Origin of the sequence: Flavobacterium davisii (assembly GCF_042182265.1) — a bacterium.
GTDB classification, from domain to species: Bacteria; Bacteroidota; Bacteroidia; order Flavobacteriales; family Flavobacteriaceae; genus Flavobacterium; species Flavobacterium davisii.
The window spans coordinates 2,187,843-2,303,185 of record NZ_CP097869.1; the positions used below are offsets into that span (position 1 = coordinate 2,187,843).

Here is a 115,343-nt window from a genome sequence, read left to right on the forward strand (position 1 = left end):
ATTTTCAAAAAGAAAGTGTTTATAATTAATTATACAAACAAACTTTCTAAATCCCGATTTTTATCGGGATTTTTTATTTGTATCTTTGCCATTCTAAATTTTCACAGATGATTGAAATAGGAAAATACAATACTCTAAAAATACTTCGAAGTACAGCCGTTGGTTTATATTTAACAGACGGAGAAAAAGATGTCTTATTACCCAATAAGTATGTACCAAAACAATACGAAATAGAGGAAGAAATAGAAGTGTTTGTTTATTTAGATCACGAAGAACGTCCTGTAGCTACCACTCTGGAACCCTATATATTTTTAAATGAATTTTCGTTATTAAGAGTAAGTTATGTAAACAAATTTGGGGCTTTTATGAATTGGGGTCTAGAAAAAGATTTGTTTGTGCCTTTTAAAGAACAGGCTAGGCCTATGGAAGAAGGAAAACGTTACCTTGTGTATATGTATCTAGATCAGCAAACAAATCGTCTAGTAGGTTCTAGTAGATTAAATCAGTTTTTGAATAATCAAGATATGAATCTTGAAAACGGAGAAGAAGTTGATTTAATCATTTCGCATATTTCCGATACAGGTATTAATGTTATCATTAATGAAAAACACAAAGGATTAATTTATAAAAACGAAATTTTTGAAGATTTAAGAACAGGAGATCGTATTGTTGGGTATATAAAAAATATTCGCCCAGATGGTAAGATTGATGTGTCAAGACATCCTTTAGGTTTTGAAAGAATAGATGCTTCTGCTCAAAAAATAATAGATGAATTAAAAGCAGGTAGAGGAGTTTTAAAATTACATGATAATAGTAGTCCTGATGATATTAAAACCATTTTGCAAATGAGCAAAAAGACGTTTAAAAAAGCCATAGGAATACTCTATAAGCAAAAAATGATAGAATTAAAACCTGATGGGATCTATTTGCTAAAGGAATAAAATTATTATTCCCTTTGATTCTCTAAAGTTGGCATTAAAAAAAAGAAAAGATGTTGAGGGGAAATTCATAACTAAATATCGAAGCTTACTACACTTTAATAAAAAAATCAAGAAAATAATAGTTAAGTGTTTAAAGCAGAGTAAAGTTGATTTTCTTTTTGAAATAATATTTATAAACCTCATGCAAAAATAGCCCCCTTTTTTAGAACAAGAGCTCTAAAAAGGGGGCTATTTTTATAAGAAGGGGGTAAACCTTGGTTATATTGCTCTATTTTATTTCTAAATGACTTGTCAAGAGTAGATAATCCCATTTACTCATTATAAAAACTACCTGTTGTTTTTATTTCTCTAGAAAAGAACGATTTGATTAAACCAAAAAAATTATTTTTTCTTTTTATACAAAGGAATAAAATAAGTAATGCTATAATTCCATCCTACCCCAAACTTCCCTTCATAAGTTCTGTTAAAACCAGGAATATATAAATTGTTAAAATTGTCAGGTTTTTTCTCAGATAACAAATAATTCATACGAAGGCTAACACCCGCATAAAAATTATTAAAAATTTTAGCTTTTATTCCTGCAACAACCTCTGTCCAATGAGCTGTAAGATCATCATATTTTTGATTGACTACTATAGGATCTGCTTGTGGGAAATATCCTGTAGTATTGTAAATTTTATAGCTATTAAGTTCTTGACTGAAAGTAGAAATACCATAACGAAGTCCTAAATGTACCATGTCTTCCATATCTAGCCAATTTTGGTAAAAATTATAATCAAAACCTACTTTTAAATAATGGCCATTTGTTGTAAAGTTAAGGCGTTTGTCTTCCGTGATTTTTTTTTCTTTACCTATTTCAGCAGCTAAATACATTTTTTTGCCTATCCTATAATCACCAACAAGTTCTAAACCTTGGTAATTTTTATCAAAAATAGAGCGCGTTATTTTTGATACGTCAGCCCCTATTCGTAAGCCATAGCGTTCTGTTTTTTTAATTGTATCGTTTGTTTTTTCCTGTGCCTGAATAAATGTTAGTGATAACATAAATAATAACAGACTAAAAGAAAATTTTGATATGTGTTTCATTTTCGTTTGTTATAAAAGTTTTTTGAATAGTTACTTCTTGTATCCAATTTTTAGGTGTAGTAAGAAACACTCCCTTAGGGGAAACGAGTGTAAAATCAGTTTTATAACCACAAGCTCTAGAAATATAAACGTCATGGCGAGAGTAACTAAATTTAATTTGATCTTCCTTAGCTAGAGCAGCGTTTTTTGAATTGATTTGGAAGTTATATATTACCTGATTATCATTTACTTTTAAAGGTAATGCAATTTTGTTACTTCCTGTAAAATCTAAAGAAGTATTCATTCCTTCCGCTGTAACTTTTAAATCGGTTATATTTTTAGGGTTAGTAGGGTTATTATTATCAAAGAATTGGATAATTATTTTAGGCGTTGTAGGCGTTTCTTGTGCGCAAATATCATCAGGTTCACAATTTAAAAATCCCGTTGCAAAAATAATAGTCAACAAACCAAAGCATATCTTTTTCATATTTGTTTTAGTAAAGAGTGATTTGTAAAGGAGGCTATCCTAAAAGTAATAATTCAAGAGGTATTTTGTTGCTTTTGTATTAATAAAGGGGCGATTATCAGAATTATGATAGTCCTTTTTGGTTAAAAAAACAAGATTAGAATTCTTTTGGATGGCCTCATTTACTATTTATTTTATCTCTAAAAGTACCACATTTTCTACGTGATGTGTTTGTGGAAACATATCTACAGGACGTACACGAGTTACTTTATACATTCTGTCCATTAAAGCCAAATCACGTGCCTGTGTGGCAGCGTTACAACTTACATAAACCACTTTTTTGGGTGCAATTTTTAATATTTGCTCTACAACATCAGCGTGCATACCATCACGAGGCGGATCTGTAATAATAACATCAGGATGTCCGTGAGTAGTTATAAACTCGTCGTTAAAAACATTTTTCATATCACCTACAAAAAACTCACAATTAGTTATTTTATTGCGTTCCGCATTTATTTTGGCATCACTAATCGCTTCCGGAACCGCTTCGACACCAATTACTTTTTTAGCTTTTTTAGAAACAAACTGCGCAATAGTTCCTGTTCCTGTATACAAATCATATACTAACTCATTGCCCGTTAACCCCGCAAAATCTCTTGTGATAGAATATAATTCATAAGCTTGTTCTGAATTGGTTTGATAAAATGATTTAGCATTAATGCTAAATTGTAAACCTTCCATTTCTTCTAAAATATAGTTACGTCCTTTAAATAAAATAATATCTTGGTCGTACAACGTATCATTGGCTTTTTGATTAATCACATATTGTAGTGATGTAATTTCAGGAAAACGCTCTGCTAAAAAATTCATCATACACGCTATTTGTTCTTTATGGTTGTCAAAAAACTGAATAAGAACCATAATTTCTCCTGTAGAAGCAGTACGAATCATAAGGGTACGCAATAAACCATTATGCTCTCTAGGGTTAAAAAAGCTTAAATTATTTTCATTAGCAAAACGCCTTATTTCGTTGCGAATAGTATTGGATGGGTCTTGTTGTAAATGACATTTGTTAATATCAAGAATTTTGTCCCACATTTTTGGGATATGAAAACCAACGGCATTTTTATTATTAAGTGCCTCACCACTGTTAATCTCTTCAGGAGTCATCCAACGAGTAGAAGAAAAGCCAAATTCCATTTTATTTCGATAAAAAAATTGTTTTTTTGATCCTAAAATGGGTTCAAATTCTGGAAGTTCAATTTTGCCAATACGTTTTAAATTATTTTCTACCTCTTGGTGTTTGTAAAAAAGTTGTTGATTATAATTCATATTTTGCCATTTGCAACCACCGCATACACCTGAATGCTCGCATACAGGCTCTACACGATGTTCAGAATATGAATGAAATTGGATGGCTTTCCCCTCATAATACGATTTACGTTTTTTAAAGGTTTGAATATCTACAACATCGCCAGGTACCACATTACTTAAAAAAATGACCTGACCTTCTGGTGCTTTTGCCACACATACGCCTTTTGCTCCTGCATCAAGGACTTTTACGTTTTCGAATACGACTTGTTTATCTTTTTTTCTTCCCATAGTGCAAAGATAATAATTGCTATTAGATTTTAGAATTTTAAAGAATGTGAGTTTCGTTTTTAATTGGTCAATCAAAATGAGGATAACGATTCTTTTTTACATTCAAATTTTGGGTTTATTCTAATCCAAATTTTTTACCAAGCTGATATAAATTTGCTTTTTTTGTTTTGGGGGTATACTAAAGTAAAATGAGGAATGGTGGCGAATTGTTATTTTTATTTAGTCAATTAATTCGCATTATATAAAACTAAAAAAAGACTTTCTTTATAATGGTATATTTTATCATTTGGCATGTTAAATATTTAAGAGAGTATTGAAATTAATGATAAAAAGAATAGAACAGATAGTATTCTTAAATACAAAAATTGGTTGTTATATTGAGTGTTTTTAATTCAAAATCGGTATTAGATTTGAATGAAGTGAATTGACGGAAAATCTATTCCATTTCAAGCACGTACTCAAAAAATTAATTATTAAAATGGTTTATTATTTTTTCTTTTAAAATTTTTTGTGAGTATTTGAGTTTGTTCAAAAATCTTTTTTTAAAACAATATCTAATGCGTAAACCATTTTATACATAGGCTTCGGTCGCAAGTACAAGTTAGCTCTCATTTGTCAAAGAACAATACTTTCTTGAAATCTGGGTTTAATAAAAATTTACTATTATTTGATATTTTGATCTATCATATCCAATATTTCTTTGTTGTAATCTATATCAAACTTTCTAGCAAATAATTTTAGAGGTGGTTGATCTAACAATTCCTTTAAGTCGTCAGATTGAAAAGTTACAGGAAGAGGACAATTTTTTCTACTCCAATTAATATATGTTAAAGAATTATCAAATTCAATAGGAAGGCCTGTTTCTTTTAAGTACATAATGATCGAATGAAAAAAAAATTCATCTGGTAATAAAGAATCAACAAAAAAATTAAAAAGAGCATGCCTGTTTAATTTTATATAATCATTCATTTTAGCTAAAATAGAAAGATCCATAGCCCACCATTGAGAACCACCATAGAATTTTAAGGGTAAAGTAAGTTTCCGTTTTATGACCATAATTTTTAAAAATTGATAAAAAGAAATTTCTTTTTTAACAAGGCTTTTTATAGTATGAGTATTCAGTCCTTTTATTAGTAAAAAGTCGCCCCTTTTTGAACTCAGATTAATCTTATAATATTTTATTCTTTCATAAAATTTTGGCCAAATATTTTCTGCTTTATCTAAATCAATAAAAACGGTATTCTTATTCTGATTGAAAAAAGCATCAATAAAAGATAAGTTCTTTATAGGGTAATCATGGCCACTCATGAGTATACAAAATCCTTCATTATGATGATTTATTGCATTTTCCATTAAATTTAAAGTTGCTATAATAGTGCTAAAATCACCCCAAATACAATCTACTCGATCGGTTATTAAGTATACATTATTTATTTTTTTTAGATTATCAAATAAATGAATATCCGATTTTAGGTCTATGTGTATATAAAAAAAAGATTGTTCATTATATAATGCCTTAATTTGTCTTTCCAATTGTTCTGGTGATTTATGGGCTAAAATGAGATATATTTTGTTCATTTGAAGAGCAATTTTTTTAAAAAATTAGAATTCATCAAAAAGGAAGACTTTCTACTGTAAAGATATTCCGTTTATTTTGATAATGTGACAGGATAGGTTTTCTTTTAATAATGGTTAAAGATAGTGGTTTGTTAAGATAAATCAATCATGAAAAAATATTTCAGAAGGAATACAAGACATAGTGTCTCGTCCTAAAAGGGCAAAATCTTTGAAAGAAGCGGTTATATTTTCTTCTGGATTATTCAAAAAGCCACCAGAAAAGTATTTATCTTTTTGTTTGTAGTGATCAAAATTTTTTGTTTGATTTTTTTGATGGTTAAAATTAGTAAAAGGTTTTTTACGTTTGTCTTGTTAACATTTTTAATTAATTTAAATTTGTTTTTTATTTGTTTTAAACTTTTTTAAAAATATAAAAATGGTAAAGCACCTTGCACTTCTCCGAGGCATTAATGTATCGGGGCACAATATGATAAAAATGGATGATTTGAAAGCGTTATTGGAACGAATAGATTTTCAAAACGTAGTGACTTATATTCAATCAGGTAATGTTTTTTTTGATTGTGAGGAAGAGAATGGTGCTTCGGTGGGATTTAAAATTAAACAGGAAATTTTTAAAGAATGGGGCTATGAAGTTCCTGTAATGGTTCTAGCGAAACAAGATTTAGAACAGGCACTAGCTAATAACCTGTATTTAAAGGAAAAGGATGTAGATACATCTAAGATTTACTTTGCTTTTCTAAACAAAGAATTAAATGAAGATGCTATTCACGATTTAAAAATAAGTCAAGTGAAGCCAGATGAAGCTACTATTGATAAAAATAGAATGTATTTAAAATACATAAATGGAGCTGGTAAAACTCGTATGGATAATAAATATATTGAGAAAAAATTGAATGTTATTTCTACTATACGTAATTTTAATACAGTAAGTAAATTGTTGGAAATGTTTTAAAAAATGATTGTATGGCAAAAAAAGAAATAGACAGTATGAAAGAAGTAGAGAAGGATTTAGGTACTAAAGCTTTAACTTTAGGGCAGCGTGTTGCGGATAGAGTAGCAGCCTTTGGAGGAAGTTGGACTTTTATTATTTTATTTCTTAGCTTTTTATTAGTTTGGATTTCAATAAATGTTTTTGTCTTATTAAATGTGGGGTTTGATCCCTATCCTTTTATTTTGTTAAATCTTATTTTGTCTTGTGTTGCAGCTCTTCAAGCCCCTATAATTATGATGAGTCAAAATCGACAAGAAGAAAAGGATCGAGAACGTGCCCAAAAAGATTTTCAGATTAATCTAAAAGCCGAAAAAGAAATTAGAATTCTTCAAGATAAATTAGATCATATTTTAAAACATCAACACGAAGAAATGATGCAAATGCAAATGCAACAAATGAAATTATTGGAAGAATTAAGGTTGAAGGGAGGTGAATAATGTACCGTATCCGTTTATTGCTTGTTTCTTCCAATTTTCAACCTCCGTCTTCAATTTCTAATTTTTAGCTTCGATCTTCTACTACCATCCTAAATATCATTTAATGTTTTAATAAAACTAATTAAATCTTTTATATCTTGTTTAGAAAGATTTAAGTTGTCCTCGGGTAATGTTTGATTTTTAAGATGTATTCCTAGTCCTTTTCCACCCCCTTTGTTATAAAAAATGAGGACTTCTTCTAGGGTTTTAAAGTGGCCGTTGTGCATGTAAGGAAAAGTTATAGCAGCATTTCGAAGAGTAGGCGTTTTAAAAGCATATTTTTTTAGGGGAGCTTGGGTAATTAAATACTCGCCTAAATCAGGATCTAATGAAGGAACGTTTGGTTTTGTAGGAACACCTAATACCTCACTTTCCATTTTTTGATACAAAGGCGGTACGCTTCCGTTAAACAAAGGGAAAAAATGACAAGTGGCACATTTTCCTTTGCCCATAAATAAGTTAAATCCTTTTGTTTCGTTTGAGGTTAGTGAAGCGGTTCCTTGTAAATAATTATCAAATCTTGAATTTAATGGAGCAAGTGTTCTAATAAAACTGGCTAATGATTTTAATACATGTTGTTCACGTACGACTTTTTCATTTAAAAAAACTTTTTTGAACTTTTGAATATATATAGGATTTGAATTAATTTTTGCCAAAGCTGTTTTAAAGCTTCCGTGCATTTCGTTTTTGTTATTAATTACTGCCTTCGCTTGATCTTCTAAATATACTACTCTACCATCTACAAATAAGTTGTTTTGTAATGCTGAATTGAGTAAGGTGGGGGTATTTCGAGAATTTGCGATATGATTAACTGCCGTAGTTTTATGATCAGCATAGCCTATTTCAGGAATATGGCAACTAGCACAAGATACTGCTTGATTGCCACTTAAAATTTTGTCATAAAATAATTCTTTGCCTAATGCAATTTGCGCTTTAGAAGGATTTCGATTATAGAATGGTGCGAAATAGTTTACATTAAAAGCTCCCTTTTCAAATGGTGAGTTTTTAGAGAAATCGATTGCGCTAATAAATGAATTGTTTTTAATGTTTAATTTTTGTTGAATATGATTTATTTCTTCAAAAATTGGTTTTATATATTTTACAATAAAGACAGCCCGATTAAAAGAATTGAAATCTTGATTTTGATTTATAAATTGTATGCTTTGAGCTATTTTTTTATTTAGCTTTTCTTCAAAAGAAAAACAATTTATATAAGATTGAATACCTTTTAATGCACTTTTTGTTTCGGCTAAGGATTGTAAGGCAATGGCAGAATCAAAACCCGAAATACCTAAACTGATGATTCTAATAAGTTGTAGTTTTTGAATTTCAAAAATAGAACGATCTGTAAGCTGAATGGTTTGGATTTGTAATTCTAGGGTTTGTATATAGGATTGAAGCGTAGCAGTATTTTGAATAGCTTCTTGTCTATTTAATTTTTTGTCAAAAAGAGTTTCCTCTACAACCTGAAATCCAGTAGCGTCTTCTATTTTTCTGTTGCTGTCATTTAAATCATTTTCGTTTATAGGTGCGCCATTAATTTTTGTAAAAGTACTGGGGAAATAAAAGGCAATAAATTCTTCACAAGTTTTAAAGGCTAATCGTGTTATTATAAATTGTTTTTTTAGTTCATCCTGAGTTGCATTATGTTTTGTTAGATGAGCAAGTTTGTTAGCTTCCTTTATTAGTTTGTTATAGTTGTTAAGGATTAATAATTGGGTGTTTTTTAAATAGTTAATATGATTATAACTGTTTTTTTTACAAGAAATTAAAAATAAGAGAAGGACTAAAATAAAAATTTTTTTCATTTATATACTTTAAAAAATTAGAAAGAGTTGGTCCAAAAACAAAGCATGAATTTTTGGTTTGCAATATTTAGGAAGGAAAAGGTTTGTCATTAAGAGGATATGATTTTCTTTTTTTGTTTTAAAAAATGTATAACAAGATATTGGTTTTTTTGGATACTTTTTAGACCCAAATTCCGCATTAGACTCGAAGGAGGTGAATTGACAATGCCAATTTAACCACCTTATTTTTAATAATAGGAAGGACATACTCCCATTTTAATCATCAAAATAGTTTCTTTATTTTTTCTTCTAAAATTTTAGGTGACTAGTTGAACCTATTGAGATCTTTTGTTTTACAATGAAGCCTAATACAGAATTTGGGTTTAAGTTTATTTATTTGATTAAAAAGTTTAACGAGGTAAGCCTTTTATTAAGATAACTTGACTTCCTTGTTTTTCGTTTGGACGTATGTTGCCACCATCGACTCCTTTAAAGGCTTCCTTTTCCCAAGAATGTGCTTGTATACATAGCATAAAAGTGTTTTCAACTCCTAATGTTTCAGAAACATCAGTTAAACTGCCATATTCCCAAGAACCTTTAGGAGAGGCTGCACTTAAATATTTGTCGCCAGGTTCATTTCTTTTATGATCTAATTCAAAAACAACTTTTAACTCTTTTGTTAGAATATTATATTGATAAAGATAAGAGTCATGTACTTCATCTCCATATCCGTTAGGATCTTCTTGTAAATACACATAATTTTTGGTGACACAAATATTGTCTATATTTTGAAAAGTTTTAGCTTTACCATTTCGGTTATCCCCATCCAATTCTAAGGTTAGTTTTCCTTGTAAAGGATTATTAGCGTTTAATTCTAACTTGTATAAACGGCCGTATTTATTACGTGAGTTATTAGCGTTTACACCTGTGTTGTTTTGACCTGTAACATTAAAATAAATTTCTCTTTCTTTACCAGTTGTTTTATTCCAATCAATATCTTCAACTCGACCAAAAGTAAGAGCGTTTAAAGCTTGTGCAGCCTGATTGTTTTGTAATCCAGTATTGGTTTTTATATCGGTTATTTCTACAAATTCAACATCATAAGAGTTGTTTTCTGTCATGTTTTTTTCAACAGGATCATTATTAGTACGTTTTAAGACATACACTTTTCCATTGTTTAAATCACCAATAGTCGATTTATACAATATTAATTGTCCTCCGTATGTTCCATTATCATCATCGCCAATTATTATTACAGTTTGTCCGTTATATGCGTTTTTAGAAAGAGGAACAGCATTTTCAGCACTCCATCTACCTAGAGCGGTTAATGGTCTTGGAGTGCTATTGTTTGCTTTTGAATCAAAAGGGGTTAAACCGTGAATTAGAGATTCACTATTGCTTTCGCCACAAGTTAGAAACAAAGGGCCAAAACCATGTATTTCTGGAGTAGCTAAAGTAGCTGAGCATAATCTTGTGCCCGCTCCGTTAGAATTTAGTATATATTGCCCAGCAACTGGTTTAAAAGTTTTGTCAAAAGTAATTTTAGATACCGCAAAATTATCTTCATTATTTACTAAAAATGTAAATGTATCATCTGTATTTCGTATTAATCCAGATCCATCAGCAGAACCTCCAAAAACATAATCAGGAGTTTGTACTAATTTATCTTCACTAGAAAATAATGAATAAGTTTGCAATGAGGAAAATTCAGGCATAGCTTTAATCAGAGGAGGAGTTACAGAATGATTTCGTAATTCATAAGGATTAACAGCACTTGTTGTTTCATTGCTTTCATCTTGTTTATTACACGCAACTAAGCTTGCAATGATGATGATGGTAAATAAAGAGGTTTTTTTAATTTTCATATAATTTGTTTTTTCGAAGCAAACTTAAAATGACAATGTTAGATAAATGTTTAGTCTTTTTTTAAAAAAGGTTATCATTCATTAAAGTTAAAGTTAACATCATGATCTAATAGTATATTTTAAGAATATGATTTAACGTTATAGTGTTGTAACTCCTATTCAAGATAAGAGTCGAATTATAAATATCATGTTTCTTCTAAAATTTTCGGTGAGTACTTGAATTTATTAAGAAATTTTGTTTGACAATTAAGTTTAATAGAGAATCTGATTTTAAACAAATAGAAAGAAAACGAGCCATAATGTAAAAATAAAAGAAGAAGATTTGTTTAAATTTATTAATATTCAGTTTTTTTAAATGTGGTTTTTTGAATCGTTTTTTATGATGATGACAAGCTAAAATGACACCCTTGATTATCTTTTTTGTTTTTGGGAGTTATATTTTTACATTTGTATAGTATTGGGTTGATTTCTCGCCATAAAGAAGGAATTGCGATTTTTTAATCAATAATAATAATTATGTCAGTTTTAGAAAAATTAACTTCAGCTGAAGCCATTGGATTAGAGGACAAACATGGAGCACACAACTATCATCCATTACCAGTAGTATTAAGTAAAGGAGAGGGAGTGTATGTTTGGGATTTAGAAGGGAAAAAATATTATGATTTCTTGTCGGCATATTCGGCAGTTAATCAAGGACATTGTCATCCACGTATTGTAGGTGCTATGGTACAGCAAGCCCAAACGTTAACCCTAACGTCTAGAGCTTTTTACAATGATAAATTAGGTGTTTATGAGCAATACGTAACCAATTATTTTGGTTTTGATAAAGTATTGCCAATGAATACGGGGGCTGAGGCGGTTGAAACCGCTTTAAAATTGTGTCGAAAATGGGCCTATGAAAAAAAAGGAATCAATGAAAATGAGGCACAAATTATAGTTTGTGAAAACAATTTTCATGGAAGAACGACCACGATCATTTCATTTTCAAATGATGAAAATGCTCGTAAAAATTTTGGTCCTTACACAGTTGGATTTATTAAAATTGCGTATGATGATTTAGAAGCTCTTGAAAAAGCAATTACTTCATCGTCCAATGTAGCGGGATTTTTAGTAGAACCCATTCAAGGAGAAGCTGGTGTATATGTGCCAAGCGAAGGATATTTAGCTAAAGCAAAAGAATTATGTGAAAAACACAATGTGTTGTTTATTGCAGATGAGGTGCAAACAGGTATTGCTCGTACAGGGAAACTATTAGCCGTACACCATGAAAATGTACAGCCTGATATTTTGATTTTAGGAAAAGCTTTGTCAGGAGGTGCTTATCCTGTATCAGCAGTATTAGCAAATGATGCTATCATGAATGTAATTAAACCAGGGCAACACGGTTCTACTTTTGGAGGAAATCCAGTAGCAGCAGCTGTTGCTATTGAAGCTTTAGAAGTAGTTAAAGATGAAAAGTTAGCCGAAAATGCAGAACGATTAGGACAAATCTTTCGTTCAGAATTAGCTAAATTTATCGAAACGTCTCCCATAGCTAGCTTAGTTCGTGGAAAAGGATTATTAAATGCCGTTGTAATTAATGATACAGAGGATAGCGATACTGCTTGGAATATATGTATGAAATTAGCAGAAAACGGATTGTTAGCTAAACCTACTCATGGAAATATTATTCGTTTTGCTCCTCCTTTAGTAATGAATGAAGAACAATTAAGAGATTGTGTTGCAATTATTATAAAAACGCTAAAAGAGTTTGAAAAATAACGAATAAAACTTATCTATAGTGCCCCCAAATAGTGAACTTTTGGGGGTGTTTTTATGTAAAATGTTTGCTGTAGTAAGAAATAACCATGATAATGAAGTTGAGATAACCTAATGATAGTATGATTTTGGAAGAAAAGATAAAAAATTTAAAATAACGACCGATAATTAATATTAAATAAGGAATAATACTGAATAAAGGGGGATACATTAAAAAAGCATGTTGTACCTCTCCTTTTAATAATAAAATGAGAGCCCTTTGAGCTCCACAACCTAAACAATCTACTTTAAAAAGTATTTTGAATAAGCAAGGAATCATAAAATCGTTTAGGATTATCTTTTGTACCACTGTAAAAATAGAGTTCATTGTAAAATTAAAAAATTAGTTTCTATTTTTGCAAAAAAATAAGATTTATGTTTTTTATAGGAGATAGTGTATCGGTTTTAGATGATAATATTAATGGAGTAGTAATAAAAGTAACGGGGGATCAAGTTTGGATAGAAACAGAAGAAGGATTTGAGTTGCCTTTTAAAAACAACGAACTAATTTTAATAGATCAAACAGGATTGGATTTTTCAAAAGCAAATTTTTACGCTATAAAAAAAGAAAAAGAAATTTCAAAACCCAAAAACTTTATAAAAGAAAGGAAGTCTAAAAAAGATGAAACTGTTTTAGAGGTAGATTTGCACATAGAAAAATTAGTACAAACAACTAAAGGTATGAATAATTATGATATTTTAAATATACAAGTGGAAACCGCTCAAAGACAATTAGATTTTGCAATAAAAAACAGAATACAAAAAGTAGTACTTATTCACGGTGTCGGAGAAGGAATCCTGAAAGCTGAATTAGATTTTCTACTAAGTAGATACAGTTATATCAGCTTTCAAGAAGCCAGTTTTCAAAAGTATGGTTTTGGTGCTACAGAAGTGTATATTAACCAAAAAAACTTTTTGTAAATTAGTTTATAATTTCACCAAACTCATAATCCCCATTAGGATTAGGACTATAGGTTTTAATACCGTTTTTAAAAATCACTTTTCTAAGCTTGATTACATGACGATAAGTTGAAGTGGTTTGTTGAGAAGTTTCTACCACAATAATACCACTTACATCTGTTATGCCTTCCTGTGCAATCCATTCTTCTACCAAAGCAGGACTTGTAGGCGGAATAGATTGACAGAAAAAACTAGCGTTTAAGCCACCACTATAAACCCTATAGCTAATCTTATTACTGTTATTTAATAAAGCTGTTTTTGTACCAATAATTTGATGTTTGTATAAACTAGGGTCTATATCTAATAATAAAGCATTACTGTTGTTGTATTTAAAAAAGAGATTATTGCCAGAACAATTTTGCATGACAGCATTTTTATAATCAAATTTTAAATCAATTAAATCCGTAGTATAGTTACCAAACTCATATCTGTCAAAAACTAATTGCTTATTAGGACTATTAAAAGTTATATTCTTAAACAAAATCTTATGATTATACCCCACAATCTTTGAAGGATCGTTAGTAGAAATTATTTTGTTAGTAGTTATTTCAATAGTACCGCCAGATACAGTCCATTGCTCAGCAACGGGATTATTACCAACAGAACAGATTTCATTACTATTAATCGTTGAAAAAAACTTTTTATAAATTAAGTTATTGCCTGTTCCAATGAGGTAAGTTTTAATCCCTTCTTCATTAGGAAAACTTGTTTCTGGAGTTGTAAAAATAAGCGTTTCTTTATCATTAATTTTGTATAATGTATTGGTGTTGTTACATTTTTGAACAGAAATAGAGCTAAAGTTAAATGTTTCTTCTATTATATTTCCATCATCACAAGCTGTAAGTAGTAGTAGTGAAATTAGTAAAACCCAAATTTTTTTCATATTCATTAAATTTTAAACAAAAATACAATTTTAAATTTTTAATCAAAGATATTGTTATATTTGGATCGCTAACTAAAAAAGATTTATGAATTCACAAGTAACAAAAACAAATTATCCAGCTTTATATACCTTGGTAACTGTTTTCTTTTTTTGGGGTTTTATTGCTGCTGGAAATAGTATTTTTATTCCATTTTGTAAAAATTATTTTTCCTTAGACCAATTTCAATCTCAGTTAATAGATTTTGCATTTTATACAGCCTATTATTTAGGAGCCTTGTTATTATTTGCTTTCGGGAATGCGAAAGGAAAAGATATAGTAGGAAGTTGGGGACATAAAAAAAGTATAATTTACGGTTTATTATTTTCTGCTTTAGGATCGGGAGCAATGATTTTAGCTGTAAAAGGTAGTATTTATGAAGGAATGCTAGTAGGCTTGTTTATAGTAGCATTAGGTTTTTCATTACAACAAACAGCGGCTAATCCATTTGCAATCTTATTAGGCGATCCTAAAACAGGAGCAAGTAGAGTAAATTTAGGAGGAGGTATTAATTCTTTAGGAACTACAATTGGTCCTATAATAGTGGCTTTAGCATTGTTTGGAACGACAGCCTCCGTTTCGGATGATCAGATTAAGCATTTAGAACTAGATAAAGTTATTTTTCTTTATGTGTGTGTAGGCTTTCTTTTTGTAGGTTCAGCAGCCTTATTTTATTTTTCTAAAAAAGTCCCATCAGGAATTTCTAATGAATCTATAGAAAAAGCAAATAAAGCCCTAACGACACTTGTTGTTATGACATTACTTTTAGCGGCTTGTTTTACCTTTATTTTTAAATCATATCAAAATGTAGAAGGATTGGATTCAGTTCAATTATTAGACTTGAATCAATACAGAATGAACTGGCTAATGGGGGCATTGATTGTCGTTTTAGGAGGGATTTTGTATTCCTATATAGCAGCGAAGAAAAATCCAGAAGGATGGGGAGCTATGCAATATCCTCAGTTAGTATTAGGAATGTTAGCTATTTTTGTTTACGTTGGGGTTGAGGTTGCAGTAGGAAGCAACTTAGGCGAGCTGCTAAAATTACCTGAATTTGGTAGCTTACAATCATCTGATATAGCTCCTTATATATCTATATATTGGGGAAGTTTGATGATAGGACGTTGGGCCGGTGCTATTAGTGTATTTAACCTAAAAGGGATTCAAAAAATAATAGCCTTAATTGTCGTTCCTTTATTAGCATTTGGAATTGTATTAGGTGCTAATATGCTTTCAGGTAAAGATATGAAACCTCTTTATTTTTACATTGTATGTGTTTTATTACAAATTATAGCCATGTTTTTATCTAAAGATAAACCTGCAAGAACACTTATGATTTTTGCACTATTTGGTTTAATTGCCATGATAATAGGTTTATGTTCAACAGGAATGGTGGCTATTTATGCGTTTTTAGCAGGAGGTTTAGCTTGTAGTATTATGTGGCCTGCTATTTTTAGTTTATCTATCTTAGGATTAGGAAAATATACTTCACAAGGTTCCGCTTTTTTAATTATGATGATCTTAGGTGGTGGTATAATTCCTCCTATTCAAGGTAAAATATCGGATTTAATAGGCATACATAACTCCTATATTGTAGCGGTTATTTGTTTTGCATATTTAACGTTATTTGCAATTTTAGTAAAAAAAATATTAAAAAGTCAAAACTTGGATGTCGATTCAATAGAAATTAAAGAAGGACATTAAAACTAAAAGACATAATAATATTAAAAGGGTAAAAGGAATTAAGTACTTTTATCCTTTTTAATTTTAATTTAATTTTATGAATCGTAATAAATATTTTACAGCAGCTTTTTCATCTTTCTTTATTTGGGGATTTTTTAGTTTGGCTATAAAAAAAATAAATGACTATGCTTCTTTAGATATATTATTTTATAGGGTTTTTTATGCAACCTTTTTACTATTGATGATTAATTTTATATTTAGAAGACAGATTGTCTTAGATGATTTAAAAATTTTCAATAGTTTTAGCAAATCTGTCCAAAGAAAAACAGTAGTTTTAACGATTATAGGTGGATTTTTGCTCGTTTTAAATTGGTTTTTGTTTATGTACTCTGTAAACCATATCAGTATACAATCTGCCTCATTTGCTTATTTAATTTGTCCTATTATAACAACTGTTTTAGCCTATTTTGTACTCAAAGAAAAATTAGATAAAAAACAATGGACTGCTGTCGGATTGTTCGTTGTTAGTTGTGGTCTTTTGTCTTATGGTCATATAAAAGATTTAATGTATTCATTAATAATTGCTTCTACTTTCGCTCTGTATTTAATAACTCAAAGAAGGAACAATTACTTTGATCGTTTTGTAGTATTAACAATTCAATTGCTTATTTCATCTATAATATTATCTCCTTTTTATTGTTTTTATAAATCAGAAACCCCTACAACCTTTTTATTTTGGGGTGTAATGACCTGTATAGTGGTACTATTTACAATTATACCTCTTTTTTTGAATCTTTATGCTCTTAAAGGGATTGATTCTAAAACAGTAGGTGTCTTAATGTATACTAATCCTCTTATTAATTTCTTTTTAGCATTGTTTTATTTTAAAGAAGAAATAAACGTAATTCAATTAAGTGCTTACTTGTTAATAGTAGTTGCTATAATTTTATTTAACATCAATTATTTTGCGAAAAAGGCGAATTGATTTTTTACACAAAATTAGGTTTTTTTGTTAAATAGTGTAAAATATAGCAATAATATTAATCTTTTTTATTGTTTTGTTTGAATTTTTATTAAAAAATAACATATAAAACCCTTGTTAGTTAAGAAAATGTTATAATTTTGCTAAAATAATTCAAAAAAAAACAAATTTATGAAAAACACTATCAAAGTAAGCACTCTGTTGCTGAGTATGGCTACATCAGTAGCATTGTTTTCTTGCTCTAAGGAAAAAGAAGGGGTAATTAATCAAGAAGAGGCTGCAATTGTAGAACAACCAGCAGGGATTGAACGCGAATGTAGTTATGTAGATTCTTCTTGGCCAGCTTCAGCTAATTTATCTACAACCTTATCTTCTGGTGCAGGAACATCAGCAGATGTTACTTTTATGACAAATCAAAATATAAATATTAAAACTTTTTGGAGAGGGACTTCAGTAGCGGCTCCAATATTTAGATTTGTAAATAATGGTACGAACTGGAATTCTACCTATAATGCAATTTCTTATGGTAATGGAAAAATTTATTATGGAGAAGGTATTTTTAGAGATGCCAAATCTAAAGATGCTTCAAACTTAATTAATGTAATGATACTTGCTCATGAGTATGGACATCAATTACAATATGCGTTCCGTTTGCCTTCTAAAAAAGAATCAACAGCTAGAGCAGGTGAATTAGAAGCAGATGGAATGGCAGGTTATTATTTAAGAAAAGGATATGGCAAATCTACTTATTCTGAAATAGCTACAGCTTATGAGTTTGCTTATTCAATTGGAGATAAACAAATAACAAGTGCCGATCATCACGGTACGCCTGTGCAAAGACGTTCTGCAGTTCGTTTAGGATTTTTGTTAGCAGATCCTACGAATACTAAATTAACGCCAACTCAGTTTGATTCAAACTTCTTTTATTACTATGATGGGGTTTTAGCAGGTACTAGCAGATTAGCTAAGCCAGAAGGAATGAGTGATGAAGGTCACCAATTAGTTATGAGTAAAATGAGTGAGTTACAAAAAATTCAATCAGGAAAAATGTCTGATACAGAATATTTTAACCTATAATAATTGAACTAATTTTATATTGAGGCTGTCCTTTTGGACAGCCTTTTTGTTTACTAAAATATTCGGACACCTATCGGAGATAGTTTTCATATAAACGATTCTCAGAAACTGGGTTCGACTTTTAGGACACTCTCTTTAGAGGAGGCCTTTTAATGTGTATTAATGGACGGACCAATTTCTTTTTGGTATCGTTTTATATTAAAGTGGAAATAAATCTAATTCGATCAAGTACTTACTTTTTAATGATGAAATCATAGTTCTTATTTTGTTTTATTAATTTAACAAAAAATTAATTATAAGGTATTAATTTGTTTTTTTTAAAAATATATTTGTTTTTTGTGATTTTAAAAATTTAAATTTGTAAAAAAAATATTTAAAAACAAACTAAGTTTATGAAAAACAACAACAAACTAAACACTCTGTTGTTGGGTGTAGTTTCTATAATATTGTTTTCCTGTTCTAAAGAAAAAGAAGAAGCGAAAAAAAAAGATGAAACAGTAAGTATTGAAAAACCAATAGAGGTAGTAAAAGAATGTGATTTTATTAATGATGATTGGCCTGCTTCGGCTACTCTATCAACCACTTTATCTGCTGGAGTAGGAACAGCAGCAGATGTTATTTTAATGAATGATCAAAATATAGCTATTAATACTTTTTGGAGAGGAATTTCTGTAGCCGCTCCAGTTTTTAGATTTGTCAAAAATGGCACAGATTGGAAATCTACCTATAATGCTATATCTTATAATACAGGAAAAATTTATTATGGAGAAGGTATTTTTAGAGATGCCAAATCTAAAGATGTTTCAAATTTAGTTAATATAATGATTCTTGCTCACGAATATGGGCATCAATTGCAATACGCATTTCATTTACCTTCTGAAAAAGAATCAACCGCCAGAGCAAGTGAGTTAGAAGCAGATGGAATGGCAGGTTACTATTTAAGAAGAGGTTATGGTAAATCAACTTATTCTGAGATCGTTACGGCGTATAACTTCGCTTATGAAATTGGAGATAATAAGACCACAAGTTCAGATCATCATGGTAAGCCTCAACAAAGACGCTCAGCGGTTCGTTTAGGTTTTTTATTAGCAGATCCTATAAATGCTAAGTTAACAGCAACTCAGTTTGATTCTAAATTCTTTTATTACTATGATGGAGTGTTAAATGCTTCTTATAGAATGGCTAAACCAGAAGGAATGAGTGATGAAGGTCATCGATTAATTATGAGTAAAATGAAAGAGTTGCAAAGAATTAAATCAGGAAAAATGTCTGATGCAGAATTTTTTAACCTAGATTAAATCAGTTAGATATATTGTAAGCCAGCTATAAACTTATAGCTGGCTTTTTTGTGATCTTATTTTACCTATGAAATAACCAAATTTTAATCCAAATGGCAAATTTATTTAGATATAAAAAATGACGTTGATTTTAATAAATAACTCTGTTTTTTTATTCTCTATGCGTAGACTACAGCTGCGATAAAAACATAGTTTTTTATCATCACAACAAAGTCTATAGAATAAATTTGATTAAATGTAATGATATTCATTATCCTGAATATTATCTATTACACGATAAACAAACAATTTTTGTACTTTTTGTCAATTATTAAACAAGAAAAAGTTATTTGTTTGTCATTTTGTCATGAAGAGATGGAGGTGTGCTGACAAAGAAGGCTGTTTTTAGTATTGGCATAATCCTTGTCATTCTCGAAAATGTATAAGAAGTACAACTGTGATTAAAAGTAATCACATAGAAAAATGAATTAAAAATTAAGGAGAATTATATTATGAGTAAAATTATTGGAATCGACTTAGGTACTACTAACTCATGTGTAGCAGTAATGGAAGGTGGAGAACCGGTTGTAATTGCAAACGCAGAAGGTAGAAGAACGACTCCCTCAGTAATTGCTTTTGTTGAAGGAGGAGAAATAAAAGTAGGGGATGCTGCAAAACGTCAAGCAGTTACAAATCCTACAAAAACAATTGCTTCAGTAAAACGTTTCATGGGGAATAAGTATACTGAAAGTGCTAAAGAAGCGTCAACAGTAGCTTATAAAGTGGTAAAAGGGGATAATGATACACCCCGTGTTGATATAGACGGACGTTTATATACCCCACAAGAATTATCTGCTATGACTCTTCAAAAAATGAAGAAAACAGCGGAAGATTATTTAGGTCATGCTGTAACACAAGCAGTTATTACGGTACCAGCTTATTTTAACGATGCGCAACGTCAAGCTACTAAAGAAGCAGGACAAATTGCAGGTTTAGAAGTAATGCGTATCATTAACGAACCTACAGCTGCAGCTTTAGCTTATGGTTTAGATAAAGCAGCTCAAGATAAGAAAATTGCAGTATATGACTTAGGTGGAGGTACTTTTGATATTTCTATCTTAGAATTAGGTGACGGTGTATTTGAAGTATTATCTACAAATGGAGATACACACTTAGGAGGAGATGATTTTGATCAGGTAATTATTGATTGGTTAGCTTCTGATTTTCAAACAGCAGAAGGAATTGATTTGCGTCAAGATCCAATGGCATTACAACGTTTAAAAGAAGCTGCTGAAAAAGCTAAAATCGAATTGTCGGCTTCAGCTCAAACAGAAATCAATTTACCATACATTACAGCTACGGCTACTGGACCTAAGCACTTGGTTCAGTCTTTAACAAGAGCTAAATTCGAACAATTAGCAGATACTTTAGTAAAGCGTTCTATGGAGCCAGTTGCTAAAGCTTTAAAAGATGCTGGTTTATCAACTTCTGATATTGATGAAGTAATCTTAGTAGGAGGTTCTACTCGTATTCCAGTTATCCAAGAACAAGTTGAGAAATTCTTTGGTAAAAAACCTTCAAAAGGTGTTAATCCAGATGAAGTAGTAGCTATCGGTGCTGCTATTCAAGGTGGTGTATTAACAGGTGATGTGAAAGATGTATTATTATTAGATGTAACACCGTTATCATTAGGTATCGAAACTATGGGAGGTGTGTTTACTAAATTAATCGAGTCTAATACAACTATTCCTACTAAAAAATCGCAAGTTTTCTCAACAGCAGCAGATAACCAACCATCAGTAGAAATTCATGTTTTACAAGGTGAAAGACCAATGGCAAATGATAACAAAACGATTGGTCGTTTCCACTTAGATGGTATTCCACCTGCACAAAGAGGCGTACCTCAAATTGAAGTAACTTTTGATATTGATGCTAATGGTATTATCAAAGTTTCGGCTACTGATAAAGGTACAGGTAAATCTCATGATATTCGCATTGAAGCTTCTTCAGGATTAACACAAGAAGAAATCGAAAAAATGCGTAAAGAAGCTGAAATGAATGCAGAAGCAGATAAAGCAGCTATGGAAAAAGCGGGTAAATTAAATGAAGCTGATAGTATGATTTTCCAAACAGAAAAACAATTAGCTGAATTTGGTGATAAATTATCGGAAGGGAATAAATCAAACATCACGGCTGCTCTAGAAGAATTGAAAAAAGCTTACGAAACGAAAGAGATAGATACGATTACTCCGGCTTTAGAAAAAATTAATGAAGCATGGAAAAATGCTTCAGAAGAAATGTATAAAGCACAAGCAGAAAGTCAACCAGGAGCGCAAGAACAACCGCAAACTGAAACAAATGGTGATACTACACAAGATGTAGAATTTGAAGAAGTAAAATAATTTAAATTTCATTATTTTTAAGAAGAGGCTGTCTGTATAGACAGCCTTTCTTATTGCTAAAATATCGGATACCCATTGGGATAGTTTTCGTATAAGTAATCCTCAGGAGCTAAATTTGCCTTTTAAAAAAACTTCTTTTAGTACGTATTTTGAGGCTGCTCATTTAGGAATAAAAACATTGATAAATTAAAGTTTACCCCAGATTACACGTTAGAGATTTTTTAAAAAAACATTTATTGATTTAGGTACTATACAAAATTAAGAACCAAAACGAGTAAAAATATAATAGGTTATAAGATTTGTTTTTCTAATGCGTAATCAGGGTTTAATCAAATTTCGGATTAAACTTTGTGATGAAAATGATAAGGCAAAGAAAATAAAGATGTAGGGAAATTTTTTCTTGTATATTTTGGGGTAAAAGCTGTTACTTAAATGACAAGATTGCGCACTTTTACTCTATAAATATTTAATATATTTTGTAAATAAGAAGTAAGCACTAGAGAAAGTATAAAAAAATGAGACTATTTTTCTAAAAAGAATAATCTCATTTTATAAATTTATGAGAGACTATTTTATAGCAATCATAGATATTTCAATGTTAACATTTTTAGGAAGAGTAGCAACTTGTACCGTTTCACGGGCAGGAGCAGTAGCCTCTTCAAAATATCTTCCATAAATAGAATTAATTTTAGTAAAATCGCCCATATTCATAATAAAAATAGTCACCTTAATGACATTTTCAAAAGTCATATCAGCAGCTTCAAGAACTGCTTTTAAATTTTGCATTACTTGTTCTGTTTCTTCCTCAATTGAAGTTAAAATGAGTTCGTTGTTTTTTGGGTTAATAGCAATCTGACCAGAGGTGTATAAAGTGTCTTTTATTAAAATAGCCTGACTATAAGGTCCAATAGGAGCAGGTGCTTTTTCTGTAAAAATTATTTTTTTCATATTTAAGTGTCAATTATTATAATCTTCGATCAGGTAGATTTCTTTTATCCCATTTGATATCGCTTAGTACAGAGGAGCTAATTCCTATGAAAAAATACCATGAAGCTCTGTCTCCAAAAGGATTCCATTGAAAATCCATACGCCAACTTAATAAATCTCTCTGAAAACGTAATTGTGTATAAGTAACTCCTTTTTGAACAAAATCATATCCCGTTGATATTCCTGTTTTCCATTTAGGAGTAAGATCTATATTTCCAGAAATCATTAATGAGTTTTGAGTAATAGTATTTTCTCTTTTATTGTTGGAATAAGTTAATGAATAAGCAAGGTTTAGATTCCAAGGAATTATCGAACGATAAAAACCTTTGAAAGGAGATTCTTCATTGTCTTTTTTGTCAAAAGGATTTTGATTTCGATTGCTAAAATCATTAGAGCTACCAAAAAGATCATCTGCTCTACCACCATTTCTTAATCCTGAATTGTTTAAATTATTTTGATCTGTTTTTCCTTTTCCTCCTAATTCATTACTATTAATAGAATAATTTAACGTAATATTAGCACTTGTCATTCGAAATAAACTACCGCCATTATTAATGTTAAGTTTGTCTATCATATTTCCTTTATTATTAATAGCATAGGGATTTAAAGTCATACCAAAATTAATATTTAGTTTATCTTTAAGTAAATTGGTACCACCGCTTACTCGTAAAGGAGACCATTTTAAAGAATCTGCATTAATATTATAATTGCTAGATAAGTTTAAATTGTTAATTAAAACTATTTTTTTAGGAGCTGTTTTAGTAGAGTCTTTATCTCGAACTTTAGCTTCAAAGACATTGTTTATAGAAAAAGATAAGTTGTTGTTTCTTGTACTAGAAGGGCCACCGAAAATTCCTTTTTCAAAACGTGTATAATTAGCCATTTTACCACTGCCATCAATAGCGTATGTGTCATAATATTTTTCAAAACTAGGAGCATAAGCATAACTAATGTTTGGTCGTACAGTATGTCTTATAGATTGGATTTTTCCATTTTTTTTGAAATTAAATGTTCCATAAATAGTAGTTCCCACACTGCTTGAAAAATCATAAGTTCTAAAAGAATCAAAACCTTTGTTTTCAATGTCTTCTACTTTTTTTAATGTAGTGTTGTATTGCTTTCTTATTGTTTTAAGATACCAGACTTCATTGAAATTAGAAGAGGTAGTCACACTAAAGTATTTAAAAAGTTTGAAATTTGTACTAAATGGAATATTGTGTTGAATTCCGTTTTGCATATCTCTAAACATAGCAGGTTTAAAGAATAATGAATCTGTTGTTTGAACACGGTTTTCGCCCCTTAAGCTATAAGTGAAATTTAAGTTTTTAATAAAACCTTTTTTAGTACCGCTTTTAGGTGCGAAAGGGAAAATACGATCGACTCCAATTTGCAAAGTAGGAAGCGTCATATTAATCTGTCTTGTATTTGTGTTTTGTGAATGAGAAGCAGTTAAAGACAAATTTACTTGCGGAGTCCAATTAAAAGTTTTTCCGTATGAAACAGAAGAACTTAAAGTATTATTTAAAAAATTAGAGGTGTTTAATTGATTAAATGACTGTCTGTAATATTTGCTACTACCTAAATTAACAGATGCCGAAAATCGTGAGTTAGGCGTGGCTTTTGTATCAGGGGAGTGACTCCATTGTAAATTATATAGAGTAGATTTTCCATAACCGGGCAATCCTCTTTCTCCGTTTATTTGGTTTTCGTATCGAAAATTAAAATTACCTCTGTATTTGTATCGTTTTGCATAATTTGTTTCCGCTCTTAAACCATAACTGCCATTTGTAAAATAGTCGCCTAATAATGCAAGATCTAAATTGTTACTAATAGCAAAATAATAACCACCGTTTTGCAAAGAATACCCTTGTGCATTATTTTGTCCAAAAGTAGGCATTATAATTCCAGAAGTCGCTTGCTCAGTCATAGGGAAAAAGGCGTAAGGAACCCCTATGGGAGTAGGGACATCTGCAATTACCATATTGGTTAAACCTGCTACAATTTTCTTTTTAGGAACAAATTTTATTTTACGTGCTAAAAAGTAATATTCAGGATCCTCTAAGTTTTTAGAAGTTGTGAATCTTGCGTTTTTAATAAAAAAAACCGAATCATTTTCTCTTTTAGTTATCTCACCTTTTATTTTAAATTCCCCCTGATCTGTTCTAGAATTCCATATCAATGCTTTTTTAGTTTTAAAATTAAAACGAATTGAGTCAGGTTCTACAATGTTAGTTCCTTGCTTAAAAATAGGGTATTGAACGTACTTACCTGTAGAATCTTTTAGTCGACCAGCGTATACTTCATCTTTATCATAATTAATGACAATGATCCCCGATTTAATTTCAATATCTTTATATTTTACCTCTGCTTCATCTTTTAAAATAGCAAGTTTTTTTTTGTTGTCTAATTTAACAGAGTGCTTTGATTTATATAAAATTTTACCTTCTAAAAAAGATTTTTTCTTTTTTATACTGTCTTTGTTTTTACTAACCTCTTCTTTTTTGTTTAAAATAATAGAATTAGATTTTAGGCTATCTTTCTGTTTTACAGATAGTAGGCTCGTATTTTTTTTAGGAAGCTCCTGCGATTGTAGATTTAGACTACAAAATGCTATTAAAAAAGGAACTAAAACGATGTAAAATAAGTTTGTACGCAAAGCTATAAATACTATTTTTGTAAAAATATGGCTTAATTTTTGAAGCCACAAACTTACAGCTATTTTTATAAATAAGTAAGTATTTAATAAAATTATAACCATTTAATTCATTAGTGAAATGAAGGTGAAAAATAGAAATAAAATGAAATATGTTTTTTTTACGGCTTTATTTGTTTTGTCGGGGGTTCTTCAAGCACAAAATAATGCTAAATTCAAAGTATGTTTAGATGCAGGGCATGGTAATCAGGACTTTGGAGCTACTTATCATGGATATGTGGAAAAACAGATTAATTTAGCTATTGTTCTAAAACTAGGCGCTATCCTAGAAAAAGATCCTACTATTGATGTTATTTATACTCGAAAAACCGATACTTTTATAGAACTGGTTGAAAGAGCCAATATAGCCAATAAGAACAAAGCTAATATTTTTGTCTCTATTCATTGTAATGCTAATAGGAATTTGGAAGCTTATGGATCAGAGACCTATGTGATGGGACTTTCAAAAAGTGCATCAAGTTTGGCTGTTGCAAGAAAAGAAAATGAAGTTATTAAATTAGAAGATAACTATAAAACTAAATACGCTGGTTATAATCCCAATGCTCCCGAATCTTTAATTAGTGCCACCATTGCACAAGAAGAATATTTAGACCAAAGTATTGAATTGGCAAGTAGAATTCAGGATAATTTTGATCAAAAAGTAAATCGTAAAAATAGAGGTGTACATCAAGCTCCTTTTATGGTTTTACACAAAGCCTTCATGCCTAGAGTATTGGTAGAAACAGGATTTATTTCAAATCCATCAGAAGGGGCTTACCTAAATTCAGAAGAAGGTCAAGAAAATATGGCAAGGTCTATAGCAGATGCAATTTTTAGAATGAAAGCAGAACATTTTGGAGGTACAGTTCCTTTTTTAGATATAAAAAAATCAGAAAAACCTACTCCAAAGGATAGTACACCTAAAACTAAAGAAGTAGTAGTTCCTGTAAAAGAAATTATTAAACAAGATCCTGTAAAACCAGAAACTAAAAGCAAAGGTAGTGTTGATACTCAAAAAGTTGTTTTTAAAATACAACTAAAAGCAAGTAATACACAAATTGATGTTAAGCCTGAAAATTTTAATGGATTATTGAATATTTCTTCAGTTTTTGAAGGGGGATATTATAAATATATGTACGGGGAAACAAATGATTATCAGGAATCTAGGAAAATGTTAACAGAGGCAAAATCCAAAGGATATGAATCGGCTTTTATAGTGCCTTATAAAAATGGAATTAAAATAAGCCTTAATGAAGCAGTGAAATCTGCTAAGTAATTAGTATTTTTGCAACAAAAAAAATATATTTTGAAAATAACACGAGAAATTAAAACAGCAATTCTAGTAATTGCCTCTATTTTATTATTTATCTGGGGATATAGCTTTTTAAAAGGTAGTAACTTGCTAAATAGTCACAAAAAACTATTTGTTGAATTTGATAATGTCGAAGGCCTTCTTTCTTCCGCATCTGTAACTATTAATGGAAAAGTAGTAGGTAAAGTACGATCATTAAATTTAACGGATACAGGTAAAATTTTAGCAGAACTACAGATCAATCAAGATGATTTTCCGATTTCAAAAACAAGTGTCGCTCAAATATATGAACCTGGTTTTATAGGAGGAAAACAAATAGCGATTATTCCTAACTTTGCAGATAAAAATATAGTTGTTGATGGTGATCGTTTAAAAGCAGATGTAAAATTAGGCTTAACAGATAACCTAGGTAAAAAATTAGCTCCAACTCAACAAAAAATAGAATCATTAGTTGAAGATGCCGATCAGCTAATGGTTAATGTAAATCAAGTTTTAAATGATCAAGCTAAAAGAGATCTTCAACAAGCTATAAGTCACTTAAATCAGACAATGGCTGAATTTAATAAATTAGGCAGTGGTGTTAACCAATTATTAGCAACTAACCAAAAAAGTTTAAACCATTCATTAGGAAATATAGAAAAAATTACCACGGATTTTTCTAAAGTATCCAATGAATTAGAAAAGGCAGAATTAGGAAAAACTTTAAAAAATTTAGAAGGAACTTTAGCAAATGTGAACAAGTTAGTATCCGATATGCAAGCAGGACAAGGAACTTTAGGCAAAGCAATGAAAGATGAAGCAATGTATAACAACTTTACCAAAGCTGCTAAAGAAATTGAACTATTACTTCAAGATTTACGTTTACATCCTACGCGTTACGTAAATGTTTCTCTTTTTGGAAAAAAAGAAAAACCATACAAAGCACCTGAAACACAATTAAAATAATTTTAAACCAATCAACCTTTTATATGAATTATTTAAACAGTTTGTTTTTTCTAATTATTCTTGGTGTTGGAATAGGATTTTTTGCAAAAAATGTAAAAAAAATTATTCGTAATATAAAGTTAGGAAAAGATATAAATAGATCGGATAACTCATCAGATCGCTGGAAAAATATGCTCCTAGTAGCATTTGGTCAAAAAAAGATGTTTACACGTCCAGTACCTGCCATTCTGCATTTTGTATTGTATTCAGCTTTTATAATTACTCAAATAGAGTTAATTGAAATCTTAATAGATGGTATTTTTGGAACCCATCGTTTTTTTAAACCAGCTTTAGGAGGGTTTTATACCTTTTTAATTAGTTTTATCGAAATTTTATCAGTTACGGCATTAGTAGCAACAATTGCTTTTTTGATGAGAAGAAACCTGTTAAAATTACCCCGTTTAAATAAAACAGAATTATTAGGTTGGCCTAAAAAAGATGCTAATTTAATCTTAATTATGGAGATTATATTGGTAAGCTGTATTTTTACAATGAATGGTACAGATGAAGTGTTGTATACAATGGGGAAATCACACTTTGAAGGTCAAGGATCATTTAGTTTTGCTGTATCTCAATATTTAGGACCCGCTTTTTTTGGAAGTTTAAGTGAAGGAACTTTGCATATATTAGAGAGAGTAGGTTGGTGGGGACATTTTACAATGGTAATGGTTTTTTTAAATTATTTATATTACTCCAAACACCTACATATAATTTTAGCCTTTCCTAATACCTTTTTTGCTGATCTAAATCCTCTAGGAAAATTTGATAATTTAGAAAGTGTTACGAATGAAGTGAAATTAATGATGGATCCTAATGCTGATCCCTATGCTGCTGCACCAGTAGATGCAACACCAAGTAAGTTTGGAGCTTCTGATGTAACAGATCTAAACTGGGTTCAGTTGCTAAATGCTTATACCTGTACTGAATGTGGACGTTGTACCTCCTCTTGTCCAGCTAATCAAACAGGTAAAAAATTATCTCCTCGTAAGATTATGATGGATACACGTGATCGTCTAACAGAAGTAGGAAATAATTTAGACAAAAATAATGGAACATTTATAGAAGATGGAAAATCATTGTTAAATGATTATATCACACAAGAAGAACTTTGGGCTTGTACCTCATGTAATGCCTGTGTAGAAGAATGTCCAGTTAATATAAGTCCTCTTTCAATTATCATGGATATGCGTCGTTATTTGGTAATGGAACAAAGTGCAGCACCTCAGTCCTTAAACGCCATGATGACTAATATTGAAAACAATAGCGCGCCTTGGCAATATAGTCAAATGGATCGTTTGAATTGGAAAGACGAAAATTAATAATTGAAATTGCAGACAAATCAATATAGAGAATTATGTCAGAAAATTTGATAGTGCCTACAATGGCAGAAATGTTAGCTCAAGGGAAACAACCAGAAGTTTTGTTTTGGGTAGGATGTGCAGGTAGTTTTGATGATAGAGCTAAAAAGATAACAAAAGCTTTTGTTAAAATTTTGAATAAAGCAAGTGTAGATTTTGCTGTTTTAGGAACAGAAGAAGCTTGCACAGGAGATCCCGCTAAACGAGCAGGAAACGAATTTTTGTTTCAAATGCAAGCCTTTATGAATATAGAAATTCTTAAAGCTTATGAAACAAAAAAAATTGTTACAGCTTGTCCCCATTGTTTTAATACTTTAAAAAATGAATACCCTGAATTAGGAGGAGTATTTGAAGTAGTACATCATACAGAATTTTTAAAAGAACTATTAGACAGAGGGCGTTTGACTATTGAAGGAGGCCAGTTTAAAGGTAAAAAAATTACATTTCATGATCCTTGTTATTTAGGACGAGCAAACAAAATATATGAAGCTCCTCGTGATTTAATTCAAAAATTAGATGCCGAACTAGTTGAAATGAAACGCTCTAAAGCAAACGGATTATGCTGTGGAGCGGGAGGAGCACAAATGTTTAAAGAACCTGAAAATGGAGAAAAAGACATTAATGTTGAACGGACAGAAGATGCTTTAGCAACGAAGGCAGATATTATAGCAGCTGGATGTCCTTTTTGTAATACAATGTTAACAGATGGTACCAAAGCAAAACATCGTGAACATGATGTAAAAGTACTAGATGTAGCAGAATTAATTGCTAACGCTCAAGATTTATAGTATTCAGATGTATATACCCTTTGAAAATATGCCACTTGATTCACGTGTTTGGATTTATCAATCCAATCGAAAATTAAGTGATGACGAAATAAAAGAAATAGCCACTCATACTGAAAAATTTCTTACTGATTGGTCTGCTCACGGTACCCCTTTAGAAGCATCGTTTGATATTCGTTATAATCGTTTTATTATTTTAACTGTCAATCCTAGTATACAAGCTCCAACAGGTTGCTCAATCGATAGTTCTGTACAGTTTATCCAGCAATTAGAACAAAAGTATGCGATTGATTTGTTAGATAAAATGAATGTTACATTTAAAAATGGTGAATTTATTGCCCATAAATCATTAATAGATTTTAAGAAAATGGCTAAAGAAAAAGCTGTTTCTGCTTCCACCATTGTTTTTAATAATTTAGTTAATACTATAGAGGAACTAAATGATTCTTGGGAAGTTCCTGCAAGCGAAAGTTGGCATAGTCGCTTTTTTTAATATTTGAAGATGAAGTTTTCTATTGTAAAATATTTATTTTTTTCCCTTTTAGCTTTTCTAATGATGCAATGTGCGGTTATAAAAAACCGTAAAAGAGAGGAAGCTATTATGGCAGAAACCAAAAATATTCCTATGATTCAAAAATTTATAGATCCTGATAAAGAAGGGTTTAATTTATTTAATGAATTATCAGGAGAACGTAAATGGGTTGACAGTGTTTATAATTCTTTAAGCTTTGAAGAAAAGTTAGGACAACTTTTTATGGTGGCTGCTTATTCTAATAAAGATAGTATTCATTTTAATTCGTTAGATAAATTAATAAAGAATTATAAAATAGGAGGCTTGATCTTCTTTCAAGGAGGACCCATGCGTCAAGCCAAACTAACCAATCGTTTTCAAGCCAATTCTAAAATCCCCCTTTTTATAGGGAATGATGCAGAGTGGGGGCTTAATATGCGTTTAGATTCAACCTATGCTTATCCTTGGAATATGACTTTAGGAGCCGTTCAAGATATGAAATTGATAGAACAGTTAGGAGAACGAATGGCCAAAGAAACCAAAAGAATGGGATTGCAGTTTAATTTTGCTCCTGTTATTGATATTAATACAAATCCTAATAATCCTATTATAGGAAATCGTTCTTTCGGGGAAAATAAAGAAGAAGTAACAAAACGTGCCGTAGCTTTAATGAAAGGAATACAAAGCCAAGGAGTATTTGCTACAGGTAAACATTTTCCAGGACACGGCGATACCGAAACAGATTCACATCATACATTACCCGTTGTTAATTTTACAAAAGAACGTATTGACTCCGTAGAGTTTTACCCCTATAAAAAAATGTTTAATTTAGGACTATCTTCAGTTATGGTTGCGCATTTGAATGTGCCAAGTCTGGAAGAACGTCAAAATTATCCTTCCTCTATATCTTATAATATAGTTACGAATACCTTAAAAAAAGAACTAGGTTTTAAAGGGTTAATTTTTACAGATGCTCTTAATATGAAAGGAGCAAGCAGTTTTAAAAAACCAGGTGATATAGATTTAGAAGCCTTTTTAGCAGGTAATGATATTATGCTGTTTGCAGAAGATGTTCCTTCCGCTATTACTAAATTTACTCAAGCTTATAATGATAAAATAATTACAGATGAACGTATTGAACATTCTGTAAAAAAGATCTTAAGCTATAAATATAAGGCAGGATTAAATAATTATAAACCAATAGAAATAACAGGTCTTTTAAATGATTTAAATGCCCCAGAAGCAAGTAAATTACAATACAATTTATATGAAAATGCTATTACGGTTTTAAAAAATGAACATACTTTATTACCAATAAAAGACCTAACCAAAGCTAAAATTGCCTATGTGAAATTAGGGGATGATTCAGGTAACGTTTTTTTGAGTACATTAAAAAAATATGCCCAAGTAGAGGAAATGGAAGAGAAAAATCTGGATAGCCTTTTAGTTAATTTAAAAGAATTTAATACTGTCATTATAGGTTATCATAAATCTGATAGAGCATGGCGTAAACACGATTTTTCTGAAAAAGATTTACTTTGGTTAGAAAAAATAGCCGCTCAAAATAATGTTATTTTAGATGTTTTTGCAAAGCCATATACCTTACTTAAGATCAAATCTTTTGATGATATAGAAGGTTTGATTGTAAGTTATCAAAATGGTGATATACCCCAAACTATTTCAGCTGAATTAATTTTTGGAGCCGTAGAAGCAAAAGGGAAATTACCCGTTTCTATTAAAGAATATTTTAAAGTAGGTGAAGGAATTACTACAGAAAAAATAAACAGATTAGGCTTTTCTTCTCCAGAAGGAGTAGGAATGAACTCTTATAAATTAAAAGAAATTGATGATGTAGTTAAAAAAGCAATCGATGATAAAATAACTCCAGGAGCACAAGTTTTAGTTGCTAGAAAAGGAAAAGTGATTTACCACAAATCCTTTGGTTATCACACCTATGAACAAGATACGAAGGTAAAAAATACAGATATTTATGATATCGCTTCATTATCTAAAATTATAGGAACATTACCCAATGTAATGATGGATTATGATAAAGGGGAAATAAATTTAGCTACTCACTTAGGACAAATGGTTCATAAAGCCAGAGGAACTAATAAGGATTCTATTGTTTTTAAAGAATTGTTATCACATTATGCTCGATTAAAAGCTTGGGAGCCTTTTTATAAACAAACAATAGATTCAATTACCAAAAAACCATCTGAAAAATTATACCGTCAAACGCTAACAGAAGGTTTTACGACTCAAGTATCTGAAAATTTATTTTTGACAGATAGCTATAAAGATTCAATTATTTCTAAAATAATGAAAAGTAAGCTTTTGCCTAAGAAAGAGTATAAATACAGTGATTTTACCTTTATTTTGTTAAAAGAATATTTAGAAACACATCATAATAAAACCTTAGATAATTTGGCTTACGAAAACTTTTTTTCAAAAATAGGAATGAATTATACAATGTATAATCCTTTAAAAAAGGTTGACATAGACCAAATACCACCAACAGAAAAAGATACGTACTATCGTCAGGATTTAATTCAAGGATATGTGCATGATATGGCAGCTGCCATGCAAGGAGGTGTAGCAGGACATGCAGGCTTGTTTTCAAATGCAAGTGATATTGCAAAAATGATGCAACTCTATTTGAATAAAGGTAACTACGGAGGAACTCAATTCTTTTCTTCTAAGACAATGGACGATTTTAATACATGTTATTTTTGTACGGAAGGAAATAGAAGAGGTATTGGTTTTGATAAACCTCAATTAAAAGGAGAAGGACCAACGTGTGGTTGTGCTTCAATAACTAGTTTTGGACACACTGGTTTTACAGGAACAATGACTTGGGCTGATCCTGAAAAAGAACTAATTTATGTTTTTTTATCCAATAGAACTTTCCCCGATAGTAATCTACCAAATAAATTAGCAAAAGAAAATACGAGAGAAAGAATTCAACAAATTATTTACGATTCTATTTTTGACTAATCGTTAATATTAAGTGAAATTAATTTTTATTTTTTTAAAATATACTAAATTCGTAAAGTAAAATTTTGCTTTACGAATTTTTTTTAAAAAATAAATTAAAATATTTTATATGCTTGATAAAACCCAGATTCCGCATTAGGATTTTTTAATAAATCTGGAAAGATCAAGATAAAAATACATGAAAATTTTATTGAAATGTAGTTTTACTATATAAAGGATAAAAAAAATATTTTCTAAATATAAAGTTATTTATTATCTATAATAAAGTGTTAATGCGAAGTTTTGATTTAATAAAAAAAAGAACAATTTTTTAAATAATAATTTTTTCATTGTTTATGAAAATAGCAATTGTTTGTTATCCAACATTTGGAGGAAGTGGTGTAGTGGCTACAGAATTAGGTTTAGAACTTGCTAGAAGAGGGCACGAAATACATTTTATTACCTATCGTCAACCAGTACGTTTAGCTCTTTTAAGTCATAATGTACATTATCATGAAGTAAATGTTCCAGAATACCCATTATTTCATTACCAACCGTATGAATTAGCTCTTTCGAGTAAATTAGTAGATATGGTAAAGCTTTATAAAATAGAAGTTTTACATGTGCATTATGCTATACCTCATGCTTATGCAGGATATATGGCGAAACAGATATTAAAAGAAGAAGGAATTAATTTGCCAATGGTAACTACATTGCATGGTACAGATATAACTTTAGTAGGAAATCATCCCTATTATAAACCCGCTGTTACATTTAGTATTAATAAGTCGGACGTTGTAACATCTGTTTCTAAGAGTTTAAAGGAAGATACTTTGAAATATTTTGAGGTAACTAAAGAAATAAAAGTAGTTCCTAATTTTATAGAAATAGCAGATACAGAATCTCATAATCGAATTTGTAAACGTTCTGTAATGGCTGAACCAGAAGAAAAAATAATTACACATATCAGTAATTTTAGAAAAGTAAAAAAAATTCCAGATGTTGTAAAAGTTTTCTATAAAATACAAGAAAAAATACCCGCTAAATTAATGATGGTAGGAGATGGTCCTGAAAGAGAAAAAGCAGAATGGCTTTGTAGAGAATTAGGTATTGAAGAAAAAGTTATTTTCTTTGGAAATAGTCATGAAATAAGCCAAATCTTATGTTATTCAGATCTTTTTTTACTACCTTCAGATACAGAAAGTTTTGGATTAGCAGCACTGGAAGCAATGGCTAATAAAGTGCCTGTAATATCAAGTAATTCGGGAGGGCTGCCAGAAGTTAATATAAATGGTGTTTCTGGTTTTTTAAGCTCAGTAGGGGATATAGAAGATATGGCTCAAAATGCACTTAAAATTCTTTCAAATAATGAAGTTTTAAATAATTTTAAAAGAAATGCTTTTGAAACAGCTAAACTGTTTTCTGTTGAAAATATAGTACCCATTTACGAAGGAATATATAAAGAAATAATAGGTTTAGAATAAAAATATTTGAGATTAAAGAGGAATAGTTTGAGACTTTACCAATTCACTTTTTCCAGTCTAATACCAAATTCTAGTTAAAAAAACACTAGTAACCACAACTCCTTTTTATTATTTACCAATACATTTTTCTTTTTTTTATTCAAGAAAAACAAAGTGAAGTTATTTTTTTAACAAAACATTTGTTTTTTCTTGAAAAACACAGTATATTTGACTTAGTTGTATTTCCATAAATGGTTATTATTATTAAAAAACAAATATACGATGATACCACACAAACAAAACAATTTACCTACATACTTACAAAAACCTAACACCCCCAAATCATTCCTTATATTATTTTTAGGTATCTACATCCCTTGTATTTTTTATTTTTTTTAAATCTTTATAAATATGTCATTTAAATCTAAACTAGTAGTAGCAGGAAAAGAGTACACCGTATTAAACGTAAATTACGGGTTATTTCAAGAAACAGACGCAACAGGTAGACCTTCTACCGTAACAAGAGGAGGTAAAATTGAGTTAACTATTGAAGGAACAGCAGACACTTCGTTCTTTGAGTGGATGACCAACTCTTTTGAAAGAAAAGACGGTAGTGTAAAATTCTTTAAAAGAGATAGCGATGCTGTTTTAAAAGAATTAAAATTCTCAGAAGCTTATGTTGTAAAATTCAGAGAAAACTTCGACTCAACTGGCGTAAACCCATTAACCGAAACCTTTACTATTTCAGCTAAAAAAATTGAATTAGGATCAGGCGCTTACCAAAACGAATGGGTATAACAACACCTAAGAGGCTGTCCTAAAAGGTCACAATCTTATCATTTCGATTAAAGGAAAAACCAAGAGTTTTACCCAAATAGGAGAAGCAAATCACATATTACTGTGACTTCTCCTATGGTCGAAGTGACAACTAAAGATTGATTTTTCACTTTTCAGACAGCCTCTTTTTTAACCCAGATTCCGGATTAGACTTCGTTGTGAAACAAAAATTTTCAATAAATTCAAGTGCTCACGGAAAATTTTAGAAGAAGAAATAGTGAACTATTTTGATGATTAAAATTTGAGTACGTGCTTGAATTGGAAGAAAAATAAAGTGGAATAGATTTACTTCGTCTATTCGCTACGCTCGGGTCTAATGCGTAATCTGGGTTTAATTCCTTCTTTTAAAAACACTATAAAAATTTAAGACATGTCATTTTTAGCCAAATTAGAATTAGACGGTAACACCTATAATATCTTAAACTGCGATTATAATTTCACACAAGAAATAGATGCAACAGGAAAACCACAAGGCATGCCCCAAGGAGGTGAAATCAACATCCGTATAGAAAGCAACGGCAAAACCAACCTACTACAGTGGATGCTAGACCATAGTCAAACCAAAAACGGTACCATTATTTTCTTTCGTAGAGACGCTATGAGCAAATTACAAGAACTAAAATTTGAAAAAGCCTTTTGTGTATCCTTTTCCGAGTTCTTTGATTCCCAAAACAACCAACCCTTACAAATAGCCATGCGACTCATAGCCAAACGTTTTACACTAAACGATACCACCCATGAAAAAAAATGGAAAGACTAACAAAACCAAACAACTAAAAAACACAGACCATGGAAACCTATAACAGCGATTATGGCAGACTCAATCATCCTGATGATCTAGCTAAATACGCCTCCGTTGGCACTTTTAAAGACTTTTTAGCCGATAAATCAAGCCCCTTAGTTTACTGTACCCTAACAGTAGAAGGCAAATCCTTTTTAGAAAAATCCCATTTTGATCTAACACTTGACCAAAAAACCAACGAACACGACACCTTTACTATTGCAACCCGTGCCGATTCCCTAGACAACCAAGAAGCATACATCATGGAAAACTCCAAAAGTTATCTAGGCAAAACCATACACATCCACCTACATCGATTTGGTGAAATAAAACAAACCTTTACAGGCATTATAACCCATCTGAACCTTTTAAAAAAAAATGGATACAGTCAGTTATACATTACAGGACATGCACCGACCATTATGCTAGAACAAGGCTTAGAATGCCAAAGTTTTGAAAACAAAACCCTAGAACAAATCATACAAGAAATAACCGCCGAATATCCAAAAGACAACTTCAACCTAATTACCAAAAACAGCAACACCCAACATGTAATCCCTTACACCGTACAATACAACCAAACCGATTACCAGTTCCTAAAACAATTGGCCATACGCTATGGCGAGTACCTGTATTATGACGGACAAAGCTTGGTGTTAGGCAATAAAGTAGGCCCTAAAATAATTGTATTAGAAGAAAACATAGACCTAATACATGTATCTTTTGAACTATCGGTAAAACCACAACAATTTACCTACACCACCTACTATACAGAATCAGGAGACAACCTACAACGAGATAGCGCCTTTGCTCAATTACAAAGCAAATTTAACCCCTACCAACTCGCAGCCCTTAAAGCTTCAAAAGACGTATTTCATAAAAAACCCAACAAACTCTACAATCAAACCGGAATTAGTAGCAAAACAGACCAAGAACTACAAGATGCCGTAAGAAAACAAAAAGAGCTACGCGAAAGCCTTATGGTGGTAAAAGGCAAAAGTAAAGATCCCCAACTCAAACAAGGCGATCTAACCAAGCTAATTGATATTAACGACAAACCGATGGAAACCTATCGGATCATAGAAATCAAACACTTTCATGATGGTAACCAGTACTACAACGAATTTGTAGCCATACCCGATTTGTGGACACCTCCTTATTTTGACGACAGTGCTTATCCTAATTGCGAAGAACAAACCGCACAAGTAGTAGACAACAACGACCCTATGGGCATGGGACGTGTACGGGTACAATTTCCATGGCAAGAAAGAAAAAACCAAAAAACCCCTTGGATTAGGTTAATACAACCCCACTCAGGAGCAGGCAAAGGCTTTCATTTTATCCCCGAAATAGGCGAGGAAGTACTGGTTGGTTTTGAAAGTGGCAACGCCGAAAAACCTTTTGTATTAGGTACTCATTATAACGGAAGCGCAACCAGTGGGTATCATACTAGCGGGAATGATGTAAAAGCCATAAAAACCCGTAGTGGAACTAAAATTATTCTAAACGATGCCCAAGGCTCTGTTTTTATAGAGGATCCTAGCGGCAACACTTGGACGATGGACGGACATGGGAATATTAATGTAAATGCGCCAAAAAACATGATCTTTACCGCAGGCGAAGATATGATTATTAACGTGGGTAAAAACATGACAACCTCCGTTGGAATGAATATATCTGAAAGTGCAGGAATGAATAAAAATGAAACCATTGGTGCCATGAAAAACACTACCGTTGCAATGGATATGATGACCATGGTAACAGGAAAGTTGACGGAGATTATTGAAGGAGATGTGCATAGTGAAACAAAGAAAGAGAGAAATGAAGTAAGTGATAAAGAAATGAATATTCAGTCAACAGGTATGATTAATAAACATTCAGATAAGGAAGTGCAAAATAATAGTGCCGAGAACTCAAAACAATTTTAAATATGTCTAGAACAAGAATTGTAAAAGGTACCTATACAAAAATTACTGGAGGCGACCATAATATGTATGCCAAAGGAAATATTGTAACTACAGCAGGAAAATCTATTAACGAAATTGGAAAAGAAAATGGAGTTACCTGTAATGAACCCAAAAAACCACCTTTAGCTCCAAAGCATTTTTTTGTCAAAGGATGGTGGAGCTCAGACCTAGTGGGCAGTAAACCAATAGAAGAAGCCTTGATTGACGATATTGTCTATTTTCACGCAGAAACAAAGAACATTCCCGATGGCGACATGGTTCAAATGAGACTCTATGACGATGATAACAATGAAATAGAAGAACCTAAAGAAAAAAACGACAAAAGCGAATATATAGAAACCATAAGTAGTAACAAAGCAGGGATTACAAACAAGAAAGTAAACGGCAACAAGATTGTAATTGCTTTGCGACTGGCTAATTTAGAAAAATTTATAGCCAATGAAGCCGATAAAAAACTAGAACTCTACTATCGTTGTAGTTATAAAGGTGAAAATGTAGAACTTCCTAGAGCCTCAAGCGATTATTTGAAAGTAAAAGGAATGCCGAAGATTATTTTTGTAAATGGACATTGGAATAATATAGCAAATAAAATTGGGATGTCACCAGGTGAAGGACAAAAACAGTATTGGATATTTTTCACAGGGAAGTTTCAAGAATTTAAGAATAGAGCGGATAGATATTTCCAGTTTAAGCAGCAAAGTATTGAATATTTTATAGACGGATCGTCATTATGGGGAGGAAGCGAGAATGGACAAGAAAGAAAAGACAGAGGTTATAAATATGCCAAAGAGCATTTTAATGAAATAACCAAGGGATTAGGAGATCAACCTATTTGTCTTATTTCTCATAGTGAAGGTGGTGCTTGCGCTTCTGGAGTTGCAAAATATTTAATTGAACGAGGAGTCAATGTTAAGGAGTCTATTTTACTTTCTTGTGATGAAGGAGATGAGTTTACTATTGAAAATAATTATCCTAGTTATCAGCTTGTAGCAGGTTATTTAGATCTTGATTTTATAACAAAAAAAAAATATTTTAAAATTGATCCTGTTGTAAAAGATAATAAAATAAAAGGAGTAACAAAATATGGAGTTTATATTTCAAAGTCAAGTTTTACCACAGTACACGGTGCAACCGTTGATGATAATATTTTTGATTTATTAAAAAAACTTAAATCATTAACAATTGAGCAGGTTTGGAACTCTAAAGGTAAAATGGTATATCAAACCTTTCCAAAAGATGAAAAATGGGCTAAAATTGATGAATATATACTTTATAATAGCCAAATTGATTACTATCCTACAAGAAACTCAAATATTATTGAAATGTATAAAAAAAGAGAAGATTAAATGAGAAGAAAAATTATAAAAGGTATAATAATATCACTTGTAGTCATTGGTTTATGTTTTATTTTAAATCCTTTTTATTGGTTAATGGATAGTAGTGCGATTAAACAACCAGAATTATCTATTGAGGAGGAAAATTATTTTGAAAAATTTGAAAATGAAAGTAAAATTTCTATTGAAAGATATTATGAAAATTTTGATTCAAAAGGTAATGACACTTTATATATAAACGATTTTGATAAAAGAGTTTTCGATTATACACTAGCTCTACATATGTCAAACAATAAGGGGTTATTCCATTTGGAAGAAGATTCCGTTTTTAATATCGCTAATCATATTAAAAAAGAAGTACTCAAGAATAATAAATATTTAAGATACATATATATATATGATGATCTTAATAAATATAAATTTATTAATAAATATAAATATTTAGAAAAAGCGGAATAAAAATTTTGACATTACATTAGGTGTATACATTTACAATTTCCTTAACAACACCAAAAAACATGATCTTTACCGCAGGCGAAGATATGATTATTAACGTGGGTAAAAACATGACAACCTCCGTTGGAATGAATATATCTGAAAGTGCAGGAATGAATAAAAATGAAACCATTGGTGCCATGAAAAACACTACCGTTGCAATGGATATGATGACCATGGTAACAGGAAAGTTGACGGAAGTAATTGAAGGAGATAAAGAAATACAGATCGATAAAAAATATGACGTAAATAGTCAAAACAGTATCACTTACTCATCACAAGGAGAAGTCAACAAACATTCTAAAAAAGAAGTTAAATTAAATAGTGCTGATAAATCTAAACAACACTAATTATGGCTTACAAATCAATCATAGGTGGCAAACTCATAGTTACCGCCAAAGAAGGCATAAATCACTATGCTAAAAAGGACATTATAATTAATTCCAACAAGACCATCAATCTAAAAGGAGAAGAGAAAGGAGTTAGTTATGGAGAACCAGAGGTTTTTAAAAATAGTAGCGAAAATTTTGATGTTTCACTATCTATAAATAAAAAACAAAATACTTTTGTACCACTAGGCATACTTGACTTTGAAAACAATTATGAAAATCGGTTTTTTATTTTTGATTACTCCTTAAAAATGACCAATTTGGATTCTTTACACTTTCAAATATTCAACGAAAATGGAGAACAAATTTATCAAGTCACTAACTTAGCTCCTATTGTTATAACTGCTCAAAGAACTCCAAAATTATTTTCGAAGTTAAAAGCAAAAACCCCTACATTAGACTCAATAAAACCCATTAAAACATTTGATATTCAAAAATTAATGGATGATTACTTATATCCTGATTTAACACACATAGGTAATTATTGTATTTTTTGGGATGGTTTTAACAACGATGAAATATACGACAGTACTTGGTTTGATGGCAAAAAATTAAAAGCCAAAATTACTGCTAAAAAAGGAGGCACGACAAAAGTACAAGAAGTTGAGTTTGAAACCACTCGTAAAGAAGTAGATTGGGTGGACGTTAAAATAAACAAAAAAACAAAACGTATAGACGTTACTTTGCGTGTAGATTTGAAAGATGGAGGAGCTAATGGACTTGATTGCAAACAAGTACTAAAAGGAATGCGTGATAATACACATTGGGTAACAGAATGTCCTTGGGACGACATACCTTCAACAGCTATATTACCTAAGAAACCTATTATTAAGCAAAGAACAAGAAGTTTTGCAGATTTAGAGAAATTAGCAATAGATGGTTTAAATTACCATTGGGGAAGAAATAAAAATCATACAGTTGCAAAAGATGTTAAGATAAATGGAAAGTCTTTTGAGGTTTATATAAATACAATCAATACAACTGATAAGGCAATGGATGATGTGAATTTGGTTTATAATACAAACAATGAATGGGTGCGTTCTATGAATCCAGGCTCTGCAACTAGTGTAAAATCATTTTTTGGACAGGTAATGTTTGAAAGGATAGTATATAATGTCGGATATATGGAGGGTAGTCAACGATGGTATTGGATGGGGAACTTTAATGATATTGATGATGATTTTTCTTATACATCAGCACATGAGATTGGACATGAAATTTTAAAGTCATACGCAAGTGATAGTTTTTATTCATACAAGCATAAAGGGAGCTCCACTTTATCCGAAACTAAGCCTATTTCAGAAGGAGGAGTTAATTATCCTTCAAGTGGAGAAATAGATCTTATGAAATATTTCAATAATGAACCTTATTGGAAAGATTTTAAAAGAGTGGTAGCCGAAGAGAAAGATGTTTTATGCTTATTATGGCTTTCGAAAATTAAAATAAAATAATATGAAGAATATGAGAATATTAATATTGTGTATGTTTTTTATTGTGGGATGCTCTGTTAAATTAGAACGCCCTGAAATAAAAGGATTTGTTTATGATAAAATTACAAAGAAACCAATTAGTAATGTAAAAATTATTACTTATAACGATGGGCAAATAATTACTGAATCAATTACAGATACTTTAGGAATGTTTTATTTAAAAGCTATTAAAAATTCCCATTTGTTAGATTTTGAAAGTGGAAATGATCCTAAATTTTATGATATTATATTAAAACATAGAAATTATTTAACTGATTCTTTGCAGGAAAAAACCAGAGCTAGTTTTATTAATGAATTAAAGGTTTATGATACAATTTTCTTATCCAAAAAACCAAGAAATTAGTTCTTTTTTGTGATGTTTCAAATTGGTATAACATAAGTTCAAAATGGAGATACTTTGATATTATAGCCGATAAAGTTGACAATGATTTTAAATACACATCAGCTCATAAATTAGGACATACAATTTTGAGAAAATACGGTGGTAAAATTTATTCTTTCACTCACGATGAACTCTTCAACCATATTACAAAATCCAACAGGCAATCAGAGTTATATAAAACAAAGAAATAATTCAGAAATTAATTTAATGTATTATTTTAAAGATGATCCTAGTCAATCACATTATGATTATAATTTGATTGTTGCCTCGGAAAGAGATTCTTTGAGCTTAATTTGGTTAACTAAAATTATTATAAAAGGATGAAAAAATTATTTGTTATATTATTTATTGGTATATCATTTATAGGTTGTAAAAATTACGCCTATATATTTGATGAAAAAGAAGAAAAACCTCTTGAAGGAGTTTTAGTAATTGACTTGAATAATAATTCAAATAGAACTTATACAGATAAAAATGGAAAGTTTTCTTTTACAGAATGTGGTAATGTTTTAATTCAAAAAAAAGGGTTTAAATCGGATACTTTAAAGGATTATGGATGTAAACCAGATCCATATTGTTTCAATGGAAAAGTATTCTATATGAAACGTATCAATAAATAATTTATCATCGCAAGAAATTCTAAATTTAAAAAAACAAAACGTATAGATGTTACATTGCGTGTAGATTTGAAAGATGGAGGAGCTAATGGACTTGATTGTAAACAAGTACTAAAAGGAATGCGCGATAATACTCATACTGTGACAAAATGTCCTTGGGACGATATACCTTCAACTGCTATATTACCTAACAAACCTATTATTAAACAAAGAACAAGAAGTTTTGCAGATTTAGAGAAATTAGCAATAGATGGTTTAAATTACCATTGGGGTAGAAATAAAAACCACGCTGTGGCAAAAGATGTAAAGATAAATGGAGAGTCTTTTGAGGTTTATGTACATACTAGAAATACTGAAAGTCGAGCAATGGATGATGTGGATTTGGTTTATAATACTAACTATAATTGGTTACGTTCTAATAATCCTGGTAAAGTTACAGGTGTTAAGTCTTTCTTTGCAAATGCTGCCCAATACATTCCTTTTGTACCATTAAGTGAATCTATATACTACAATGTTGGTCATTTAAATAATGTATATACTTTCGAATCGGATGTTTTACAAAAAGAAGCTTGGACTTATGTGAGTGATAAACTATTATATAAAAATGGAAAATCAAAGGTAGATTTAGATTATTCATACACATCTGCACATGAAATTGGTCATACTATTATAAGAGCCTATGCTGAAGGTAGTGGAGCCAGTGCAGACCATTCTTACCAACACAAAGGAAGTTCAGGGTATTCTGATACCAAGCCTGTCTCTGAGGGAGGATTTAATTATCCTTATGCTGTTAACAAAGAGATTGATTTAATGAAATACTATAATAATGATCCTAGAAATTTTTTAGATTACGATTTCGAAAGAATTGTGGCAGAAGAAAAAGATGTTTTGGGGCTATTGTGGTTAACAAAAATTAAAATGCAATGAAAAAAGTAGTATATATTATTCCTGTTTTATTGGCTTTATTAAGTTGTAGCCAAGCTGAAAAAAAAGAGTACTCTGGTTATATTTACAATAAAAAAGAACCTATAAGAAATGCTAAGATAGTTGATGTAGACAATCGAGCTCATTTTAGTTATACTGATTCTAAAGGATATTTTGTTTTGAAGAAACTAAAAGAAAGTCCAGATGAAATAATAATCATACAAAAAAACTCAGAAATAGACACAATCAATCTTTTAAGCGGAGGTGGTTTAAAGAAAGCTTATATATTCTTTTTTAGGGAAGGTTTCAGCGATACACTATATTTAGATCGGGAAAGATTTTTTAAAAACCAAACCAAAGGTAAATAGACTTTTCTTAGGGTCCAAAAAGGACCCTATGACGGCAGTAAAAAATCTTATTTCAAGACAAGCAATTTGCTATAGTGTTGGTTATATGTATTATTTTGATTGGTACGAATTTGAACCATTTAAAGAAAAAAAATGGAGATACAGAGAAAGAATAAACGAAGATATAGATTTTAAGTTTACTGCTGCACATGAAATAGGTCATGAAGTATTAAAAAAATACGGTGGTACAATTTATTCTTATGGTCATAAAGGAAGTGTAAATTCAGTTACTCAGTCAATGAAAGATAATGCCCCTTCTTATCCTTTAAATGGAGAAATAGATATAATGCCATATTATCCACAAGATCCTCCGTTTAAAATTTATCAAAGATATGCACTAGCTGAAAAAGATTTATTAGGTTTAATATGGTTAACTAGATTAGAAGTAAAATGAAAAAAGTAACAATAGTGTTATTAGTTATAGTAGCTAATTGCACAAATAGAAATAATTTTAAATATTATCAAGGTTATATCTATTTAAATAAAAATCCAGTGCCAGATGTTGAAGTTTATGAAGAAGATAATCCTTCGAATAAAACGAAAACAGATGAAAATGGTTTTTTTAAAATTCCAATGCAACAAAAGTATATTTCTAATTTTTTAATAATAAGAAAAAAAAATAAAATCATTGATTCTATCCAAATAATTAGAACATCTGGAGGTGAGAAAGTTAATTTTTATTTTGTAGAAGGCAGAAAAGACACTTTATTTGTTGATTATAAATAAAAATACAATGAAATTTTTTTTATTACTATTTACATTAGTTTGTACTAATTGTGAAAATTTTGATAATGATTATAGTGGATATGTTTATGATAGGTCAACAAAAAAACCGCTTTCAAAAGTTTTAGTAAGAGAAAATTTTGTTAAAAATTCAAAACAAGCTTTTACAGATAGTAATGGTTTTTTTAAAATTAAAAATGATAGTGAAGCTATTACAGATTTAGTTTTCTTGCTTAATGGATACAAATCAGATACTGCTGTTACAGCTTGGTCACAACATGGAGAAAAAATGGAATATAGGTTTTTAAATAAAAAAATGACACTATTTTTTTAGAAAAAGAAATCGATACTATTTATATTGGTCAGTAAAGTATTAAATACCTCATAAGCTTTTTAGATTGCGATTTCTAAAGAATTGTTGCAGAAGAAAAAGGTCTTTTAGGACTGCTATGGGTAACAAAAATTAAAATAAATGAAAAATATCTTTTTTTTAATAGCATTAATATTATGTAGCTGCTCACCATCAATAAAAGATAATTATACGGGGTATATTTACCTCAATAAGAGACCTTTAAAAAGAGCGAAAATTATAGAAGAGAACACAGAAAATTACACTTTTTCAGATAGAAAAGGTTTTTTTATTCTAAAAAGACAAAATTTACACTCTGTAAATAATTTAATTTTTGAGATAAGTGATACAAAAGATACTATTGAGTTATTGCGTGGTGGAGGTGCAGGCAAAAACACACACTATTATTTTTTAAATAAAAATATAGATACGGTTGACCTTCATCTCGAAAGGATATTTAAAAACCAAACCAAAGGTAAATAGACTTTTCTTAGGCTCCAAAAAAGACCCTATGACGGCAGTAAGAAATCTTATTTCAACACAAGCAATTTGCTATAATGTTGGGTATATGTATTATTTTGATTGGTACGAATTTGAACCATTTAAAGAAAAAAATGGAGATACAGAGATGATTTAAATGAAGATATTGAATTTAAAGAAACAGCAGCACATGAAATAGGTCATGAAATTATTTTGACTTATGGAGGATATAAATATTCAAAAAGCCACAAAGGTAGTTCGACAATTGTGACACAAAGTGATTTGGGTTTAGTTTTGCCTGCAACAGGAGAAATCGATCTTATGAAGTATTATAGCCAATATTATGATATTTCAAGAACTATAGTAGCAAAAGAAGATCTGTTAAGCTTAATTTGGTTATCAAAAATTAAAATAAAATGAAATATTCAATATTCTTGGTTATAATACTATTTTCCTGTTCACAAAAAACTTAATAGTTTATAGAAAACCAGTAAAAGGTTATGTGTATTCAGAAAAAAACTTACCTGTAAATGATGTTTCAATAAAATATGATTCATTAGACATTTTGAGTCCAACTAATATTAAAACAGATAAAAAAGGACTATTCATTTTACCTAAAATTATACTAAAAAATGATTTACAAGCTAAAAGAAGAATTAGTAAACTATCTTCTTTAATTTATATCACAAAAAAGGGGTATAAAAAAACAACAATAGATTCAAAAAAATTCGTAAAAAATGAAGCTAAAACTAATGACACAATTGATATAGGTAATATTTATTTAGAAAAAACAAATGAAGATGAATAATTTTTTTCTAAAACGAATAGCCTATATTAGTGTAATTATATTTTCATTTTTACTATATGGAATTTTTTTCATAGAAAACAGTAGATCTTGTTTAGGCTCACCTAAAATTTTACCAACTATTTTCATAGCAATTCCATTAGGACTTTTTATTTTAATTATAGATTTAATCATAACCTTTCTAAGTAAAAACAAAGAAAACAGAAAGTATATTTTTCTATCATTTGCATATTTTATTTTTATCCCAGATTACGCATTAGAAAAAATAAATTTTATAACTTACTGAAATAGAATGGTTTATTTATTTGATAATTCTAGTTCGTAATTTTATATAGTACTAACAATCAATAAAATATGTTTTTTAAAAATCTCTAACGCGTAATCAGGGTTTAACTGTCCTCCTATTGTGAAAATTCAATAAAAATTTTGGAGGTTTAACTAAAGATATTCTACGAATTTATAGGTCAGAAGAGCATATAGACAACCCTAAAGGATGACCATGGTAACAGGAAAGTTGACGGAAATTATTGAAGGAGATGTGCATAGTGAATTCCAAAAGGATACAAAGTACCTAATGACAGTGAACTTAAAAATTATCTAGAAGGAAAACTAAAAGATCAATTTGACGATAAAGGAATAAACATTATGGATTTTCGCATCAGCCATAATTACCTTTAGATATTAAGGAAAATACCCCCAAATAGTATCTAACTTTTTGGGGGTAGTGCATTTTTCTTAGACAACCTTTTATATATTATATAACAATTTTTCTTCCTGTACCAGGTGCAATGTTTTTTTGATCATCTATATAAAAATCAATGCGCCCTAGATTTATACCATAAGCTCCCACTTGATTAACAAGAACTTCTTTATCGTCTAAGTTTTTTTCAATTACAGGTTTGTCTAAAAACGTATGGGTATGTCCTCCAATAATCAAATCAATATTTCGAGTTTTTTTAGCTAAATTGATATCTGAAATTCTTTCAGGTTCATTTTTGTATTCAAAACCTAAATGGGATAAACAAATGATTAAATCGCATTTTTCAACCTCTTTTAATTTTTTTGTTATGTCATTTGCAATTTCTACAGGATCTAAATATTTAGTTTCCTTATAATATCTAGGATCGACTAAACCGTATAATTCTACACCTAAACCAAAAATTCCTATTTTAATACCAGCTTTTTGAAAAATTTTATAAGGTTTAATATGAGTATCTAAGATTGTGTTTTTAAAATCATAATTAGCACACACAAACTCAAAAGTAGCATTGGGTAACTGTCCGTATAATCCCGTAATTCCGTTATCAAAGTCATGATTACCAATTGTTGCTAAATCATATTTCATCATGCTCATAACCTTAAATTCAATTTCACCTCCATAGTAATTAAAATAAGGAGTGCCTTGAAAAATATCCCCTGCATCTAGTAATAATACATTATCTTCCTCTTTACGAATTTGATTAATAAGAGCAGCTCTTCTTGCCACACCTCCCAAGTTTGGATTCTTAGGATGACCTTCAGGGAAAGGATCTATTTGGCTATGCGTGTCGTTAGTATGTAAAATAGTTAATTTTTGTAACGTTCCAGCAGTATTAAAGCTACTTAAAGATAAACCTCCTAATCCTAATAAAGCAGAACTAGCTACTGTGTTTTTTAAAAAATCTCTTCTTTTCATAATCTTTGTCTCTTTATAAGGTTATTCTTGGGTAACTTTAATAATTTGTGGTACTTTTAGTATATCTACTTCCTCAAAGTAATCAATAAGCATATCTCTTAATTTATAATCAATAGATATTTTTCGAGTAGCTTTTAAGAAAAATTCCATGCGATCACCACCACTAGCTAAGTAGTCATTAGCCGCTATATAATAGGTTTTTTCCAGATCTAAATCGTTTTTACCAATTTTAATATCTTTCGCTTTGTTATCTGCGGTTATAGTAAAAGACATCCCAGCAAAAGGGTGTGGTTTTTTGTCTTTAATGAAGAAATTAATAAAATCTAAAATAACATGGCCCTTTACTTCTAAAATCATTGCCGCATTTTCAAAAGGCATTACTTCAAAAGCATTTCTAGCAGTAACATTACCCAAAGGGATAATGGTTCGTATTCCACCACTATTTAAAATCGAAATATCGGCAACTTTACTTTCCCTTTCTTTCAAAACTTGGCTGCTTTTTTCTAAAATAATTTCGGCAAATAAATCGCCAATATTACTTTGAAATTTTGTTCCCTTTGTTTTGTCTAATAATTGAGGGTTGTAAGCTAGTACCTTATCAAGATCTTTGTTTATTTGTTGCCTGTAAGGAGCTATCAAGGTTTCATATTCCTGAATGCTACCCACGCTAGCTTCTACCTTAATTTGCTTACCATGAATTTCTTTTACTACGTTTTGAGCATTTGTAGTAAAGCTAAACGTTATTAACGTTAAAATTAAACCAAAATGTTTCATTTATTCCTACTCTTTTTTATACTTTTACCTGGCATTTTTTATGCTAGTTCAAGCTTGTTAACATTAATTCGTTTCAAAAGAAACAAGACGACAAAAATAATATGTTTATAAACTATATAAAAGAATTATCGTTAAAAAAAATATTAAACTCTACTTTGCAATCTGTGAAAGAACCTTCATTGGTCAAAACCATTGAAAAAGTAGGGTTATTGCTAGATGAATCTTACTCTTTTAAAAAAGAAGAGTTGATTAATTCATTAATCAATAACGGTTTTAAACGAGATCATATTAAAGTTTTAGTTTATAAACAAAAAATAGGAAAAAATGAAAATCTAAGTTATCCTACTTTTTCTTTTAAAGATATTAATTGGAAAGGTGAATTTTCAGCACCATTTGTTAATGAATTTATTTATACTCCTTTTGATCTACTAATAAATTACTACGATGTTGGAAAAGCCCCCTTATTGTTAGTTACACATAATTCAAAAGCAGTATTAAAAGTAGGATTTTCATCAGTAGATAAAAGATTAAATCATCTATTAATAAATGTAAATGCTGAAAACTTTAAAGTTTTTGTGCAAGAATTGTTTAAATATTTAAAAATTTTAAAAAAGATATAATAAAATGCAATCATTTATAGGTACAGGTGTTGCTTTAGTAACACCTTTTAAAAAAGATTTTTCAGTAGATGTTGAATCGTTAAAAAGAATTGTTAATTATGTTATTGATGGGGGAGTAGAATATTTAGTTGTATTAGGTACTACAGCAGAATCGGCCACCTTGTCTACAGCAGAAAAACAACTAGTGATTGATACTATAGTAGAAACCAATGCAGGAAGATTACCATTGGTTTTAGGAGTAGGAGGTAATAATACATTGAAAGTAGTTGAAGAGTTAAAAACACGTGATTTATCTCCTTTTAAAGCAATTTTGTCCGTTTCTCCGTATTATAATAAACCGACACAAGAAGGGATTTTTCAGCACTTTAAAATGGTTGCAGACGCATCTCCTCTTCCTGTTATTTTATATAATGTTCCAGGTAGAACCTCTAGTAATATGTTGCCAACTACTGTTTTAAAAATTGCCAACGAATGCAAAAACGTAATAGGAATAAAAGAAGCTGCAGGTGATATTGTACAAGCTATGAAATTAATTCAATTACTGCCAAAAGATTTTTTGGTTATTTCAGGTGATGATATGATTACTTTGCCTATGGTGTTAGCAGGAGGAGCAGGTGTGATTTCTGTTATAGGAGAAGGATTTCCAAAAGAATTTTCAGAAATGGTTCGTTTAGGTTTAAAAAGGAAAGTAAACGAAGCGTATGAATTACATTATAAACTAATGGATAGTATTGATATGATTTTTGAGCAAGGTAATCCAGGAGGAATTAAAGAAATTTTTAAATCTTTAGATTTATCCGAAAACATATTAAGGTTGCCTTTAGTAAATGTAAATGAAGATTTAGCTAATCGTTTAAACGCATTTACAAAACAAATGACTAAATAGCAGAAAAATAAAGTTTTGAAGTAAAAAATTAATAATTAACTTTGCACTCTGGCTTTTGGAGAGTGTTTTGTAATATTCTAATAAGTCTTTGAAAAAAGTTGACAAGTTTTTATGAATAAATATATAGGTGGTATTTTAGCTACAATGTTATTAGCTTCTTGTAGTGAATATCAAAAAGCATTAAAATCGGAGGATCCAGCTGTAAAGTTAATAGCGGCTACTCATAAGTACGAACAAAAAAAATATACAAAAGCTATTCGCCTTTTTGAGCAAATAGCACCAGTGTATAGAGGTAAAGCAGATGCTGAAAACTTGTATTACATGTTTGCCAAATCCTATTATGTTACCGAACAATATTATTTAGCCGGTTATCAGTTTGATAGTTTTAGTGCTTTGTATCCTAAAAGTAAAAATGCAGAAGAAGCAATGTTTTTAGGAGCTAAATCTTACTCAGAGTTATCGCCTGTTTATTCATTAGATCAAACAGAGACCGAAAAAGCGATCTCAAAAATGCAAGAATTTATTAATAAATATCCTAATTCAACTTATCTTCCTGAAGCGAATACCGTTGCTCTAGGATTACAACATAAATTAGAGAAAAAAGCATTTGAAATAGCAAAACAATACAATACAATTTCAGATTATAAAGCAGCTTTAAAAGCTTTTGATAATTTTTTAATAGATTATCCTGGTACAGCTTATAAAGAAAAAGCGTTATTTTATAAACTAGATTCAGCCTATAAATTAGCAATTAATAGTATTCCGAGTAAAATGGAAGAACGTTTAAAAGAAGCTCGTATTGCTTATAATGGATTAGTAAAGTTTAAAACAGATTCAAATTTTAAGAAAGAAGCGGATCAAATGTTGGTTCGTATAGAAAAAGATTTACAACAATTTCAAAAATAGGATATTAGAATGGATTTAAAAAAGACAACAGCTCCAGTTAACACGGTTACTTATAATAAAAGCAAAATTGAAGAATCAACCGGAAATATCTACGAAGCTATTACAATTATGGCAAGAAGAGCTAATCAAATTAATTCTGAGATCAAAAAAGAGTTAATAGAAAAATTAGACGAGTTTGCTACTTATAATGATAGTCTTGAAGAAATTTTTGAAAACAAAGAACAAATTGAAGTTTCTAAATTTTATGAAAGATTACCAAAACCTCATGCCTTAGCCGTACAAGAATGGTTAGAAGGAAAAATCTATCATAAAAATACGAAATAATCTAAAGCGTATAACATGTCCGTTTTAAGTGGTAAAAAAATAATACTAGGTGTAACTGGTGGAATTGCCGCTTATAAGTCGGCTTCATTAGTAAGACTTTTGATAAAAGCAGGTGCTCAGGTTCAAGTAATCATGACACCTGCTTCTGTTGATTTTGTTACGCCGTTAACGCTTTCAACACTATCAAAAAAACCCGTTTACATCCATTTTTTTAATCAAGAAGATACTGCTGCTCTGTGGAATAATCATGTAGAGTTAGGACTTTGGGCTGATCTTATGATTATTGCACCTGCTACAGCTAACACAATGTCTAAAATGGTAAATGGAAATTGTGATAACCTTTTATTAGCAACTTATTTGTCTGCTAAATGTTCTGTCTATTTTGCACCCGCAATGGATTTGGATATGTACAAACATCCTTCTACTTTAGCTAGTTTTGAAACTTTAAAACGTTTTGGAAACATCATGATACCTGCTGAAAATGGAGAGTTAGCAAGTGGACTCTCAGGAGAAGGACGTATGGCTGAACCCGAAAATATTATTTCTTTTATAGAAAAAGACTTAGAAAGTAAATTGCCATTAAGAAATAAAAAAATACTCATTACAGCAGGTCCTACTTATGAAGCAATAGATCCTGTTCGATTTATAGGGAATCATTCTACTGGAAAAATGGGATTTGATATAGCAGATGTGGCAGCCGATTTAGGAGCACAAGTAATTTTAGTTACAGGACCTACCTCACTTCAACCTAAAAATAAAACCATTCAAATCAGACGAGTGCGTTCAGCAGAGGATATGTATCGTGCTTGCCATGAATGGTATCATACAGTAGATGTAGCTATTGCAGCTGCCGCAGTGGCAGATTATAAACCAAAAAATGTAGCATCTCAAAAAATAAAAAAAAGCGATCCAACGTTTACAATTGAGTTAGAAAAAACAAAAGATATTTTGGCCTCTTTAGGAGAAATTAAAAAAGATCAGTTTTTGATTGGATTTGCATTAGAAACTGAAAATGAAATTGAACATGCAAAACAAAAAATTCAGAAAAAAAATCTAGATTTGATTGTTTTGAACTCACTAAATGATAAAGGAGCTGGTTTTGGACAACCTACCAATAAAGTGACCTTTATTGATAAAAAATTTAATATAGAACCTCAAGAGCTAAAATCAAAAGAAGAAGTAGCTTTGGATATAGTGAATAAAATTGTAAATCATTATGCGTAAATTTTTAATCTTATTTATCTGTTTCTTCTTCAATAGCTATTATGCACAGGAGTTGAATTGTACGGTGGAATTTAATACAAGTCAGGTTTCTGGAACCAATCAACAAATATTTAAAACTTTAAAAAAAACACTTACAGAGTTTATAAATAATACAAAATGGACAGATAAAACCTATAAATCAAATGAAAAAATAAATTGCTCATTTTTTTTTAATATTAATTCATTTGATAATATAAATAAGTTTTCAGGTAGTCTACAAGTAACAGCTACACGTCCCGTATACAATACTACTTATACTACCTCTATCCTGAATGTTAACGATAAAGAATTAAATTTTACCTATAATGAATTTCAAAATTTAGTATTTAACTCAAATGCTTATGAGTCTAATTTAATTTCAGTAGTAGCTTTTTATGCTAATATGATTATAGGAATAGATGCGGATACCTTCGCTTTAGAAGGAGGAACAAAAGCTTTTGAAATGGCGTCCAATATTGTTGCTCAGGCACAAGTAACACAAGAAAAAGGATGGATGGCGACTTCATCACAGAATCGTTATTTTTTAGTAAATGATATGTTATCGCCTACTTTTGCCTCTTATCGAAAAACAATTTATGATTATCATTTAGGCGCATTAGATAAAATGGCTGATAATCCTAAAGAAGGAAAAGAAGCTATGCAAAAAGCAATTTTTAATTTAAAAGAAGTTGTAATATCTCGTCCTAATGCCTATCTGACTCGAATTTTTTTTGATACTAAGTCAGATGAAATTTTAAGCGTATTTTCTGAAGGGCCTAAAATGGATGTAAATCAATTAGTTGAAACATTAAGTAAATTATCTCCAACCAATATTAGTAAATGGAGTCAAATTAGTTTTTAGCTTTGTCCCATGCTTGTACAATTATCAATAAAAAATTTTGCGTTAATAGAACAATTAGAAATGAACTTTTCTAATCAATTCTCTATAATTACGGGTGAAACAGGTGCTGGTAAATCTATTTTACTAGGTGCTCTTGGACTCGTTTTAGGAAACCGAGCAGATTTAGGCTCTCTAAAAGATAAAGAACAAAAATGTGTAATAGAAGCCCATTTTAATCTGTCAGTCTATAATTTGAAAGGTTTTTTTGAAGAAAATGATATGGATTTTGAAGAAATAACGATTATCCGTCGTGAAATTCTTCCTTCTGGAAAATCAAGAGCATTTGTTAATGATAGCCCTGTAAATTTAACAGAATTGCAAGAATTAGGAACATTTTTAATTGATATTCATTCACAACAACAAACAAGAGAATTAATAGAAGAATCATATCAAATAGAAATATTAGACGCTATAGCATCTAATGCTACTCTTTTACAAACATACCAAAAAGACCTAAAACAGTATAAAACACTTCAAACTACATTAAAGAGAATTTTATCCGAAAAAGAATCTTTCGTAAAAGAATCAGATTATAATAGTTTTTTGTTAGAAGAACTAGTTCAAGCCAATTTAAAAGAAGGAGAACAACAAGAATTAGAAGATGTTTTTGAAAAACTAAATAATGTTGAAATTATAAAAGAAAACCTAGATAAATCTATTGCACTAAGCAAAGAAGAACAAATAGGAATTTTGCAAAATCTCAAAGAAGTAAAAAATTCACTTCAAAAAATAGGGAACTTTTCTCCAGAATATCAAGCTTTGTTAGAAAGAATAGCAAGCGTCTTAATAGAAATGGATGATCTACTTGTAGATTTAGAAAACCAAAGTGAAAAACTTTTTAGCGATCCTGAAAAACTACAGTTAGTTAGTCAAAAATTACAACTTATTTATAATCTGCAAAAAAAACATCAAGTAACCACTGTTGAAGAATTAATAAAAATTCAAAAAGATTTAGATGCAAAAGTTTTACATGCAGGAGATTTAGATGAACAAATACAAAAACTACAAATCGAGATAAGTAGTACACAAGAACAACTGATACAACAAACTAAAACCATTTCAAAAAAGCGTAAAGAAGTAGTGCCTATTTTGATTGCCCAAATGACAGCTATTTTGGGTGAATTAGGAATGTCTAATGCTCGTTTTGAATTTGATATAAAAGAATCAAATACATTTTTATTCAACGGAAAAGATGAGATACAATTATTGTTTTCGGCTAATAAAGGAACTGATTTCGGATTGCTAAAAAAAGTAGCTTCAGGAGGAGAAATGTCTCGGATAATGTTAGCTATAAAAGCAGTATTGGCTAACTATTCAAAGTTACCTACCATAATTTTTGATGAAATAGATACAGGTGTTTCAGGTGAAGTTGCTCAAAAAATGGCCAATATTATGAAGATAATGAGTGATAAAATGCAAGTTTTTGCTATTACACATTTACCCCAAATAGCCTCTAAAGGACAACAACATTATAAAGTATTTAAATCAGATCGTGAAGATGTTACCGTTTCAGAATTAAAATTACTATCTCTAGAAGAAAGAATAATCGAAATAGCAGAAATGTTATCAGGTAAAAATATTTCAGATTCCGCTATTGCACACGCAAAAGCTTTGCTTAACTAATTATTTAAACTAAATTTGCTAATCAAACTAATTGAAAAGATATGATTATTGAACCAAGAATGAGAGGTTTTATTTGTTTGACAGCACACCCAGAAGGTTGTGCCCAAAGCGTAAAAAACCAAATTAATTATGTAGTATCTAAAGGAAAAATTAATGGACCAAAAAGAGTGTTAGTAGTTGGTGCTTCTACAGGATTTGGTTTAGCTTCTAGAATTACAGCCGCTTTTGGTAGTGATGCGTCTACAATTGGGGTTTTCTTTGAAAAAGAACCAGTAGAAGGAAAAACAGCGACTCCAGGGTGGTATAATTCCGCAGCTTTTGAACAAGAAGCAAAAAAAGCAGGACTATATGCTAAAAGTATTAATGGAGATGCTTTTTCAAAAGAAATCAAGCAAAAAACGATTGATATGATAAAAAATGACTTAGGACAAGTAGACCTAGTCATATATAGTTTGGCTTCACCAGTGCGTATGCACCCTGAAACAAACATTTTATACCGCTCAGCATTAAAACCAATCGGTCAAGTTTTTAGTGATAAAACAGTTGATTTTCATACAGGAGTAGTATCAGAAGTTTCTATTCAATCAGCTACACAAGAAGATATAGATAATACAGTAGTTGTAATGGGAGGTGAAGATTGGACAATGTGGATAAATGAAATGAAAGAGGCAGGAGTATTGGCTCAAGGTGCTACAACTGTTGCTTATTCTTATATAGGACCAGAAGTTACAGAAGCCGTATATCGAAAAGGGACTATTGGACGTGCTAAAGATCATCTTGAAGCTACCGCTTTTGAAATAGATGAAAAATTAAAGGATATTAACGGACGTGCTTATATATCTGTAAACAAAGCATTAGTTACCCAAGCTAGTTCTGCAATACCTGTAATTCCTTTATATATATCATTGTTGTATAAAACAATGAAATCAGAAGGTTTACATGAAGGATGTATTGAACAAATGCAACGTTTATTCGCAGATCGTTTATATAATGGAGGAGAAGTACCTGTAGATGAAAAAGGACGTATTCGTGTAGACGATTGGGAAATGCGAGCAGATGTTCAGGAAACAGTCAAAAAATTATGGGCGCAAGCAGATACAGAAACTTTAAAAGAAATAGGCGATTTAGCAGGATATAAAAGCGATTTCTTAAATTTATTCGGTTTCGGTTTTGAAGGCGTTGATTATTTAGCTGATACAAATGAAATGGTTAATATTCAAAGTATAGACCAATAAAATAATAAATGAATGAATAATAGAAAGATTGTTTTGTAAAAAGACAATCTTTTTTTTATGCTAATCCCAGCTCCGTATTAGGCTTTAAAAAAGTGATACCATTTTTGTTTTGAAATTAGCTAAACCAAAATTCACTACAGAATACACGAATCAAGAGATATTACACGATATTATTACAGTAAATTTGAATCTTAAATGGTATGAATTAACGAAGTAAATTTATTCTACCTCGTTTTTCTTCCAATGCAAGCACGTATTCTCTTTTGATCATAAAAATAATTTCCCATTTCTTTTTCTGAAAATTTCCCTAGTATTTGAATGTCTTGAAAAGTTTTGTTTCACAACGAAGTCTAATGCGGAATCTAAATTAAAAAAATAAAGAACCAGTATTTAATTTTTACTTTTACAATAAATGGATTTATATAATCAGTATTGTATGAATTTCTCTTTCAATCAAAAAAGATCGTTGGTTTTTTAATACGTTCCATATCCAAAAAAATCAGTAGGCATACGTTACACAAACTAAAGATTAATTGTATGAAAATAAACAAAAAAAAAGATGAATAGGTAAAGTATAGAATGTCTTATGGTTAACAATGAAAAAAAACAAAAAAAAGAAGTATAAAAAATGCGAAATAGGATAAAAAACCTCTTGTTTTTCATGACTTTTTTTTGTTAAAAATGTAACTTTGTCAAAAAAAAATAAGAAGAATGAATTTTTCTTTTGTTATCCCAGTTTACAATAGACCTGATGAAATAGATGAACTATTAGAAAGTTTGACCAAACAAACTTATAATAAACCTTTTGAAATTATTATAGTAGAAGATGGCTCTACAATACCATGTGAATATATAGTAGATAAATACAGATCAAAACTAAATCTGACTTACTACCTAAAATATAATTCAGGGCCTGGTGATTCTCGTAACTTTGGAATGCAATATGCTAAAGGAGATTATTATATTATTTTAGATTCAGATTGTATACTACCCTCGCAATATTTGTCAGAGGTTGAAAAATCATTAGCTGAAAATTATGTAGATTGTTTTGGAGGGCCTGACGATATGTTAGCAAGTTTTACACCTATTCAAAAAGCAATTAATTTTGCAATGACCTCTGTATTAACCACTGGAGGAGTGAGAGGAGCCAGTGAAAAAATAGGGAAATTTCAACCAAGAAGTTTTAATATGGGAATTTCCAAAAAAGCATTTGAAGAATCAAAAGGATTTTCAAATATTCATCCAGGAGAAGATCCTGATTTGTCAATTCGTTTATGGAAAAAAGGATTTGACACAAAATTAATTCCTAATGCGTTTGTATATCATAAACGAAGAATTGATTGGGAAAAATTTTATATTCAAGTTAATAAGTTTGGAAAAGTAAGACCGATACTAAATAAATGGTATCCTGAATATGCTAAACCTACATTCTTTTTGCCGTCCCTGTTTGTGTTAGGGTTTATCTTAGGAATATTGTTGAGTTTTCTGTTTTTGTTCGATTGGCTGTTAAAAATATATTTTTTATACACTGTCATGATAATGATACTTTCTACCTATAAAAATAAAAATTTAAAAGTAGGCATTTATTCCATTGTGGCCGTTTGGAGACAATTTTTTGGATACGGTATAGGCTTTATAGAATCATATTATAAAATTAATGTACTAAGAAAGAAGCCAGAAGAAGCATTTCCAGAATTATTTTTTAAAATTTAATGACTAAAATTATCGGATTAACCGGAGGTATAGGAAGTGGTAAAACCACAGTCGCTCGATTATTTCAGAATAAAGGAATACCTGTTTATATAGCTGATGAAGAAGCTCGAAAAATAATGGCGTTACCTGAAACAGTTCAGAAAGTTGCTAGTTTGTTTGGGGAAGAAGTGTTAAAAGAAAATAAATTAAACAGGAAACAATTAGGGCAAGTTGTTTTTAACGATCCTTCTAAACTTAAGATGTTAAATGAATTAATACATCCTTTAGTCGCAGCACATTTTTATAAATGGATACAAATTCATAATTCTTTTCCTTTTGTAATAAAAGAATCCGCTATATTATTTGAAAGCGAAAGTTATAAAAATTGCGATAAAATTATTTTAGTTATAGCTCCAGAGGAGGAGCGAATTAAAAGAGTAATGCAACGTGATCAATTAACGAAAGAAGCTGTTTTGCAACGCATAAAAAATCAATTATCTGATGAAGAAAAGATTGTTAAAAGTGATTTTGTTATAAAAAACGAAAATTTAAAAGAAACCAGTAAAAAAATTAGTGATATTCTTAAATTTTTATCAAATCTTTATCAAAAAACCTAATTGTTAATATTTGGTTAATTTTATTAACATTTAAATGTTAAATATTATATTTGTTTCAATGAATAAAAATTGGTTTCGTTTTGTTGTCGTACTAATGTCAATTGCTCTACTAGGGATAGTAGCTGTACAAGGATATTTGATAAATGTTTCCTTTAAAAATAAAGAAGAACAGTTTAAATACCAAGTTAAACAAGTAATTGACAATGTAGCAAGAGAGGTAGAAGAACAAGAAGCTTACTCCTTTTTAAGTCGATTTAGTAAAATAAAAGATAGTATAGGTAAAGATCCTGAAAGAAGCGAGTTAATGAAATTTTTTTACGTAGAAAAAAATGAATTAACAAATCAAACGATAATTTATTCAAATAGCATAATCCCAGAAGATTATTCTGTTTCATCCTCGTTCTTTGATAAAAAAAATGATTCCACACGAATTAAAAATTATGTAGCAAAACGAGTAACAGAAGTGTATAATGAAACCACTTTAAATGATCAAAACATGAGTTCAGTAGTACACCCTTCTGATCTAATAGAAAAAGCGGGAGTAGTAGAAATTCTGGATAAAGCAACATTTGAACTAAATTTTAAAGATATAGCGGCCACTAGACAGGTGTCCCAAAGAGTAAGTGTGGAACAATTACAGATTTTATTTGCAAATGAACTAAAAGCATTAGGAATAAATACCCCTTTTGAATTTGGAGTATACAATAATGGATTGGCAACTAAAGTAAAATCGGAGCATTTCAAATATGATAAAAAAAACACTTACGATACTCCACTCTTTAAAGATAATGATGGAATTAGTAGATACCAATTATTGTTAAGCTTTCCTAAAAAGAAAGTCTTTTTAGCGTCCGATTTTGTAGGAATAGCATTTCTAGCCTTCTTATTTACATCTATTATTATTGTAGCGTACTATAGTGCCTTAAAACAACTTAATACCCAACGTCATATTTCAGAAATCAAAACAGACTTTATCAATAATATGACGCATGAATTCAAAACACCTATTGCAACCATCAATTTAGCTTTAGATGCTATTCGGAATCCTAAAGTAATTGATGATAAAGAAAAAGTACAACGCTATTTGCAAATGATTAAAGATGAAAACAAAAGAATGCACGCGCAAGTAGAAAATGTTTTAAGAATTTCAAAATTAGAAAAGAAAGAACTAGATATAACAAAAGAATGTCACGACGTACACGACATGCTAGAAGAAGCAATTGAACACGTAAGTTTAATTGTAGAAGATCGCCAAGGTAAAATGAAAACCAATTTTAACGCCTTAAAATCAAAAGCTTTATTAAATGATATTCATTTTACTAATGTCTTGGTAAATGTTTTAGAAAACGCTGTGAAATATACACCAGAATCTCCTATAATAGAAATAAGTACAGAAAATGTTAAAAATTTCATCGTTATAAAAATAAAAGACAATGGAATAGGTATTAGCAAAGTATCGCAAAAGAAAATTTTTGATAAATTTTATAGAGAACACACGGGAGATATCCATAATGTAAAAGGGCATGGATTAGGATTAGCCTATGTAAAAAGAATTATGGACGATCATCACGGTGAAGTGGTGGTAGAAAGTGAAAAAGGTAAAGGAAGTACATTTATAATAAAATTACCCTTAATAGTTTGATTATGGAAACGGTAAAGAAAATATTATTAGTAGAAGACGATCCTAATTTTGGTTCAATTCTTCGAGATTATTTAAGTATGAATGATTTTGAAGTAATATTAGCCAAAAATGGAATGGAAGGTTTTGAAAAATTCAAGAAAGATGAATATGATCTATGTATTCTTGATGTTATGATGCCTTATAAAGACGGCTTTACTCTAGCCAAAGAAATTAGAGAAAAAAATAAAGAAGTTCCTCTTATTTTCCTTACAGCAAAGACTATGAAAGAAGATGTCTTAAAAGGATATAAAGTAGGAGCTGATGATTATTTGAACAAACCTTTTGACTCAGAAGTTTTGTTGATGAAAATACGTGCCATTATTCAACGAAAAGCCACTGAAATAAGAGGAGATGCTAGCAAATTTGAATTTGAAATAGGTAAATTTCATTTAAATGCTAAATTACGCTTCTTAACTTATCCAGGAGATGAACCCGTTAAACTCTCCCCAAAAGAAAATGAGTTACTCAAAATGTTAGCATTACACGAAAATGATTTGATGCCACGCGAACTAGCATTAACAAAAATATGGCGAGATGATAACTACTTTACTTCTCGTAGTATGGATGTTTATATTGCCAAACTACGTAAATATCTTAAACAAGATGAAAATGTTGAAATACTTAATATTCACGGTGAAGGATTCCGATTAGTTGTAAAAAATAGTTAATCTTTTAGAATATTAAGATTTTTTATTAAAAAAATAAATTTTCAAAGAGTATATTCAGAAGTAAAATGTATTCATGAAATCAAGATTCAAGATCTTTTTACTTTTGAGTTTAACTTCCATTTTTATACCCAGATTGCGCATTAGGCTTCATTGAAAAATCAGTAAATTAAAGTGCCCATGGAAAATTTTAAAAGATGAAACAGTCTACTGTTTCGGTGAATAAAATTTGAGTACGTGCTTGAATTGGAAGAAAAATAAAGTTGAATAGATTTACTTCGTCTATTCGCTACGCTCGGGTCTAATGTGTAATCTAGGTTTAAAAGGAATCAGAAAATATTTTGTATAAAAAAAGCTGCCTATATAGGCAGCTTTTTTGTTCTAATTAGTAAAATCTTGATCTTCTAATTTGGGATCAGTTATTTTGTTATTATGTAGTTTAACTGGATTTTTAGATTTTTTCATTCTTAAGTTTAAGAACTCTACAAATAAAGAGAAAAAGATTGAAAAGTATAAATATCCTTTAGGTATGCTATGAACTTCTGTACCACCAAAGAAAGCTATATGAGCAAGGTGTCCACCTTCTGCCAATAACATAACACCAATTAAAATGAGGAATGATAATCCTAAAATTTGAATAGTAGGGTGGTTGTTTACAAATTTACTTACAGGACCCGCAAAGATCATCATAATTACAATTGAAATAATAATAGAAAGAATCATAATGATTAAAGCACCTTCGTATCCAAAACCTTCTGGAGCAGGTTTCATACTGACTAAACCAACAGCTGTCAGAATGCTATCAAAAGAAAAAACTAAGTTTAAAGCAGCAATTTGAAAAACGGCAGCAGATAAGCTATTGCTTGCGTTTCCTTTTTCTCCTTCTTCTTCACCTTCTAGTTTGTGATGTATTTCAGATACTGATTTGTATAACAAAAATAAACCTCCTCCGAAAATAATAAGGCTTTGTCCTGTTATGCCAGCTTGAAACCATCCCCAATCAATGTGAAATAATACTTCTTGTAAGCTTAAAACCCATGTAATACCAAATAATAGTACAATACGAAAAGCCATGGCTAGTAATAAACCAATTCTACGGGCTTTGGGTTGTTCTTCCTCTTTTAATTTTCCAGATACGATTGACAAGAAAACAATATTGTCAATACCTAAAATAATTTCTAAAAAAGTTAAAGTTAATAATGCTATCCAAGCATCTGGGTTAAATAAGATTTCCATTTTGTCTGTTTGAATTTACAATCATTATACGCGGCTATTTTGTTTTTGTTACAAAACCTTTTTGTTTTTTTGATTCACCTACGAAACAATATTCAAAAAAATAACCTTTTTTGTTGGTACTCAATATTTTAATTTGAATGGCTTTTTTTTCTTCTAAATTTTTCGGGTTTACTTTTTGAAGTATATATTCGCAATCATTTACCCATCGAACTCTGGCAGTATCTGTTTTTCCTTCAAAAGTTTCTATTTGTAATGAGTCGTTACGTATAAATTGAGAGGTATGCTTTACACCTTCAATTTTTTGATTAAATTCAAAAGTTCCTGTTTTAAAATCGTTACAATTACGTTCTACGTTATAACAAGAAATAAGGGTAAATGTTGTTAGAAGGAAAAATAAATATTTGGACATTTTGACAGTAATTTTAAAGATTAGGTAAATTGTTTTCTTTTAAAAATTTGTTTGTATTGTATTCTTTTGATTGGTTTTTAGGAATAGATAGGTTATCCCAATGCTCATTTTTAATCATTTTAGCATAAAATACGATTTGGCCAATATGATATGGATAATGAGCTAACTGACGATTAATAGCATCTATAACTGTTTGTTCTTCATTGCGGATATAAATGATTTGATTTAAATTATCAGGTTTTAAAGTGTTAATGGTATTAAAAAAACATTTCCATCCTTTTTCCCATAAAATTAAAAGGGTTTCTTTAGAAACAAGATGATTTTCGAATTCAGCATCGCGGTTTCGCCATTCTTTTTCACCATCAGAAGTGAGGAAATCAGTCCAACGAGAGATCATATTGCCAGCTATATGTTGTATGATTATAGCAATTGAGTTAGTGTTTTCATGGGATGTTGTAAACAGTTGTTCAGATTCTAGTTGAGCTATGGCTTTATCTGCAATAGTTTTATAATAAAGCATTTGTTTTTTTACGCTTTCTAGGTAAAGATTAGCGTTTTTCATTGAATAAACTTTTCATTATAGTTTGAATTCCTTTGAACATAAGATATATTGAAAGTAAACAGATAGTGATTCCTAAGCCTAAAACAGGAATATAAAAGGGGTGATTTTGATTTTTAAATGAGCTGAAAATAACAGAGGGACCTATGAACATAAGAGGCAAAGCCATTGCTAAATTTTTAATCCCTTTTAGTAAGATATCTTTATTAGTTGACATTGTTGTTGTTTGTAGTTAATTATTGATTAAATGTTAAGGTGTTTTATAATTTATAATTTGTGATAGCTTTTCTAACACTACCATGTTGTTTTAAAAGTTTTTGAGCTTCGTCATAACTTACTGGAATTTCACTCATTATCATTCGAGTCCCACGATCAATTAGTTTTGTATTGCTGAGCTGCATATCAACCATTTGGTTTCCTTTTACGTGGCCTAATTGGATCATGGTGGTAGTAGAAATCATGTTTAAAACTAACTTTTGTGCTGTGCCTGCTTTCATACGGCTACTACCAGTAACAAATTCAGGACCAACAACAACTTCAATTGGAAATTGAGCGGTTAAGGCTAGTGGGCTTCCTGCATTACAGGTTATTCCGCCTGTTATAATATTATTTTCATGGCATTTTTCTAATCCTCCTAAAACGTAAGGAGTTGTTCCAGATGCTGCTATACCAATAACAATATCGTTTTCGTTAATATTCCACTCTTGTAGATCTTGCCAAGCTTGTAGAGGATTGTCTTCGGCAAATTCTACTGCTTTTCTTATGGCTGTATCTCCGCCAGCTATTAATCCAATTACTTTGTCAAAAGAAACACCAAAAGTAGGAGGGCATTCAGAAGCATCTACAATTCCTAATCTTCCAGAAGTGCCTGCGCCTATATAAAATAAGCGTCCGCCTATCTTCATTTTTGCAATGATTTGATTAACCAAGGCTTCAATTTGTGGTAATGCTTTTTCTATAGCTAAAGGAACTGTCTTGTCTTCATTATTAATATTGGTTAATATATCATGAGTTGACATTTTTTCTAAATCCTGATATTCGGATGATTGTTCGGTAGTTTTTGTAAAAGTCATTTTTTATAAGTTAAAAGCAATAATGTTTTTTGTTTTTTAAGAAATACTCTTTACATGAAATACGCTAAAATAATACCTAATATGATAGCAATTAGTTTAGCTAAGTTAAATTTGTGTCCTTCACTACTTTCAAAAATAATAGTGGAAGAAATATGAAATAAAATACCAATTACGAAAGCTGTGATTTCTTTATGATAGGTAACCAAAATATCAAAACAAGATGAAATATATGTTCCGATAGGAGTCATCAGAGCAAAACTTAACATGAATAAAGCAATTTGCATTTTATTTAGATCTGACTGAATTAGAAAAGTGGTTAAAATGATGGCAATAGGAAAATGATGTATTGATATTCCTAAAGCCACATGGGGATGCTGACTTATGGGCATTCCTTCTAATAAAGCATGTAGACATAAACTTATAAACAAAGCCCAAGGTATATGTGATAAATGATTATGTCCGTGTACATGACCATGTTCTGCTCCTTGTGAAAAATATTCTAAAATAATTTGAAATAGAATACCTGCCATAATAAACATGCCTATGTTGTTATGTAAATGTTCATTAGTATTCGTATTTGTATTTGTGAAAATTTGAGGAAGTAAATGTGAAACAGTTAATGCTAATAGAAAAGAACCACTAAAAGCCAATAATAATTTTAGATTCTTCTTGTTTTTAGGTTGTATAAAAGTAGCAACTATATAACCTAATATAACAGATAAAAAAGGAATTAAATATATCATTTATGTTGATTTCTGATGGGTTCATTTGTTTTTCTTTAATCTAAAAGTACAAATGAACCCATAAACTTTATTTAAAAATCATTATTAATCGTTCTGACTCGTTTTTGTAAAATTTACGTAGTTTATAATCGCCAAAAATTTCTAAAAGATAAATACCAGCTTCTTCCATCATGCTCTCAAAATCTTGTAGGGTTAGAGCACGAACTTTTTCTGTAAAATGATATTTTATTCCTTTGTCTTCAAAATCAATTTCTTTAAAGATGTACCCTTCTTTTACATGTCGCTTGATATGAAAATCAATTTCATCAACTGTTTTGGTTTCTTCAGGAACTAAATTTTGGATGATGTATTCAGTGTTTAAAAAATCAATAACCGCAAAGCCATATTCTGTTAAACTTTCTTTAATGGCTATTAGCGTTTTAAGATTGTCATTTTCATTTTCAAAATAGCCAAAACTGGTAAATAGATTTAATACAGCATCATATTTTTCTTTTGTATGCTCACGCATATCATGTACTTTGAAGTGTAAATTGTTATTGCTGAATCGAGATGCCTCGGCAATACTGTTTTCTGCTAGATCAACTCCTGTAACATCATAACCTAATTGGTTTAGGTAAATAGAATGACGTCCTTTTCCACAAGCCAAATCTAAAATTTTAGCTTCCTCAGGTAAGTTTAAATAATGCGTTAAATTATCCATGAATAATTGCGCTTCTTGATCATTCCTGTCTTTATAAAGAATATGATAATAAGGGGAGTTAAACCACGTTTCGAACCAATTTTCTGATTGGGTATTTTGGGTTTCTGATTTATGATTTGATAATTCTGACATTTATACTTATTTGCATACAAATTTAAAGTATTTTTGCATTCCAATTTCAGATTTAAAATTTGATATTCGAAAAATATTTAGAATTTGAAATTTGGCGTTAAAAAATTGGAATGTCAGAATTTAAAATAATTTATGGAAAATAATTTTAAAATGGTTGCTAAGACACTTTTTGGTTTGGAAGAAGTGTTGGCAAAAGAATTACAAATATTAGGTGCTCAAAAAGTAGAGATAGGAACCCGTATGGTGAGTTTTGTTGGAGATAAAGGGTTTATGTACAAAGCTAATTTAGCATTACGTACAGCCTTAAAAATTCTAAAACCTATACATCAGTTTAGAGTTTATAACGAATCTAGTTTGTATAAAGGAATTCAACAAGTAGATTGGGCACAGTATTTTGGAGCTAATCAAACGTTTGTGATAGATACAACTGTAAATTCAGAGTATTTTAACCATTCGCAATTTGTGGCATTAAAATGTAAAGATGCCATTGTAGATCAATTCAAAGAAAAATTAGGGCATCGTCCTAGTATTGATAAAGACCATCCAGATGTACGCATTAACATACATATTGATAGAGAAAATTGTTCTGTTTCCTTAGATTCTTCGGGTGATTCGTTACACCATAGAGGATATAGAACTGCAACAAATATTGCTCCTATAAATGAGGTGTTAGCGGCTGGTATATTACTATTATCAGGTTGGGATGGTAGTTGTAACTTTATGGATCCCATGTGTGGTTCAGGAACTATTTTGGCTGAAGCTGCAATGATTGCATGTAATATTCCAGCCAATATTAACCGCAAAGAATTTGCTTTTGAAAAATGGGCTGATTGGGATAATGATTTATTTGATAAGATAATGGATTCATTACTAAATAAAACCAGAGAATTTCATTATAAAATTATTGGTTATGATAAAGCTCCAAGTGCTGTAATAAAGGCCAGAACTAATGTTACACAAGCTAATTTAGATGAATATATTATCATTCGTGAGCAAAACTTTTTTGAAACGAAAAAGACATTAGAAGGACCATTACACATGGTTTTTAATCCACCTTATGGAGAGCGATTAGATATTCATTTGGAACGCTTTTATCGTGAAATAGGAGATACATTAAAACAAGGGTATCCTAATACGAATGCTTGGTTTATAACGGGTAATATGGAGGCATTAAAGTTTGTAGGATTAAAACCTTCAAGAAAAATTAAATTGTTTAATGGTAAGTTAGAATCGCGTTTAGCCAAGTTCGAAATGTATGAAGGAAGTAAAAAAGGCAAATTTTTAACGCCTCAGAATTAAGATTTTTTACTACTAGCTTTATTCTTTGAAAAGAATTAAACCCAGATTTGAGATTACACTTCGTTGTAAAATAAAAGAATAATAAATTCAAAGCTCACGTAAAATTTTAAAAAAAGAAATAACGAAACTATTTGGATGATTAAAATTGAAGTACGTGCTTGAATTGAAAGAAAAAATAAAGTGAAATAGATTGGTCTCACCAATTCACTTCGTTCGAGTCTAATGTAGAATTTTGATTATATATATTAAAAATATTTGTTAAGAAACAGTGAAATAATGATTTGTTTTTTTTGTTATTCGCTTTTTCTACTATTATTATAACTTTGTTAATTCCAATATTGGCTCAAAATAGCTTTTTGAATAGTATTTGTTTTGTATGTAAATAAAAATATAATTGCTTTTAGTATATTTTGCTTGAGGCACAAATAAATAAATGATGAATAAAAAAACAAAAGCCTTTTTATATAATTTTTTATCTTTTGCAGTTTTCTTTTTTTCAACACGTTATTTAGTAACTCAGTATGCAAATTTGAGTGGTTGGTGGATTCCTATGACAGCTTTTGTTGTTAGTACGATCTTGGCACCTAAATTTCAATCTGTTGTGACGCGAGATGGCGAAAAGATTTTTATGAAATGGATTTTTATTAAAGGGGTTAAAATTATAGAATAATAAAAAATAAACCCCGTTTTAAGCTTTTGCTCTAAAAAACGGGGTTCATTTAAAAGTAAAGAGGTTTTTAAACCTTGATTTTATTAATACTTCGTGTTAAGACTTGTCTACTACAGGTTTTTCTTTTCTGTTAGCTAAATCCCATATAATAGCAAAAGCAAGCTTGGTGCGTTTCGTTAAAATATCGTATTCAATCTTCTCAGGATCATCGCTAGGTTTGTGGTAATCCTCATGAGTACCATTAAATAAAAAGACAGAAGGAATATTGTGTTTAGCAAAATTATAATGGTCTGAACGATAATAAAAACGATTCGGATCATTCTTGTCGTTATATTTATAGTCTAATTTTAGATTTACAAAGTTAGAATTAGCCTCTTCAACAATATTATATAGATCCGACGATAAATAGTCTGATCCTATTATGTAAACATAATTGTTGGAGTCCTTATGAAGATCATCTCTACGACCTATCATATCAATATTAACATTGGCAATAGTATTTTTTAAAGGATAGAGAGGATTTTCAGAATAAAAACGAGATCCATGTAAGCCGTGTTCCTCACCTGTTACATGTAAAAATAAAATAGAACGTTTAGGGCCATGACCTTCATTTTTTGCTTGTTGAAAAGCCTCTGCCATTTCTAACAAAGATACAGTGCCCGAGCCATCGTCATCAGCTCCATTGTAAATTTCGCCATTTTTCATTCCTATATGATCGTAATGAGCCGAAACAATAACGATTTCATCTGGTTTTTCTGTTCCTTTTATAAATACCCAAATGTTTTCAGAATCACCTAAACGTGGACTAAAAGTTTTTTGAAAATAAGATGAAGGAATAGGTTGGTAATACGATGTTGCTTGGTCAGGAAAAAGAATGTTGTTTTTTTTATGTTCTGAAATAATATATTTTCCAGCTTTTTTTTGTCCTTCTTCTCCAGTATTTCTGCCTTGCATTTCGTCAGAAGCAATTGTATAGAGATGACTTTTAAGTTCTTTTTCTGTTATAGTATTTAGATAGGTTAAAACGTTTTTTTTATGAGTATTATCTGATTTGGTTGTATCTTTTTGACTAGAGCAACTTAATGATACTATAGAAAGAAGTCCTAATAAGATCGTTTTTTTATTCATGATTTAATATTTGATAAACGAATATAGGTAAATATGAGTTGTTGAACAAGAATTAGTATTTTTAATTAAAATGATACATGATTAAAAAGGCAATTTTTTATAAAGATTGTTGTGTGAAAAGAAATATCCGAAAGAAAAAAAAGTTTTTCGTTTGTTCGGATATTTTATTTGTATAAAAGAAATTCAGTCTAAAAAATGAGATTGACTATAAAACCGCCATTTTTCAATACATTGAACCATGTCTTGAGGTAATTCAGTATCAAAACGCATGAATTCTTTGGTAACAGGATGTTCAAAGCCTAACGTTTTGGCATGCAGTGCTTGACGAGGTAGAATCTTAAAACAATTGTCTACAAATTGTTTGTATTTTGAAAAAGTAGTTCCTTTTAAAATAAGATGACCGCCGTATCGTTCATCATTAAATAATGTATGTCCTATATGTTTCATGTGAACACGTATTTGATGAGTACGTCCTGTTTCTAATTTACAAGATACAACAGTCACATAACTTAACCTTTCTAATACTTTGTAATGAGTTACAGCGTGTTTTCCTATAGAAGAATCACTATAAACAGCCATTTGCATTCGATCGGTAGAATGACGAGCAATATTGCCTTCTATAGTTCCATGATCATTTTCTATATTTCCCCAGACAATAGCTATGTACTCTCTTTCGGTAGTTTTTTCTTCAAATTGTTTAGCTAAATGAGCCATGGCTTGTTCTGTTTTAGCAACGACTAATAATCCTGAAGTATCTTTATCTATTCTATGTACTAAACCCGGTCGATTACTGGAGTTCATAGGTAAATTTTCAAAATGAAAAGCTAATGCGTTAGCTAAAGTTCCAGTGTAATTTCCGTGACCAGGATGAACAACTAATCCTACAGGCTTGTTAAGAACAATAAGAGCGTCGTCTTCGTATATTATATCCAGAGGAATATTTTCAGGAATAATTTTATTTTCAAATGGAGGATGTGATAATACAACTTTTATTTCATCAAATGGTTTAATTTTATAGCTCGATTTTACAGCGATACCATTTGCTAAAATAAAACCTTTTTCAGCAGCCTGTTGTATCTTATTACGTGTAGTATTTTCTATATTAGTCATTAGATATTTGTCCACACGTATTGAACCTTGTCCTTTTGGGATGTCAAACTTATAATGTTCATATAAATCATCTTCCCATTCCTCTTCCTTTTCTAAAAAAGTAATAGCCATATTTTATTTTGTAATAGTAGAATCTACAGGTTGATCTTCGAGATCGGTATCTTCTTCCTCAAAACCAATTTTCCCATCGCCTAGTACAAGATTAATACGAGTCATTTTTAAAACTTGTTGACCTGGTCTTATTGGCTTACCATTGATATTCATTTCTAATACCATATCCTTAGCAAGATTAGGAACATAAGTCGTATCACCTACAGACAATCCTAACGCATTAAGAGTAGGAACGGCTTGACGATATGTCTTCTGGATTAAGTCAGGAAGTCGTACTTTTGCATATTCTTCCGCATTAATTTTTACATAAATTACGCGATTTTGTTTTACCTTACTTCCTGGTTTTGGATCCTGTTGAACAATAGAAAGCTTAGGAAAAGCGGGATTATAATCAGTAGTATCTAATAACTCATAGTCTAAATCTAGTTCGTCTAATTTTTCTTCCGCCTCTTCCAAAGTTAATTTGCTTAAGTTAGGAACTGTGATTTCTTGACCATGATTAGTAGTAAAACTAATCCATTGCATGAAAATAAATAAAGAAGCAGACACTATTAAAAATGCAAAAAATAGTTGCTTAAAAAAAGTAAAACTCAGGATAAAACGTTTCCAGTTCATATAAAAATGCTAATTTTCAAAAGGTTATTATTGGTATGCTATTTTTTTTAGAAGAAAACCAATAAATGCAAAGATATAAAAATAGTAAAGCGAAATCATTTGAAAAAAAATGATATTTTTGTTAAAAGAGATTTTGAATAAAAGAGATTTTGAATAAAAGAGATTTCAAAAATTTTAGAATGATATATAAAGATAAATAGATAAAGTATGAAAGTTGCTGTGGTAATGGGAGGCTATTCAGATGAAAGCGTGATTTCTTTGCGTAGTGGTCAGTTAATATTGAATAATTTAGATAAAAATAAATACCAAGTGTATGAAGTACATATTCTTAAAGAGGGATGGTATGTTTTAAAAAACGATCAAAAGCATACAGTTGATAAATCAGACTTTTCATTTACATTAGAAGGAGAAAAAATAAAGTTTGATGTAGTAGTTAATACAATTCATGGAACCCCAGGTGAAGATGGACATCTTCAAGCTTACTGGGAATTATTAGAAATTCCTTATACAGGATGTAATTTTTATCAATCAGCTCTAACCTTTAATAAACGAGATACACTATCTGTATTAGCTAAGTTTGATATTCCTAAAGCGAAATCTATTTACTTAACAAAAGGGATGAAAGTAGATAAACAAGCAATAGCAGACGAATTAGGATTACCATTTTTTGTTAAACCCAATCAATCAGGAAGCAGTTTAGGAGTGTCAAAAGTAACTGATCTGGCACAATTTGATAAAGCGTTAGAATTTGCATTTGCTGAGGATAGCGATATATTAATAGAGTCATTTCTTAAAGGAACTGAAATTTCAGTAGGAGTATTTCATTACAAAGGTGAAACAAAAGTTTTAGGAATAACAGAAATTATTTCACAAACAGATTTTTTTGATTACGAAGCTAAATATCTTGGTAAATCAGAAGAAATTACACCTGCAAAACTAACCGATGAGGTACGTGTAAAAGTAGAACAAACAGCAAAAAAAGTATATGAAGCTTTAGGGATGAGTGGTTTTTCAAGGACAGATTTTATTATCATGAATGAAATACCACATTTTATCGAAATGAATACAAATCCAGGTTTGTCACCACAAAGTATTTTTCCACAGCAAGCTCAATACGCAGAACTAGATTTTGGAGAAATGTTAGATAACGAAATTCAATTAGCATTTCGAAGAAAATTAATTTGGAGAAAATAATGAGAAAAGCAGTTTTTCCTGGATCTTTCGATCCAATCACATTAGGTCATATTGATATTATAGAAAGAAGTCTTCCTTTATTTGATGAAATAGTAATAGCTATAGGAATTAATGCTGATAAGAAATATATGTTTTCATTAGAAGAACGCATTCGTTTTATTGAGGAAACATTTAAATACGAAGATAAAATTACAGTTGTATCTTATGAAGGGTTGACAATTGATCTGTGTAAACGTTTAGAAGCCGATTTTATTCTAAGAGGACTTCGGAATCCAGCTGATTTTGAATTTGAAAAAGCCATTGCACATACGAATAGATTATTGTCAAAAATAGACACGGTATTCCTTTTAACAGCATCCGATACATCATTTATTTCTTCCAGTATAGTACGTGATGTGATACGTAATGGAGGAGATTATACAGGATTAGTTCCAGAAGCAGTAAGAGTTGATAAAACCAAATAAAAAAACGAGTTGTAGAGAATAAATTAATTTTTTTATTTCTCTACAACTTAGTTTACCTACTGGCTTGAAATATAGTATGTCGTAAACTTCAATTGCGAACTTGAAATAATAAAAAGAGAAGGAACATTAAAAAATAAATCCAAATAGAAATAATTACGGCCATTAAACTAGATCCAAAACCGAAGGAAGAAAATGGTACGCCAGACAGAAGACATCGAGTAACTCCGCCAAACAAACCAAACATTCTGACTTAAACCCAGATTACGCATTAGACTTCGTTGTGAAACAAAATTTTTCAATAAATTCAAGTGCTCACAGAAAATTTTAGAAGAAGAAATAGTGAACTATTTTGATGATTAAAATTTGAGTACCTGCTTGAATTTGAAGAAAAATAAAGTGGAATAGATTTACTTCGTCTATTCGCTACGCTCGGGTCTAATGCGTAATTCTATCTAACTTAATTTAAGGAATTGATAAAGAAGTAGTTTCGATTCCGTATTTTTTAATCATTTTTTTAATTTGTATCGTTTTTTTATTCTTCATTTCTTGAATATATTCGTCTGTATTTATTGGTATATAATGTTGTTTTTTGACTATCATATTCCAAATTATAACTGCTATTTTTCTTGCTGTTGCTGTAATTGCAGCACCTCTTCCTTTTTTAAAAGAAATCCTTTTAAAGAACATAACGAGGTAACCTTCTTTTTTTCTTTCAATTGTATTTGCCGCATTTCTTAATGTCAATGCAAATTTATTTTTCCCTTTTGGAGTTCTGCTACTCAAAACCTTACCTCCACTAATTTTATTATTTGGAGCTAACCTGAGCCAATTCACAAATTGCTTGGAGGTCTTGAATTTATATATATCGGTGCCTATTTCGGCTAAAAAACTAGTAACGGTTCCTGAGCAAACTGATTCTATAGCAAAGAGATCTACTCCAAAAAGTTTTAAACTATATTTCTGTACATCAAATTTGGGTTGGTTTTTCCCTTTATTCTGTTTCTTTACCAATTCGATATCTTCTGATAAAACAATTTCTCTGGTTTGATTTTTCAGCACTTGATCAATACGAGTATCGGTGTTTTTTATTTTATCTTGAATAAGTCTGTAAATATCATAACAATCGGAAAGCTCATGTAGGTATTCATTGTTTATTTTACCTTGTAAAGCGTCGGCTATTTCTTCTTTGCTTTTTTTAACTCGTTTGTCGCAATATTCAGCTAATTTTTCACCTGAAGTTTCACCTGATAGTATCATCTCAATTACTCTTATTCCAGAAACTCCTGTGATGTCACTTATCACAACGTCGAGTCTGAAGTTCATTAAACGTAATGCTTTTTGCATTTTGTTTACAAAGCCTGAACTTTGTTCAATCAAACTAGAACGATGTCTATGAAGTGTTCTTATCTGCAAAGTGCTTTCAGAGGGCAAAAAAGAACCTCGTAATAACCCTAAAGAATGAAGTTTCTGTATCCATTGTGCATCTTTCACATCTGTCTTTGCTTTGAGGTTTTTTGTTTGAGTCCCTTGAACCAAAAGAACTTCAAAACCATTTCCCTGCAAGATCATAAACAAAGATTGCCAATAACTCCCTGTGGACTCCAAAGCAACACTACGAATCTTGTTCTCTTGAAGATAAGCTACCAAAGCGCATAATCCTGATTGATAAACATTAAATTCTCTAATTTGATTTTCATCCTGTCCTATGGCTACAAAATGAGAACGTGACCCAACATCAATTCCTGCAGCATTGGGATTTATAATTTGCATTTTTTCGAAACTTTTCATAAAATATTTTTTTATTAAAATGCGAGGAAATGTAATATCTTTGCTTAAATTATTCTATACGAGATAACATGGTGTTTCATCATTGATTGTCTCAAAGGGCTTCCAAATGGAAGCCTTTTTACATTTCAGCCAAAATCTGGGAGGGGATAATTTCACCATTTTATACATAGGCTTCGCTCGCAAGTGCAAGTTAGCTCTCATTTGTCAAAGAACAATACTTTCTTGAAATCTGGGTTAAAATCACACATATATAAACAAAAGGATTAATTGCTTATAGTATACTAAGTTGTTTTTGTTTTTTTTTTTACAAAATTTATAAAAGTAACATAAATGATTTATCTTCCTAAAGAAAATCGTATTTCTCCAATGTTTCTTACAGGAACAACTCGGATACTTAAACAAAGTAGAATAGATTTGCTTTAATTCACTTTGTACGAGTTTAATGCGGAATTTGGTTTGAAAATAGCAATAAAATCCATTGTAAAAAGATCAAAACGTAGAAATGTTTTTTAAACCTTAAAATCAAATTGGAAGAAGTGTAAGATTATTCTTGATAAAAATAATTTCAAGCCTGTCAACCTATATTTTTAGGATGAAAAATAAAGTATTTGTTTAAATCAATAAAAAAAATAAACTAATTCCGTAAATTTATTCTTTCAGAATTAATTAAATAAAATGAAAAAGGTACTGTTGATTTCATTATTTTTCATCATCTCTTGTTCTAAAAAAACGATTGACGAAGTTCTTCCCCAAAAAGGAGTCGTAACGGAAAGCGTTTATGCTTCTGGAATAATAAAAGCGGATAAGCAATATATTGTTTTTAGTACAGTAGCAGGTGTTCTACAACGGATTAAAGTAAAAGTAGGGGATCCTATTTTAAAAGAACAATCACTATTTCAGATAGAAAATGAGAAAGCCAATCTAGCAACAGAAAACGCCCGATTATCTTATGAGATTTCAAAAGAAAGTAGCCAATATATTCAAGATAAAATAGCAGAATCCGAACTACGTGTTCAAAGTGCTAAAGATAAATTGATCTTGGATGAATCCCTTTATAAACGTAGTAAAAATGTTAAGGTATATAACGCTATTTCTGAAGTTGATTTCGAAAAAATAGAGGTAAGTTATAAAAATGCTAAATTAACTTATGAAACAGCTATAAAGCAGTTATCCCAGTTAAAAAGTCAGTTACATAATGAACAGACTAGGAACAATATAAATTTAAAAATTAACCAAAAAATACAGAGTGATTTTACTGTTAAAAGCGCTTTTTCAGGAACCTTATTTGACATTTTAGTGAAAGAAGGGACTGTTATAAATCCACAAACCCCTCTCGCTATTATTGGTAAAAAAGATAGTTATATATTAGAATTAGATGTAGATGAAAATGATATGGTTCGTGTGCAAATAGGTCAAAATATTTTGATTACAATGGATAGTTATAAAGGAGACGTTTTTAAAGCTATTGTTTATAAAATTTATCCTATTATGGATGTGCGCTCACGAACATTCAAAATAGAAGCCCATTTTGTAAAACCACCACAAAAATTGTATCCTAACTTAACCGCAGAAGCGAATATTATTATCAAGACACGTGAAAATATATTGACTATACCAAGAAATTATTTGATAGATGGTGAGTATGTTTTAGTTAATCATAATGAAAAAAGAAAAATAAAAACAGGTTTAATGGATTACCAAAAAGTAGAAGTAATAAGCGGATTAAAAGCAAATGAAACCATTTATTTACCTAAGTAATGAATTTTAAACTAATTTTTTCTATTGCATTGCATTTAATGCGTTCTAGGCTGAAACAAACTATCATTGCGGGAGCAGGTGTCATGTTTGGCATTGCTATGTTTATTACTTTAGTCAGTTTCATGTATGGTATGAATGATCTGTTAGATGGTCTGATAATTCATCGTACACCACACGTTCGTTTATATAATGAAATAAAACCATCAAAAAATCAACCTGTTACGATTTCTCAAACATATAAAAAACATATTAATTTCATCAGATCAATAAAACCTAAAGATAGAGGAAGATCTATTTATAATGCCCAATCAATTATTCAAAGTTTAAAACAAGATATTCGGGTATATGATGTAGCAGCAAAGATTAATACCCCCGTTTTTTTTAATTCAGGAACAATAGAAATTTCTGGAGTTGTTAATGGTATTGATGTTCTGAAAGAACAAAAATTATTTGCTCTCAATGATTATATGATAGAAGGGAAAATAGAAGATTTACAGCAAAATAATAGTATTATTATAGGAAAAGGTTTATCCGATAAAATGCTTTTAAAAAAAGGAGATATTATTAAAATTACTACACCAAAAGGCAATTTAACCTCCATGAAAATTGTAGGAATCATTCAAATAGGTATTGCAGATATAGATGATATAACGAGTTATACTTCTTTGTCAATGGCTCAAAAAATTTTAGGAGTCCCCAAAAATTTTATAACCGATATCCAGATAAAAATTTATGATATTTTACAAGCACCCAAATTAACTAAAGAATATAGAATAAGATATACAACAGATGCTATTGATTACCAAACCAGCAATTCACAATTTGAAACAGGTACAACTATTCGAAGTATTATATCTTACGCAGTAGGAGTTGTTCTTTTAATTGTTGCAGGTTTTGGAATATATAACATACTAAATATGATGATCTTTGAAAAAATGGATAGTATAGCCATTCTAAAAGCTACTGGTTTTTCGGGAAATGATGTAAAATGGATTTTTATATTATTGTCTATGGTTATTGGAATTACAGGAGGTATTTTGGGATTGCTTTTAGGATTTATTTTTTCCAACATTATAGATCTAATTCCATTTAATACAGCTGCTCTACCTACCATTAAAACATTTCCAATTAATTATAATCCCATCTTTTATATTATAGGAATTACATTTGCCTTAATAACCACTTTTATAGCAGGGTTATTTCCAGCACTAAAAGCCAGTAAAATCGATCCAGTAGAAATTATTAGAGGAAAATGATGAACAATATTGTATTAGAGACTAAAAATCTAACAAAATATTTTAATGACCCTGTGCGTATGCAGGTTCTTAAAGAAATTAATTTACAAATAGAATACGGTCAATTCGTTTCTATAGTTGGAAAATCAGGTTGCGGAAAATCAACTTTGTTATATTTACTTTCTACTATGGATACAGATTATGAAGGGCAAATTTCTATGGATGAACAACTTATTACTGGTAAAACAGATAAAGAATTAGCGCAAATACGTAATGAAAAAATAGGATTTGTATTTCAGTTTCATTATTTACTTAATGAATTTAATGTGTTACGAAATGTAATGCTTCCAGGACTCAAGTTAGCTAAACTATCAGAAGAGGAAATTGAATATAACGCAATAGAATATTTGCGTACATTAGATATGCACGAACAAGCATTAAAAATGCCCAATCAATTAAGTGGGGGACAAAAACAGCGTGTAGCAATTGCCAGAGCACTCATTAATAAACCTGTTATTATTATGGGAGATGAACCAACAGGAAATCTAGATAAAAAAAATAGCGATATTGTTTTTGATATCTTTAATCAATTAACAAAAGAATTTAACCAAACCTTGCTAATTGTAACTCATGATCCTGATTTTGCTAACCGTACACACCGTATTATAACCATGGAAGATGGTAAGGTTAAGATTTAACATTCGTTATACAAGGTTCTATTTTTATCTTTAAGTGCTTTTCTGCGATAAATTTGCCCCAATTTGAAATTTCATTCAATAAGGGAATTAAAGTTTTTCCTAATGCTGTAAGCTCATATTCTACTTTCAAAGGAGGCTTAGTAGAAAAAACACTTCTAGTTATCAAACCATCTTCTTCTAACTCTTTTAGTTGTAAGCTCAAAGTTCTTTCCGTTACCATAGGTATTTCTTTTCGTAGTTCACTATATCTTTTTTTATCAAAAAGATGAATCAAAATAACAGCCTTCCATTTACCCCCTATAAATTTCATAGTTAAACTCGTGTTACATGGAAATTCTTTATTGTTTATTTTATACATTTTACTATCCTTTTTGACCGTTATTGCAAATGTAAAAAACTATAAATATGTTTGCAACTATAAAAAGTATAGTTTTATTTAAAAAAAATAATATGAGTTTTCTACAATTAGCAAAAGAACGCTACACTACAAAGAAATACAATCCTAATGGAAAAATTTCATTAGAAACAATTGAAGAATTAAAGGCAATATTAAATTTATCGCCATCTTCCATTAATAGTCAACCTTGGCATTTTACTTTTGTGTCAAATACTGAGACAAAAAAACTCTTAGCAGAAGCTTCCTATTTTAATGCGTCAAGAGTTTTAGATTCGAGTCATACAGTAGTGTTTAGTGTGATTGATAGCGTTCAAAAGTTTGAACAAAAGTTTGAAGGAGAAATAGAAAATAATCTGCCAGAAGGAGCAGTAGGATATTATAAACAATATTTAAAACCACTACCAGAAGAAGAGATAAAAGCTTGGATGACAAATCAAGTATACTTATCATTAGGGTATTTTTTATCAGCTTGTGCGAGTTTAGAAATAGATTCCACTCCTATGGAAGGAATAGAAAAAGAAACGTATAAGAAAATACTAGGATTAGAAGATTATCAGCCTTTATTTGCTGTTGCAATAGGAAAAAGAGATCAAGAAGATGTAAATCAACCCCATATAAAGTCAAAATTTCGTTTAAATCTAAATGAAGTAGTAACAGAAATAAAATAAAATAAAATCTATTTGTTTTCTATATACATATTTACCTCCTTGTCTTTTGTAGTTTACATTCAGTATGGAGGAGTTAGGAGGTAAGTATGCTTTTTATTCAGTTCGATAAAAGAAAGAACTACTTAATGATGATTCCATATTGATCTAATAGCCCTTTGATATTTTCTTGAGAAAAAATAGCTTTTTTTAATTGATTCTTCTCCGGGTTAATCGAGAAATTATGACTAGAATAAAAATCAGATTTTGTAAGATTGGTATTTGAAAAAACAGCCAATCTAAGATTACAGTTGTCAAATAAAGCCTCTGTTAGGTCGCTTTCCATAAAATCTACTGAAACCATACTGCAATTGGTAAATTGAATTTTTTTAAGTTTTAGTTTGTAAAATTGAGCATAATCTAAAAGACAATTTGTGAAATGAAATTCATAAATAATCTGATCAGTCATAGCAAAATTTACATTTGTAAAATTACTATCCATAAATAATACATTTCGTAAACCTACATGACCAATTTTAGCCTCTTTGAAATTACAATTTCTGAAATTGCAATCCATAAAAGTGGTTCCTGTAAAAAAAGCCTGTGTAAAATCACAATCGATAAATGTACAATTATCAAATTCTTTATGAGTCAGTTCGTATGAGCTGTACGTAATCTGATTAAAACTTTTGTCGTATATAAACTCGTGCATGTTTTTTTGTGCAAAGTAAAGAAATCTAGTTTGTTTTAGAATAAAAATAAACTGTATTGTTTGTAGATTATTGTTTTAATAAATAACGGGTCTTTAACCCCGATTTCAGAAAGTATTATTCTTTGAAAAATGAGAGCTAACTTGAACTTGCGAGCGAAGCCTATCTATAAAATGGTGAATTTATCCCCTCCCAAATTTTGGCTTAAATGTAAGAAGGCTTCCATTTGAAAGCCCTTTGACACAATCAATGATGAAACACCATGTTGTCTCGTATAGAATAATTTTAGCAAAGATATTACATTTCCTCAATAAATTTATAAAGTATTTAGATTAAATAAAAAAGAGGGTGTTCTAAAAGTCGAAGCTAGTTTTTTAGAATCGCTTAAACCCAGATTCCGCATTAGACTTCGTTGTAAAACAAAATTTTTCAATAAATTCAAGAGCTCACGGAAAATTTTATAAGAAGAAATTCAAGAATATATTAACTATTACAATAACGAAAGAATCAAGTCTAATCTAAACAAAATGAGCCCGATAAAATATCGAACTCATTATTATCAAAATTAAGTTTAAATTTGTCTAAACTTTTGGGTGCAGTGTATTTTTTTAGGACAGCCTCTTTTTATGTTTGATTTTTAAAGAGTTGTTAACTTCTACGGCCTCTACGATCCGATGAAGAAGAATCTGAACGACGAGATCGTCTTTCGTTTTTAGGGGCTCTGTCATCAGAAGAATTTCTTCTATCGGATGATCTTTTACCTCCATCGCGTCTATCACCTCTAGGAGCGCCTTCTCCACGTCTTTCTCCGCGTTCTCCTCCTTCTCGTTTTCCGCCTCTACCACCATGATCACGACGTTTATTGTTAGAAGATCCATCGTTTTTAGATATTTCTACATTTATACGACGTCCTTCTAAAGTAATACCGTTTAAATTATTCATAACTAATTCTACGTGTTCAGCATCGGTATTAAAGAAAGAAAAGCCTTCTTTTACATCTACTTTAAATACGTCATCACGACCTAATTCTAGTTTTTCTTTTAAGAAATCTTTTAATTCCATCCATTCAAAACCATCACGAGCTCCAATGTTAATGAAGTAACGAACAGCGCCTTCTGTAGGAATAGTTGTTGTTTTATTACCAGAAGATTCTTGATGTAAATCACGCGATTTTTTATAGTAAGATAAGAAACGATTGAATTCAACCGATACCATTTTTTTAATTAATTCTTCTTTGGTTAAATCTTGAAGAACATCATAAATAGCAGGTAAGTAATTGTCAATTTCATGATCTACTTCTACGTCTTTTATTTTGTTAGCTAAGTGATATAGTTGAATTTCACAAATTTCAATTCCACTAGGAATAGGTCTTTCTTCAAATTTAGTTTTGATGATTCGCTCAATTTGATGAATTTTTCGTAGTTCACTTTTTGTGATAATAACCATTGAAGTACCTGATTTTCCAGCACGACCAGTACGACCTGAACGGTGAGTATAGGTTTCAATTTCATCAGGTAATTGATAATTAATAACATGTGTTACATCATCTACGTCTATACCACGTGCTGCAACGTCAGTAGCTACTAACATTTGAATCTGACGACCACGAAATGCTTTCATAACAGCATCACGTTGAGCTTGTGATAAATCACCATGTAAGGCAGCAGCATTATAACCATCTTCAATTAATTTTTCTGCAATTGCCTGTGTATCCCTTTTTGTTCTACAAAAAATAACAGAAAAAATATCAGGATTAGTATCAGCCAAACGCTTTAAAGCAGCATAACGATCGCGTGCATTAACTAAATAAAACTCATGTGAAACGTTTGTAGAACCTTGGTTTTTGTGACCTACTGTAATTTCTTGTGGAGTGTGCATGAATTGTTTTGCAATTCTTGCTACTTCAGCAGGCATTGTAGCCGAAAACAACCAAGTATTTTTGTCATCAGGAGTATCAGATAAAATAGAGCAGATATCATCGTAGAATCCCATATTAAGCATTTCATCTGCTTCATCTAATACACAGATTGAGATGTTTTTAATATTAACCATTCCACGGTTAATCATATCCTGCATACGTCCTGGAGTAGCTACAATAACTTGAGCACCTCTTTTTACTTCTCTAGCCTGTTCATTAATGCTTGCACCACCATATACCGCTACGGTATTTAAATTCTTGATGTACTTAGAATAAAGTTTGATTTCATTCGTAATTTGCAAACATAATTCACGAGTAGGAGATAATATTAACGCTTGAGTTGTTCGGTCTTCTGCGTTGATTTTTTGAATAAGAGGAAAGCCAAATGCGGCTGTTTTTCCAGTACCAGTTTGCGCCAGTGCAACAATGTCGGTATCTTGCTCTAATAATAGAGGAATCGCTTTTTCTTGTACTTCAGAGGGATTTTCAAATCCTAGATCTTTAATCGCCAGCACTAGCGATTCATTAAGACCTAATTGTTCAAATTTATTCATTACTTATTTTTAAATTGGGCGCAAAGGTAATGAAAAGTTATAAGTTAATCCTGTAAAATAGATTTTTTTTTAAATATCTTCAAAAAAATAAGAGTTTGGTTATTAAAATTTTAAATAAAATTTAAAAAAGAAGCTGTCTAAAAGTGTAAACTCAATGTTTAGCTCATGGTTTCAATTAAAGGGAGAAGTTATATTATCGTCGTTATAGTTTTTTTCCTTACTTGAAGTCATAAAATTGAGACCTTTTTAGACAGCTTATTTGTTATTATTCTTTGTTTGAAGAATTATAATTTTACCATGTTCTGTGCTAATGTTTCAATAAATTTAGTGATAGGGGCTTTAATCATCATAGCCATCATAGCATTAAATTCTCCTTCAAATATTAATTGAATATCAGTAGATTCAGTTGCTGTTTCATTAATGTTGGCAGTTAATGTAAATGGTAATTTACTAGAAGCTGCTCCTAAAACAATTTTTGATGTAGGTACGGATTCTTTTTTAACTAATTTAATTTCAGGCATACCTTTTAAGCCAAATTCAAAGCAATTTTCATCAATTACTTCAAATTTAGCTGTGTTTTCAGGCATTAATTTCTCAAAATTTTTAACATCAGACAGTTCGTTAAATATATATTCTGAAGATTTTGCCACTGTTACTTTTGGGCTCTCTAAATTCATAATTGTTCTTTTAAATATTATACTTCAATATTCCATTCAGATGGGTTTTTTCGCCAATCTGTAAGTAATTCATGTTCTTTTTCTGTTATGTAATTTTTAATTACGGCTAATTCTAAAAGATTTTCATAATTGCTTAATGTAAATAGATCTACATTCGCATTCTTAAAATTTTCTTCAGCAACTGGAAAACCATAAGTAAAAACGGCAGCCATACCTTTTATATTAGCACCTTCATTGCGTAAAGCTTCAACTGCTAGTAAGCTACTGTTTCCTGTACTAATTAAGTCTTCCACAACGACTACATTTTGACCTTTCTGTAAAAAACCTTCCACTTGATTTTTGCGACCGTGTTTTTTGGGTTCTGGACGTACATACACAAAAGGCAATCCTAATTCTTGTGCTACCAATATACCTATACCAATAGCTCCTGTTGCTACTCCCGCAATTACATCGGGCTTACCAAATTGTTTTTCAATATTTTTTGCAAATTCATCTTTTACATAATTTCGTATTGCCGGAAACGAAAGTAATATCCTGTTATCACAGTAGATGGGCGATTTCCAACCAGAAGCCCATGTAAAAGGATTTTTAGAATTCAATTTAATTGCATTTATTTGTAAAAGCAATTCGGCAGTTTTACTCGCTGTATCTTTATTAAAAATCATACTGCAAATGTATAAAGTTTTTGTGAACGACAAACCACTTTTCCTGACAAATCAATTTGTTAAGGAAACTGATTTCAAGTTTTTTTTACTTGAAAGTATTGATATAGAACAGCTTATTGTAAGCTATTTTCAAAACAAAATTCAAAAGGCTTATTTGTATCATCCTGATGAAAAAGAAATATTGAATACTCTGAAATCTAAAATTAAAGTAAACTTTGCGGGAGGCGGGTTAGTTTATAATAGTAAAAGAGAGGTTCTTTTTATTTATCGAGGAGGAAAATGGGACTTGCCTAAAGGAGGAATTGATAAAGGAGAACAAATTGAAGAAACAGCTATTCGTGAAGTTGAAGAAGAAACGGGTGTTACAAATCTCAAGATTATTCAAAAACTTCAAAAAACCTATCACATTTTTAGAAGAAATGGTAAATATCGATTGAAAATTACACAATGGTATGAAATGCAAACGGATTATGATGGTTCGTTAGTAGGACAATTAGATGAAGGAATTGAAAAAGTAGCTTGGCTTAATCCAATTCAAATAGAGGAAGCGTTAACGAATTCATACGAAAACATCAAGCTTCTTTTTGAAAAAGAAAATGCAAGAATAAAATATTAAAAAAAGACAAAAAGATCTACTAAAAAAGAAGTAGATCTTTTTTGTTTTAATCCAGATATCATATTCATTCTTTAATCTCTGATAAATATAGATTAACTGATAGTCTTTTACGATGAAAATAAAAAAGAGTGAAGAAGCTACAAATTCGCCGAATTTTTTCTGAGATAAGCATATATAAAAACAGGTAAAGTATGACATGTTACTTAGGAAGATGATAAAAAAATCTTATTGTAAGTACCATATAATATGATTTACTTCTATTAATTCATTTCGATTTTTCCTTTGGTTGAAATAAAATTGTAATCTTTTACTACAACCTTTAATTATTAAATAATTTGTTTGTCTATTTCAGGATAGAGAGAAATTTATAGTACTGCCATTAAATGAATTATTTGATTATTCTGTTAATATATGAAATGAGTAACTAAATAGATTTTTTTGAAAAAATAGAATGACAGAGTGCTTGGGGTAAGTTTTTTGAATATTAAATAAGTTACAGATTTTAAGTTTTAATTATTTAGAGAACCGTTTTTTTTTAATTTTTGTTTGTTTTATTTGTTTTAAGGTTTTAAATTTAAACTAAAATGTTTTTTAAGGTTTAAAAATAAAATTAAATATATCAATTTTGCTTTATAAATAAATTATTAATCAAATCTGAAATCAGATATCTAAAAATAATATAATTATGTGTGGAATTGTATGCGCCTTCAAACTAAAGCAAAAAGCGGAAACGTTAAGACCTCAGGTGTTAGAAATGGCTAAAATTATCCGTCACCGCGGACCCGATTGGAGTGGTATTTTTTCTAATGATAAAGCTATTTTGGCTCATGAACGTTTAGCAATTGTAGATCCAGCTTCAGGAAAACAACCTTTGTTTAGTCCTGATGGTAACTTAGTTTTAGCTGCTAATGGAGAAATATATAATCACAGAGAATTACGTAAGCAATTTGAAGGAAAGTATGATTTTAAAACACAAAGTGATTGTGAAGTAATTTTAGCTTTATATCAAGAAAAAGGACCTTCTTTTGTGGATGAGATGAATGGAATTTTTGGTTTTGCCTTATATGATGTAGAAAAAGATGAATACTTTATTGCTCGTGATCACGTTGGGATTATTCCTTTATATATTGGTTGGGATAAGAACGGAACTTTTTATGTAGCATCTGAGTTAAAAGCCTTAGAAGGATATTGTTCCAAAATTGAGTTATTTCCACCAGGACATTATTTGTATAGTAAAACAGGAGAGTTAGTAAAATGGTATAATCGTGAATGGGTTGAATACCAAGCTGTAAAAGAAAATGAGACTAGTATTCAAACTATTCGTGAAGCCCTTGAAGCGGCTGTTCATCGTCAGTTAATGAGTGATGTTCCTTATGGTGTTTTGTTATCAGGAGGTTTGGATTCATCCATTACTTCTGCTATTGCTAAAAAATTTGCAAGTCGTCGTATCGAAACAGATGATAAATCAGAGGCATGGTATCCACAATTACATTCATTTGCTGTAGGATTAGAAGGATCGCCTGACTTAGCTGCGGCACAAAAAGTAGCAGACCATCTAGGAACTATTCATCATGAAATAAAATTTACCATTCAAGAAGGATTAGATGCTATCCGAGATGTGATTTATAATCTTGAAACCTATGATGTAACAACTGTTAGAGCTAGTACACCTATGTATTTAATGGCGCGTGTAATAAAATCTATGGGAATTAAAATGGTTTTGTCTGGTGAAGGTTCTGATGAATTGTTTGGAGGTTATCTATATTTTCATAAAGCTCCTAATGCAAAAGAGTTTCACGAAGAAACAGTACGTAAACTAAGTAAACTTCACATGTATGATTGTTTAAGAGCTAACAAAAGTTTAGCTGCTTGGGGAATTGAAGGACGTGTTCCTTTTTTGGATAAAGAGTTTATGGATGTAGCAATGCGTATTAATCCTCAAGATAAAATGATTAATGGAGAAAAAATGGAAAAATGGGTTCTTCGAAAAGCTTTTGAAGATATGTTGCCAGAAAGTGTTGCTTGGCGTCAAAAAGAACAGTTTAGTGATGGAGTAGGATATAGTTGGATAGATACATTAAAAGAAATTGTAAACAAAGAAGTTTCAGATGAACAATTAGAAAATGCTAAATTTAGATTTCCTATTCAAACACCAATGAACAAAGAAGAGTATTACTATCGTACTATTTTTAGTGAACATTATCCGAGTGATACTGCAGCTTTATGTGTTCCACAAGAAGCGAGTGTGGCTTGTAGTACAAAAATAGCTTTAGAATGGGATGAAGCTTTTAAAAAATTAAACGACCCTTCAGGACGTGCTGTGGCAAAAGTACATGATGATGCTTATGAAAAATAAATCAAATAATTTAGTTTTCGATTTACTTTGCTATCAAATTAAATAAAAAGTAAAAACCTCAATCGTTCTTCTTTTGAGGTTTTTTATTAGGACTCATTTCTGAAAGTTTAAATTTAAACCAAATTCCGTATTAGAAATAAAAAGAATTTTGAATCGAACAAAGTATACGATTTTTTATTCTTGTTTGATATAAAAAGCATTTAAAAGGATTTAAAAGGATTTTTATGAAATAATAATTTTAACATTTTTTGAAAGATAAAGAAAATCTCATTTAAGGCTATTTTCGTTTGATTTAAGCAATTATCTCTTTATTAACTTTGTAATGTTAATAAACTAAAGAGGGATTTAAGTCGTTTTGTCGTTTTAAAAAGTGGTATTTCATTATATTTGCATGTTAGACAAAAGTAATGCAATTTCGAAAAAGATATTATGAGCGAAGAAGTTAAAAAGAATAATTATTCTGCTGACAGTATTCAGGCACTTGAAGGAATGGAGCACGTGCGTATGCGTCCATCCATGTATATTGGTGATACAGGTGTAAGAGGATTACACCACCTAGTATATGAAGTAGTAGATAACTCAATTGATGAAGCCTTAGCAGGACACTGTGATACTATTTTTGTTACCATAAATGAAGATAATTCCATAACGGTAGAGGATAACGGTCGTGGTATTCCTGTTGATATACACAAAAAAGAAGGAGTTTCAGCCCTTGAGGTTGTAATGACTAAAATTGGAGCAGGAGGTAAGTTCGATAAAGATTCGTATAAAGTATCTGGAGGTCTTCATGGAGTAGGGGTGTCGTGTGTAAATGCTCTTTCAGATAATTTGAAAGCGACAGTTTATCGCGAAGGAAAAATATACGAGCAAGAATACGAAAGAGGAAAAGCACAGTATCCTGTAAAGCAAGTAGGTGAAACAGACAAACGCGGTACGACGGTTTGGTTTAAGCCTGATGGAACTATTTTTCAACAAACTTTAGAGTATTCTTATGATACTTTGGCAGCTCGTATGCGTGAGTTAGCCTTCTTGAATAAAGGAATCATGATTACTCTTACAGATAAAAGAGAACAAGATAAAGAAGGGAAATTTCTAGGAGAAACATTTCATTCTAAGGAAGGTTTGAAAGAATTTGTTAAATTCTTAGATGGAAATCGTGTGCCAATTATTGGCCATGTGATTTCAATGGAAAACGATAAAGGAGAAATTCCTGTTGAAGTAGCCTTAATTTATAACGATAGTTATTCAGAAAATATATTTTCTTATGTAAATAATATTAATACCCATGAAGGAGGTACGCATTTACAAGGCTTCCGTATGGGATTAACACGTACGCTGAAGAAATATGCCGATGCTTCAGGGTTATTAGATAAATTAAAATTTGAAATTTCAGGAGACGATTTTCGTGAAGGATTAACGGCTATTATTTCTGTAAAAGTCGCAGAACCACAATTTGAAGGACAAACCAAAACCAAATTAGGTAATCGTGAAGTCGTTTCCCCTGTATCACAAGCAGTAGCTGAAATGTTAGAGAATTATTTGGAAGAAAATCCAAATGATGCTAAAATCATTGTACAAAAAGTTATTCTTGCGGCACAAGCACGTCATGCTGCTAAAAAAGCCCGTGAAATGGTACAGCGTAAAACCGTAATGGGCGGTGGAGGTTTGCCAGGTAAATTATCAGACTGCTCAGAGCAAGATCCTACAAAATGTGAAATTTTTCTTGTCGAGGGAGACTCGGCAGGTGGTACAGCTAAACAAGGACGTGATCGAGCTTTTCAAGCTATTTTACCTTTGCGAGGTAAGATCCTAAATGTCGAAAAAGCGATGCACCACAAAGTGTTCGAAAACGAAGAAATTCGAAATATATTTACAGCTTTAGGAGTAACAGTTGGTACTGCTGAAGATAGTAAAGCATTAAATCTAGAAAAATTACGTTACCATAAAGTAGTAATCATGTGTGATGCTGATATTGACGGTAGTCATATTTCTACATTGATTCTAACCTTTTTCTTTCGATTTATGAAAGAGTTAATAGAAGAAGGCCACGTATATATTGCAACACCACCTTTATATCTTGTTAAAAAAGGAAATAAAAAGGAGTATGCTTGGGATGAAAAACAACGTGATATGATTAATGAAAAGATGGGAGGAGGTTCCAATATTCAGCGTTATAAAGGTCTTGGAGAAATGAACGCAGAACAATTATGGGAAACAACTTTAAATCCTGCCTATAGAACATTACGACAGGTAACTATTGATAGTTTAACTGAAGCAGATAGGGTGTTTTCAATGTTGATGGGAGATGAAGTACCTCCTCGTAGGGAATTTATTGAAAAAAATGCCATTTATGCAAATATTGATGCGTAATACATAGTGAATATTAATTAATCAAAGACTGGATTTGTTCCAGTCTTTTTTTTATAAATTTTTTATAAATGAATTCATGTCGTATTTTTTTTGTATATTCGAAAGAGCTTCTTGTTTAGTTAATACTGTATTTTAGACTTTGTAATGAAGATAAAAAGATTAAGAAAATAAAAGTGAATAGATTTTTTTAGCAGATGTAGTTTTGCCATCTCAAGAATAAAAAGAAATATAAGAACATTTTTATCTATGATATAATTTAGCCTGATTACTTCATTTGAGGCTAGTATAGAAAAATAAATAAAGAGCTTTGATGTGTAAAATTAATAAAAATGTAATTTATTATGAAAGTAACTATAGTAGGAGCTGGAAATGTAGGTGCTACTTGTGCCGATGTAATGGCTTATAGAGGAATTGCTAGTGAGGTTGTTTTATTAGATATTCGTGAAGGTTTTGCAGAAGGAAAGGCATTAGATATATCTCAATGTGCAACTAACACAGGTTTTAATACTAAATTGGTAGGGGTAACCAATGATTATTCTAAAACATCGAATAGTGACGTAGTTGTAATTACTTCTGGTATTCCCCGTAAGCCAGGTATGACACGAGAAGAATTAATTGGGATTAATGCTGGAATTGTAAAATCAGTCGCTGAAAATCTCCTTGCTCATTCACCTAATGCGGTATTTGTTATAGTTTCAAATCCAATGGATACGATGACTTACTTAACTTATAAAACTTTAGGTATTCCTAAAAGTAGAGTAATAGGAATGGGAGGAGCTTTAGATAGCGCACGTTTTAAAACCTACCTAGCATTGGCTTTAGATAAACCAACAAATGATATTTCGGCTATGGTTATTGGAGGGCATGGTGATACTACAATGATTCCTTTAACACGTTTGGCATCCTATAATGGTATTCCTGTTTCACAGTTTTTGTCAGAAGAACAATTAAAACAAATAGTTTCAAATACGATGGTAGGTGGGGCAACTCTAACTTCCTTATTAGGTACATCAGCTTGGTATGGCCCTGGTACATCAGTAGCTTACTTGGTAGATTCTATATTAAATAATCAGAAAAAAATGATAGTTTGCTCTGTTTATTTAGAGGGGGAATATGGACAAAATGATATATGTATAGGAGTTCCTTGTATTATAGGAAGTAATGGAGTAGAAGAAATAATAGATATAAAATTAAATGATCTTGAGGAGGAATTGTTTATTAAATCATCAGCTGCCGTTCGCAATATGAATGAGACTCTTGGAGAGTTATTATAATAAGAATTTAACTTCCTCAAAAAGACTGCTCTTTTGCAGTCTTTTTTTTTAATATAATTTTTGTAAATTAATTGGTTTATCGTATTCAGAATTATATATTTGCAAGTTTTAGTAAATACTCCTATTGTATTTAGGAGTCTTTTATTAACCAAAAACGAACGTAGAACAAATTAATTAATTTTTTACAAAGAATGCAGAATAGAGGACTCATTAAGTTTTTTGCAATCATCTTTGCTTTAGTAAGTATTTACCAGCTTACTTTCACTTTTGTAGCGAATAAAGTTAAAAGTGATGCAAAAGCATTTGCAAATGGAAATCAAGAAAAGGAGATTAAGTATCTTGATTCAATTGGTAAACAAAAAGTTTTTAGTTTAGGGTTTACTGATTTTACTTACAATGAAGTAGCCGATAAGCAAATTAACAAAGGTTTAGACTTAGAAGGAGGGATTAATGTTACCTTGCAAATCTCTGTGAAAGATGTATTAAAAGGTTTAGCTAATAATACATCAAATGCTATATTTAATAAAGCTTTAGCAGAGGCTAAGAAAAACCAACAAGGAAATCAATCTTTTCTAGATGCTTTTTTTGAAGCATTTGAAAAAGCTTCCGCTGGTTCAGGAACTAAATTAGCTTCTCCGGATGTTTTTGGAAATAGAAATTTAGCTGATGAAATTAACTTCAATATGTCAGATTCAAAAGTAAAAGCTGTAATAGCTAAGAAAGTAGATGAGTCTGTACAAAGTGCATTTGGAGTATTACGTGAGCGTATAGATAAATTTGGTGTTACACAACCTAATATCGTTAAATTAGGAAATACAGGACGTATTTTAGTAGAGTTACCAGGTGCTAAAGATGTAGATCGTGCTAAAAAATTATTATCTTCTACAGCTCAATTAGAATTTTGGGAAACTTATAAAATGGAAGAGGTAGCCTCTTATTTAATGACTGTTAATGAAGCGCTAAAGAAAACTGAAAAAGTAGAACCTGCTGTTAAAGAAACTAAATCTTCTTCTAAAGTGAATGATTTGTTAGTTGACAAATCAAAAGATTCTGCAAGTAATGCAAAAGGTAACAATCCATTGTTTGATAAATTAATGCCTTTACAACAAGGAGGTTCTATCATAGGTATGATTGCAACTAAAGATACAGCGGTAGTTAATGCTTATTTAAGAAGAGCCGATATAAAAGCTTTATTACCAGCTAATTTAGCAGATGTTAAGTTCTTATATGGTAAAGCAAAAGATGAAGAAGCAGAAGCTGTTGAGGTATATGCTATTAAAGGAAATAGAACCAATACACCTCCAATGAGTGGTAGTGTATTAATAGATGCTGCTGATACTTTTGATCAAATGGGAAAACCAGCTGTTTCTATGCAAATGAATGGAAAAGGAGCCAAAATTTGGGAAGAATTAACAGGAAGAGTATTTTCTCAAAAGAATGCAATTGCCATTGTTTTAGATGATGTAGTTTATTCTGCACCTGGTGTAACGTCAGGTCCTATTGCAGGAGGACGTTCGGAAATTTCTGGAACTTTTAAAATTGATGAAACAAAAGACTTAGCTAATGTCTTACGTGCTGGTAAATTACCTGCGGCGGCTGAAATTGTTCAATCAGAAGTAGTAGGTCCATCATTAGGTCAAAAAGCCATTGATAATGGTACTATGTCCGCTATTGTAGGTTTATTAGCCGTAATGTTATGGATGTGGGTATATTATGGTAAATCAGGTACTTATGCTAATATAGCATTAGTAGTTAATTTATTGTTCTTATTTGGTATTTTAGCAAGTTTAGGAGCCGTATTAACATTGCCAGGTATTGCAGGTATTGTGCTAACATTAGGTACAGCAGTAGATGCAAATATTATTATTTATGAAAGAGCAAAAGAAGAATTACGCCATGGTTTAAATCTAGGTGACGCTGTACAAAAATCATTTTCTTGGACAGGTGCTATGCGTTCTATTATTGATGCAAACGTAACCCACGTATTAACTGGAGCTATTTTATACACTTTCGGTACAGGACCTATCAAAGGTTTTGCAACCACTTTATTAATAGGTATCGTGACTTCATTGTTTACTTCTATCTTCATTACAAGAATTTTCCTAGATAGAGCAGTAGCTAAAAATGATGCACTATCATTTACTACAGATTGGTCTAAAAACTGGTTTACAGGTTATCATTTTGATTTCTTAAAAATTAAGAAATTTACTTATGCTTTTTCATTAACAGTAACTCTAATCAGTTTAGTTTCAATATTTTTTGTAAATGGATTAGATCAAGGAGTTGATTTTGTTGGAGGTAGAACTTTTCAAGTAAAATTTGAAAAGCCAGTTGATGCTGCTATTGTGTCAGAAGAATTAGGAAAAGTATTTGGTGTGCCTGCTGAAGCTAAAGTATTTGGAGATTCAGATCAATTAAGAATTACAACTAAATATAAAATTGAAGAAGAAGGCGTTGCTGTAGATGAAGAAGTTAATAAATTGTTATACCAAGGATTATCTAAGTATTTCCCAGGTATGGATTATAAAAAATTTATTACCTTAACAGATGGAAAGAAATTAGCCGTACTATCAGGGTCTAAAGTTGGAGCCGCTATTTCTAATGACATCAAAACAAACTCTTTTTGGGCTGTTATTGGAGCAATGTTAGTAGTTGGTTTATATTTAGTAATTTCATTCCGCAAGTTAGGATACTCATTAGGAGCAGTAGCAGCAGTAGCACACGACGTAATATTTGTATTAGGTATTTACTCATTATGCTATAAGTTTATGCCTTTCCACATGGAAATGGATCAGCACTTTATTGCAGCTATCTTGACAGTTATTGGTTATTCAATGAATGATACTGTAATTGTATTTGACCGTATTCGTGAGTTCCTAGCAGGTGATTTAAAAGGAAACTTTAATCATATCGTAAACGAATCTATTAATACTACTTTGTCTAGAACAATCAATACTTCGTTAACTATGATTTTAGTATTAGCTATCATGTTTGTGTTTGGTGGTGAGTCTATTAGAGGCTTTATCTTTGCCATGTTAATAGGAATTGTTGTAGGTACCTATTCATCATTATTTATAGCTACTCCTGTGTTAGTAGATACTTTATCTAAAAAAGATAAAGAAGAAATAGAAAAAAGACATGAAGAAATAAAATCTTAAAATAAATCTTTTTTAAAAACAAAAAGTCCCGATATTATTCGGGACTTTTTTTGTATATTGACTAATAAAAATATAAAAAATGGAAATTTCTTGGTTTGATTTTGAATCTGTAGAAATGCGAGTTGGGACTATAATTAGAGTATATGATTTTCCAGAAGCTCGTAAACCAGCATATCAATTAACAATTGATTTCGGAAAAGAGATAGGGATTAAGAAATCTTCAGCGCAAATAACAAAAAGATATTCGAAAGAAGAATTAATTAATAAACAAATCATAGCGGTTGTGAATTTTCCTAAAAAACAAATTGGTAAATTTATGAGTGAGTGTTTAGTTCTAGGATCTATAGGACAAGATAATGATATCGTATTATTATCTACTGATCAAAAAGTAATAAATGGTTTACGCATCGGTTGAATCCAAAAATCGTATTAAATTTTGTTTCATAACGAAGTCTAATGCGTAATCTGGGTTAAAAAGTGTAAATAAAAAAAAGGCTATAGATACAGAAAAAGAGGTTGTCCTATTTTTTGAACAACCTCTTTTTTATTAAAATATTCGAATTTCTATCGGAGAAAATTTATATAAGCAATTTTAGTAAATACTATTGATTTTTAGGTTACCCTCTTTGATGAGTGTTATGCTATCATTATGCCTTTTTTGTTTTATTTTGCTGATTCTTTGCTTTTAACATTTCTTCTTTAGCTTTAATCATTTCCTCTCGCGCTTTAATCATTTCCTCTCGTGCTTTTAGCATTTCCTCTTTAGCTTTCTTTATTTCGGAATCGGTTTCTTTCTCATTCCAATTAAAATCAAAATTAAAATCTTCTGGTTTGATTTTTTCTATTTCAACTTTCATTTGATCCATTTTCGGACGCATGCTATTTATTTTTTCACGTAGTTTGCTGAACTGTTTTTGGGAGTTAGATAAAGCATCTTTAGTTATTTTTTCTATCTCATTCGAATCAAATTTAAATATATCTTCATTGTTGAATTTTAATACCATAGGACCGTCTTCTTGCATATTAAATTCAAAATTACCATTAAAATCTTTTAATGCTTTTTTATATTCTTCTGAATCGGTTTCTATCGTTTTACCATTTATGATAATTTCAGGTTTCCCATTATTTTGTTTTTTAATAATGATACTTTTATTATAATTTTTTAAAGAGGATTTATCAGCTTCTTTCTTTTCTAATTTATTTGATGCGTCTGGATTTTTAGGTGTAGATATTATTTCTTCTGATTCATGAATTATATCATTTTCTGGGTCTAAAAATGAAAAACCAAAGCTATTATTTTCATTATTAGATTTGTGAAGATTCTTAGAAGAATTGATTTCGTTTGCTTTTCCAAATCCTACTCTGTTTTTAGTTTTATGGAAATAAATTGGTTTTATAGGATCATCTCCCTGTATGTGTGTCATTCCTTTCTTACCTTCAAAATCTTTGTATTCTATTTTAATAGCTGTTATTTCTCCTTTTGTATTGCGTTTGATTTTAGAATATTTAAGGACTACACCAAATTTTTCTTTAGCTATTTTAATGTCCTCTTTTATTTCTTGTTCACTAGAATTTTTATCAGTAGTAATATATAAATCACTAGAGTTAGATTGAGTAATGTTTTTTTCTTGTGCAATGGTTTTTGTTTGAAAAAAGAACATAAAACCAGCTAAGACTGGAATTATTAATGCGTATTTCCAAGTTTTCTTTTTTTCTGATTGAGGTTGATTCAACATAATGATTCGATTTTTAATTAATGATGAGTTAAAATGATTTGAAATTGAAAAACAATTCCGTTCTGTAATTACTTTTAGTAAAGCTTTTTGATATTGAGTTTTATCTTTTAAAAATTTACTGGCTTTTTGATCCGCTATGTATTCTAAATTTTGTAATACTGATTTTTTGTATAGCCATATAAATGGATTAAACCAAAAAACAATACAAAATAGTTGGCTAATGAGTGTATCGATAGAGTGTTTATCTTCACTGTGTACTTTTTCATGTAAGAGTATACTTTGTAATTCCTCTTCTGTATAAAAATTAGAATTGTATACGATATAATTAAAAAATGAGAAAGGTGCGATTTCATCATCCAAGTCTACTAGCTTGAATAAACCTCTTTTTATGTTTTTATGTCGATGAAGTAGTTTATACAACGAAAAGAAGCTAATTATGAGTTTACTAAATAAGATTAAAAAAACAATTAAATAAATACTGAGGATGATAATATTCCAATCTACAAGAGAAGCAGATTTAGAGTAATTATTTGTAGTATATTCAACAGTTTGTGAAATAGTGGATTTCTCGGTTATATGAGGTTGAACTATTATGTATTTAGGAATGAATAATAGAGGTAAAATAACAGCAGTTGCTAATCCAGATAATAAAAACCAACGATTGCTGCTAAAAAAAGTTTCTTTGCTTACCATAAAATGATAAGTAATATAAAAAATAATTATTAGTATATTAACTTTGATTATATATAAACTCATCACTTCCATATTTATTTCTTATTTTCTATCAAATCTAAAATTTCTCTAAGTTCTGCGGCAGAAATTTTTTCTTCTTCTGCAAAAAAAGAAACTAAATTCTTGTATGAATTATTAAAATAATTTTCAATAGCATTATTGAAAAATTTTTTTCTATACTCTTCCAAAGTGATGATGGGAAAGTATTGATGAGTATTACCAAAAATAGTATGACTTACGTAATGTTTATCTTCTAAATTTCTGATAATTGTAGAGAGAGTATTATAATGGGGAGTATCATTTTTTATTTCAGCCATGACCTCTTTTACAAAAGCTTTTTTTAGCTTCCATAAAATTTGCATGATTTCTTCTTCTTTGTTTGTTAACTTTTGCATTATTGTGATAGTTTCGAATCATTTTTTAGAGTTGAACAAAACTAAAACGATGTTTTTAGTTAAACAACTATTTTTGTAGTTGTTTAACTAAGATTTAAGTTATTTTTAAGAAAAGACTAAATTGATTTATCTTCTTTTTGAGTAAGGTTGTATGTAAGTATACCTAATACGGTAGCAATAATCCCTAAAAAAGCCATTATTAACCAATTCGTTCTATAGCCAAAATAATCAACTATAGACAAACCTATCTTTGCACTTAGTATATGAGCAGCACTAAAACTCATACTAAAAATAGCCATATATCTACCTTCGTGTCCTTTAGCTGCTCGACTCATAGCAAAGGTGTTTGAGAACGGAAAAGTAAACATTTCGCCTAAAGACATTAAAATCATCATGATTATTAGAGTTATACTGTAAGAAGAAAATAAAAGTATAAACATACTAAAAGACATCATCATGGCACCTATTGTAATAACCTTTATTTTGTTAATTTGTTTTCTTTCAATATAACTTACAATGGGCATTTCCAAAAAAAAGATGAGTAAACCATTAAGCATAAGTAACAAACCTGATTGAAATTCAGTCAAATTAAATTGAATTTTATGATAAAGAGGAAGAGTAGTAAAAAGTTGAAAAAATAAAATGCCTACAAGCATACAGCAAAATAAGAAAATCCAAAAAATAAAATCATTAAATACAGAAGTATTGTTATTTGATAAATTGTTTTCCTTTTTAGGTTCTAACTGTTTCCTTTTTACCGTTATAAAATATCTAAAAATGCTAATAGCCAGTATACAGGTTGCGCCATCAACCCAAAAAAGACCTTTGTAGCCTATTTTCATGATTATTAATCCAGCCATAGCAGGACCTAATGCAAAACCTAGATTAATAGCTAAGCGAATTAATGTTAAAGCTCTTGTTCTATTTTCTTTAGTAGCAAAAGTATTTAAAGATACGAACATAGCAGGTCTATACATATCAGCTACAACCATGATAATAAAGATACCTATACATAAGCCGATGAATGAATTGATGAATTGTAAAATAAAAAAACAAATTCCGCTTGTTAGTAGACTGAAAATCATTATTTTATAAAACCCTATTTTGTCAGTAAGTTTTCCTCCCAACCATGACCCTACCATAGAACCGATACCAAAACTAACTAATATCCAACTGACTTCCTTGTAGCTAAAATGAAGGTCTTCTTTTAGGTACTTTGATAGGAAAGGAAGAACCATTGTTCCTGCACGATTGATAAAGGTTATTAAGGTTAAAATCCAAATTTCCCTTGAAAAGCCCTTAAAATTATTAATATAACGAATAATTCCAGTTTTAAGCATAATAGTAAAGTATGTTCTCAAAAATACTAAATGAAATATAAAAAATAAGTAATTATAGATATTTGTTTAATCTGGATTCCGAATTAGACTTCATGTTCGAGATGAAAAGACAAAAAATGAACATTTTTTGTAAATAGGGAGCAAAAGCCGTAATCTAGTCGTAGTTTGTCACTTCAACCTTAGGGAGAAGTCATATTATTTATGTTATTTCTATCCTAATTTATAAATGACAAGATTATGAACCTTTAAGATAACCTTAATGTAATAAAAAAATACGCTTTTTAGATTGAAAGTCCTTGTTTATTTGTAATAAATTTCTAACACATAATATAGGTTTAATTTTAATAAATGAAAAATGTATTTATTGATAATCTAAATTATTTGGTAAAAAAGATAGTTTATGTAAAAATATATTAATTTTAAATTTGTTTAAATAAAGCATTTTTAGATAATTTAAAAACTCTTAAAAAATAGGTTTCATAGGAATTGTATAATTTGAATTTCTTTATTATAATAAAATAGCTAGGTCTTTACTAGCTTATGAGAAAGGCTCTACTTAGAACTATTACTACTAAAGCAAAAACATGAAAGATGAAATATAATTTACATACACATTCATTTAAAGATCAAATAGGAGTATTGGAAATAGTAAATCAATACCCTCTAGAATTAGATGAAAAAATACCTTACTTTTCCATTGGGATACATCCTTGGTATATAAAAGAAGAAGAAATAGATATAGAATTAAAGATTATAGAAGAAAAATTAGTGTTACAAAATTGTTTAGCACTAGGTGAATGTGGATTGGATAAAAGGATAGAAACGAAATATGATCTTCAATTACAAGTTTTTGAAAAACAATTAGAACTTGCAAAAAAATATAAAAAACCCTTAATTTTGCACTGTGTTTCAGCTTTTCAAGAAGTAATTGGTCTAAAAAAAGAAATGCAAATAGAAGAGCCCATTATCATACATGGCTTTTCTAAAAACATTCAGGTAGCTAAAAGTTTATTAGATAACGGATTTTATCTTTCTTTTGGGAAATATTTAATAAGAAATCCTGAGTTGGCATTGGTATTTAATTATATACCAGACGACTGTTTTTTTTTAGAAACAGATACAATAGAAGAAACAATAGAAGAGGTGTATGAAAAGGCTTCAATGATAAAAAAAAAGAATGTAGAATCATTAATTGAAGCCAATTTTATAAAAGTATTTCAACTTTAACTAATAGATAAAAATAAGAATTGAATGGCAGTTTGGCAGGAAAGAGCAGCGTTATTATTTAAAACAGAAGGCTTAGAAAAATTAAAAAATTCCAACGTTTTAATTGTAGGAATGGGAGGAGTAGGTTCATTTGCAGCAGAGTTTGTAGCGCGCGCTGGAGTAGGTAAAATGACAATAGTAGACGGAGATGTGGTAGATATTACAAATATTAATAGACAATTACCCGCTTTACATTCTACAGTAGGGCTACCTAAGGTACAGTTAATGGCAGCACGTATTAAGGATATAAACCCAGAAATAAATCTTACCGTTATAGAAGAGTTTCTTTCGCCAGAAAGAGCTTATGAACTTGTTACGGAAGATTTTGATTATGTTATGGATTGTATAGATAGTATTACGCCAAAACTCAATCTTATTATTGCAGCTAAAAAGAAAAAAGTAAAGATAATTAGTAATATGGGAGCAGGAGGTAAATTTGAAGCTAGTAAAGTATGTGTAAAAGATATTAGCAAAACAGATTACTGCCCATTGGCAAAACAAGTTCGTAAAAGATTAAAAGCAGAAGGGATTTCAGGAGGAGTAAAAGTAGTTTATTCACATGAAAGACCTGATTATTCAAGCGTAAAAATGACTGACGGATCTAATTTTAAAAAATCTTTTTATGGAACTAATAGTTGGATGCCCGCTTTATTTGGTTTACACGCGGCCGAAAAAGTCATTAGAGATTTGTTAAAAAAATAAAAATCCGCTTTATTTTTGCGGACTTTTAAGGTTATCAATGTGAGTATTTGTGGTGTCTTTTTTTACAGTACTCACTTTGGTAGCAACTTTTATAGGCCTAACAGGAAAATAAATTTCAGTTATCCATGAGGAGGCCGATTGAAATGTGGTACTATTTTTTATTAAAACTTCTATTTCTCGATATTTATCGCTTTTTTCTAATCTATTTTCTTCCATAAAAGCATAAATTTTAGGAAAAGCTTTTATCAGGTGAGTATAATTTCCTTTTACAGTAGCCTTTATAGTGCTTGAAGGATTAATCTGACCGCTTAAAATATCACTATCACTACTGGTGTATATTTTTTTCTTTATGGGTAAAGCAATTGAATATTTGAATTGATTTTTTATACTATCTTTTGAGTGATACACAATAAAAGGATACCCATTTGTAATTGTGTTCGTGTTTTTTAGTATTTGTTGTAATTGGGGGACAAAGCGTTTAATCATTAAAGGAATTTCTTCTTTTTTAGAAACAACAGGTCGTTGTATGTAATAAAGAGTATCTCTTTTTACAAAACCATCTAATTGTATTTGAAAACTGTTGATTTCTCTCGTTAAAGTTGTATTAACAAAGTTTAAAGCAGACTCAAAACGATCTTCAAAATCATTTTTAACACTTTTGCCTATGATACTAAGAAATTTATCTTTAAATGTTAGTTCTCCCTTGGTGAACCAAATAGCCTTTGTTTTATTTTTTAAAGTATCTTTAAAATTCAATACCAACTCATTTTGAACTTCATTAAGTATAACTTGTTGCGTAATGGATTCGTTGGGGATTTCTTGGGTTGAAATTATTTTAAATTTTTCACCTTTCCACGGATTGATAGAATCCCAATTGGTACCATCACTGATATATTTAAAAGCAATTTCTTTAGAAACGTCAATTAATTTTTCATGTTGTATCGTATATTTTCCATCTTTTGTGGCTACAAATACAGCGATAGTTCCCGTAAGCAATAGTGCTAGTAAAAATAAGTATTTAGCTACCTTCATGATCTTAAGTGTAAACCCATGTAAAGCTATAAAAAAATGTTAAAAACGCAAATTTATTATTGATTTTTCAGTATTGTCTTTATGAAGAATAAAATTCCGATAAAAATAAAAAAAGAGATAAGTATCCAAAAACTACCTCTATAATGTATTTTGTGTAATTTTATATCTTTTCTATAAGAAAAAATCATTAATACAACAAAACAAATAAAGAATGAAATTGCAAATAAAATTTGACCTTGGCTGAACATAGTTTTTTTTACAAAATTAAGTATTAGTATTGGGATATTTTCATTTTAGACCTTTTAATTCATTCTGTTAATAGTTATAATCATACAAATATGAAAAAACAAATCGAATCAGTCTCTTTATTTCATCAATCTTTTGGTTTAGGAATAAAGAAAGTGCCAAAGGCCGATTTAGGAAATGACCTAAATCAACTACGTTTTAATTTGATGAAGGAAGAAAATGAAGAATATTTAGAGGCAGTTCAAAATAATAATTTAGTAGAAGTAGCCGATGCTTTAGGGGATATGTTGTATATACTATGTGGTACAATTTTAGAACATGGATTACAAGAAAAAATAGAAGAAATATTTGAAGAAATTCAAAAAAGTAACATGAGTAAGTTAGGACTAGATGGGAAACCCATTTATAGAGAAGATGGTAAAGTATTGAAAGGACCTAATTATTTTAAACCTAATATAGAAAAAATTTTATTATAAGAAAAGGTCTTCTTTAAGTTATAAATAGGTTGGTATTATAAGCTTGAAGAAGACCCTATTCAGTCATTCATTAAAATGGTACATTACATAATGTTACCTTCTATAATTACTTGATCAATAAGATGACTTGTAAAACTGTAAGGTAATTGGTAGTAAGTAGGAATTTCCTTTGTTATAATTAGATTTGCTATTTTACCTTTTGTTATACTACCATGTGTATGGCTAATTCCCATGGCATAAGCTCCATTTAGAGTAGCTGCATTAATGGCTTCTTCGGGAGTCATTTTCATTTTAATACAAGCAGTAGCTACTACAAAATTCATATTTCCTGATGGAGTAGTCCCAGGGTTAAAATCAGTAGCTAGAGCCAGAGGAAGACCTGCTTCTATCATTTTTCTAGCAGGGGTGTAAGGTATGCTAATAAAGTATGAGCAGCTAGGAAGTGCTACAGGCATGGTATCGGATTTTTTTAATACTTCAATATCATGATCTGTTACAATTTCCAAATGATCAACACTAAGAGCATGATGTTTTACACAAGCTTCAATTCCATTAATTGCCGTAAATTGATTAACATGTATTTTTGCTTGTAAGCCATATTTTTGACCCGCTTCCATAATACGTTCTGTTTCTTCAACCGAAAAATAACCTGTTTCTAGAAAAGCATCAATGTAGTCTGCCAAATTTTCTTTAGCAATTAAAGGAAGCATTTCATTTATAATTAAATCGATGTAAGCACTATGGTCTTCTTTATATATAGAAGGAAAAGCATGGGCTCCTAAAAAGGTAGATTTTATTTTAATAGGATACTCGTTTGCTAATCTTTTGATTACTCTTAACATTTTAAGTTCTCCTTCAATGGTTAGACCATATCCAGATTTTATTTCAATAGCCCCTGTTCCTTGCTGTATAACTTCTTCTAATCTAATTTTAGATTGTTCAAAAATTTCTTCCTCAGAAGTTTCATTTAATTTTTTAGCAGAGTTTAGAATTCCACCCCCTTTTTGAGCAATTTCTTCGTAAGAAAGCCCCTTTATTCTATCTACAAACTCTTGTACTCTGTTTCCAGCATATACAAGATGTGTATGACTATCGCACCAAGTGGGTAAAACTACTTTTCCTTTTGCGTCTATAATTTGAGCATCTACGTTTTTAGGACAGTTATCCATAGATCCAAAATCAGTAATAAGATGATCCTCAATTAATAAATACGCATTTTCAATTTTGGGAAGTTCAGCCATTTCCTTTCCTGATACTTTTAGGACAGATTCTTCTCTTATTTGTAGTAATTCTTTTATGTTTATAATTAATTTTCTCATTTTGATTTAAAAAATATTCCTGCTAAAGTACTTTGTTTTACAGTATTCAACAACAAAAAAATATTTTTTTAAAATGTATTAATAAAATATAATTATGATTTTAATAATTATTTTGTTAAATTAGTGCGTTTATTTATTTAAAATAATTCTATTTATTTTATTGTAATAAATAAGAAGCGGTTAAATTTAGATTGTTTCAAGAAAATAGAGGTTAGTTATTTAATACAAAAAGCTGTTAAATTTTTTTTGACAGCTTTTTTTTGTTTTTTTAAACATATTTTTGTGTATACCAAAATCGAAATTCATCTTGCGAAAAATAAAATATAAAAAAGGGAAAAAAATTATACCGACTCTTTTAGAGTATACTGGAGGTTATAAAAGTATTCCAACTACAATGCAGTTATTTGTTTATGATACCTATACTTTAATAGAAAGTGCCGATGGTTTTTTTGAACAAATGATAGTAGATGTAGATTTAAATAAACAAAATTGGATCAATATTCATGGACTAACAGATTTAGAGAAAATTCAAAAAATAGGGGCTTTCTTAGATGTTGATAAATTTATTTTAGGAGATATTCTCAATACAACTAAAAGAACTAAAATAGATGAATATCATAACGTCTTATTTTTTAGTATCAAGTCTATTTTACCTATAGAACATTCAGATAATATAAAAGTAGAGCAAATATCTTTTTTGTTAAAAGAAGGTGTTTTAGCTTCTTTTCAAGAAAAAAAAAGCGATTTCTTTGCTCATATAAGAGAACGTATCAGAACACATTCAGGTATAGTACGTGATAAAGAAGTAGATTATTTGTTATATCTTTTATTAGATGCTATTATAGAAAATTTTTTTATTACTATAGAAGCAGAAGAAGATAAGGTAGAGGAATTAATTAATATATCTAAAACTAATTCAAAGCCTGAAATATTAGAACAAATAGAAAAACATCGAGATAATTTTAATTTTTTGAAGCGTTCTATTATTCCTTTACGGGATTCATTATATTCTATAAGAAGTACAAAAGATGATAATGTGTTTAATGTAATAAAAAAAGAAAATTTTAGTTTTTTTGATCGATTACACCAAAAGTGTTTAGAATTATTAGAGCAAATAGAATATGATTTGACAACATTAGATAGTGCATCAAATTTTTATTTTGCTTCACAAAGTCATAAGATGAATGAAGTAATGAAAACTTTCACCATCGTTTCGATCTTTTTTATGCCATTAACATTTATAGTAGGAGTTTATGGGATGAATTTTGATAATATGCCAGAATTACATTGGAAATATGGTTATTTTATGGTTTTAGTTTTTATGGTAGTTTTGTTAATTGCTATGGCAATTTATTTTAAATGGAGAAAATGGTTTTAAATCTAAAAGTAAAATTATTTTTTTAAAAATAGCCCTTTTAAATAATAAAAAAACAGGAATAATTATTGGCTATAATAAATAGTATTTTTACTTTTGTAGAGTATACAAAAAATTCCGGAAAATGTTTGAATTTCAACAGTATTTAGGTTTCTTACTTTTCTTAACCATTTTAACAATGGGATTTTGGTTAATGATTTTCTTGATTAATTTCGTATTCTACTGGGTAGGAGGTTATTTATGGAATGAATATAAAGAAAAGAGAGCCAATAGAGAAAGTTTAAAACAATAATTTTTATTGTTTTTAAAAGCCCCTATAAGGGGCTTTTTCATTATATTATCCTCCTAATAATCGTTGTCATTGCCTTCGTTATGTGTTTTAGGTTTAGTTTCTTTCTCCGTTTTAGATTTATTAAAACGATAAGTAAAAGATAAAGTAGCAACACGCATACGATTTTGCATCTCAGAATAAGAATTTACACTAGGCAAATTTAAGTCACGAATCATTTTACGTGAATTGAAAACATCATTTACATTAAAAGCGATAGTGGCTTTGTCTTTTAGTATGTCTTTGCTAAATCCTAAATTAAGCACTGCAATTCCTTTTTGAACTCCCTGCGCAATTTTTTGTGATGCGTTGTAAGTGAAATTAGATTGAAAATCAATTTTATAAGGTAAATTAATTCGTGAGTTTATACGTCCTGTCCAAGTGGAAGATTTGAAATTGAAATCTTGAATAATTAATTCGTTTTTTGTATTAGTGTATTGATAATCACCTTTTGTAATATTATAAAAAAAGTTAGCATTTGCATTTAACTTCCACCATTTTTTTAAGGTGTAATTAGCTGTAACTTCCAAACCATATTTATCATCTGTTGAAAGATTAAAAGGCATATTAATAATGACAGGAGTACCATCAATAAAATCGCCTCTTTCTTTACGAACAATTTGAAACGCATCGGTTGTATGATTTAAATATACAGAGGCATTTAAGGTTAATTTATCCCATTTTTTTAAATACCCAATATCAAAAGCATCACTATAAGCAGGATTAATATCTGGGTTACCTTGAAATAAATTAATATTACTAGTATAAGAAGCAAACGGATTGATAAAACGATCTCTAGGACGCGTAATACGTTTGCTATAGTTGGTTGATATACTAGCATTTCCTTTTAATTCGTAGGTTAAAAAAATACTAGGAAAAAAATTATTATAATTCTTTGAATTAAAAAGTAGCGAAGTTAACTGATTGATTTCAATATGAGAGTTTTCAAAACGTAAGCCTAAGAGATATGAAAATTTATTGATTTTAGAACCAAATTGAGTATAAAAAGCGTTTACATTCTCTATATAATTCATTTTATTAGTAAAACCTATAATATTTTCGAAATTACCAGTTGTCGGGTTTAAATTCTGTACTGAAAAATCGGCCAGTAAGTTTACGAAATTACCACGATAACCCGCTTCAAATTGAGATTCTTTATTAAAAGGAAGGATATAATCTAATTGAAGTAAATTTCTTAATTGAGTATCATGTTTTTTACTACGTTCATTTCTAATGAATTGATTGTTATCCAAAATTGTTTGAAGAATATCCGCATCATCTTTATCCGTATTTTTTGAAAAGGCACCATCAAAAGTAATTTTATGACCTTCTTTTTTAAATTTTTTAGTAAAATTAGTCGTATATTCTACATTATCTTCTGTTGAAACTAATTGATTATCACGTTTAGATGTGTTTTGATAAATTCTATTAGAATTAAAGTTATAATATAAAACATCTTCATTGTTTCCTCCTTTATTGTTTCTGTAATTAAAAACATTTGTCCAAGATGTATTTTTATTAAGGGCAATCTCCATACCAAAATTTAAATTGATTCCCTTAGAGTATTTTTCACTTTCTCTTCTTTCTTCTAAATAGGATGCCAAAAGACCTGTTTTCTTATTAAAAGTTTCTTGATCAATTTTGGTTCTTCCAGGGTTATTTCGATCATTATAGCCTATGGTAGAAAAGAAATTCATTATTTCATTTTTGTAATTTACATTAGCAGAAATGCTATTGTTTTTAGGGATTCCAGCTGCAATTATAATACTGCCGTTTATTCCTTGGTTTTTGCCTTTTTTTAGAATTATGTTGATAATTCCTCCGCCTCCTTCAGCATCATAACGAGCAGACGGAGTGGTAACCGTTTCTACTTTATCTATTGCATCTGCAGGAATCATTTTTAGAGCATCCGTTACACTTACTGCATTAGTAGGTTTGCCATCTATCAAAATTCTAACATTTTCATTACCTCTTAAAGCAACAGTTCCTTCACTACTAACAGATATAGAAGGAATGTTGTCTAAAACATCACTCACCGTTCCTCCTCTGACTAATATATCCTTACCTACAGTAAAAACCTTTTTATCCAATTTTAGATCAACTGTTGTTCTTTCAGATCGGACTACTACTTCACTCAACGTTTTAGCATCAGGCTCTAAAGAAATAATTCCAACATTTAAATTTTCATTATATAATTTGGAATTACTTATTAGAGTCTTAAATGATAAATATTCGTATTTTAAGATAAAATTACCTGATACATTTTGAAAAGTAAATTCTCCTTTTAAATCTGTAATAGCACCATTAACAGGTTTGTTAGTGGTCGGATTAATAACCGTTATTGTAGCATATTCAAGAGGTTGTTGTGTCGTTTTATCAACAAGTTTGCCTGTAATCGTAATTTTTTTTAAAAATGTTTTTTCCTGTGCATTTATAGAAATGATAGAAAAAGCAAAAAATAGAAAAAATATTTTTTTCATCTGAAGGGGAATTAATGAGCAAATGTAATGGGTATATTTTGCTAAAAGGATTAATAAAATGTTAATATCTATTATAAAATTTCATTGATTCGTTCAGTAGGTCTGGCAATAACAGCTTTATCTCCTTTTACAACAATGGGTCTTTCTATAAGTTTTGGATGTAGAATCATTGCTTGAATAACTTCTTCTTCATTTAATTCTTTTGATTTAAAGTTTTCAATCCAAATACTTTCTTTTTTTCTTACTAAATCAATAGCTGGTATATTTAATTTTTTTAATAAGTCCTTTAATTCCTCTGTAGTAGGTGTGTTTTCTAAATAATTAACTACTTTAAAATCTTCATTTTGATTTTCTAAAAAGCAAACACCTTCTCTTGATTTCGAACAACGTGAATTATGGTAAATTGTAATCATAATTTAATCTATTTTTTTTGTAACAAAAATAGACTAAATTGCTCTTATAGTTAAATAATAATAATATGTTTTTAGAACAAGCTTTTTTCAGGGGAAATAAATTTTGGAAATATCTCTTAGGGACATTTATAGTTTTTATAGCAGCTTTAATTGGGCAAATACCTTTTATGATGGTTGTTTTTTTAAAGTTAGAAGAAAAAGGAGATACTATTTATGGTAAAAATGAGGTAGCTCTTTTACAAGTGTTAGATACTAATTTTGGACTTTTTCTTATGTTGTTGAGTTTTGTTTTTGCTTTTTTAGGCTTTATTTTTGTTGTTAAAATTGTGCACAAACAATCTCTCATAAAAATTATTACAAGTAGAAAAAATATAGATTGGAATCGTGTGTTTTTTTCATTTGCTATTTGGGCTCTTTTTCAAGTTATAATAACGGGTTTTTCTTATTTGTTATCACCAACAGACTTCCAATGGAATTTTGAATTAAAATCATTCCTATTATTGTTTTTAATAGGCGTATTAATGATTCCTATACAAACAACTATAGAAGAATTGATGTTCAGAGGTTATTTAATGCAAGGTTTTGCATTTGTTTCTAAAAATAAGTTATTCCCTTTAGTTCTTACTTCTTTAATATTTGGATTACTACACATGAGTAATCCTGAAGTGGATCAAATAGGTAAAGTGTTGATATTGTATTATATAGGAATAGGTTTTTTTTTAGGTCTTATTACCTTGTTGGATGAAGGAATGGAACTTTCCTTAGGTTTTCATGCAGCAAATAATTTAATAACAGCTTTGTTGGTAACTTCTAATTGGACTGTCTTGCAAACAGCATCTATATTAAAAGATGTATCCAAACCTGAATTAAGCATTGCTCTTTTTTTACCAATATTCGTGGTATTGCCTCTTTTATTCGTTATTTTTTTAAATAAATACAAATGGCGTAATTGGAAAGAAAAATTAATAGGGACTATTTTTATACAAGATAAATGATAACAATTCATCCTAATTTTAAATTAAATGATGTATCGTATGATACAGAAACTTTACTTCTTTGGGCAAAAAGTAAGATAGAGGAAGGAGGAGATTATGAAAAAAATGCAGCAATCTTTATTTTAGAATGGTTAGATGTTTATTCTAATGTAAATGTACAAACATCAGGAACTACAGGAAATGCAAAAAAAATGATGCTAAAAAAAAGCGCCATGGTTTATTCCGCCCAAAGTACAGGTGCTTTTTTTAAATTAAATGCAGGATCAAAAGTATTATGTTGTTTGCCTGTGAAATATATTGCAGGAAAAATGATGCTGGTAAGGGCAATGGTATTAGGATGGGATTTAACGCTTGTAGAGCCAAGTTCGTCTCCTTTAAAGGACTCTTATATTGAATATGACTTTGTAGCTATGGTTCCTTTGCAAGTAGAAAAATCATTAGATGAATTACTCAGAGTCAAAATTGTACTAATAGGAGGAGCTAAAGTAAATCCAGTTTTGACCCAAAAGTTAATACAAAACTCTATTAATGCTTATGAATCTTATAGTATGACTGAAACAGTTACACACATTGCATTAAAAAAAATAGGAACAAAAAATTTTAAATTATTGCCTGGAGTAGTAATTGAGCAAGATAATAGAGGATGTTTAGTAATAAATGCTCCTAATATTAATGAAGAGATATTGGTTACAAATGATTTAATAGAATTAGTTTCTGATTCAGAATTTATTTGGAAGGGAAGAGTAGATAATGTTGTAAATAGCGGGGGAATAAAATTATTTCCAGAACAAATAGAAGCTAAATTGATACCTAAAATAAAAGAACATTTCTTTTTCTATGGTTTACCAGATCAAAAATTTGGAGAAAAATTAGTATTGGTCATAGAAGGAGAAGCTTATGAATTAGATTCTTCTATTTTTGAAGAATTAAGCTTGTATGAAGTGCCTAAACAAATAATTTTCATAGCTAAATTTGAAGAAACTGAGACAGGTAAGATAAAAAGAAAAGAAACAATGTTAAAAAACAAGTTAATATAAGGAAAAGACCTATAAATAAAAAAGAAAATTCTTTTACTCGAAAATCAAGATTAATTTTAGTATGATTTGCTCCGTGAAATGCGTAAGTAAATGCTTAAATCTTAATGAATATACTTTATGTTTCTGAATGTATTAGTTTCGTCTGCTCACTCCGTTCTAGTTTTATTTGTTAACTAGAGCGAAGCGATTGAACGAACTTAAAGAGGTTGTCTAAAATAGTAATCTTACATACTACTTGTTATACAATAAGATAAGTTGTATTATCAGTACTATATTGGATTAAAATGATAAAATGGCGATTTTTTAGAATAACCTTATTTTTGAGATGTTTTAATGAAAAATAAAAAATATTATCTCAAAGTAAAACTAGTTTTAGCTACTAATTCAGTTTTATCAAAAACATTTACGAAAAAAGTTCCTTCTGAAATATCTTCTACAGGAAGATCTTTTTCTACTTTTACCGTTTTGTTTTCATAGCGTACAGAGGATACAAAGCTGTATGTAAGCATTTTGTCTCCAAAGCTTTCGATTTTTTTATCGCCTAATACATTGTTTTTACTATCAATAATTTGGACATAGTATGATTTATCTCCTGATTTAGCAATTTGATTTTCTGCTATTGTAAAACTAATTTTTAAAAGATTAGCACGACTTGCTTTGTCTGTAACAATTTGTTTTCCACTGCTTTTTTGTTTAACAGCTGTTGTTTGTAGATTTACAATAGATAATTTAGACCCTTTTTCGATTGCTTTAGCAAGCATGTTATTTTTTGAAATTAAGGTATCATTTATTGAACGAGATTTTTTTAATACAGTATTAGTACTATCAATTTTAGTATTAAGTGTTGCATTTTCTTTTTTTAATCCATCAATCTGTTTGATTAAATTGGCAATTTTAGATTTCAGTTTTTGAACTTCATCTTTATATTTCATAATAGCTGCCGTATCTGTATTTTTTGTTTTTTCTAATTCAGTCATTAATTGCTGAATTTTTTCTTTTTCGGCCATTAATTCCTCTGTCATTGTGGTGTTTGATTCCATAGCGGTTTCTAAAGATTGCTTCGTTATTTCTAAATCTTTCATTAAAGCATCTTTTTCATTTGTTACTACAGATAAGGTATTTTTAGAATCTTCACTTAGCTTGTAAATATAAACTAAACTGGATGTTAACATCATTAATAAAATACCTATAACAACTTTAAAACCTACGTTGCTAGATCTTTTTGGAGCACTTCTTTGCATATTAAATTTATTTATTTAGGGTTATTATAGTATGCTAAAATAATTTTTTAATGTGATTGTAGCAAGGAGTTAACGTAATTTTACATAAAAATAGTATTTTTGACTCAATATAATTTCGTTCCCCAATGGAAAATTTAATTCGTTTTAGACAATCTGATCTTTCTAAAATTACGGTTTATCGTAATGGAGAAATAAAATTTGGAGAAAAAATTCAAATCGTTCCCAAAGATGAAGAGGTCTTTAGTTTTTTAAAAAAAAGTGATGCTAGATACGTACTTTTAGGAATTCCTGAAGATATAGGTATACGAGCTAATTTAGGAAGAAGAGGTGCTAAGACAGCTTGGGAAAGTACTCTTCAAAATGTAGCTAATATACAACATAATAAGTTTTGTAAAGGAAGTCAAATTATAATCTTAGGTCGTGTAGATGTTTCGCAAGAAATGAGTCAAGCAGAAGATTTAGATCCTAATAATCCAGATGATCGTAAACAATTATTTAAAATAGTTGAAAATATAGATAAAGAAGTTTCCCATATTATTTACCACATTATAAAGGCAGGTAAAGTACCTATTGTAATTGGTGGAGGGCATAATAATGCTTATGGAAACATAAAAGGAACTGCATTAGGATTAGGAAAATCCATCAATGCCGTAAATTTTGATGCCCATTCTGATTTCAGAATTTTGGAAGGAAGACATAGCGGTAATGGTTTTTCCTATGCTTTTGAAGAAGGCTTTTTAAAAAATTATTTTATTTTTGGATTACATGAAAGCTATACATCTAAAAATGTCTTAGATATTATAAAAAGTAAAAATGATCGGGTAAAATATAATACCTATGATGAAATTAAAATCCGTCAAGAAAAACACTATCAATCAGAATTAAAATTAGCTTATGAACATATAAAAGGAGATTCGTATGGAATTGAAATTGATCTAGATTCTGTTCCTAATATACCTTCTAGCGCTATGACTTTAAGTGGTTTTTCTGTAGAAGAAGTAAGGCAGTTTTGCTCCTTTTTTGCTAAACACAAAAATGCTAGCTATTTACATATTTGTGAAGGAGCTCCTTCTTTAGGGGAGGATAAAAACCCTCAATTAGTTGGTAAATTAATAGGTTATTTAATAACTGATTTTATAAAAGCACATTCTTCAGTCTTAAAATAGTACCTTTGTCCAAATTATATATATATGACTTTTGAACAGTTTAGTTTTCATCGAAATATTGTAGAGTCAATAAAGGAAGCGACCTATACAAATCCTACTGAAATACAAGAAAAAGCAATCCCAATTATTTTAGAAGGAGAAGATTTAGTTGGTTGTGCACAAACAGGAACAGGAAAAACGGCTGCTTTTGCTATACCTATTTTAAATTATTTAATTCCTATAGTAGGATCTATTAAAAAACGAAAATATATTCGCACCGTTGTTTTAGCTCCTACTCGTGAATTAGCGTTACAAATAGAAGAAAGCTTTAATAAATACGGAAAATATACGAATTGCACGACACTTACTATTTATGGTGGTGTACCCCAAACTACTCAAGTAGAAAAATTAAAAGAAGGAATTGATATATTAATTGCCACGCCAGGACGATTTTTAGATTTAAATAAACAAGGAGTAATTGATATCAATCATCTACATCATTTAGTGATAGACGAAGCTGATTTAATGCTTGATATGGGATTTATTAATGATGTAAGGAAAATAACAAAAATAGCGCCTCAAAACAGACAAACACTTTTGTTTTCTGCCACAATGCCTATAGAAATTAGAGAAATAGCAGAAGAATTTCTTAAAAAACCCAAGTATGTAGAAGTTAAATCAACTATTAATAACAGTCAAAACATAGTACAATCAATTTATTTTGTTGAAAAAACAGATAAAAAACAACTTTTAGTACGAGTTATCAAGCAAGAAAAGCTAGTTAATACAATAATATTTGTAAGAACTAAGCAAGGAGCTGAAAATCTTGTTGAATTTTTACAAAAGAATCAATTAAATTGTGATGCCCTTCATGGAGATAAATCACAAAATGCACGCCAAAAAGTATTAGAAAATTTTAAAAATAAAACAATTGATTTTTTAATAGCAACAGATGTTGCTTCAAGAGGAATTGACATAGATCAACTACCTGTAGTCATTAATTATGATTTGCCTAATATTCCAGAAACATATATTCACAGAATAGGTAGAACGGGTAGAGCAGGACATTCTGGTATTGCTATTTCATTTTGTGGTAAAGATGAAGAAATATATTGGAAAGATATTATTAGATTGTTAAAAAATAAAGTAACAACGGTAGATAATCATCCTTTTCCTTGGAAATCTTCCAATAATAATGGTAAGAAACGAAACCCTTCTTCTAATAATCAGGTAGCTACTAGTGTAAGTAGCAACTCGTCAAAACAAAGAAGCGGAAAAAAATCGAGAAAGTCAGATAATTCTAAGAAAAATAAAAAACGTTGGTATTAAGCTCTATAAATAATCAAAATAAAAAGAAGTTTATATAAAAAGACTTTACTTGCCCTTTCATTTCATTTATTTTTTTAGAAAGTAAAAACAGAATGAATTGAAAGGGTTAAGTAATATTTGTATTAATAAAGATAGTTTTTTCTTGTTTTAAAAGAATAATTTAAGATATTGAAATGTTTTATAAGATTATTAAAAACTATTATCACCATCTAATAATTTGCCAAATCCACCTAGCAAACTACCTTCTTCCTTACTTTGTCCTCCTATATTAGATGCTGCAATAACGCGTCCAGCTAGACGACTAAAAGGGAGAGATTGTATATATACCACACCAGGACCTCGTAAGGTTGCATAAAACATACCTTCTCCACCAAATAAAGTATTTTTTATACCTCCTATAAATTCTATATCATAATCTATATCTTTGGTAAAGCCTACAATACATCCAGTATCAATTTTTAAAATTTCTCCTGGCTGTAATTCTTTACGAGCCAAAGTGCCTCCTGAATGCACAAATGCCATGCCATCTCCTTCTATCTTTTGCATGATAAAACCTTCTCCGCCAAATAAACCTCTGCCTAGTTTTTGTGAAAATTCAATACCTATTGAAACTCCTTTTGCTGCACACAAAAAAGAATCTTTTTGGCAAATAAATTTACCACCATATTGCATTAAATCTAGTGCAATAATTTTTCCAGGATAAGGAGAAGCAAACGAAACTTTTCTTTTTGAAAAATCTTGATTCTGATAGGCGGTCATAAATAAACTTTCACCTGTTAACACTCGTTTACCAGCACTTAAAAGTTTACCTAAAATACCAGTGCCTTGAGCGTTTGAACCATCGCCAAAAATAGTTTCCATTTTAATCCCATTTTCCATCATCATAAAGCTACCAGCTTCCGCTATGACGACCTCTTGAGGATCTAATTCTATTTCTACGTATTGCATTTCTTCACCATAAATATGGTAGTCTATTTCATGTGCCTGCATTTTCTAATTTTTATTATTTGCTTATAAGTTTTATATTACAAGAAAATGTTACAAAATAACTCAAAATTTAACCATGTATAGTTTCTTTTTTACCATAATTTATAATGATACTTTCCTCGTAAGTAATCCACTCTTTCCAGCGGTTATCTACATAATCTCTTTCGCCGTATTTTCTAGCAAAATTTAAAAAAACAGTATAATGATTAGCTTCAGAAACCATTAGTTCTCGGTAAAATTTAGATAATTCTTGATCTTGAATGTTTTCAGAAAGTACTTTAAAGCGTTCGCAACTTCTGGCTTCAATCATAGCGGCAAATAGCAAACGATCAATCATAGATTGTTCACGGCTTCCATCTTTTTTTAAAAATTTGGTTAGTTGTCCTACATAATCATCTTTTCGCTCGCGTGTAAATTCATAATTACGTTCTTTAATAATATCATGAACCATTCTAAAATGATCCATTTCTTCAATAGCTATTTTAGTCATTTCAGTTACCAGATCTTCTTTTTCAGAATTATTGATGATGAGATTAATTGCGTTAGTTGCCGCTTTTTGTTCACACCAAGCATGATCTGACAAAATTTCAGCAAGGTTTCCTTCTGCTATATTAGCCCATCTAGGGTCTGTTTTTAATTTTAATCCTAACATATAAAAATGATTGAAATACAAAATTACATTTTTTACTCCTAATTTATAATTGTTATTTTGCATAAAAAAAGACTTGAATACAGTTTTATTTATAGGTT

At 30.0% G+C, this 115,343-nt stretch carries 111 protein-coding genes and 1 pseudogene (2 of these 112 cut by a window edge); 73 read left to right on the forward strand and 39 right to left on the reverse strand.

Annotation, left to right across the window (positions count from 1 at the left end; all coding sequences use genetic code 11):
- Positions 1-29, forward strand: the 3' end of a protein-coding gene (locus tag NAB20_RS09285; RefSeq protein ID WP_105196740.1) for a DUF2853 family protein. Its footprint begins 313 nt before the window's first position; the window shows 29 of its 342 coding nt (coding positions 314-342); the start codon falls outside the window, past its left edge; it ends in the stop codon at positions 27-29.
- Between the two features lie 78 nt (positions 30-107).
- Entirely contained in the window at positions 108-941 is an 834-nt protein-coding gene (locus NAB20_RS09290; protein ID WP_105196739.1) for a S1 RNA-binding domain-containing protein, read from the forward strand.
- 381 nt (positions 942-1,322) lie between these two features.
- Here the strand turns inward: NAB20_RS09290 and NAB20_RS09295 are convergent, their stop codons facing one another.
- The 4 genes from NAB20_RS09295 to NAB20_RS09310 form a co-directional block, all read right to left on the reverse strand.
- The gene (locus NAB20_RS09295; protein ID WP_105196738.1) at positions 1,323-2,027 is read right to left on the reverse strand and encodes a DUF6048 family protein; all 705 of its coding nucleotides are present in this window, start codon (positions 2,025-2,027) and stop codon (positions 1,323-1,325) included.
- Entirely contained in the window at positions 1,999-2,493 is a 495-nt protein-coding gene (locus NAB20_RS09300) for a DUF6452 family protein (protein WP_105196737.1), read from the reverse strand. The genes NAB20_RS09295 and NAB20_RS09300 overlap by 29 nt, the downstream gene beginning before the upstream one ends.
- Positions 2,494-2,661: 168 nt before the next feature.
- A complete protein-coding gene (gene rlmD, locus NAB20_RS09305; RefSeq protein ID WP_105196736.1) occupies positions 2,662-4,074 on the reverse strand; it encodes a 23S rRNA (uracil(1939)-C(5))-methyltransferase RlmD in 1,413 nt (470 codons plus the stop codon).
- Between the two features lie 663 nt (positions 4,075-4,737).
- Entirely contained in the window at positions 4,738-5,652 is a 915-nt protein-coding gene (locus tag NAB20_RS09310; RefSeq protein ID WP_105196735.1) for a beta-1,6-N-acetylglucosaminyltransferase, read from the reverse strand.
- A gap of 415 nt (positions 5,653-6,067) precedes the next feature.
- On the opposite strand from NAB20_RS09310, the gene NAB20_RS09315 reads away from it, so the two are divergent.
- On the forward strand, positions 6,068-6,604 hold the full coding sequence (locus NAB20_RS09315; protein WP_375605033.1) for a DUF1697 domain-containing protein: 537 nt from the start codon (positions 6,068-6,070) through the stop codon (positions 6,602-6,604).
- Between the two features lie 11 nt (positions 6,605-6,615).
- Positions 6,616-7,080 carry a DUF1003 domain-containing protein gene (locus NAB20_RS09320; protein WP_127823207.1) on the forward strand — a complete coding sequence of 155 codons (465 nt, stop codon included), beginning with the start codon at positions 6,616-6,618 and terminating at the stop codon, positions 7,078-7,080.
- Between the two features lie 89 nt (positions 7,081-7,169).
- Here NAB20_RS09320 and NAB20_RS09325 read toward each other — a convergent pair whose 3' ends face one another.
- Together NAB20_RS09325 and NAB20_RS09330 are read right to left on the reverse strand one after the other, a co-directional pair.
- Complete coding sequence (locus tag NAB20_RS09325) at positions 7,170-8,927, reverse strand: cytochrome-c peroxidase (RefSeq protein ID WP_375605034.1); 1,758 nt, start codon at positions 8,925-8,927, stop codon at positions 7,170-7,172.
- Between the two features lie 389 nt (positions 8,928-9,316).
- Positions 9,317-10,771 (reverse strand): alkaline phosphatase PhoX, encoded by a 1,455-nt coding sequence (locus NAB20_RS09330; protein WP_105196732.1) that lies wholly within the window; start codon positions 10,769-10,771, stop codon positions 9,317-9,319.
- Between the two features lie 516 nt (positions 10,772-11,287).
- Here NAB20_RS09330 and rocD point away from each other — a divergent pair.
- Positions 11,288-12,532 carry an ornithine--oxo-acid transaminase gene (gene rocD, locus NAB20_RS09335; RefSeq protein WP_088393975.1) on the forward strand — a complete coding sequence of 415 codons (1,245 nt, stop codon included), beginning with the start codon at positions 11,288-11,290 and terminating at the stop codon, positions 12,530-12,532.
- A 52-nt stretch (positions 12,533-12,584) separates the two neighbouring features.
- Here rocD and NAB20_RS09340 read toward each other — a convergent pair whose 3' ends face one another.
- Complete coding sequence (locus NAB20_RS09340) at positions 12,585-12,896, reverse strand: DUF2752 domain-containing protein (protein ID WP_105196731.1); 312 nt, start codon at positions 12,894-12,896, stop codon at positions 12,585-12,587.
- Positions 12,897-12,943: 47 nt separating this feature from the next.
- Here NAB20_RS09340 and NAB20_RS09345 point away from each other — a divergent pair, with 47 nt between their 5' ends.
- Positions 12,944-13,489 carry a Smr/MutS family protein gene (locus tag NAB20_RS09345; protein WP_088393979.1) on the forward strand — a complete coding sequence of 182 codons (546 nt, stop codon included), beginning with the start codon at positions 12,944-12,946 and terminating at the stop codon, positions 13,487-13,489.
- A gap of 1 nt (position 13,490) precedes the next feature.
- Here NAB20_RS09345 and NAB20_RS09350 read toward each other — a convergent pair whose 3' ends face one another.
- Positions 13,491-14,411: a hypothetical protein gene (locus NAB20_RS09350; RefSeq protein ID WP_375605035.1), complete on the reverse strand. Its 921-nt coding sequence runs from the start codon at positions 14,409-14,411 to the stop codon at positions 13,491-13,493.
- A gap of 85 nt (positions 14,412-14,496) precedes the next feature.
- Between NAB20_RS09350 and NAB20_RS09355 the strand changes: the two genes are divergently transcribed.
- The 5 genes from NAB20_RS09355 (at position 14,497) to dnaK (ending at position 21,869) form a co-directional block, all read left to right on the forward strand.
- Positions 14,497-16,152 carry an MFS transporter gene (locus NAB20_RS09355; protein WP_088395085.1) on the forward strand — a complete coding sequence of 552 codons (1,656 nt, stop codon included), beginning with the start codon at positions 14,497-14,499 and terminating at the stop codon, positions 16,150-16,152.
- Positions 16,153-16,228: 76 nt separating this feature from the next.
- A complete protein-coding gene (locus NAB20_RS09360; RefSeq protein ID WP_235878145.1) occupies positions 16,229-17,116 on the forward strand; it encodes an EamA family transporter in 888 nt (295 codons plus the stop codon).
- Between the two features lie 168 nt (positions 17,117-17,284).
- A complete protein-coding gene (locus NAB20_RS09365) occupies positions 17,285-18,190 on the forward strand; it encodes a metalloprotease (RefSeq protein ID WP_105196728.1) in 906 nt (301 codons plus the stop codon).
- 392 nt (positions 18,191-18,582) lie between these two features.
- Positions 18,583-19,488: a metalloprotease gene (locus tag NAB20_RS09370; RefSeq protein WP_375605036.1), complete on the forward strand. Its 906-nt coding sequence runs from the start codon at positions 18,583-18,585 to the stop codon at positions 19,486-19,488.
- A gap of 491 nt (positions 19,489-19,979) precedes the next feature.
- Entirely contained in the window at positions 19,980-21,869 is a 1,890-nt protein-coding gene (gene dnaK, locus NAB20_RS09375; RefSeq protein WP_105196726.1) for a molecular chaperone DnaK, read from the forward strand.
- Between the two features lie 567 nt (positions 21,870-22,436).
- Here dnaK and NAB20_RS09380 read toward each other — a convergent pair.
- Together NAB20_RS09380 and NAB20_RS09385 are read right to left on the reverse strand one after the other, a co-directional pair.
- On the reverse strand, positions 22,437-22,817 hold the full coding sequence (locus NAB20_RS09380; RefSeq protein WP_088393201.1) for a RidA family protein: 381 nt from the start codon (positions 22,815-22,817) through the stop codon (positions 22,437-22,439).
- A gap of 16 nt (positions 22,818-22,833) precedes the next feature.
- On the reverse strand, positions 22,834-25,614 hold the full coding sequence (locus NAB20_RS09385; RefSeq protein WP_240668947.1) for a putative LPS assembly protein LptD: 2,781 nt from the start codon (positions 25,612-25,614) through the stop codon (positions 22,834-22,836).
- A 40-nt stretch (positions 25,615-25,654) separates the two neighbouring features.
- Here NAB20_RS09385 and NAB20_RS09390 point away from each other — a divergent pair, with 40 nt between their 5' ends.
- The 25 genes from NAB20_RS09390 (at position 25,655) to NAB20_RS09510 (ending at position 46,920) form a co-directional block, all read left to right on the forward strand.
- Positions 25,655-26,824: an N-acetylmuramoyl-L-alanine amidase gene (locus NAB20_RS09390; protein WP_309597397.1), complete on the forward strand. Its 1,170-nt coding sequence runs from the start codon at positions 25,655-25,657 to the stop codon at positions 26,822-26,824.
- A gap of 30 nt (positions 26,825-26,854) precedes the next feature.
- Positions 26,855-27,805, forward strand: coding sequence for an MlaD family protein (locus NAB20_RS09395; protein WP_088393197.1), 951 nt, complete (start codon positions 26,855-26,857; stop codon positions 27,803-27,805).
- 23 nt (positions 27,806-27,828) lie between these two features.
- Entirely contained in the window at positions 27,829-29,163 is a 1,335-nt protein-coding gene (locus NAB20_RS09400) for a (Fe-S)-binding protein (RefSeq protein WP_127823202.1), read from the forward strand.
- Between the two features lie 35 nt (positions 29,164-29,198).
- Positions 29,199-29,990 carry a (Fe-S)-binding protein gene (locus NAB20_RS09405; protein ID WP_088393193.1) on the forward strand — a complete coding sequence of 264 codons (792 nt, stop codon included), beginning with the start codon at positions 29,199-29,201 and terminating at the stop codon, positions 29,988-29,990.
- Positions 29,991-29,997: 7 nt separating this feature from the next.
- Complete coding sequence (locus NAB20_RS09410; protein WP_375605037.1) at positions 29,998-30,480, forward strand: ABC transporter ATPase; 483 nt, start codon at positions 29,998-30,000, stop codon at positions 30,478-30,480.
- Positions 30,481-30,489: 9 nt separating this feature from the next.
- Positions 30,490-33,495, forward strand: coding sequence for a glycoside hydrolase family 3 N-terminal domain-containing protein (locus NAB20_RS09415; protein ID WP_105196721.1), 3,006 nt, complete (start codon positions 30,490-30,492; stop codon positions 33,493-33,495).
- Positions 33,496-33,830: 335 nt separating this feature from the next.
- Positions 33,831-34,958, forward strand: coding sequence for an N-acetyl-alpha-D-glucosaminyl L-malate synthase BshA (gene bshA, locus NAB20_RS09420; protein ID WP_105196720.1), 1,128 nt, complete (start codon positions 33,831-33,833; stop codon positions 34,956-34,958).
- A gap of 390 nt (positions 34,959-35,348) precedes the next feature.
- Positions 35,349-35,735, forward strand: coding sequence for a type VI secretion system tube protein TssD (gene tssD / locus NAB20_RS09425; protein ID WP_105195469.1), 387 nt, complete (start codon positions 35,349-35,351; stop codon positions 35,733-35,735).
- Positions 35,736-36,144: 409 nt separating this feature from the next.
- Positions 36,145-36,534 carry a type VI secretion system tube protein TssD gene (gene tssD / locus NAB20_RS09430; RefSeq protein WP_088395034.1) on the forward strand — a complete coding sequence of 130 codons (390 nt, stop codon included), beginning with the start codon at positions 36,145-36,147 and terminating at the stop codon, positions 36,532-36,534.
- A 29-nt stretch (positions 36,535-36,563) separates the two neighbouring features.
- Complete coding sequence (locus NAB20_RS09435; protein WP_375605038.1) at positions 36,564-38,483, forward strand: type VI secretion system Vgr family protein; 1,920 nt, start codon at positions 36,564-36,566, stop codon at positions 38,481-38,483.
- Between the two features lie 2 nt (positions 38,484-38,485).
- A complete protein-coding gene (locus NAB20_RS09440) occupies positions 38,486-39,868 on the forward strand; it encodes a hypothetical protein (protein ID WP_375605039.1) in 1,383 nt (460 codons plus the stop codon).
- Positions 39,869-40,315, forward strand: a complete 447-nt coding sequence (locus NAB20_RS09445; protein WP_105196682.1) for a hypothetical protein — start codon at positions 39,869-39,871, stop codon at positions 40,313-40,315. It begins immediately after the preceding gene.
- Positions 40,316-40,374: 59 nt separating this feature from the next.
- On the forward strand, positions 40,375-40,701 hold the full coding sequence (locus tag NAB20_RS09450; protein WP_375605040.1) for a hypothetical protein: 327 nt from the start codon (positions 40,375-40,377) through the stop codon (positions 40,699-40,701).
- 2 nt (positions 40,702-40,703) lie between these two features.
- The gene (locus tag NAB20_RS09455) at positions 40,704-42,191 is read left to right on the forward strand and encodes a hypothetical protein (protein ID WP_375605041.1); all 1,488 of its coding nucleotides are present in this window, start codon (positions 40,704-40,706) and stop codon (positions 42,189-42,191) included.
- Positions 42,192-42,201: 10 nt separating this feature from the next.
- The gene (locus NAB20_RS09460) at positions 42,202-42,573 is read left to right on the forward strand and encodes a hypothetical protein (protein ID WP_235877380.1); all 372 of its coding nucleotides are present in this window, start codon (positions 42,202-42,204) and stop codon (positions 42,571-42,573) included.
- Between the two features lie 165 nt (positions 42,574-42,738).
- Complete coding sequence (locus tag NAB20_RS09465) at positions 42,739-42,936, forward strand: hypothetical protein (RefSeq protein WP_375605042.1); 198 nt, start codon at positions 42,739-42,741, stop codon at positions 42,934-42,936.
- Positions 42,933-43,232, forward strand: a complete 300-nt coding sequence (locus tag NAB20_RS09470; RefSeq protein WP_105196680.1) for a hypothetical protein — start codon at positions 42,933-42,935, stop codon at positions 43,230-43,232. Before NAB20_RS09465 ends, NAB20_RS09470 begins: the two co-directional genes overlap by 4 nt.
- Positions 43,233-43,286: 54 nt before the next feature.
- Entirely contained in the window at positions 43,287-44,156 is an 870-nt protein-coding gene (locus tag NAB20_RS09475; protein ID WP_375605043.1) for a hypothetical protein, read from the forward strand.
- Positions 44,153-44,521 (forward strand): hypothetical protein, encoded by a 369-nt coding sequence (locus tag NAB20_RS09480; protein ID WP_375605044.1) that lies wholly within the window; start codon positions 44,153-44,155, stop codon positions 44,519-44,521. The genes NAB20_RS09475 and NAB20_RS09480 overlap by 4 nt, the downstream gene beginning before the upstream one ends.
- A gap of 28 nt (positions 44,522-44,549) precedes the next feature.
- Positions 44,550-44,954: a hypothetical protein gene (locus tag NAB20_RS09485; protein ID WP_375605045.1), complete on the forward strand. Its 405-nt coding sequence runs from the start codon at positions 44,550-44,552 to the stop codon at positions 44,952-44,954.
- Positions 44,951-45,286, forward strand: a complete 336-nt coding sequence (locus NAB20_RS09490; protein WP_105196678.1) for a hypothetical protein — start codon at positions 44,951-44,953, stop codon at positions 45,284-45,286. Before NAB20_RS09485 ends, NAB20_RS09490 begins: the two co-directional genes overlap by 4 nt.
- A gap of 7 nt (positions 45,287-45,293) precedes the next feature.
- The gene (locus NAB20_RS09495; protein ID WP_375605046.1) at positions 45,294-45,617 is read left to right on the forward strand and encodes a carboxypeptidase-like regulatory domain-containing protein; all 324 of its coding nucleotides are present in this window, start codon (positions 45,294-45,296) and stop codon (positions 45,615-45,617) included.
- A gap of 138 nt (positions 45,618-45,755) precedes the next feature.
- Complete coding sequence (locus tag NAB20_RS09500; protein WP_375605047.1) at positions 45,756-46,115, forward strand: hypothetical protein; 360 nt, start codon at positions 45,756-45,758, stop codon at positions 46,113-46,115.
- Between the two features lie 28 nt (positions 46,116-46,143).
- Positions 46,144-46,269 (forward strand): hypothetical protein, encoded by a 126-nt coding sequence (locus NAB20_RS09505; protein WP_375605048.1) that lies wholly within the window; start codon positions 46,144-46,146, stop codon positions 46,267-46,269.
- A 345-nt stretch (positions 46,270-46,614) separates the two neighbouring features.
- Entirely contained in the window at positions 46,615-46,920 is a 306-nt protein-coding gene (locus NAB20_RS09510) for a hypothetical protein (protein ID WP_375605049.1), read from the forward strand.
- A gap of 21 nt (positions 46,921-46,941) precedes the next feature.
- Here the strand turns inward: NAB20_RS09510 and NAB20_RS09515 are convergent, their stop codons facing one another.
- The 3 genes from NAB20_RS09515 to NAB20_RS09525 all read right to left on the reverse strand — a co-directional run bounded on the left by NAB20_RS09515 (position 46,942) and on the right by NAB20_RS09525 (position 49,366).
- Positions 46,942-47,091: a hypothetical protein gene (locus NAB20_RS09515; RefSeq protein ID WP_235877386.1), complete on the reverse strand. Its 150-nt coding sequence runs from the start codon at positions 47,089-47,091 to the stop codon at positions 46,942-46,944.
- 580 nt (positions 47,092-47,671) lie between these two features.
- Positions 47,672-48,592 (reverse strand): bifunctional UDP-sugar hydrolase/5'-nucleotidase, encoded by a 921-nt coding sequence (locus NAB20_RS09520; RefSeq protein ID WP_105196667.1) that lies wholly within the window; start codon positions 48,590-48,592, stop codon positions 47,672-47,674.
- Positions 48,593-48,613: 21 nt separating this feature from the next.
- Entirely contained in the window at positions 48,614-49,366 is a 753-nt protein-coding gene (locus NAB20_RS09525) for a 5'-nucleotidase C-terminal domain-containing protein (protein WP_105196666.1), read from the reverse strand.
- Between the two features lie 101 nt (positions 49,367-49,467).
- Here NAB20_RS09525 and NAB20_RS09530 point away from each other — a divergent pair, with 101 nt between their 5' ends.
- The 12 genes from NAB20_RS09530 to NAB20_RS09585 all read left to right on the forward strand — a co-directional run bounded on the left by NAB20_RS09530 (position 49,468) and on the right by NAB20_RS09585 (position 61,761).
- Positions 49,468-49,986 (forward strand): DUF6913 domain-containing protein, encoded by a 519-nt coding sequence (locus NAB20_RS09530; protein ID WP_088393523.1) that lies wholly within the window; start codon positions 49,468-49,470, stop codon positions 49,984-49,986.
- 4 nt (positions 49,987-49,990) lie between these two features.
- Positions 49,991-50,872 carry a 4-hydroxy-tetrahydrodipicolinate synthase gene (gene dapA / locus NAB20_RS09535; protein WP_088393525.1) on the forward strand — a complete coding sequence of 294 codons (882 nt, stop codon included), beginning with the start codon at positions 49,991-49,993 and terminating at the stop codon, positions 50,870-50,872.
- A gap of 111 nt (positions 50,873-50,983) precedes the next feature.
- The gene (locus NAB20_RS09540; protein WP_105196664.1) at positions 50,984-51,778 is read left to right on the forward strand and encodes an outer membrane protein assembly factor BamD; all 795 of its coding nucleotides are present in this window, start codon (positions 50,984-50,986) and stop codon (positions 51,776-51,778) included.
- A gap of 9 nt (positions 51,779-51,787) precedes the next feature.
- Positions 51,788-52,102, forward strand: a complete 315-nt coding sequence (locus NAB20_RS09545) for a DNA-directed RNA polymerase subunit omega (RefSeq protein WP_088393529.1) — start codon at positions 51,788-51,790, stop codon at positions 52,100-52,102.
- A 15-nt stretch (positions 52,103-52,117) separates the two neighbouring features.
- Entirely contained in the window at positions 52,118-53,326 is a 1,209-nt protein-coding gene (coaBC, locus tag NAB20_RS09550; RefSeq protein WP_105196663.1) for a bifunctional phosphopantothenoylcysteine decarboxylase/phosphopantothenate--cysteine ligase CoaBC, read from the forward strand.
- The gene (locus tag NAB20_RS09555; protein WP_240668945.1) at positions 53,319-54,206 is read left to right on the forward strand and encodes a DUF4835 family protein; all 888 of its coding nucleotides are present in this window, start codon (positions 53,319-53,321) and stop codon (positions 54,204-54,206) included. Before coaBC ends, NAB20_RS09555 begins: the two co-directional genes overlap by 8 nt.
- 9 nt (positions 54,207-54,215) lie before the next feature.
- Positions 54,216-55,868 carry a DNA repair protein RecN gene (gene recN, locus NAB20_RS09560; protein ID WP_375605050.1) on the forward strand — a complete coding sequence of 551 codons (1,653 nt, stop codon included), beginning with the start codon at positions 54,216-54,218 and terminating at the stop codon, positions 55,866-55,868.
- A gap of 41 nt (positions 55,869-55,909) precedes the next feature.
- Complete coding sequence (gene fabV, locus NAB20_RS09565; RefSeq protein WP_088393535.1) at positions 55,910-57,103, forward strand: enoyl-ACP reductase FabV; 1,194 nt, start codon at positions 55,910-55,912, stop codon at positions 57,101-57,103.
- Positions 57,104-57,814: 711 nt separating this feature from the next.
- A complete protein-coding gene (locus NAB20_RS09570; RefSeq protein ID WP_375605051.1) occupies positions 57,815-58,816 on the forward strand; it encodes a glycosyltransferase in 1,002 nt (333 codons plus the stop codon).
- Complete coding sequence (gene coaE, locus NAB20_RS09575; protein WP_105196660.1) at positions 58,816-59,412, forward strand: dephospho-CoA kinase; 597 nt, start codon at positions 58,816-58,818, stop codon at positions 59,410-59,412. The genes NAB20_RS09570 and coaE overlap by 1 nt, the downstream gene beginning before the upstream one ends.
- Positions 59,413-59,470: 58 nt before the next feature.
- Positions 59,471-61,054, forward strand: coding sequence for a sensor histidine kinase KdpD (locus NAB20_RS09580; protein ID WP_105196659.1), 1,584 nt, complete (start codon positions 59,471-59,473; stop codon positions 61,052-61,054).
- Between the two features lie 2 nt (positions 61,055-61,056).
- On the forward strand, positions 61,057-61,761 hold the full coding sequence (locus tag NAB20_RS09585; RefSeq protein WP_105196658.1) for a response regulator transcription factor: 705 nt from the start codon (positions 61,057-61,059) through the stop codon (positions 61,759-61,761).
- A gap of 378 nt (positions 61,762-62,139) precedes the next feature.
- Here the strand turns inward: NAB20_RS09585 and NAB20_RS09590 are convergent, their stop codons facing one another.
- From NAB20_RS09590 to NAB20_RS09620, 7 genes are all read right to left on the reverse strand, one after another.
- The gene (locus tag NAB20_RS09590) at positions 62,140-62,994 is read right to left on the reverse strand and encodes a TerC family protein (RefSeq protein ID WP_088393220.1); all 855 of its coding nucleotides are present in this window, start codon (positions 62,992-62,994) and stop codon (positions 62,140-62,142) included.
- A 34-nt stretch (positions 62,995-63,028) separates the two neighbouring features.
- Positions 63,029-63,403 carry a DNA topoisomerase IV gene (locus NAB20_RS09595; protein ID WP_105196657.1) on the reverse strand — a complete coding sequence of 125 codons (375 nt, stop codon included), beginning with the start codon at positions 63,401-63,403 and terminating at the stop codon, positions 63,029-63,031.
- A 13-nt stretch (positions 63,404-63,416) separates the two neighbouring features.
- Positions 63,417-63,965 (reverse strand): DUF1572 family protein, encoded by a 549-nt coding sequence (locus tag NAB20_RS09600; RefSeq protein ID WP_105196656.1) that lies wholly within the window; start codon positions 63,963-63,965, stop codon positions 63,417-63,419.
- Complete coding sequence (locus NAB20_RS09605; RefSeq protein ID WP_088393226.1) at positions 63,952-64,179, reverse strand: DUF6095 family protein; 228 nt, start codon at positions 64,177-64,179, stop codon at positions 63,952-63,954. The genes NAB20_RS09600 and NAB20_RS09605 overlap by 14 nt, the downstream gene beginning before the upstream one ends.
- Positions 64,180-64,222: 43 nt before the next feature.
- A complete protein-coding gene (murQ, locus tag NAB20_RS09610) occupies positions 64,223-65,035 on the reverse strand; it encodes an N-acetylmuramic acid 6-phosphate etherase (protein WP_088393228.1) in 813 nt (270 codons plus the stop codon).
- A 50-nt stretch (positions 65,036-65,085) separates the two neighbouring features.
- Positions 65,086-65,778 (reverse strand): ZIP family metal transporter, encoded by a 693-nt coding sequence (locus tag NAB20_RS09615; protein ID WP_088393230.1) that lies wholly within the window; start codon positions 65,776-65,778, stop codon positions 65,086-65,088.
- 67 nt (positions 65,779-65,845) lie between these two features.
- A complete protein-coding gene (locus NAB20_RS09620; RefSeq protein ID WP_088393232.1) occupies positions 65,846-66,610 on the reverse strand; it encodes a bifunctional 2-polyprenyl-6-hydroxyphenol methylase/3-demethylubiquinol 3-O-methyltransferase UbiG in 765 nt (254 codons plus the stop codon).
- Positions 66,611-66,742: 132 nt separating this feature from the next.
- On the opposite strand from NAB20_RS09620, the gene NAB20_RS09625 reads away from it, so the two are divergent.
- Together NAB20_RS09625 and NAB20_RS09630 are read left to right on the forward strand one after the other, a co-directional pair.
- On the forward strand, positions 66,743-67,909 hold the full coding sequence (locus NAB20_RS09625) for a class I SAM-dependent RNA methyltransferase (RefSeq protein ID WP_105196653.1): 1,167 nt from the start codon (positions 66,743-66,745) through the stop codon (positions 67,907-67,909).
- Positions 67,910-68,345: 436 nt separating this feature from the next.
- Complete coding sequence (locus NAB20_RS09630; protein ID WP_088393244.1) at positions 68,346-68,579, forward strand: hypothetical protein; 234 nt, start codon at positions 68,346-68,348, stop codon at positions 68,577-68,579.
- A 96-nt stretch (positions 68,580-68,675) separates the two neighbouring features.
- Here the strand turns inward: NAB20_RS09630 and NAB20_RS09635 are convergent, their stop codons facing one another.
- From NAB20_RS09635 to NAB20_RS09645, 3 genes are all read right to left on the reverse strand, one after another.
- Positions 68,676-69,707, reverse strand: a complete 1,032-nt coding sequence (locus NAB20_RS09635) for a M28 family metallopeptidase (protein WP_375605052.1) — start codon at positions 69,705-69,707, stop codon at positions 68,676-68,678.
- A gap of 183 nt (positions 69,708-69,890) precedes the next feature.
- On the reverse strand, positions 69,891-70,928 hold the full coding sequence (locus tag NAB20_RS09640; protein ID WP_088393236.1) for an RluA family pseudouridine synthase: 1,038 nt from the start codon (positions 70,926-70,928) through the stop codon (positions 69,891-69,893).
- Positions 70,929-70,931: 3 nt separating this feature from the next.
- Entirely contained in the window at positions 70,932-71,543 is a 612-nt protein-coding gene (locus NAB20_RS09645) for a PASTA domain-containing protein (protein WP_088393238.1), read from the reverse strand.
- Between the two features lie 207 nt (positions 71,544-71,750).
- Between NAB20_RS09645 and NAB20_RS09650 the strand changes: the two genes are divergently transcribed.
- Complete coding sequence (locus NAB20_RS09650) at positions 71,751-72,737, forward strand: D-alanine--D-alanine ligase (RefSeq protein WP_088393240.1); 987 nt, start codon at positions 71,751-71,753, stop codon at positions 72,735-72,737.
- A complete protein-coding gene (coaD, locus tag NAB20_RS09655) occupies positions 72,737-73,201 on the forward strand; it encodes a pantetheine-phosphate adenylyltransferase (RefSeq protein WP_105196652.1) in 465 nt (154 codons plus the stop codon). The genes NAB20_RS09650 and coaD overlap by 1 nt, the downstream gene beginning before the upstream one ends.
- Positions 73,202-73,663: 462 nt before the next feature.
- Here coaD and NAB20_RS09660 read toward each other — a convergent pair whose 3' ends face one another.
- Positions 73,664-74,989: an IS110 family transposase gene (locus tag NAB20_RS09660; protein WP_375605053.1), complete on the reverse strand. Its 1,326-nt coding sequence runs from the start codon at positions 74,987-74,989 to the stop codon at positions 73,664-73,666.
- A 675-nt stretch (positions 74,990-75,664) separates the two neighbouring features.
- Here NAB20_RS09660 and NAB20_RS09665 point away from each other — a divergent pair.
- The 3 genes from NAB20_RS09665 to NAB20_RS09675 are packed head-to-tail and all read left to right on the forward strand — an operon-like array spanning position 75,665 to position 78,680.
- The gene (locus tag NAB20_RS09665) at positions 75,665-76,747 is read left to right on the forward strand and encodes an efflux RND transporter periplasmic adaptor subunit (RefSeq protein ID WP_105196283.1); all 1,083 of its coding nucleotides are present in this window, start codon (positions 75,665-75,667) and stop codon (positions 76,745-76,747) included.
- Positions 76,747-78,003, forward strand: a complete 1,257-nt coding sequence (locus tag NAB20_RS09670) for an FtsX-like permease family protein (protein ID WP_235878126.1) — start codon at positions 76,747-76,749, stop codon at positions 78,001-78,003. Before NAB20_RS09665 ends, NAB20_RS09670 begins: the two co-directional genes overlap by 1 nt.
- The gene (locus tag NAB20_RS09675) at positions 78,000-78,680 is read left to right on the forward strand and encodes an ABC transporter ATP-binding protein (protein ID WP_205728013.1); all 681 of its coding nucleotides are present in this window, start codon (positions 78,000-78,002) and stop codon (positions 78,678-78,680) included. Before NAB20_RS09670 ends, NAB20_RS09675 begins: the two co-directional genes overlap by 4 nt.
- On the opposite strand, the gene NAB20_RS09680 is transcribed toward NAB20_RS09675, so the two are convergent.
- Positions 78,670-79,038 (reverse strand): helix-turn-helix domain-containing protein, encoded by a 369-nt coding sequence (locus NAB20_RS09680; RefSeq protein WP_105196280.1) that lies wholly within the window; start codon positions 79,036-79,038, stop codon positions 78,670-78,672. The genes NAB20_RS09675 and NAB20_RS09680 overlap by 11 nt on opposite strands.
- Before the next feature lie 92 nt (positions 79,039-79,130).
- Between NAB20_RS09680 and NAB20_RS09685 the strand changes: the two genes are divergently transcribed.
- The gene (locus NAB20_RS09685; RefSeq protein ID WP_164849083.1) at positions 79,131-79,745 is read left to right on the forward strand and encodes a nitroreductase family protein; all 615 of its coding nucleotides are present in this window, start codon (positions 79,131-79,133) and stop codon (positions 79,743-79,745) included.
- Between the two features lie 118 nt (positions 79,746-79,863).
- Here the strand turns inward: NAB20_RS09685 and NAB20_RS09690 are convergent, their stop codons facing one another.
- The gene (locus NAB20_RS09690; protein ID WP_127823185.1) at positions 79,864-80,433 is read right to left on the reverse strand and encodes a pentapeptide repeat-containing protein; all 570 of its coding nucleotides are present in this window, start codon (positions 80,431-80,433) and stop codon (positions 79,864-79,866) included.
- Between the two features lie 465 nt (positions 80,434-80,898).
- On the opposite strand from NAB20_RS09690, the pseudogene NAB20_RS09695 reads away from it, so the two are divergent.
- Positions 80,899-81,000, forward strand: a pseudogene (locus tag NAB20_RS09695) (IS3 family transposase); the annotation flags it as partial.
- Positions 81,001-81,079: 79 nt separating this feature from the next.
- Here the strand turns inward: NAB20_RS09695 and NAB20_RS09700 are convergent.
- The 3 genes from NAB20_RS09700 to pyrE all read right to left on the reverse strand — a co-directional run bounded on the left by NAB20_RS09700 (position 81,080) and on the right by pyrE (position 84,245).
- Positions 81,080-82,903 (reverse strand): DEAD/DEAH box helicase, encoded by a 1,824-nt coding sequence (locus NAB20_RS09700; RefSeq protein ID WP_088394137.1) that lies wholly within the window; start codon positions 82,901-82,903, stop codon positions 81,080-81,082.
- Between the two features lie 284 nt (positions 82,904-83,187).
- The gene (locus NAB20_RS09705) at positions 83,188-83,580 is read right to left on the reverse strand and encodes an orotate phosphoribosyltransferase (RefSeq protein WP_105196278.1); all 393 of its coding nucleotides are present in this window, start codon (positions 83,578-83,580) and stop codon (positions 83,188-83,190) included.
- Between the two features lie 17 nt (positions 83,581-83,597).
- Positions 83,598-84,245 (reverse strand): orotate phosphoribosyltransferase, encoded by a 648-nt coding sequence (gene pyrE / locus NAB20_RS09710; RefSeq protein WP_105196277.1) that lies wholly within the window; start codon positions 84,243-84,245, stop codon positions 83,598-83,600.
- Between the two features lie 7 nt (positions 84,246-84,252).
- Between pyrE and NAB20_RS09715 the strand changes: the two genes are divergently transcribed.
- The 6 genes from NAB20_RS09715 to NAB20_RS09740 all read left to right on the forward strand — a co-directional run bounded on the left by NAB20_RS09715 (position 84,253) and on the right by NAB20_RS09740 (position 94,434).
- Positions 84,253-84,861: an NUDIX hydrolase gene (locus NAB20_RS09715; protein WP_088394143.1), complete on the forward strand. Its 609-nt coding sequence runs from the start codon at positions 84,253-84,255 to the stop codon at positions 84,859-84,861.
- 685 nt (positions 84,862-85,546) lie between these two features.
- Positions 85,547-87,217: an asparagine synthase B gene (gene asnB / locus NAB20_RS09720; protein WP_105196276.1), complete on the forward strand. Its 1,671-nt coding sequence runs from the start codon at positions 85,547-85,549 to the stop codon at positions 87,215-87,217.
- Between the two features lie 429 nt (positions 87,218-87,646).
- A complete protein-coding gene (gyrB, locus tag NAB20_RS09725; protein ID WP_088393971.1) occupies positions 87,647-89,587 on the forward strand; it encodes a DNA topoisomerase (ATP-hydrolyzing) subunit B in 1,941 nt (646 codons plus the stop codon).
- Between the two features lie 341 nt (positions 89,588-89,928).
- Positions 89,929-90,861, forward strand: coding sequence for a malate dehydrogenase (gene mdh, locus NAB20_RS09730; protein ID WP_375605054.1), 933 nt, complete (start codon positions 89,929-89,931; stop codon positions 90,859-90,861).
- Between the two features lie 191 nt (positions 90,862-91,052).
- Positions 91,053-94,019 carry a protein translocase subunit SecDF gene (gene secDF, locus NAB20_RS09735; protein ID WP_127823184.1) on the forward strand — a complete coding sequence of 989 codons (2,967 nt, stop codon included), beginning with the start codon at positions 91,053-91,055 and terminating at the stop codon, positions 94,017-94,019.
- Between the two features lie 79 nt (positions 94,020-94,098).
- Positions 94,099-94,434, forward strand: coding sequence for a tRNA-binding protein (locus NAB20_RS09740; RefSeq protein WP_088393965.1), 336 nt, complete (start codon positions 94,099-94,101; stop codon positions 94,432-94,434).
- Positions 94,435-94,666: 232 nt separating this feature from the next.
- Here NAB20_RS09740 and NAB20_RS09745 read toward each other — a convergent pair whose 3' ends face one another.
- The 3 genes from NAB20_RS09745 to NAB20_RS09755 form a co-directional block, all read right to left on the reverse strand.
- On the reverse strand, positions 94,667-96,511 hold the full coding sequence (locus NAB20_RS09745) for a M56 family metallopeptidase (RefSeq protein WP_164849082.1): 1,845 nt from the start codon (positions 96,509-96,511) through the stop codon (positions 94,667-94,669).
- 11 nt (positions 96,512-96,522) lie between these two features.
- Positions 96,523-96,882, reverse strand: a complete 360-nt coding sequence (locus NAB20_RS09750) for a BlaI/MecI/CopY family transcriptional regulator (protein WP_088394647.1) — start codon at positions 96,880-96,882, stop codon at positions 96,523-96,525.
- 116 nt (positions 96,883-96,998) lie between these two features.
- Positions 96,999-98,222 carry an MFS transporter gene (locus NAB20_RS09755; protein ID WP_105197108.1) on the reverse strand — a complete coding sequence of 408 codons (1,224 nt, stop codon included), beginning with the start codon at positions 98,220-98,222 and terminating at the stop codon, positions 96,999-97,001.
- 591 nt (positions 98,223-98,813) lie between these two features.
- Between NAB20_RS09755 and NAB20_RS09760 the strand changes: the two genes are divergently transcribed.
- Together NAB20_RS09760 and NAB20_RS09765 are read left to right on the forward strand one after the other, a co-directional pair.
- Positions 98,814-99,449 carry a TatD family hydrolase gene (locus NAB20_RS09760; protein ID WP_088394818.1) on the forward strand — a complete coding sequence of 212 codons (636 nt, stop codon included), beginning with the start codon at positions 98,814-98,816 and terminating at the stop codon, positions 99,447-99,449.
- Between the two features lie 24 nt (positions 99,450-99,473).
- A complete protein-coding gene (locus tag NAB20_RS09765) occupies positions 99,474-100,190 on the forward strand; it encodes a ThiF family adenylyltransferase (protein ID WP_105197107.1) in 717 nt (238 codons plus the stop codon).
- Positions 100,191-100,199: 9 nt separating this feature from the next.
- Here the strand turns inward: NAB20_RS09765 and NAB20_RS09770 are convergent, their stop codons facing one another.
- A complete protein-coding gene (locus NAB20_RS09770) occupies positions 100,200-101,222 on the reverse strand; it encodes a GyrI-like domain-containing protein (protein WP_088394822.1) in 1,023 nt (340 codons plus the stop codon).
- A 338-nt stretch (positions 101,223-101,560) separates the two neighbouring features.
- Here NAB20_RS09770 and NAB20_RS09775 point away from each other — a divergent pair, with 338 nt between their 5' ends.
- The gene (locus NAB20_RS09775) at positions 101,561-101,944 is read left to right on the forward strand and encodes a nucleoside triphosphate pyrophosphohydrolase family protein (RefSeq protein ID WP_105197104.1); all 384 of its coding nucleotides are present in this window, start codon (positions 101,561-101,563) and stop codon (positions 101,942-101,944) included.
- Between the two features lie 83 nt (positions 101,945-102,027).
- Here NAB20_RS09775 and hutI read toward each other — a convergent pair whose 3' ends face one another.
- Positions 102,028-103,263, reverse strand: coding sequence for an imidazolonepropionase (gene hutI / locus NAB20_RS09780; protein WP_105197103.1), 1,236 nt, complete (start codon positions 103,261-103,263; stop codon positions 102,028-102,030).
- A gap of 307 nt (positions 103,264-103,570) precedes the next feature.
- Between hutI and corA the strand changes: the two genes are divergently transcribed.
- On the forward strand, positions 103,571-104,641 hold the full coding sequence (gene corA / locus NAB20_RS09785; protein ID WP_375605055.1) for a magnesium/cobalt transporter CorA: 1,071 nt from the start codon (positions 103,571-103,573) through the stop codon (positions 104,639-104,641).
- Between the two features lie 121 nt (positions 104,642-104,762).
- Positions 104,763-104,930: a hypothetical protein gene (locus NAB20_RS09790; RefSeq protein ID WP_014165448.1), complete on the forward strand. Its 168-nt coding sequence runs from the start codon at positions 104,763-104,765 to the stop codon at positions 104,928-104,930.
- 53 nt (positions 104,931-104,983) lie between these two features.
- Here NAB20_RS09790 and NAB20_RS09795 read toward each other — a convergent pair whose 3' ends face one another.
- Both NAB20_RS09795 and arsC read right to left on the reverse strand, forming a co-directional pair.
- Positions 104,984-107,446 (reverse strand): outer membrane beta-barrel family protein, encoded by a 2,463-nt coding sequence (locus NAB20_RS09795; protein WP_105197101.1) that lies wholly within the window; start codon positions 107,444-107,446, stop codon positions 104,984-104,986.
- 71 nt (positions 107,447-107,517) lie between these two features.
- Positions 107,518-107,859, reverse strand: coding sequence for an arsenate reductase (glutaredoxin) (gene arsC, locus NAB20_RS09800; RefSeq protein WP_105197100.1), 342 nt, complete (start codon positions 107,857-107,859; stop codon positions 107,518-107,520).
- A 65-nt stretch (positions 107,860-107,924) separates the two neighbouring features.
- Between arsC and NAB20_RS09805 the strand changes: the two genes are divergently transcribed.
- Both NAB20_RS09805 and NAB20_RS09810 read left to right on the forward strand, forming a co-directional pair.
- Positions 107,925-108,854 (forward strand): lysostaphin resistance A-like protein, encoded by a 930-nt coding sequence (locus tag NAB20_RS09805; protein WP_375605056.1) that lies wholly within the window; start codon positions 107,925-107,927, stop codon positions 108,852-108,854.
- Positions 108,851-109,891 carry an AMP-binding protein gene (locus NAB20_RS09810; RefSeq protein WP_240668944.1) on the forward strand — a complete coding sequence of 347 codons (1,041 nt, stop codon included), beginning with the start codon at positions 108,851-108,853 and terminating at the stop codon, positions 109,889-109,891. Before NAB20_RS09805 ends, NAB20_RS09810 begins: the two co-directional genes overlap by 4 nt.
- Before the next feature lie 350 nt (positions 109,892-110,241).
- Here NAB20_RS09810 and NAB20_RS09815 read toward each other — a convergent pair whose 3' ends face one another.
- Entirely contained in the window at positions 110,242-111,132 is an 891-nt protein-coding gene (locus NAB20_RS09815) for a hypothetical protein (protein ID WP_088391874.1), read from the reverse strand.
- A 125-nt stretch (positions 111,133-111,257) separates the two neighbouring features.
- Here NAB20_RS09815 and NAB20_RS09820 point away from each other — a divergent pair, with 125 nt between their 5' ends.
- Both NAB20_RS09820 and NAB20_RS09825 read left to right on the forward strand, forming a co-directional pair.
- The gene (locus tag NAB20_RS09820) at positions 111,258-112,298 is read left to right on the forward strand and encodes a formimidoylglutamase (RefSeq protein WP_088391872.1); all 1,041 of its coding nucleotides are present in this window, start codon (positions 111,258-111,260) and stop codon (positions 112,296-112,298) included.
- Positions 112,299-112,322: 24 nt separating this feature from the next.
- Complete coding sequence (locus tag NAB20_RS09825) at positions 112,323-113,606, forward strand: DEAD/DEAH box helicase (protein WP_375605057.1); 1,284 nt, start codon at positions 112,323-112,325, stop codon at positions 113,604-113,606.
- Positions 113,607-113,795: 189 nt separating this feature from the next.
- Here NAB20_RS09825 and NAB20_RS09830 read toward each other — a convergent pair whose 3' ends face one another.
- Both NAB20_RS09830 and NAB20_RS09835 read right to left on the reverse strand, forming a co-directional pair.
- A complete protein-coding gene (locus NAB20_RS09830) occupies positions 113,796-114,596 on the reverse strand; it encodes a TIGR00266 family protein (RefSeq protein ID WP_088391868.1) in 801 nt (266 codons plus the stop codon).
- A gap of 67 nt (positions 114,597-114,663) precedes the next feature.
- Entirely contained in the window at positions 114,664-115,245 is a 582-nt protein-coding gene (locus NAB20_RS09835; protein WP_088391890.1) for a tRNA-(ms[2]io[6]A)-hydroxylase, read from the reverse strand.
- Between the two features lie 73 nt (positions 115,246-115,318).
- Between NAB20_RS09835 and NAB20_RS09840 the strand changes: the two genes are divergently transcribed.
- Positions 115,319-115,343 carry the start of a glycosyltransferase gene (locus tag NAB20_RS09840; protein WP_375605058.1) on the forward strand. 1,202 nt of this gene lie beyond the right edge of the window, so only the first 25 of its 1,227 coding nucleotides appear in the window; its start codon is at positions 115,319-115,321; its stop codon lies beyond the right edge, outside the window.

What these genes read in the sequence shown, in the direction of transcription:
- NAB20_RS09290 (WP_105196739.1), top strand. Translation starts at nt 108, where the DNA reads ATGATTGAAATAGGAAAATACAATACTCTAAAAATACTTCGAAGTACA.
- NAB20_RS09295 (WP_105196738.1), bottom strand. Translation starts at nt 2,027, where the DNA reads ATGAAACACATATCAAAATTTTCTTTTAGTCTGTTATTATTTATGTTA.
- NAB20_RS09300 (WP_105196737.1), bottom strand. Translation starts at nt 2,493, where the DNA reads ATGAAAAAGATATGCTTTGGTTTGTTGACTATTATTTTTGCAACGGGA.
- rlmD (WP_105196736.1), bottom strand. Translation starts at nt 4,074, where the DNA reads ATGGGAAGAAAAAAAGATAAACAAGTCGTATTCGAAAACGTAAAAGTC.
- NAB20_RS09310 (WP_105196735.1), bottom strand. Translation starts at nt 5,652, where the DNA reads ATGAACAAAATATATCTCATTTTAGCCCATAAATCACCAGAACAATTG.
- NAB20_RS09315 (WP_375605033.1), top strand. Translation starts at nt 6,068, where the DNA reads ATGGTAAAGCACCTTGCACTTCTCCGAGGCATTAATGTATCGGGGCAC.
- NAB20_RS09320 (WP_127823207.1), top strand. Translation starts at nt 6,616, where the DNA reads ATGGCAAAAAAAGAAATAGACAGTATGAAAGAAGTAGAGAAGGATTTA.
- NAB20_RS09325 (WP_375605034.1), bottom strand. Translation starts at nt 8,927, where the DNA reads ATGAAAAAAATTTTTATTTTAGTCCTTCTCTTATTTTTAATTTCTTGT.
- NAB20_RS09330 (WP_105196732.1), bottom strand. Translation starts at nt 10,771, where the DNA reads ATGAAAATTAAAAAAACCTCTTTATTTACCATCATCATCATTGCAAGC.
- rocD (WP_088393975.1), top strand. Translation starts at nt 11,288, where the DNA reads ATGTCAGTTTTAGAAAAATTAACTTCAGCTGAAGCCATTGGATTAGAG.
- NAB20_RS09340 (WP_105196731.1), bottom strand. Translation starts at nt 12,896, where the DNA reads ATGAACTCTATTTTTACAGTGGTACAAAAGATAATCCTAAACGATTTT.
- NAB20_RS09345 (WP_088393979.1), top strand. Translation starts at nt 12,944, where the DNA reads ATGTTTTTTATAGGAGATAGTGTATCGGTTTTAGATGATAATATTAAT.
- NAB20_RS09350 (WP_375605035.1), bottom strand. Translation starts at nt 14,411, where the DNA reads ATGAAAAAAATTTGGGTTTTACTAATTTCACTACTACTACTTACAGCT.
- NAB20_RS09355 (WP_088395085.1), top strand. Translation starts at nt 14,497, where the DNA reads ATGAATTCACAAGTAACAAAAACAAATTATCCAGCTTTATATACCTTG.
- NAB20_RS09360 (WP_235878145.1), top strand. Translation starts at nt 16,229, where the DNA reads ATGAATCGTAATAAATATTTTACAGCAGCTTTTTCATCTTTCTTTATT.
- NAB20_RS09365 (WP_105196728.1), top strand. Translation starts at nt 17,285, where the DNA reads ATGAAAAACACTATCAAAGTAAGCACTCTGTTGCTGAGTATGGCTACA.
- NAB20_RS09370 (WP_375605036.1), top strand. Translation starts at nt 18,583, where the DNA reads ATGAAAAACAACAACAAACTAAACACTCTGTTGTTGGGTGTAGTTTCT.
- dnaK (WP_105196726.1), top strand. Translation starts at nt 19,980, where the DNA reads ATGAGTAAAATTATTGGAATCGACTTAGGTACTACTAACTCATGTGTA.
- NAB20_RS09380 (WP_088393201.1), bottom strand. Translation starts at nt 22,817, where the DNA reads ATGAAAAAAATAATTTTTACAGAAAAAGCACCTGCTCCTATTGGACCT.
- NAB20_RS09385 (WP_240668947.1), bottom strand. Translation starts at nt 25,614, where the DNA reads ATGGTTATAATTTTATTAAATACTTACTTATTTATAAAAATAGCTGTA.
- NAB20_RS09390 (WP_309597397.1), top strand. Translation starts at nt 25,655, where the DNA reads ATGAAATATGTTTTTTTTACGGCTTTATTTGTTTTGTCGGGGGTTCTT.
- NAB20_RS09400 (WP_127823202.1), top strand. Translation starts at nt 27,829, where the DNA reads ATGAATTATTTAAACAGTTTGTTTTTTCTAATTATTCTTGGTGTTGGA.
- NAB20_RS09405 (WP_088393193.1), top strand. Translation starts at nt 29,199, where the DNA reads ATGTCAGAAAATTTGATAGTGCCTACAATGGCAGAAATGTTAGCTCAA.
- NAB20_RS09410 (WP_375605037.1), top strand. Translation starts at nt 29,998, where the DNA reads ATGTATATACCCTTTGAAAATATGCCACTTGATTCACGTGTTTGGATT.
- NAB20_RS09415 (WP_105196721.1), top strand. Translation starts at nt 30,490, where the DNA reads ATGAAGTTTTCTATTGTAAAATATTTATTTTTTTCCCTTTTAGCTTTT.
- bshA (WP_105196720.1), top strand. Translation starts at nt 33,831, where the DNA reads ATGAAAATAGCAATTGTTTGTTATCCAACATTTGGAGGAAGTGGTGTA.
- tssD (WP_105195469.1), top strand. Translation starts at nt 35,349, where the DNA reads ATGTCATTTAAATCTAAACTAGTAGTAGCAGGAAAAGAGTACACCGTA.
- tssD (WP_088395034.1), top strand. Translation starts at nt 36,145, where the DNA reads ATGTCATTTTTAGCCAAATTAGAATTAGACGGTAACACCTATAATATC.
- NAB20_RS09435 (WP_375605038.1), top strand. Translation starts at nt 36,564, where the DNA reads ATGGAAACCTATAACAGCGATTATGGCAGACTCAATCATCCTGATGAT.
- NAB20_RS09440 (WP_375605039.1), top strand. Translation starts at nt 38,486, where the DNA reads ATGTCTAGAACAAGAATTGTAAAAGGTACCTATACAAAAATTACTGGA.
- NAB20_RS09445 (WP_105196682.1), top strand. Translation starts at nt 39,869, where the DNA reads ATGAGAAGAAAAATTATAAAAGGTATAATAATATCACTTGTAGTCATT.
- NAB20_RS09450 (WP_375605040.1), top strand. Translation starts at nt 40,375, where the DNA reads ATGATCTTTACCGCAGGCGAAGATATGATTATTAACGTGGGTAAAAAC.
- NAB20_RS09455 (WP_375605041.1), top strand. Translation starts at nt 40,704, where the DNA reads ATGGCTTACAAATCAATCATAGGTGGCAAACTCATAGTTACCGCCAAA.
- NAB20_RS09460 (WP_235877380.1), top strand. Translation starts at nt 42,202, where the DNA reads ATGAGAATATTAATATTGTGTATGTTTTTTATTGTGGGATGCTCTGTT.
- NAB20_RS09465 (WP_375605042.1), top strand. Translation starts at nt 42,739, where the DNA reads ATGAACTCTTCAACCATATTACAAAATCCAACAGGCAATCAGAGTTAT.
- NAB20_RS09470 (WP_105196680.1), top strand. Translation starts at nt 42,933, where the DNA reads ATGAAAAAATTATTTGTTATATTATTTATTGGTATATCATTTATAGGT.
- NAB20_RS09480 (WP_375605044.1), top strand. Translation starts at nt 44,153, where the DNA reads ATGAAAAAAGTAGTATATATTATTCCTGTTTTATTGGCTTTATTAAGT.
- NAB20_RS09485 (WP_375605045.1), top strand. Translation starts at nt 44,550, where the DNA reads ATGACGGCAGTAAAAAATCTTATTTCAAGACAAGCAATTTGCTATAGT.
- NAB20_RS09490 (WP_105196678.1), top strand. Translation starts at nt 44,951, where the DNA reads ATGAAAAAAGTAACAATAGTGTTATTAGTTATAGTAGCTAATTGCACA.
- NAB20_RS09495 (WP_375605046.1), top strand. Translation starts at nt 45,294, where the DNA reads ATGAAATTTTTTTTATTACTATTTACATTAGTTTGTACTAATTGTGAA.
- NAB20_RS09500 (WP_375605047.1), top strand. Translation starts at nt 45,756, where the DNA reads ATGAAAAATATCTTTTTTTTAATAGCATTAATATTATGTAGCTGCTCA.
- NAB20_RS09505 (WP_375605048.1), top strand. Translation starts at nt 46,144, where the DNA reads ATGACGGCAGTAAGAAATCTTATTTCAACACAAGCAATTTGCTATAAT.
- NAB20_RS09515 (WP_235877386.1), bottom strand. Translation starts at nt 47,091, where the DNA reads ATGATTAAATCTATAATTAAAATAAAAAGTCCTAATGGAATTGCTATG.
- NAB20_RS09520 (WP_105196667.1), bottom strand. Translation starts at nt 48,592, where the DNA reads ATGAAAAGAAGAGATTTTTTAAAAAACACAGTAGCTAGTTCTGCTTTA.
- NAB20_RS09525 (WP_105196666.1), bottom strand. Translation starts at nt 49,366, where the DNA reads ATGAAACATTTTGGTTTAATTTTAACGTTAATAACGTTTAGCTTTACT.
- NAB20_RS09530 (WP_088393523.1), top strand. Translation starts at nt 49,468, where the DNA reads ATGTTTATAAACTATATAAAAGAATTATCGTTAAAAAAAATATTAAAC.
- dapA (WP_088393525.1), top strand. Translation starts at nt 49,991, where the DNA reads ATGCAATCATTTATAGGTACAGGTGTTGCTTTAGTAACACCTTTTAAA.
- NAB20_RS09540 (WP_105196664.1), top strand. Translation starts at nt 50,984, where the DNA reads ATGAATAAATATATAGGTGGTATTTTAGCTACAATGTTATTAGCTTCT.
- NAB20_RS09545 (WP_088393529.1), top strand. Translation starts at nt 51,788, where the DNA reads ATGGATTTAAAAAAGACAACAGCTCCAGTTAACACGGTTACTTATAAT.
- coaBC (WP_105196663.1), top strand. Translation starts at nt 52,118, where the DNA reads ATGTCCGTTTTAAGTGGTAAAAAAATAATACTAGGTGTAACTGGTGGA.
- NAB20_RS09555 (WP_240668945.1), top strand. Translation starts at nt 53,319, where the DNA reads ATGCGTAAATTTTTAATCTTATTTATCTGTTTCTTCTTCAATAGCTAT.
- recN (WP_375605050.1), top strand. Translation starts at nt 54,216, where the DNA reads ATGCTTGTACAATTATCAATAAAAAATTTTGCGTTAATAGAACAATTA.
- fabV (WP_088393535.1), top strand. Translation starts at nt 55,910, where the DNA reads ATGATTATTGAACCAAGAATGAGAGGTTTTATTTGTTTGACAGCACAC.
- NAB20_RS09570 (WP_375605051.1), top strand. Translation starts at nt 57,815, where the DNA reads ATGAATTTTTCTTTTGTTATCCCAGTTTACAATAGACCTGATGAAATA.
- coaE (WP_105196660.1), top strand. Translation starts at nt 58,816, where the DNA reads ATGACTAAAATTATCGGATTAACCGGAGGTATAGGAAGTGGTAAAACC.
- NAB20_RS09580 (WP_105196659.1), top strand. Translation starts at nt 59,471, where the DNA reads ATGAATAAAAATTGGTTTCGTTTTGTTGTCGTACTAATGTCAATTGCT.
- NAB20_RS09585 (WP_105196658.1), top strand. Translation starts at nt 61,057, where the DNA reads ATGGAAACGGTAAAGAAAATATTATTAGTAGAAGACGATCCTAATTTT.
- NAB20_RS09590 (WP_088393220.1), bottom strand. Translation starts at nt 62,994, where the DNA reads ATGGAAATCTTATTTAACCCAGATGCTTGGATAGCATTATTAACTTTA.
- NAB20_RS09595 (WP_105196657.1), bottom strand. Translation starts at nt 63,403, where the DNA reads ATGTCCAAATATTTATTTTTCCTTCTAACAACATTTACCCTTATTTCT.
- NAB20_RS09600 (WP_105196656.1), bottom strand. Translation starts at nt 63,965, where the DNA reads ATGAAAAACGCTAATCTTTACCTAGAAAGCGTAAAAAAACAAATGCTT.
- NAB20_RS09605 (WP_088393226.1), bottom strand. Translation starts at nt 64,179, where the DNA reads ATGTCAACTAATAAAGATATCTTACTAAAAGGGATTAAAAATTTAGCA.
- murQ (WP_088393228.1), bottom strand. Translation starts at nt 65,035, where the DNA reads ATGACTTTTACAAAAACTACCGAACAATCATCCGAATATCAGGATTTA.
- NAB20_RS09615 (WP_088393230.1), bottom strand. Translation starts at nt 65,778, where the DNA reads ATGATATATTTAATTCCTTTTTTATCTGTTATATTAGGTTATATAGTT.
- NAB20_RS09620 (WP_088393232.1), bottom strand. Translation starts at nt 66,610, where the DNA reads ATGTCAGAATTATCAAATCATAAATCAGAAACCCAAAATACCCAATCA.
- NAB20_RS09625 (WP_105196653.1), top strand. Translation starts at nt 66,743, where the DNA reads ATGGAAAATAATTTTAAAATGGTTGCTAAGACACTTTTTGGTTTGGAA.
- NAB20_RS09630 (WP_088393244.1), top strand. Translation starts at nt 68,346, where the DNA reads ATGAATAAAAAAACAAAAGCCTTTTTATATAATTTTTTATCTTTTGCA.
- NAB20_RS09635 (WP_375605052.1), bottom strand. Translation starts at nt 69,707, where the DNA reads ATGAATAAAAAAACGATCTTATTAGGACTTCTTTCTATAGTATCATTA.
- NAB20_RS09640 (WP_088393236.1), bottom strand. Translation starts at nt 70,928, where the DNA reads ATGGCTATTACTTTTTTAGAAAAGGAAGAGGAATGGGAAGATGATTTA.
- NAB20_RS09645 (WP_088393238.1), bottom strand. Translation starts at nt 71,543, where the DNA reads ATGAACTGGAAACGTTTTATCCTGAGTTTTACTTTTTTTAAGCAACTA.
- NAB20_RS09650 (WP_088393240.1), top strand. Translation starts at nt 71,751, where the DNA reads ATGAAAGTTGCTGTGGTAATGGGAGGCTATTCAGATGAAAGCGTGATT.
- coaD (WP_105196652.1), top strand. Translation starts at nt 72,737, where the DNA reads ATGAGAAAAGCAGTTTTTCCTGGATCTTTCGATCCAATCACATTAGGT.
- NAB20_RS09660 (WP_375605053.1), bottom strand. Translation starts at nt 74,989, where the DNA reads ATGAAAAGTTTCGAAAAAATGCAAATTATAAATCCCAATGCTGCAGGA.
- NAB20_RS09665 (WP_105196283.1), top strand. Translation starts at nt 75,665, where the DNA reads ATGAAAAAGGTACTGTTGATTTCATTATTTTTCATCATCTCTTGTTCT.
- NAB20_RS09670 (WP_235878126.1), top strand. Translation starts at nt 76,747, where the DNA reads ATGAATTTTAAACTAATTTTTTCTATTGCATTGCATTTAATGCGTTCT.
- NAB20_RS09675 (WP_205728013.1), top strand. Translation starts at nt 78,000, where the DNA reads ATGATGAACAATATTGTATTAGAGACTAAAAATCTAACAAAATATTTT.
- NAB20_RS09680 (WP_105196280.1), bottom strand. Translation starts at nt 79,038, where the DNA reads ATGTATAAAATAAACAATAAAGAATTTCCATGTAACACGAGTTTAACT.
- NAB20_RS09685 (WP_164849083.1), top strand. Translation starts at nt 79,131, where the DNA reads ATGAGTTTTCTACAATTAGCAAAAGAACGCTACACTACAAAGAAATAC.
- NAB20_RS09690 (WP_127823185.1), bottom strand. Translation starts at nt 80,433, where the DNA reads ATGCACGAGTTTATATACGACAAAAGTTTTAATCAGATTACGTACAGC.
- NAB20_RS09700 (WP_088394137.1), bottom strand. Translation starts at nt 82,903, where the DNA reads ATGAATAAATTTGAACAATTAGGTCTTAATGAATCGCTAGTGCTGGCG.
- NAB20_RS09705 (WP_105196278.1), bottom strand. Translation starts at nt 83,580, where the DNA reads ATGAATTTAGAGAGCCCAAAAGTAACAGTGGCAAAATCTTCAGAATAT.
- pyrE (WP_105196277.1), bottom strand. Translation starts at nt 84,245, where the DNA reads ATGATTTTTAATAAAGATACAGCGAGTAAAACTGCCGAATTGCTTTTA.
- NAB20_RS09715 (WP_088394143.1), top strand. Translation starts at nt 84,253, where the DNA reads ATGTATAAAGTTTTTGTGAACGACAAACCACTTTTCCTGACAAATCAA.
- asnB (WP_105196276.1), top strand. Translation starts at nt 85,547, where the DNA reads ATGTGTGGAATTGTATGCGCCTTCAAACTAAAGCAAAAAGCGGAAACG.
- gyrB (WP_088393971.1), top strand. Translation starts at nt 87,647, where the DNA reads ATGAGCGAAGAAGTTAAAAAGAATAATTATTCTGCTGACAGTATTCAG.
- mdh (WP_375605054.1), top strand. Translation starts at nt 89,929, where the DNA reads ATGAAAGTAACTATAGTAGGAGCTGGAAATGTAGGTGCTACTTGTGCC.
- secDF (WP_127823184.1), top strand. Translation starts at nt 91,053, where the DNA reads ATGCAGAATAGAGGACTCATTAAGTTTTTTGCAATCATCTTTGCTTTA.
- NAB20_RS09740 (WP_088393965.1), top strand. Translation starts at nt 94,099, where the DNA reads ATGGAAATTTCTTGGTTTGATTTTGAATCTGTAGAAATGCGAGTTGGG.
- NAB20_RS09745 (WP_164849082.1), bottom strand. Translation starts at nt 96,511, where the DNA reads ATGAGTTTATATATAATCAAAGTTAATATACTAATAATTATTTTTTAT.
- NAB20_RS09750 (WP_088394647.1), bottom strand. Translation starts at nt 96,882, where the DNA reads ATGCAAAAGTTAACAAACAAAGAAGAAGAAATCATGCAAATTTTATGG.
- NAB20_RS09755 (WP_105197108.1), bottom strand. Translation starts at nt 98,222, where the DNA reads ATGCTTAAAACTGGAATTATTCGTTATATTAATAATTTTAAGGGCTTT.
- NAB20_RS09760 (WP_088394818.1), top strand. Translation starts at nt 98,814, where the DNA reads ATGAAATATAATTTACATACACATTCATTTAAAGATCAAATAGGAGTA.
- NAB20_RS09765 (WP_105197107.1), top strand. Translation starts at nt 99,474, where the DNA reads ATGGCAGTTTGGCAGGAAAGAGCAGCGTTATTATTTAAAACAGAAGGC.
- NAB20_RS09770 (WP_088394822.1), bottom strand. Translation starts at nt 101,222, where the DNA reads ATGAAGGTAGCTAAATACTTATTTTTACTAGCACTATTGCTTACGGGA.
- NAB20_RS09775 (WP_105197104.1), top strand. Translation starts at nt 101,561, where the DNA reads ATGAAAAAACAAATCGAATCAGTCTCTTTATTTCATCAATCTTTTGGT.
- hutI (WP_105197103.1), bottom strand. Translation starts at nt 103,263, where the DNA reads ATGAGAAAATTAATTATAAACATAAAAGAATTACTACAAATAAGAGAA.
- NAB20_RS09790 (WP_014165448.1), top strand. Translation starts at nt 104,763, where the DNA reads ATGTTTGAATTTCAACAGTATTTAGGTTTCTTACTTTTCTTAACCATT.
- NAB20_RS09795 (WP_105197101.1), bottom strand. Translation starts at nt 107,446, where the DNA reads ATGAAAAAAATATTTTTTCTATTTTTTGCTTTTTCTATCATTTCTATA.
- arsC (WP_105197100.1), bottom strand. Translation starts at nt 107,859, where the DNA reads ATGATTACAATTTACCATAATTCACGTTGTTCGAAATCAAGAGAAGGT.
- NAB20_RS09805 (WP_375605056.1), top strand. Translation starts at nt 107,925, where the DNA reads ATGTTTTTAGAACAAGCTTTTTTCAGGGGAAATAAATTTTGGAAATAT.
- NAB20_RS09810 (WP_240668944.1), top strand. Translation starts at nt 108,851, where the DNA reads ATGATAACAATTCATCCTAATTTTAAATTAAATGATGTATCGTATGAT.
- NAB20_RS09815 (WP_088391874.1), bottom strand. Translation starts at nt 111,132, where the DNA reads ATGCAAAGAAGTGCTCCAAAAAGATCTAGCAACGTAGGTTTTAAAGTT.
- NAB20_RS09820 (WP_088391872.1), top strand. Translation starts at nt 111,258, where the DNA reads ATGGAAAATTTAATTCGTTTTAGACAATCTGATCTTTCTAAAATTACG.
- NAB20_RS09825 (WP_375605057.1), top strand. Translation starts at nt 112,323, where the DNA reads ATGACTTTTGAACAGTTTAGTTTTCATCGAAATATTGTAGAGTCAATA.
- NAB20_RS09830 (WP_088391868.1), bottom strand. Translation starts at nt 114,596, where the DNA reads ATGCAGGCACATGAAATAGACTACCATATTTATGGTGAAGAAATGCAA.
- NAB20_RS09835 (WP_088391890.1), bottom strand. Translation starts at nt 115,245, where the DNA reads ATGTTAGGATTAAAATTAAAAACAGACCCTAGATGGGCTAATATAGCA.